Here is a 115,343-nt window from a genome sequence, read left to right as displayed (position 1 = left end):
ACAATTTAAAATGAAAGGCGGCAAACAGGTGGTCAGCCTGGTCAGAGGATCACCTTATATGAAAAACGACTTAGGCATGATCGTTGTCAATGTGAGCACGGAATCCTTGAACAAGCTTACCGAAGAGATGCTGGATTCCAACATGAGCTTCATTCAGGTTCAGGATACCTCCGGAAATCATTTGTTCGGCACCAAAGCGGATCGTCCGCCATCCCAAGTCAATTCCCAGTATGTATCAAGCTATACGAATTGGAACTATGGAAGCGGTTTGTTGAACAACGGTTTTGTAAGCGCTATCTCTTATCTCTATAATCTTTGGTTTATCATAGGTCTTGGCATGATTGCCATCGGCTTCATATGGATGATTTATGTTTCCAGGCGAAATTCCAAGCCAATTGAGGAGATCGCTGCCCGTTTCAGCAGCTATTCGCTTCCGGTGGTGAGCAGTGGCCGACGTAAGGGGAAGCTGGATGAATTCGCATTTATCGAATCCGCCTTTGACAACATACTGGAACAATCCAAGGAATATCAGGAGAAATACCGGGAGGATCTCCATGTCAGGACCCGGTTTATGTTCCGCCAGCTGATCGAAGGGGACTCGCCTCTATCTGTATCCGAATGGAAGTCTGAAGCGGCTCGACTGAATTTGCCGCTGCCACTGGATCGATATCGTATTCTCATCCTGGAGATTGATAAGTACGGGGATTTCTGTCGGGATTATTCCAAGACCGATCAAGATCTGCTTAAATTCACTCTGCGGACTGTCGTGGATGAGATCGCTTCAAAATGGGACTGCCGGCTGTGGTCGGAATGGACATCACCTTCCAACCTGTCCATTATTCTGTTTGAAGAACGGGATCAGGACAAGTTTGAGGAGGCCGTACTGGTTCCGATTGCGGAACAAATCCTGGCATGGACGCACCAAAACTTGAAATTTACAATTACGATGGGAATGGGTCGGTCGACAGATCAGATTGGCGATATTCCGCAATCCTATAAAGATGCGATGCAAGCCTTAAAGTATAAAATTGTGCTCGGTGAGAACCGTTTGATCCGCAGCGAGGATATTTCGAGCCATGGCATTGTCGAGGTTTATACGCATTTAGGTGAGATTCGTGCAATTATCCAGTCCTTCAGAATGCAGAAGGAGCAGTGGAGCGAGGATTACGATAAATGGTTTGAACAGCTGAAGAACAGCTTCTTGACCAATGATGAAATATTCAGCCTGATGAATTATCTGGTTTATTACACCGGCCGCGAAATGTCGGGACTAGGCAAGGAAATTTACAACAAGTGGATACAGGAGGAATTGCCGAAGCTGACGGTAAAGGTAGACAATTCCTATTCCCTGGAACAGCTGAGACAGGAAATTAAACAAGTGCTGACGGAGCATTATGAACAGATGAAGCAGATTCATAATGACAACCAATACTCCAGCATCATTAGAAACATATGCGATTTAATTGAGCGTGACTATGCGAATCCGGATCTGTCCCTTGAAATGCTGGGCGATCGGTTTCAGCTGAACGCCAAATATGTGAGCAAATTGTTTAAGGAAAATACCGGACAAAGGTTCGTTGATTTCCTTATTGATATCCGTATGAAGGAAGCGAAGCGGCTGCTGACGGAAACCGATTATTCCGTGCAGGAGATCGCAGAGCGGGTCGGATATGCCCATGCTATTTCGTTTACCCGCGTTTTCAAGAGGACGGCTGGAGTTACCCCGGGCGAATACCGGAATGGCCGGAAGGCCAAGGAACGGGGAGAAAATGATTCAGCAGTAGAAAACGGTTAAGGCGGCGATCATGGATCGCTGCCTTTTTTGATTGAGAATGAACCCGTTGTTAAGGCGTTCCGTTCGCCTTGAATGAACCCTGATTCGCTTTCTATGAGGAGGCCCAGGCGAAAATGGTTAGTCGTTTTTATTTTTGTTTCTTGTTGCCGGATGACATTGTTGTATACACTCGGTTTACATCGCAAGGACCTGAAAGTAGGAATGGACGAAAGGAGTTAACCCGCATGCCGAGACTGAACTCTAGGCTTCAAACCGAACCAAGCCTGGAACCGAAACCTCCCATAATATTGAAAGCGTTGCCAGAAGTGAAGAAAGGAAGGTCTAGAAGAAAACAAATTAAGCGTCATTGGCAGCTGTATCTCGTTCTCTTGTTACCCGTTCTTTATTTGATTATTTTCAAATACATACCGATGGCCGGTATTGTAATCGCATTCAAGAATTATAACGTAATCCAGGGAATCTGGGGCAGCGACTGGGTTGGACTGAAATATTTTCGCCAGTTCTTCGATTCGCCGAACTTCTGGCTCTACATTAAGAATACGCTTGGCATTAGCTTCTACGGATTGATTGTAGGCTTTCCCGCACCGATCCTGCTGGCACTCGCGCTGAATGAAATCCGCAACGGCTTATTCAAGAAGACGGTACAGATGGTTTCATATGCCCCTTATTTCATATCTACGGTGATTATGGTTTCGATCATTATCGTCAACTTGACGCCAAATGTGGGGATGATCAGTAAATTATTCGAGATGTTAGGTATGAGTAATACGAATTTTATGGGTATACCGGGCCTGTTTAAGTCCATTTACGTCTGGTCCGATGTTTGGCAATTTACAGGTTACGGAGCGATTATTTACATCGCAGCACTGTCCGGCGTTAACCCGGAGCTGTACGAATCAGCCAAGGTAGATGGCGCGTCCCGCATCCAGAAGATTCTGAACATCGATATACCAAGCCTTATTCCCGTATCGGTCATTCTGCTCATTCTCAATCTGGGCAACATCATGAAACTAGGATTTGAAAAAATATACCTGATGCAAAATCCGCTTAATTTAAGCACGTCGGAAGTCATATCCACTTATGTGTACAAGGTTGGTTTGCTGGGCTCCAGCTTCAGCTTCTCAACGGCGATCGGTCTCTTCAACTCGGTCATCAATCTTATTCTGCTGGTGTCCGTCAATTACATCGCCAGAAAGCTGTCGAACAGCAGCTTGTGGTAGGCCTGTTCTACGCAGCCAGTAAACAATAGCAACTTTGGAAAGAGAGGAGACCCTATGTTCAAAAAAGCCGCTATACGTGAATCGAAAGGCGACCGCCTATTCATGTTCTTGATCTATCTGTTCTTGACCCTGATTCTTATTGCTGTAGCTGTACCATTAATCTACATCGTAAGCTCGTCCTTCAGCTCGCCTCAGGCGGTTACATCGGGCAAGGTGTGGCTGTTTCCCGTAGATTTTACGCTGGACGGCTACAAGGCGGTATTCAATAATCCGCAGATCGGCGTCGGCTATCTGAATTCCCTCTTTTATACCGTTGTCGGCACCCTCATCAATGTAACGCTCACGATTATGCTGGCTTATCCGCTGGCGAAGAAGTCGCTTTACGGCCGCAATTTCTTCATGGTTCTGCTGGTGATCACGATGATGTTCGAAGGAGGACTGATTCCTTATTACCTCGTCGTTAAGAATCTCCATCTGCTGGATACGCGGTGGGCCATGATTTTACCGGGGGCACTGGGGGTATTCCAGGTTATCGTCGCAAGGACGTTTTTCCAAACCACGATCCCCGATGAATTGGCGGAAGCCGCGGAGCTGGACGGATGCAGTGACATCCGTTTCATATTCAGTATTGTCCTGCCGCTGTCCAAACCCATTATTGCGGTCATGACATTGATGTATGCAGTCGGGCATTGGAATGCTTATTTTGATGCACTGATCTTCTTAAGGAATCCTGACTTGTTCCCGCTTCAAATCATTCTCAGAAACATTCTAATTCTGAATTCAGTCGATGCTTCCATGATGGCGGATGTGAGCCAGATGCAGGCGCAGCAGGGGCTCAAGGATTTGCTGAAATATTCCTTGATCGTTGTTGCCAGCTTGCCTGTGCTTATCATATATCCTTTCGTCCAGAAACATTTTGTCAAAGGCGTCATGATCGGCTCGCTAAAGGGCTGATCATGACAGAGCGATAATGGCATCAAGGAGGTGAGGCTGTACATTATTCAGATACGGCAAAAGCTGGTGGAGGCAAAAGCATAGGAAAGGGCCAAACGCCCGAAATACGGATGATAAGCGGGGGGTATATTCGATGGAAAAGAGCATGAAGAAGAAAAACTGGCTAGGTATCATTAGCTGCCTAATGGCTTGCATGCTGCTGCTTAGTGCCTGCGGCGGAGCTAATTCCGGCAATCAGTCAAATGGCAAGACGGCCGACAACGGTGCTGCCAATGAAGATTTATTTAATGCTGTTGGTTCCTATCCGATCGTGAAGGAGCCGATGACCATTAAAATGTTCGCGCCTCAGTTTGCGTCAATCGAAAACATGGATACCAACTTATTTACCAAACATCTTGAAGAGAAGACGAACATCAATATCGCTTGGGACCTTGTACCGGAAAATGCTTTGAACGACCGCAAGCAGCTCATGCTGGCCGGCGGCGATTATCCTGAAGTCATTCTCCAAGGGAATTTGACCAAGGAAGAGCAAATGAAGTATGGGTCGCAGGGCGTGTTTATCCCTCTGAATGATTTGATAGACCAATATGCACCCAATATCAAGAAAGCGATGGAGGATATCCCTTACATGAAAGCCTCCATCACGACTCCGGACGGCAACATCTATGCATTGCCGCAGGTCAATGAATGCTACCATTGTGACAATGCGCTCAAAATGTGGATCAATAAAAAATGGCTCGATAAAGTGGGACTGCCTGTTCCAACGACAACTGACGAATTTTATACTGTGCTGAAAGCGTTCAAAGAGAAGGATCCGAACGGCAACGGCAAACAAGATGAAATCCCGCTGACAGGCTCGGATGAAATGTGGGCAGGCAACGTCTCCGCCTTCCTGATGAACTCGTTTATCCTTGATGATTACGTCGACAAGGGTTCGGGTACGTTCCTCCGCGTCATGGATGGCAAAGTTGATTTTACGGCAAACAAAGAAGAGTGGAAGCAAGGCCTCCTTTATCTGAATCAATTGTACAAAGAGGGATTAATTGATCCCGCTGCCTTTACCCAGAATGCCGATGCTGTTCAGCAAATGGCCAACCGGGAACCGGACAATATTATGGGTACGTTATCAACTGCTTTAATCAGTTATGCTTACAGCATGGATGATAAGGCGCCGCGTCATAAAGATTATGTTGCCCTGCCTCCGCTAAAAGGCCCGAATGGTGTGCAGCAGACGCTGAATTTTGCGGGAATCGGTGTCTCACAATTTGCGATTACGAATAAAGCGACGAAAGAGCAGCAGATTGCCGCCATCCGGTTAGCGGATTATCTATATACGGAAGAAGCGATCCTGTTGCAGGAATATGGCCCTGAAGGCAAAGGGTGGCGGAAAGCTGAATCCGGAGAAAAGGGTATGGATGGAAAGCAGGCTAAATATACAGCTATTCCTATCCCCGACAAAAAGCCGACGCATAATGACGGTTGGGAGCAGATCGGTCCATCACTGAGAACCTACGCTTATCGCGCGTCCTGGACAGCTCCTCAGGATCCGCTCGCTCCCGATGGATACGGTACCCGTCTGAATCAGGTTTCCAAGGAATATGAACCGTACCAATCCAAGGAGCAATATCCAACAGGACTGTTCATAGCGCTTGAAGATGCCGAGCTCGTTGCGCAGATCAAGACGACGCTTGTCGACTACGTAAAATCCAATATGGCGCAGTTTATTACAGGCTCTAAAGATATCAATAAAGAATGGGATGCATATGTGCAAGGGCTGGATGGCATGCAGCTGAGCCAGTACCTGGAAATCTATCAAAAGGCATTAGATGCCGGAAAATAATGCTAAATCGGTTCCCTGCGCACGGGTTTCCCTTGCGCAGGGGATCATCATTTTCATAGAAAGCAGGTGTATGATTCAATGAATGAACTTGCAAAGCCATCTCCGCAGCAGCTGGCATGGCAGGATATGGAGCTGGGTATGTTCTGCCATTTCGGTATGAATACGTTTTGCGATCAGGAGTGGGGAGACGGAACGGATTCAGCGGAAATCTTTAATCCAGAGCAGTTGGATGCACGGCAGTGGGCCAGGACCGCAAAACGCGCAGGTTTTAAGTATCTGGTATTGACCGCAAAGCATCATGACGGATTCTGTCTGTGGCCGACGAAAACGACCGATTACTCCGTGAAGTCCAGCCCATGGAAAGGCGGCAAAGGAGATGTTGTCCGTGAAGTTGCCGATGCCTGCAGAGAGGAAGGGCTCCAGTTCGGATTATATCTGTCCCCCTGGGATCGGCATGAACCTTGCTATCCCGATAAAGAGGCTTATGACAATTTTTATGCGGAGCAATTAACGGAGCTTCTGACCGGGTATGGACCGTTGGTCGAGTGTGGTTCGACGGAGCCGGTTCCCAAGGCAGGGAATACGATTGGAAAAGAATCATCGGTCTGATTGATAAATACCAGCCGGATGCAATGGTCTTTAATATGGGGCGCCCAACGATTCGCTGGGTAGGGAATGAAGACGGCGTCGCGCCTTATCCGTGCTGGAATACGGCCACCACGGCGAAGGGGAGCATGTTCACCAGCGATATGATGACCTGGATGGAAGGGACTCCGTCTTGGGTACCGGCCGAATGCGATGTTCCGATCCGCAAGCTTCACTGGTTCTGGCATCCTGATGATGAAGCAAGCTTAAGAAGCCTGGAGGAAGTATTGGATATTTATTACCGCTCGGTCGGTCATGGCGCTACGCTGCTCTTGAATATATCCCCGGACAACCGCGGGCTGCTGCCTGAAGTGGATGTGGAGCGTGTTATCGAATTCGGAGATGAAATCCGCCGCAGATTCGGGCAGCCGGTTGGCCAAACGAGTGGAGAAGGAACCGAGCTGCTTCTGAAGCTGGAGTATATTCAGCCAGTAAATCACGTAATCATCATGGAAGACATTGCTCATGGGGAGCGTGTGCGTGAATATGTGCTCGAAGCATTCAGCCATGGCGAATGGAAGGATCTTGTACGTGGAAGTGCGATCGGGCATAAAAAAATCGACCGGTTCGACACCGTCGAAACCGATCAATTGCGGGTTAGTATTCTTTCCAGCGTGGAGCAGCCTTTGATCCGCAATTTAGCTGCATATCACGTGGAATGAAATTAGTAAAACCAAGAACAGACTGCCACGGCAGTCTGTTCTTGGTATTTGGTACTTCGTCTATATTTCTTGAGTGGAGCTTAGAAAATACTGCCTGGGTATCTTGATTTTACGCGCTAATCACGTTACCGCAATAGTCGCATTCCTTCTCATCGTTAGCATACACGATGATCCTGGCTCCGCAGCTCGGGCATTCCATGGATCTAGGTCCGCGCCCCCGATCCTCGCTTTCAGCGTATTCTTCTTCATATTCCACATCATCGTATTCGTATTCGTCGTCTTCATATTCCTCATCACCATATTCGTCAACATATTCTTCATCATAATCAGCATCATATGCTTCATAATACCCTTCTGGCTCAAAAAAACGGTGCGGACATAAGGGGAACGGTAGACAAGGAAGCCTTGATGAGCTGTCTAAACGAACCTAGAAGCAGATATTCCATTATATGCGGGACAGGTTATGGGTTGTTTTTTTGCAGGGGTTTATTCATACTGAATACGATGTGCAGATGGATACCGCGCCCCTCAGGGCTTGAAAACATAGGAGGAACCATGTCCTGGAGCAAATTAAAGCAACAGCTGGAGAGTTTTCTCAGTCCTGCATTAACTGGAAGAGTTGAATATCGCGCAACAGGTTATCGTTATTTACCTGATAAAGCAGGGCTTTGTTATATTTCGGTAGATAAAAAGAACGTACTCCATATGAGTGATAAAACCAGCTCAATAAGGTGGTATCAGACGGAGCTGGAAATTAAGAATGATCCCCATATCCAAATTCCGATCAGCGATGATGAATTGGAAGCCGTCAGAAAGGAAACCAAAGGGACCGTTCCAGAGGATCGTCTAAACGTCATTGCAAGAAATAGAAAAGTATCCGTACTCGCAAAGGAGCTTTTGTCAGCACAGGCTGCATTAAGTAAATCCAATTTTGTCGCTACAGCGAATAAGTTCTTATCTACTTCTATAGAAGAAAGCATAGAGAGCGATGATATCTTATTGAATATTCTAGCCTTGGTGGACAGACGAGTTGGCAAAAAGCGGATTGTAAACATGGCAAATAGGATGAAGTTAAAGCATCCGATTGTGCAATATTTTTATGAACTGCGGCACCGTGCGTGATGAGCATAAATCATTTTCGTTGAAAGAATATTATTGCACTTGTGGAAGAGAGGGAATTTCATGTCTGAACAAACAAAGTCGGAAAGAGTTCATCAGGTATTTGAAAAGATATCGGATCAATACGACTCGATGAACTCGGTTATTACTTTTAGGAGACATATCGCATGGCGCCATGATGTTATGAAACGGATGAATGTGAAAGAAGGAAGTAAAGCTCTTGATGTGTGCACGGGAACCGGGGATTGGGCGATTGCTCTAGCAAATGCAGTTGGAACGCATGGAGAAGTCATTGGATTAGATTTTAGCCAAAACATGCTCAAAATAGCACAAGATAAGCAAGAGCAACAAGCTTTAAAGCAGCTGACCCTTATCCAGGGAAATGCCATGGAGCTTCCTTTTGAAGATGATTCATTTGATTATGTGACCATTGGTTTTGGTTTAAGAAATGTACCCGATTATTCAACCGTACTGCGGGAGATGTATCGAGTAACGAAACCAGGCGGACAAGTCGTTTGTTTAGAAACATCCCAACCCACATTAATCGGTTATAGACAAGCTTCCCTCTTTTATGTTCGCCATATCATGCCCTTGCTTGGAAAGTTTATTGCCAAAAGTTATGATGAATACTCATGGTTACAAGAATCAGCCCGTCATTTCCCCAATAAAAACGTACTGAAACAAATGTTTTTGGAAGCGGGATTTTCCAAGGTAGATGTAAGAAGCTATAGTGGCGGTGTCGCGGCAATGCATAAGGCGATAAAATAAGTGTCCTGCGATTAACATATACTGCCGTTTGAAATACGCTGCTTAAATATGCTATAAGTGAAGGAAAGCAAGGGCATGAACAGGTTAGACTTATCATTTGAGGACAAAGATTTGTCCTGATATTTATAGAGGGGTATTGGATATGAAAGACAATTTTTGGCGTGATTTACCGCGGCCTTTTTTTATACTAGCGCCTATGGAAGATGTGACGGATGTTGTGTTTCGCCATGTCGTAAGTGAAGCCGCCAGACCGGATGTGTTTTTTACGGAGTTTGCGAATACCGAGAGCTATTGTCACCCGGATGGGAACCACAGTGTGCGCGGACGTTTGACTTTTACAGAGGATGAACAGCCGATGGTAGCCCATATCTGGGGAGATAAGCCGGAATTCTTTCGTCAAATGAGTATCGGCATGGCGAAAGAAGGGTTTAAAGGCATCGATATTAATATGGGTTGTCCTGTAGCGAATGTAGCTGAGAATGGGAAGGGAAGCGGGCTGATCTGCCGTCCCGACATTGCAGCGGATATTATCCAGGCGGCCAAAGCCGGGGGATTGCCCGTCAGTGTAAAAACAAGGCTCGGTTTTAGTGCCGTAGACGAATGGCGCGACTGGTTGACCCATATTTTGAAGCAAGACATTGTGAACCTGTCCATTCATCTGCGGACAAGAGAGGAAATGAGTAAAGTCGACGCGCATTGGGAACTGATACCAGAGATTAAGAAGCTTCGTGATGAGGTGGCGCCCGATACGCTGCTAACCATTAACGGGGATATTCCTGACCGTCAGACCGGCCAGAAGCTCGCTGAACAATACGGTGTGGATGGCATTATGATTGGGCGTGGGATTTTTCATAATCCATTTGCTTTTGAGAAGGAGCCGAGGGATCATAGCAGTGAGGAATTGCTTGATCTGCTGCGGCTGCATCTGGATCTCCATGATCAATATTCGGCACAGATGCGGCGCTCCTTCAGCGCACTTGTCCGCTTCTTCAAAATCTATGTCCGTGGATTTCGAGGGGCAAGTGAACTCAGAAATAATTTAATGAACGCAAAATCAACAAGTGAAGTACGTGCGTTGCTTGATGAATTTGGAAGCAAGAATTCTGATCAGGTAGATGAACGCGGAAATTAAATGGACAGGCTGGAGAACACCAGCCCTTCAGGAGAACAAATAATATTTTTGGAAAACACGGCCGACGTGGCTGTGTTTTTTCTTTTGACGGATTGTCAAGCTAAGTGCGACACCTCTTCCATGAAAGCTTCGTGAGCCGAGCGCCATCCGAGGCATTTGCGAGGTCAGCAGGATGGGGTTAGCCAGTTCTTCATCGGTAACGGAAGCGAAATCGTGCCCTTTAGGGAAGAACTCCCGAGAAGACCGTCCAATAAAATTGTTAACAATATTGTTGACAATGAAAAAAGTGGAATTTATACTTTATTTAATTAGAAATGAAAAGGAGGATAGATTTTATTAATACAGCTAAGAAGCTCATACAGATTTCAAAGTGGGTCAGCAGCTTTAATAAAGGAGGGGTAACGTATATTACCGAAAATGAAAGCGCTTATATGGGAAGATAAGGCTGTCCTCAGCCTTCGTGAAGTTCCGGTTCCTGAGATAGAGGCCCATGAAGTCCTTATCCGTGTTAGTTATACGGGAATGTGCGCGACAGATAAAGAAATCGTAACGGGAGCCTTTCCGACACCTCCCCCCTATATTCTCGGCCATGAGATTACGGGCAGCATTGCAAGTGTAGGAGGCTTAATCCAAAACCTTAAAGCAGGTGACCGGGTTGTAGTGGATCCAGCGATCCCTTGCCAGGAGTGCCCAGCTTGCCACGCTAATCGGCCTGAATACTGTTATGTATATCGTGAAATAGGGATTAATGAGAATGGGGGCTGGGCTGAATTCGTCAAAGTGCCTGGTCGATGCGTACATCGAATTCCTGATGAAATCACGGATCTTTCAGCGGCGATTTTCGAACCCATGACCTGCCCTTTTGGCGCCGTGGAAGCGGCGAATGTATATCCCGGGGATGATGTTCTTATTTTTGGCGATGGACCGGCAGCCTTCTATTTTGCGCAGATTGTTAAGTTAAAAGGTGCAGGAACCATTTCAATGGTCATGAAACAACCCGAGAGAATAAGTCTGTTTAACAGTATAGGGGTTAAGAACTTTTACTTAATTGAACAAATTAAGGATATGGCTTCGAACGCTGTAGTTAAAGAACACAATGGGTTTGACCTGGCGATTGACGCGGTGGGGGCGTCAGAAACGGTAAAGCATACCGTAACCTATGCTAAAACGGGTGGCAGAATTATATTTTATGGTTTAAAAGATTCCGCTACAGACTATTTTCCTCATCGGGAAGTTATTTTTAAAAACCTTACGATCTATGGGAAAACCAACTCCCCTTCGATTTGGCCCAAAGCCATTCAATGTGTTAAGCAGGGCGATATTATCCTCGAACCTTTGATTGAAAAAATAGTTAAGCCTGAAGAAGTGCCGGGTTTGCTGCAGCAATGGGAAGGCAAGAAAGCAGTCATCGATTGGAGAACCTAAAAAAGAGAGAAAATAAAGTAGAGGAGCAATGGGAACGCGATTCCTATGAAATCGAGCGTGGGCTATTTGGGAACGAAAGAGTCAGTGACTGCTTTTCTAACATTAAAAATTAAATAGTGCAAGTATGGACTAAACAAAAAAACAGTTCATGGATAATACCAGGAACTGTTTTTGTTCATGTGCAGGGCGGGAGGGCTTCACTTAATAAATATGGCGCTGCAATTCTGCTTCGATGCGTGACAAGGATCTGGATTGAATGGCTTCTAGCAGTGAGCGATGCTCTTCAATTAACTTAGTGAAATTATCCTCCTGATGTTTGCGGCCATTTGTCATGAAGTGGAAAATAATGCGTGACGATACGCCTGACCATATAGCCATTAGGTAGGGCTCTTTGGTTGCATGGATCAAATATTCATGAAATTGCAGGTCTTTCTCTATTACTGTTTCCAAATGGTTCTTTTCGCATCCAGCTTCAAGCTCGGATAGAATGGCTCCCAGTCTCATATAATCTTCGTCCGTCAATTGAAGGTATATTTTCTTCAAGGCGTAGGTTTCCAACAAAATGCGTAATGGGTTAAGTAAAGCAGTAACCTCTTCATCCTCGACATCAGCAACGACGGTTTCCCTATGCGTTTGAGTTACTAGCAAACCGTCTCGTTCCAGGAGTAGAATAGCTTCACGGATAGGACCTCGGCTAAGCCCCATTTCCTTGGATAAATCAATTTCACGTAAACGTGTTCCCGGCTTAATCTTTCCATATATAATCGCTCGCTTGATATCTTTAAACACTTGGTTTCGTAATGTATCAGTTTTTTTCACGCTAAAACGAAAATCAGTCATCAGTCATATTAGCCTCCATTTACTGTTTTACTAAAATTATAATACATCCACCCCTGTCTCCAGTCAACAAAATTGATGATTTTATTGTTAACAATATTGTTGACAATAAAATTTCAACGATGCTATACTGAGATCGAAGTTACACAATAACATTACTTATGGTGGTGAAGGTATGAAAATTATCGACGTATTAACAACCCCAGTCCTTATTCCATTTAAAAAGCCTGCTAAGTGGTCAGGTGGAACAAGACGAAATGCTCCAGCTCTGATGATTCAATTAAAAACCGATGAAGGCCTGGTAGGCATCGGGGAATGCGTGGGGCCAACCATCCCTACGATCCAAACTGTGGTTGAGAAGGAATTCAAGCCGTTTTTAATTGGCAAGGACCCCATGCAGACCGAGTTGATCTTGCACCAATTAGAAGAATATATTCTTAATTGGTCTCAGATGGGTTATTATGCGCTGGCGGGTATCGACATAGCCTTATTGGATCTGAAAAGTAAAATTTTAAACACACCACTTTATAATTTGCTTGGCGGTTTATACAAACAGGAAACTAGATTTGCAGGGTATCTGTTTATTGATGATCCGTTAATCAATGCCAAAGAGGCTGAGGAAATTGTGGCGAAGGGTTATGACGAAATCAAAATCAAAGTGGGCCGTGAAGTCGATTATGACGTGGAAAGAATAAAAGAAATCAGGGCAGCTGTTGGCCCTAACATAAAGCTGCGCGTAGATGCTAATCAAATTTGGAGCGTAAAAACAGCCATCCAAGCTATTAATAAAATGGAGAAATATGACCTGCAGCTCGTAGAGCAGCCAACACCTTACTATGATATTGACGGATTAGCTGAAGTTAGTCGGTCGGTATCCGTGCCGATTACAGCAGATGAATCCTGCACAACCTTTGAAAGCGCACTCAAATTGATTGAGAAAAGAGCAGTCGCTGCATTTACAGTATATCCTTCTGAGGCGGGCGGGTTGTTGAAAGCAAAGCAAATCGTAGAATTGGCAGATACATACGGTATCTGGTGTGTAACCGGCTCTTGGGCGGAAACTGGAGTTGCCACGATGGCCAATGCCCATCTCATTGCTTCATCCAGAAACTTCCCGTTTGCAGCAGATACGCATTACGAATGGTACAGCTCAGATGTGCTTAAGCAACCTATTAATTTTCAACAAGGACGCGTGAAACTCACGGATGCGCCTGGACTTGGAATTGAGCTGGCTGAAAACTTCAACGGCTTGGATAAAGAGGAAATTAGAGAAATGGTTTTCTACGATAGTGAATCCGGCTCAGATTATCAGCCTAGAATCGGCATGATCCTATAAATTGAAACAGAAAGAAGGGTGAAAGTTGAGCTGAAGCGGTTGGGAAGCAAGCCACCGCATTTGGTCGATTGCTCACTGTTGAACAGATCCCTAACCAAGTAGCCAATGCACTTTTGTCAGTATCGGATAATGCTACGATAATTATAATACTTATCACACTGCTATTGCTGATCGTTGGTTCCTTTATGGATACTCTAGCAGCCATTATAATATTAACTCCAATTTTATTGCCTATCGCTGTTAATCTAGGCTATGATCCTGTACATTTTGGTATTTTGATGGTTGTTAATTTGGCTATAGGTTTCATTACGCCTCCGGTGGGGGTTAACTTATTTGTGGGTTGGGGTATATCCGGAATATCTGTGGAAGCGCTATCAAGATCGGTCATACCTTTCTTTTTTGTTATGGTATTAGCCTTATTACTTATTGTATTCATACCGGATTTATCCCTTTGGATTGGCCATTATTTTTCAATGTAAAAAAGGGGCGTGAGATCATGGGAATTTTTAGAGGGAAAAGAGGTTTTAAATTATGGATTATCATGCTGCTGTTACTCAGCGCCGCCTGTTCGAATCAAAGTAATGACCACAAGGATGCTTCACAAGAAGTAATATTGGATTTTATGGTCACAACGGAGAATCTAAGCGACCGGTTAAAAAAGGTGATTGAAAATTACGAAGCAGCAACCGGTAACAAGGTGGAGATTCAATCCTTTCCATCCACAGAATACAATAATATTTTGAAAACCAAGATGATGTCGGATGACGGTCCGGACCTCTTTGTTACGGACGATATCGCCATGGCGCAATTTGCAAATCCCAGGACGTGGTTCACAGACTTGTCCTCAGAGGAATGGGTAACCAGGCTGTCTCCCGGCGGAAAACAAATGATCACTTGGAACGATGGACAGATCACAGGCCTTCCCATTACAAATCCAGGCGGATTTGGGCTGATGTACAATAAAGATATTTTCGAGGAGGTAGGCATCACTGAGCTGCCGACTACCTGGGAGCAATTTTTAGACATTTGCGAAACGTTAAAAAAAGCAGGGTATATTCCGATTAATATTCAATTAGCCAATGGAAGTGAGTTTGGTACGACCCATTTAATGCATCAACTGTTTGCCAATGTAGAATTAACACGGCAGGACAATATTCAGGCTTTCTACGAGGGTCTAAATACGAATCAGATTAAACTAGCTGACGTCTCCGAATACCAACAAGCCTTGGAGCAAATGGTGGAATTAAAAGAAAAGGGATATACCAATGATGATTTTATGTCCACCTCCTTCGACATGACACAAGAGAGGTTTGGCAGCGGTAAAGTGGCCATGCATCCTTGTGGAGATTTTGTTCTGCCTCCGATGCTGGAAAATTACCCCGATTTAAGGGTTGGATTTTTACCAGCACCTTTCAATGATACTCCGGGTGCAGCGGCCTTGTACGCCGGAGTTGGTATATCCGTAAATTCAAAGGCTGATCAAAAAGCAGCGGCCCTTGAATTTATTAGCTTTTTCGCCTCTAAGGCGCAGCAAGAACAGTTTATGAGTACGGCTCCAGGAACCAATGTATTTGCTGATGTAAAGGCTGAGCACAACATGATCAGTCAAGATTTGCAGGTTTACATTGATCAAGGTAGAGCTTTTATGCTGTTGGCGGGAAAGATGGAGCCGTGGCCAGAGATGGAAGCTAGAAAGGCGATGCAAGAAATGATGCTGGGCTCAAAAACGCCGCTGCAGTTTCTAAAAGAGATGGACCAAAAAGCAAGCATTATCGCCAAAGGGAAAAAATTAGAAGGATGGTAAGAGGAGATAAACTATGAGAATGAATGCGAAAAGCGCCATTCGATATCCCATCTTGTTTATAGTTCCTGCGCTTGTGATTTACATGATCTTCTTTATTTACCCAACCTTATCGGGCTTTTACTTTTCATTTACCGATTGGAATGCCTCGAGCACAGAAGTTAAATTTGTTGGAGTTCAACAGTTCATGGATGTGGTACAAAATCCTGATTTTACATTAGCTTTAAAAAATACGTTTCTATTCTCAATCACAACAACGTTAGGGAAAAACATCGTTTCTATTGCTTTAGCCGTGTTTTTAACCACAGCGCTTTTAACAAGAAATGCTTTAAGAGCCGTATATTTCTCTCCGGCCATCTTGAATATTGTTGCGGTGGGATTAATTTTTCAGGGGCTAACCAATCCTGACATAGGTTTTGTTAATCATATGTTTCGAGTTTTAGGTCTTGATTTGTTTGCTCTAGGTTGGATCAGTGATCCCAAGTTATCCATTCATGTCGCAAGTGTGATGGAAATCTGGCGTGCAACCGGAATTACGATGGCTATTTATATAGCAGGAATACAAAATATCTCTAGGGATTATTATGAAGCTGCAACCATTGATGGGGCTCCTGCCTGGAGCAAATTTATGTATATTACGCTCCCGTTGTTAATGCCTGCTGTCACTATCAATGTGTTATTGTCTTTAATTTATGGCTTTCGAATGTTTGAAGGGATTTACTTTTTGACCCAAGGGGGGCCAGGAACCTCTTCAGAAGTCATCATGACCATGGTTTATAAATACATGGGACAAGGGCTTTACGGCTATAGTACCGCGCTTAACTTAATATTGGTTGTGATCATTTTGATCTTTTCTTTCCCTGTCCTTTCGTATTTGAGAAAAAAGGAGGTTGAGGGATGAAAAGCCAAAAACTCACATTAAGGGTGCTAGAGGGTGTCCTTTGGATGTTCAGTGCATTCATCTTCGTTCCATACTTGCTGGTCCTTTTAACCTCCGTAAAAAATGCAAAAGAGGCTGGCTTATTTACACTCACAGTTCCTTCGGAAATTCGCATTTTACAGAATTATAAAACAGTGTTTGAACAGGGATACGTGATTCAAGGGTTTGTAAACAGCATGTTGATTGCAGTTCTATCCTTGTTTGTTATCTTGATGTGCTCTGCCCTGCTTAGTTTTTATATTGCGCGGGTAAAGGATGCATTCTCTAGCTTTCTCTATTATTTTTTCATTATGGGGATGATGGCACCGATCAGCCTTGTGACCACATTTGAACTGCTGAAAAGTCTAGAGCTGATTAATACTAGAATGGGCGTCGCTATGATATTTGCCAGTACACTGATTCCTTTTGCCACATTTATTTATGTAGGCTTTGTGAAAGGCTTGCCTAAGGAATTGGATGAATCCTCTACTATAGATGGCTGTGGCCCTTACAAGATGTTTTTTTTGGTCATTATGCCATTGCTGCAGCCCATTACGGTTACAGCAGGCATCTTGGTTTTTATGAATGTCTGGAATGATTCTCAAATTGTGCTTTTCTTTTTAAATGATAATGCGAAGTGGACGATGCCGTTGAACATTTATAGATTTTATGGGTATTACCGCTATGAGTGGAATTATATCTTCGGCAGTGTGCTGCTAACAACACTACCTGTGTTTCTGCTTTATCTCGTTGGGCAACGATTCATCATTGAAGGTATGACGAGCGGAGCAGTCAAAGGTTGAAATAAAATGGAGGGATCTACAATGAGAGTACTAGCTGTCGGAGCCCATCCCGATGATGTGGAGCTGCTGTGTGGAGGGACGCTGGCCAAGTATGCAGCAAAAGGTAACAAGGTAACCATTATGATTGCAACAAACGGCAACGTAGGCTCAGAAGTATTAAGCAGTGAAGAGATTGCGGCAATACGCAAGCAAGAAGCTGAGCAGGCTGCATCTATCATAGGTGCGGACCTGATTTGGCTGGGATACGATGATGAGTTTCTATTTCATGATCGACCGACTCGGATGGCGTTTATTAATGCCATACGCAGTGCAAATCCTGATGTGATGTTCGTGCACGGGGAACAGGATTATCATCCCGATCATCGTATATGTGGAGAAATCGCAAGGGATTGCCGCATATTAATAACCGTACCCTTGATCATCACCGAACACAAGCATATGTTGAAAATCCCCCACGTATTCATTATGGATAACTTAGGGGCTATAGGTTTTGAACCTGAAGTATATGTCGATATCACCGAGGTGTTCGAGACGAAGGCAGCTATGCTGAAATGCCATAAAAGCCAGGACAGCTACCTTCAGCATATGTATGGAATGGATTATGTGCAGTTTATGTCCACGGTGTCTTCAATGCGGGGACAGGCCATTGGTGTTCGGCACGCCGAGGCGTTTAGAAGCTTACCGATGTATCCGGTAAGTGGAGGGCCTCACCTGCTGCCGATCTAAAATATTTCAGAAGGAGTGTAGAAATGAAAACCGTATGGTTTGGCGACGTGCAAGTACAATTGAAAGCAGTAGGATTTGATAAAGATGGAACCCTATTTGATGCAATATCCTTTTGGGCGTATATCGACCAATTAAGATGTTCCGAATTTTCTGGAATTGTAGGTCCCGGGTATGAGCAGGATTGGCATGCACTTATGGGCTGGAGGCATTATCCTGATGATATTGATTACAATGGAACGTTAGCCATTGCAACGATGGCGGAAGAAATCATTTTGGCCGCAGGACTGATTTATCAAAAAACCGGCAGGCCTTGGTTTCAATGTAAGCAGTTCGCAGAGCAGGTTTTTACTAAAGCAGATCAGAGTATGGTCATTGCAGAAGCGTTTAGCAAAAAGCCAGGTGTTCCTGAAGTGATCATTAACTTGAAGCAGCATGGCGTAAATACCGGGATTCTGACTTCTGATAGCTTTATGCGGACTGAAGCCTGTATGAAGCTGCTTCAGGTCGATGAGTTTTTGGATTTTGTTATTACGCCCGAAAAAGTGAAATATGGAAAACCCAATCCCGATATGGTAGAAAGCTGCTGCAGCATGTTCAATATTTTACCTTCAGAGCTTGCTGTAGTGGGTGATTCCATCGTAGATCTTAAAATGGCCAAAGCAGCTGGCAGTATTGCCGTTGGATTGGTGACACATGAAGGATCCAGGGAATCGCTGGGTGAATTCGCAGACATTATGATTGAATCCATGATGGATATTAGAGTAGAACAGGACTGACTCTTGGGGGTATCGGGAAGAGAAGTATCTTACACATGAATATCTTAATATTAGGCGCTACCGGTCGAGTGGGGCGTGAAATAGTTGCTCTTGCACTTAGGGAAAGACTTCAAGTGAATCCAAGCGTAAGTCTACCCGTGCAGCGGAAGAACATCATAAAGTGTACAACATGCTGAAACAATCAGACCTCGAAACGATTGTCTGTCCTGCCTATTTATCCGACGGAGAACGTAAGGACAAGTATCGGGTAGAACGTGACTTTTGCCTGAGGATGGATCTGTTATCGCTGTTTCGGATACTGGTGTGGGTGGTAGCCGGGGGCGAACTAAGGACGCGAGCGAATCGCGTCCTTATTTTAGTTGTGTCCGATGGATGCCGGATGCATTTTCATCTGCTGAATTAGTCCGATGAGTCTGTTAATTTGTTCAATATCCTCGTGGAAAACAACAAAATTTATATAGAGATTGTCCACATCCTTGTTGGAAATCTATAGTGCACAAAGCTGGATGAGGGCTTCGCGTCGGGAGACTGCAAGCATTACCTTCTCCTTACGAGAGTAACGGTTCAGTAGGAATCCCTTATAACCGCGGAACTAACCTTTCCCAGCAGTGCCGTTAATAGTGGACGTGTTTGCCTTGAAAGTGTCGTTACCAGCTCCGAAATAATCACTAATTGTAAATATAGACATAATTTCGGAATCAAATTGAATATGTTGGTGTTTAATGTTAGATTAAGGAATTAGTGAGAAATATAGGACTGTAGAAACAGTAATACCAAGGAATGAGAGGAGATTTTATTGTTCAGTCAGATTTATACAACACCGAGAAGTTAATAAAGTTCGGCAAGTCAAAAGATTATATTCCAAAAAAAGGTAAAATATATCGTGAGTAATCAGAAAACTGTAGCGCCGTGTTAATGAAGTTCAGCAAATTGGTGGGTCATAAATAGTTTGTAACTTTATTTAGAAATTTATATTACTTCATTATTTGTATTTCTAGGGGGCCAATTATGAAACGCTCTACATTTGGGATCGCTATGAGGATGCTATTTGCTAAAAAACAGCGACTCATCCTAACTTGTATCGGTATTGCTGTTAGCTTCGGTCTAATTATCGTTATAAGTACGTTGTACGTTTCGATGGAGCGCTCCGTGCAAAAGACTATAGATAAGGAAGTTGGAACATTCGATTTAGTGGTGGGGTATAACCCCTGGAAAGGTAAAAATAGCAATAAGTTACTGACAAAAGAGGGGATTTCCAAATTAAGAAACATGGATGGTGTCATTGATTCAGGTGTAGCAATTGTATTCCCAGAGCTTGCAACCAATCGATATGATTCTGGAGCTAGACAGAAGGATGATATTAACTATTCTGCAGTCGAGCCTAATGAATTAATACGGAAATTCTATGGATTCACCACAACTTTACAGCCCGACGAGATGGTGATTACCGAAGAAATAGCCAGACGTTGGGGAGTGAAGCAAGGGGACACGAAGGAGTTCTCCATGAATAATGACATTGTTCTGAAAAAGGTTGTAAGTGAAATTATTCCTAATTATACATCGGGTCCTGCAGCAGTAATTGTGCATATAGATGCCATTCGCCAAGAGTACTCATTGGGTGAGGTTGCCAATACCGTATATCTTGATATAGCAGACGGCATATCCGATAAGGCTGTTGAGGCAGCGATCCGATCAGAATTTGATGAAAATATGAATATAGCGCTGCATTCACAGAACAAGACTGTAATTAAGGAACGTACAATGTTTAGATTTATTGCCATCGGATTAGGCGGTATATTATTGCTAGTCAGTATATTGTTCTTGTCTAGCAGTTTCAAACTGATGTTGCTTGGACGTGTACGAGAATTATCGACATTTCGGATGATTGGAGCTAGTAGGCGAGTCATCTATAAAATGGTCATGATGGAAGCGGCAGTGTTGAATTTGTTAGGCGTTATGTTGGGTGTAGGTGTAGGTGTTTTATTCTGTAATGTCTCAGCGAAGTTTATTGATTCGATGATGGGGATTGCCGTAAATAACGTGGAGATGGATTGGCCAGTAGTGGTTACGATTGCTGTGCTCGGCTGGTTGCTATTGACGTTGTCCGTTATGAGGATTGCCGTCACTGCTGCTGCTTCTGCACCACTTGTGGCTGTTCGGTTTAGCGAACAGGAGAGATTAAACAGATCTCATGCTTGGGTTGCAGGAAGTCTGTTCGTCATTGGATGCGTAATATTATGTGTAGCTTGGCTAGATCTAATTAGCACTAGTACACGGTTGCTATTTACGCTTATGGGTGGATTGTTAGCAGCAGGAGGATGTATTCTTGGCACGGGATATATGATTCCGATCGTCTCTCGCATTAGTGGTTGGTTCATTCGTAAATTCGCTATTGCTGAAGCTTATTATGCAATGAAGCAATTCGTAGCATTACGCAGGCAAAATTCGTTCATCGTTATGCTATTAGCGAGTATCGTGACAGCCTTCATTGCTATTCCAACATTCATAGACAATCTTAACCGTGTAAATACGGAACAAGTAATAAATAAGCATGTTACGCCGATCGTGATTGGGACGAACCGTGATGTAATGTCTTCTAAAGTATTAGAGCAAGTACGTCAAGTAGAAGGAGTTGATCAGGCGTTACCAATAGGATCGTTCCAAAGTGTACTACTTACAGATATCAATTATGAACGAGCTGATCCAAAATGGTTGAAGCGGAACAGTTATCATCCCGAGTATCTTAAAGGTACACCGTTATATGAGACGTATGAGTATGAATGGATAGGAGCTGCGAAGACGGATTTTAAGCTCATGCAGCAGATGGGTTTAATAAAGCAAGATCATAACGATTTATCATCTGGGATTGTCATACAATCCGAGTATGCTGCTCATATGGGAATAGCTTTAGGGGACACAGTGTCTTTGCAAAGAACGAGTCTAGGAAAAAAGTTGGGAAAATATGAGTTGCCAGTAAGCGGAGTGATAGACCTATCTTTTATTACACATGAAACCCTAGCTTTAGTAGATCATAACAATCCAAAGGTATCATGGATCGAAGGTGATAATAACGGCAAATCTAACGTGATTTCGCCCCAAACGATATATGTGCAAGTTAGCGAAGGTGCGGATATTGCTAGTGTAAGGATTGCATTACAGCAATTACTAGAAGATGACCCGTCGATCAAGGTTACGGATCTAGATTCGGAGTTATTGCGCATTGCAGAGCAGTCAAGAGAGCAATACACCATTTTGTGGGCGGTAATGGCCATATTTGTTGTAGTAGGTATCGTAGGCGTTATAAATACCCTGGGAGCAACATTTCATGCACATCGTAGGGAATACGCCATACTGCGGGCGATTCGTTTGACCACGGCAGGGCTAAGATCTGTGATGATCGTACAAGGACTATTGTATGCAATTACAGCTATTGTTGTAGGGATTTTAGCCAGTGGCTGGATTATTGTCGGATTATTTAGCGGGACCGATGAATTAAATGGATGGACGATCAACTGGTTCACTATAGCACTACCTATTATCATTGTTGGCGTTATATCGCTTCTTATTTCGTTCTTGTATGCTAAACAGATTGGACTGAATTCCATTACCGAGGAGCTAACAGTCGAGTAGTCGAAGGTGGTGTATATGGATTATTTAGCACTTATTATGCAAATTGCGCTTGGTTTGATATTGTTGCTCTCAGCGATATTGAAGCTATTAGCGTTAGGAAGCTTGCTTGATATTATGAGACTTACTAAGGTTAACCCCTACGAAGGGATGGATACACGTCTAGCTCGGAGTTTAAGGGTGGATTTGAATTGTCTGGAGGACAGTGGCAACGATAGACGTGCCGCTGTTAGAGAAGCTGAAATATTGATACTTGATGAACCTACATCAGCCTTAGATCCATAAGCAGAACTAGAAATATTCCGAACTTTTCAAAATTTAGCCGCTGGTAGAACTGCATTTATGGTCTCTCATCGCTTAGGTCCCGCACGTCTAGCAGATCGTAATACTTGTACTGAAAGATGGAGCATTGGTTGAGCAAGGAAGTCATGATGAGTTGATTCAATTAGATGGTGAATATAAAACGATGTTTTCAGGCACAGGCACAGTGGTATCAAGAGGAAAGTGTATATGATGTTGTGGGATAACAGTCGATATCAGTTGAACAGAGGATGCGATGGGAGGAAGTTCTCGTGGGAGATTCAAATTCAATTTTAGCTGTAAGAAATCTGACTAAGATTTATGGACAGGAACCGAATCAAGTAGTTGCGTTAGATCATGTAGACTTGGACTTGGCAGCAGGAGAGATTGTCATGTTAATGGGACCAAGTGGATCCGGCAAAACGACGCTGTTACAGCTCCTAGGCGGACTAGAACCACCTACCGAAGGGAAGATAAAGGTCAAGAATGGCGAGTGGCAAAAGTTCTATCACGAACCAGAAGTCTCACATTATCGGCGGGATATGATCGGGTTCGTGTTCCAATTTTTCAATCTCATTAGCTCCTTAACAGCAGAAGAGAACGTAGCACTGCCGCTAATTCTGGCAGGTCAACCGAAGAAGAAGGTCACTGCTCTGACAGAGGAGATGTTGCATTTAGTAGGTCTGTCAGAGCGAAGTAAGCACCGTCCAGCTGAGTTGTCCGGAGGTCAGCAGCAGCGGGTTGCGATTGCGCGTGCGTTAATCCATAAACCAGCTATACTGCTTGCTGATGAGCCAACGGGCAATCTTGACTCTCGTAATTCAGCAGACATACTTGAATTGCTTCTCAATATGCGGTATAAGCTTGGACAATCGATGCTCATCGTTACTCATGATCCGTATGTTGCTACCTATGGTGATCGTGTTGTTCTATTTCGTGATGGTCGAATTGTGGATGAGTATAGTTCTGAACATATTGTTGGAGAAGATCGAAATGAGCGCTCATTATACATTATGGAGCGACTGCAATCGATTAGTAATGAACAACGTAGTACATCGAAGGAAAGGATGTAGTTATGAGGAAGGGTATGTACTTTTTCAATACGGTTCGCCAGCTAGCTGTTGTTATTGCTACTATAGTAATTGTCGTTCTCTTGTCGTCTTGCTCTAAGAGTCAAGAAGATGTGGATAAACAGGTTCATTCAAGTGTCAACAAAATCAAACAATCGATTGATCATCCAGCTTCATCGGAAATAAGCGTTAGTTCTAATCCGTATGACTATGTAAAGAATAACGAAGATTTTGAAGCGATTATTGCGTTAGGAGTCGCTGCATTGCCTGAGCTGAAGCAGTTGTTAGACAATTCAGAACAAGATGGCTTAATGGAGTACATCTACGCCATAGCCCTTGAACAAATATCTAAAGTGGATATGAGAAAAGACACTGATTGGAGTACAGGGAAAGAATTTCTCAAGACATATACGACCTACCTCAAAGAAATTCCCGACAAGGTAAAAATGATAGCCAATGAACCGATCAGCGATACTGAGAAAATCGATCAATTAAAGGAGTTAGGCACTCCAGCTATTCCATATATATTTAACGTCATTGATAATGGGCATCAGGAATTATCTCCTGCACTCGATTATTTGACAGACAATAAGTCGAAGGGTGATATTAGGAAGTGGAGCGTTGAGAATGTAGATCAGCTGAATTTGCTCACAAATTTCGTTGAAAAATAAAATCTTAGCATAAACATCTACTGTATATTGCTAGTCACAAATTGTGAAATGACAGTGTAGTATCCGATTCTCTTTTGCATCATCAACGTCTTCCTGTACGATTTCCAGTCTAATTCAGTATCCATAGTAATCTCAGCAGTCATTCTTGCTATAGCTTTTAGCTATAACTAGTCATATTCTTTTGGTATGCCTTCTAACCCCGCTCGTCGTGATATGATCATCGTATACAACGAGGGGGTTATGTACATGACTGATAAGTTTCAGATCGTAGGAAGTTTGTTGCGGCCCGAAGAGCTGCTGAAATATAAAACGCAAATTGAACATCGTGATGATATCCAGTATCCATTCTATGAGAATTTTGAAGGGTATGCCGAGTGCGAGACAGAGGCGATCAAACAGGTCGTGAAAAAGGAAATCGAGCATAACCTGTCGGTTATCACGGACGGCGAATTCTCCAAATCGATGTGGCATCTGGATTTTGTATGGGGCTTTGGCGGAGTTGAGCGTTATATCGCGGACCATGGCTATTTTTTCCGGGATGTGGACGGAACCTCGAAATATGAAACACGCAAAGATATTGGGCTGCGCATTACTGGCGAACTGAGCGGAAAGAATCATCACTTCATTAAGCTGTTCAAACAGCTCCAAGATACGGCAGGCGATCAGCAAACGAAACTTTGCGTACCATCGCCTTCCCATATTTTCGGTGAACTTTCCTGGTCGGATAACATTGGCGGCACGGATGCTGTTTATCAGAACAAGCAGGAGCTCAAAGCAGGCCTTGTGAAGGCGTATAAGGAATTCGTGGAGGAATTCGCTGTGGCTGGCGGTAAGATTCTGCAATTTGACGACTGCCTGTGGGAGCTGTTTGCAGACGACAACCCGAACTCCCCGTTTACAGGGGAGCATATTAATCAAGCGGAAGTACAGGGTCTCGCCGCCGAATTTATTGATATTAACAATACCGTGATTGACTTCGGTCATAGCCTCGGATTGAAAATGTGGACACACAACTGCCGGGGGAACTACGATTCCCGCAACATGGGCGGTGGATCTTATGCGAAAATCGCCAACCTGTTCCTGAAGCAGTTGAAATATGACCGCTTCTTCCTGGAGTGGGATGATGATCGTGCGGGTTCGATTGAAGCACTGGAGGTTTTCAAGGACAGACCGGAAACGGAGATTGTGCTGGGCTTGCTGTCTTCCAAAACAAGTACACTTGATGATGAAGCACGCGTCATCCGACTGCTTGACGAAGCATCCAAAATCATTGATAAGGATCGTCTGCTGCTCTCGCATCAATGTGGCTTTGCATCCTGCGATGGCGGTAACGAGTTAAGCGAAGCCGAGCAATGGGCAAAAATCGATCAAGGTCAACAGATTGCCAAGCAATACTGGAATAACTAAGTTCGGATAAACATCATCTTGAGCTAAAAGGGATGACTCAAAGGGCCGCTTATGGACCCCGCGAGGCATCTTTTTTTGTATACAGCGTTTTGCCCTGTTCAACAGCAGAAGCCGCGAACCAGGACGTGAATATGGATTTCAAATCGGTCGCGGAGAAATTTTGATCGGTTATAAGAAAATTCGCGAGTACATTGTCCCGCTTGAATGTTGAACGTATAAAGATTAGAAGACATTTTGGCAGAGCAATCAAATGAATTGATTTTTATGCAGAAAGTTGTATAATCTACTTAATTAACGTTAATTAAAATAGAGAAAAGGGGATGAACATGACCAGAACGAAGCTGAAAGAAGCTGCGCTGAGGTTATTCGGACAGAAGGGCTACGACGGAACGGCATTATCGGAAATCGCGAAGGAGGTCGGCGTCAAGACACCGGCAATCTACGCCTTTTTTGAGAGCAAGGAAGATCTGTTCATGACGGTCTTCGAAGAATCGATGAGCGCTTACAACGAATATATCCAAGCGATGGCAGAAACCAGCAAAGGAATGAGTACGGAGAAAAAACTGCATGCACTGCTGCTTCGCCAATACGATTTCCACCGGGACAAGCGGGAGCTTGCCGCATTTGCCTTCCGGTACTTAATTTTCCCGCCGGATTTCTTGCTGGAACGGATGCAGGAGGCGTTTGGGCGTTTCGATACGCTGCTGAGCAGCATTATCGGCGAGATCATGCAGGAAGGTCTGGATCGCGGCGAACTGGCCATCGTCCCGATGGAGACGCTGGTGGATTCGTACCTCACCTTGATGGACGGGCTGGGCATGCAATATTACTACTATAAATCGCCGGAGCTGTTCGAACGGAAACTGAAACATGCCTTTGAGATGTTCTGGAGATCCGTCGAAGCTTAGGCAATCAACAAGATGGTACAGAAAGCAGAGGGTGGAACATGAGCAACGATACGAAAATAGAAGATTACGAACGGGAGCCCGTGCCCCAGCATTTGCGGAAATCGTGGCTCTCGATGGCATTTGTCTGGATTGCGATTGGTATTGACCTGTCTGCGATGTTTCTGGGTGCGCAGCTCGGCGCGGGCATGAGCATCGGTGACTCGCTTACGGCGGTCATCGTCGGTTCAGCCATATTGGGCATAATCGGGGCTGTCTGCGCATATGTGGGAGCCAAAACGGGCCTGTCGACGGCCATGATCAGCCGCTTTCTGTTTGGGAACAAAGGGGCGCTAATCGTCTCGGTCATTCTCGGCATTTCATCGCTGGGCTGGTTCGGCGTTCAGGTCGGCTTCTTCGCTTCCAACTTCCAGACCGCGTTAAGCGAGCTATGGGGTTGGCATTGGTCGCTCTGGGTACTGTCGATCATTGGCGGACTTCTCATGATGTCCACGGCGATCTGGGGCTACAGGGCGATTGAAAAATTAAGCGTCTGGTCGGTACCGCTTCTCGTTGTGTTTATTATTATCGCGCTGGTCATGGCGCTTAACGGGGAAGGCGGAAGCACTGTCTGGTCACCGTTTGAGGGTGAGGCCCTGCCGATGGGGACGGCGATATCGCTGGTCATCGGTATCTTTATCCTTGGAACGGCGCTGTCCCCTGACATCGCGCGCTGGGCCAAAACGCCAAAGCATGCGGTTACCGCAGCGTTTATCGGTTTCTTTGTCGGCAACAGCTTCATGACCATCATTGCGATCTTCCTGTCGCGTACGATGGATTCCGACGATCTTACGGGCATTCTTCTGACGCTCGGACTCGGTATTCCGGCGATTATCGTGCTGACACTGGCACAATGGACGACCAATACGAACAATTTATACTCCGCGGGGCTGGGTTTCTCCGTTGTCTTCAAACGGGTGCCTAAATCCGTGATCACGATTATTGCAGGTTTAATTGCCACGGCACTTGCTTGCTTTGGTATTTATGACCGTTTCATGACGTTCCTGACATACATTACGATGCTTGTCGCACCGCTGGGCGGCATTTATACGGCTGAGTATTTGTTGGTGAATAAAAATAGATTCTCGTTTGACGGACTGGACAGCAATCGGAGCTGGATTCCCCGCTCCATCGTCGTATGGGTCATCGCCACGTTCTTCGGGTTTATGACAACGATGGCCCCGGATGGGCTCGGATGGTTCCAGGTGACGCAGGTTCCGGCGCTGGACAGCTTCTTGATGGCATTTATCGTACAAGCAATCATAGGCAAATGGGTAGTAAAGAAGGGATGAAAGCATGAACAAGGCAACCAGATTAACCACATTGAATGAACAGGCCATTGAATATATCGCGATCGGAGCTGCGGTGCTTGGCACGGGCGGCGGTGGAGATCCCCATGTTGGAAAATTGATGGCCATGGAGGCGATCCGCAAGTATGGCCCGGTTCGAATCGCCCAGCTCGAAGAGCTGGACGATGAAGGACTTATCGTGCCGGTATCGATGATCGGAGCACCGACGGTGATGCTGGAGAAAATCCCTTCGGCCGAACAGCTGACCAAACCGCTTGATCTGATGGAGAGAGAGCTCGGCCGCAAGGTGGATGCTGTCATGCCGATCGAGGTCGGCGGCGGCAACTCGCTCGTTCCGGTCATTGCGGCGGCGCAGCGCGGAATTCCGCTCGTCGATGCCGATGCGATGGGGCGTGCGTTTCCCGAATCGCAGATGGTGACGTTCCATCTGGAAGGCATCCCGTGCAGCCCGGTGGCGATGGCGGACGAGCGCGGCAACAGCGCGCTGATGCATACGATTGACGGCGTGTGGGAAGAACGGATGGCGCGTGCGCTGACGGTGGAGATGGGGGGATCTGCCTCCATCTGCGATTATCCGGTATCCGGCGCGCAGGCGAAGCGGAGCGCGATCGGCGGGACGCTGACGCTCGCCTATGAGATCGGGCGGACGCTGTTCGAAGCGAAGCAGCAGAAGCTGAATCCTGTGCGCGAGCTGCTCACGAAGCTGAACGGCCATGCCCTGTTCCATGGCAAGGCCGTGGATATCCGTCGCCGCATGGACGGCGGTTTTACGCGCGGCGAAGCCGTATTCGAAGGTACCGGCGAGAACAAGGGAAAAACGATGCGGCTGTTTTTCCAGAATGAGTTCCTGCTCGCCACCGTTGACGATCAACCGCTGGCCATTACGCCTGACCTGATTACGCTGCTGGATCAGGATACGGGTATGCCGGTGACGACGGAGAACTTGAAGTATGGTGCCCGGGTGACGGCAGCAGGTTTGCCGTGCGATGACAAATGGCGTACGCCGAAAGGCATCGAGACGGCCGGGCCGAGATACTTCGGTTATGACTTTGATTATGTGCCGATCGAGACGTTGGCTTCGAAAGGAGGTGCGGGGAAATGACTGAGGTTACAACTTCTAACGCAAACCAGGTTTACCGTATCGGCATTGACGTGGGTGGAACGAATACGGACGCTGCCCTTCTGGATTCCGACTTGCGCTGCGTGCACAAGGTGAAGGTCCACACGACTGCCGACGTGAACGAAGGCATTGTGGAGGCCGTTCGCCGGCTGCTGCACGAAAGCGGTGTGAATGGAGCAGACATTCGCTACGCGATGCTCGGCACCACGCATTGCACCAATGCCATCGTGGAGCGCAAGCATCTTGGCCGGGTCGGCCTGATTCGTATCGGCGCTCCGGCCACGACGGCGGTTCCGCCGCTGGCCGGCTGGGACGAATCGCTGCGCGCGGCAGTTGGGCCACATAGCTATGTCGCCTCTGGCGGCTATGAGTATGACGGCCGCAAGATCGCCAATCTGGATGAAGAGGAGATCGCCGAATTGTGCCGCCGGATGAGCGGCGAAGTCGACGCGGTGGCGGTATGCGGCGTATTTGCTCCTGTGAATCGTGAGCAGGAGAAGCGCGTTGGAGACATCGTGCGCGAGGTGTTAGGTTCGGACATGCCGGTTACCTACTCCAGCGAGATTGGCAGCATCGGATTGCTGGAGCGGGAGAATGCCTCCGTACTGAATGCGGCGTTGCTGCAAGTCATTGCGGGCGTGGTGCGCGGATTTGAGGAAGCGCTGAACGGCTTCGGCATCCATGCGCAGCTGTACATTTGCCAGAATGACGGCACGTTAATGAAGAGCGAATATGCGCTCCGCTACCCGATTCTGACGATTGCGTGCGGACCGACGAATTCGATTCGGGGCGCGGCGCACTTGTCCGGGCTGAGCGACGCGCTGGTCGTCGACATCGGCGGGACGACGACGGATATTGGCGTGCTCGTGCAAGGCTTCCCGCGCCAGTCGTCGGCAGCTGTGGATATCGGCGGCATTCGCACGAATTTCCGGATGCCGGACATTTTGTCCATTGGCCTCGGCGGCGGCACAATCGTCCGGCTGGACGACGCAGGCGGCGTAACGGTTGGCCCGGACAGCGTGGGCTACAAGCTGACGACACGGGCCCGCATCTTTGGCGGAGATACGCTGACGACCACGGACGTAGCCGTCAAGCTGGGCCGGGCCGCATGGCCGGGCACAAACGCGGATACAGTAGACGAAGCTGTATGCGGTAAGGTGGATGCCGTCATGCAGCAGATTCTGGAGGATTCCATAGACCGGATGAAAACGAGTGCCGACCCGGTCGATGTCATTCTGGTCGGAGGCGGCAGTCTGTTGGTGCCGGATACGCTGGCAGGGGCAAGCCGAATCATTCGGCCGGATAACTATGATGCGGCGAACGCGATCGGCGCAGCGCTGGGAGAGGTTAGCGGCGAGTCGGAGCGGATCTATTCGCTGGACGACTGGAGCTATGACGACGTCATCCGCGATGCGAAAGAAAGCGCCATGAACGAGGCAACGGCAGCTGGCGCGAATCCGGAGACCGTACAGATTGTGTCCGTCGAGGACATTCCGATTGCGTATTTGCCGGGCAATGCGCTGCTTGTGAAAGTGAAAGCTGCGGGTAAGCTGTAACGCGCAAGGCATTAGCCTCGCTCGGCAGCTTTGCGGCCACATGAGAAGTGTGAGCATAGCTAGCGAGCATTCGTATATTGGTGCTCGGCGGCAACGGCGCGGGACCCAAGTTACATGAAAAATGGCGGTACGGATCCAATTCCGTACCGCCATTTTTTATTTCGCGACCTATACTTTCCTGGCGATCTTATTTCAAGGAAATCTACTCGACTCAGGTATTCAAATATGCCACAATAGAGGATCAGGGCCGCAGGAGAATTGACCCTAGGCACAGCAATGCAAGCCGCAAGATCGCTTACCAATTTACGTTCCAATAATTTATACTTAATAAGCCAGATTATATTGAAGGAGCTGCCGAATCGGATATGAACAAAAAAGAAGTCGCCAATATACGCAAGCAATTTAAGCTGGATCACGATTTAATGAATATTTACGATATTCTCAATGTCTATATTACGAAGGAAACGAATGAAATCTACCACTGGGAGCGCCTGCCGTTCGAACTGGTGGATCGGGAGAAGCAAGAGTTATACATGGGTAATTTCAAAAAACTGCTGACCGGCGAACTGGATCAAAAATTGTTCGAATTGAGGTTTCAGGAAGCAGCGGAGGAACCGGCGCAGGTTATGCTTCACCAAGCTCTTGTGTCGGGTGATCCGGAAGAATGGCAGGACTTGATGCTGATGCTGGTGGATCGAATGCTGAAGGATGTCCAATATGAGCGGGATATGGTGGTCACGTTCGTTCGGGGACAGTATTATTTGCCGACCAAGGCGAGAAACGATGAAGCGGAGGAGAGCGAGAAGAACGAGGTGTTTGCCCATCCGTTCATTTTATGCAGCGTGAATTCTACGGAGAAACAACGGAAGACGCTTTTGTTCGATTATGTGGAGCGGGAGTTCAAGTACAATGTCATTGTAGATCCGATTATCAAGTTAAGTGCGCCGGAGCAAGGATTCCTGTACCCGAGCGTGACCGACAATTATTCCGATGTGAATCGTATTTTGTATTGTACGGGCAAATCGAATTTTCCGGATCCGCATTTTGTCGAACAGGTCTTGAACGGAGAAAGATCCGTGACGGCACTTGAAGAGCGAGCGATCTTCGAAGATATCGTCAAGGAAGTGGCCGGCGAACAGCTCGATTCAGCCACCATTGCCCAGGTGTACGAGGAAATCAACCGGGTGATCGAAATTAACGAAGAGACGAAGGAGGAAGAACCTCCGAAGCTGGATTATAAAGATCTGGAGCGCGTACTGAACGCAAGCGGCGTAGAGGACGTGACGACCGAGAAGGTGGAGCGGGCATTCGAAACCATCGTGGACAACAAAAACTATGAGATGAAAGCAACCAGCGTCATGCCGAAGTATACTTCCAAATCCATTAAGATCGAAACCAAGGTAGCTACGATTTCGATTAGCCCGCAGGATTTAAGGTATGTCAAACAGGTAAATTTCCAAGGCAAACGCTGCATCATGATTGAAGTCGACGAGGATGTCGCGATTGAAGGGTTTACGCTGGCGTCAGAGACGCTTCTATAGACTCGTTCATCTTACAAGCTTCGGCGCGGTGCCGGAAACCTGAGAATATATAGCTATACCATGCGTAAAAGAGGCTTGTGTTGCACTTTCGGATGGGAAGCATAAGAGTCATGTAGGTGTTGTTAACCTATATGGCTCTTTTTGTGTTAAGTATGCTGCGGGAGAAGCGGCGATAAAGACCATAATGTCTGAACCCGCTTTTGTGGTTATATAAAAGCATGTTTTGGCAAGAAAAAAGACCCTAGAGGCTCTTAGGGTCTTGTAGGAACTTTGGCTTTAATCAATCGATACACTAAAACGTGTAGGATTCCCCGTCATTTGGAATCAAAACATTAGAGGAGATTCCTTTTTCGTTAGTAAAGATATTTAATTCTTCCCTTGATAATGTCCAATGATTAACTGCTTCCATATGGACAGATATAATTTTCGCCTCAGGGGCGGCTTTATATACATGGTAGATATCCTCTTTCCCCATTACTAGAGATCCTCCTTGAAGGAATTGATTATCTCCTCCATTTACAACAATGATTTCCGGTTTGTGTGTTTCGATTGCTTCCCCAACAGCTTCATACCAAACCGTATCTCCAGCAATATACAATGTTTTCTCGCTTGGGTGCTTAAAGACAACACCGCACACATGTCCGGCAAGTTGTAATATTTCTCCTCTGCCGTGTTCGCCTTTAGTTTTAACTAATCGAATATCTCCAAAGGCTGAATTTTCTTGCAGCACTTCTACATTTTGAAAACCGGCGTTTCTGACTTCTGCTGCGTCTTCTTCGTTTTGTACAAACATTTTAATATCTTTTGGCAGCGCCTCTTTAGCCGCATCGTCCCAATGGTCTAAATGTAGATGAGTGACTATCACAGCATCTAAGTTGCTGATAATATTGTCAACCGAGGTTGGCAAGCCAACCAAAGGATTGTTTTGATCTTGGCGTAACGAATTAGGGAAAGGCGGATACGCATCTTTTTCTCCCAAAAAAGGGTCGATTAAAAACTTCTTCCCTGCATATTGGACAACAAGTGTCGCATTTCGAATGAGTTGTATGTTCATGGCAATAGACTCCTTTTTTTGATTTGGATATAGTTTACACAGCGGCCAAGTAACCAATACAGGTTCCCTTAGTCAACTTTGGGATAAGGGTTGCTGTATAGTAAAATGATAAATGACATCTTGAATTTAATCGATGCTTCGATGAAACGCTTTTACATTAAATCATTTCACGGTGAAAGGATTATGGTATGCAACTTGATCAAACGGATTATCAGATCCTTCGGTTACTAACCGAAAATTCAAGGATTCAATGGAAAGACTTAGGGAAACAAATTCATATGACTGGACAAGCAGTAGGCAATCGTATCAAAAAACTTGAGGAGAGCGGTGTAATTACAGCCTACTCCCTAATCATCGATGAAATGAGATTAGGGCTTGCTTATACAGCATTTGTTATTATTCATATGAAAACAGCAAGACACGATTCGTTTATTCGTTTTATAATGGATCAAAATGAGATAGTGGAAGCACATCGAATCTCGGGTGAAGGCTGTTACCATTTAACGATAAAAGTTTCATCCCAAGATCAGCTGAACCTTTTTCTTAATAAACTTCTCGATTATGGGAATTACAGCTTGAATCTGTCCATACAGAAAATCAAACAACGCTTTACGTTGAGCGCCGCACCAAATGAATAGCAAAAGCTTCATTTGAGGATGCCGTCATCGAAGGCTTTATTCTTACTACAGAGAATAAAAGGATTGTGTTGCAATTTCAGATAGGAAGTATAAGAGTCATGTAGGTATTGTTCACCTATATGACTCTTTTTGTGTTCATGATGCCAAGCGGGAGAAGCGGCGACAAAGACCCTTCTGAAGACCGATACGTAAATACATCGGCTGCAGGAAGAAATATCCATGAGGCTAGATATGATGGATATAGAATGAAACCAGCGGTTTAGTGAGAAACGGTAGTTTATTCACAAGTGACCGGGAATGGCAGGCAACCCATTTCCGGAAAATCCAATACGGGGAGATGTAAGAAGTGACAACGTTAATCGAATTCAAAAACGTAACCAAGGCCTATCCAATCGGCGAAGTGACGATTCAAGCCCTTGCGGGTGTTGACTTCTCCATATTAGAGGGGGAATTCGTCGTAATTTTAGGGGCAAGCGGGGCGGGGAAAAGCACGATTTTGAACATTCTCGGCGGGATGGATACGGCTACTTCGGGACAAGTGTTTGTTGGGGATCAAGAGATTACGGGATGGAGCGAGAAGAGATTAACCGAATACCGCGGCGAGCAGGTGGGCTTCGTATTTCAATTCTATAACCTGATTCCGAATTTGAATGCGCTGGAGAACGTGGAATTTGCGACAGAGGTATGTACGGACCATCTGGACGCGCGAGAGATTTTACATAAGGTTGGACTAAGGGATCGCATGAAGAACTTCCCTTCCCAGCTGTCTGGCGGCGAACAGCAAAGAGTTGCGATTGCAAGAGCGGTTGCCAAGAATCCCGCGCTGCTCCTCTGCGACGAACCCACCGGTGCTCTGGATTATGTAACAGGGAAATCGGTCTTAAAGCTTCTTCAAGATTTGAATAAGGAAACGAAGACATGCGTCGTGCTGGTCACCCACAATTCGGCCATCGCGCCGATGGCGGATAAAGTGATTCGCGTCAAGAGCGGGAAGATCGAGAGTATCACGATGAATGATCACAAACAAAGCGTTGAAGGGATCGAGTGGTGATGAAGATTTTAGCGTTGAAATTATTAAGGGACATGAAACAGTCGGTAGGACAATTCATAGCCATTGTTTTGGTAATCGCGGTGGGGGCTTTTTTCTACACAGGGCTGGTCACCTTGAGCGACAATCTTAGCGGCTATACGAAGGGGTACTTTCAAGAACATAATCTAAGCGACTTGAACGTCTACTACAGTCAAATTTCCGCAGAGGATGTGGCCGGTTTACGAGACATCGAAGGCATTCATCATATCGAAGGGCGTTATACCGTCCAGGCCGAACAGGCTTTTGAGGATGATAAAGCTGCATTAACGGTGCACTCGATCCCCGTACCGAATGAAATCAACACATCCAGGATGATGGAGGGCAGGATGCCAGTTGGGCCGAATGAGATCCTGTTGGACTCCCACTATGCCGGGGCGCATCATTACCGTGTCGGTGATTCCATCCGCATTCGTGTGAATGACAAGGATATGACGTTCACGATTAGCGGCTTGAATGAGAACGTGGAGCATGCCAAGAAGAACGAAACCCAGGACCATCAAGCTTATGGAATAGCTTATATCTCCGAGGAGACCATACCTCAAATCGCAGGCGGCTTGTTCTACAATGAGATCCTAATTGATGCCAAGGACGGTTACGATATTGACCAGTTAGGCCAGGCCATTGAAGCACATTCCCAGTCACTCCCTTATGTAAGCCAGGTCAGCAAAGAACGAACCTTCAACTATTCCCAGACCCAGCAAACGATTCATAATAATAAGCTGATGAGCAGGGTGATCCCGATCGTTCTCTTTTTGATCGAAGCGGTGATCCTGTTTCTGATCATGTCGAGGATTATCGATTCCCAGCGAAATCAGGTGGGCATTATGAAGGCATTAGGGGTGAAAAAAAGAAGCATCATGCTGCATTACATGGGCTACCCTGTGCTGGCAGGTATCATCGGCTCCATCCTGGGCTATGCCATCGCCGCCGCCCTGTTCATTCCACTCATTACAACGTCGATTGGAAGAAGCTACTCCCTGCCCGACCTGACGTTCTCCCTTTCGTTCTTTACACTCCTTCCTCCGATGATCTGCTCCAGTGCGTTTGGCATGCTGTCCTGCTATTTCAGCGGTAGAGCGATCTTACAAGAACGTGCTGCGCAGGCGATGCGTCCGAAACCGCCCAAGAAGATGAAGAAGCTGCTCATCGAGAAAGTTCCAGGGATGTGGAGTCGGCTGCCTTACAGTTACAAGATCATTCTTAGAAATATCTTCTTAAATAAACAAAAAGCACTCGCGAGCTCCGTTGGCGTTGTGGTCAGTACGGTTTTGTTGATCACGGCTTTCGGCACGCAGACGGCCCTGCTCAAGGTAGCCGGCCAGATTGAAGAGGTAAACACGTATGATTTACGAGTCGATTATGCGATAGGATCGTTCCCGGATATGGCAGCACTGCCGTCAGGTATAGCAGACCATTATGGGTTCTCCACCTATCCCGTGGAACTCATCCAAGGGGAAAACAAAGAAAATGCTACGCTTGTGGTTACGGAGCAGGATAATGAGCTGGTTCGCTTTTATGATGAACAAGGCAATCGGCTATCGTTAGAAGATCATGGCGTGCTGGTACCGAAATCTTACGCGGATCATTATCAGATTGCCGAAGGGGATATGATCCAGCTTCAATTCACGGCACCGGAGCTTAACCAAACCATCGTCGATATGGAGGTTCTGGATATCTCCACGCAGTACTCAAATCCGTCGTTCTACAGCACACCGGGCTATATGAAGAGCTTGGGTGTCGACTACGATCCTTCCTCGCTGTTAGTGAGCGTCCATAGCGCTGCCGATCTGGCAGGCGTTCGCAGCTTCTTCGAACAGGACCCGCAGGTGGAGGCCATAGCAGACAAGGAAGACCTCAAGAAATCAGCGCAATATATGCTGAAGCAAAACAGCTTTATTTTCATCATGTTTATCATCTGCGCCATTATTCTGTCCTTTGGCGCCATCTACACGATTTCTTCCATCAACATCTATGAAAGGAATCGTGAGCTTGCCACCCTGAAGGTATTAGGCTATCCCAAACGTAAAATTAACCGGCTGATCTTCTCTGAGAACATGTTACTAACCGCGTTTGCGGTCATTGTCGCCCTGCCGATCAGCGGTTATGTCTATTCCATCATCATCCAGGCGCTTTCGAGTACGCATCAGCAAATCCCGGATCAACTAAATCTTGTGATTATGCTGGCATCGGTTGTGCTGGTGTTCTTCCTGACCCTCCTCTCCAACCTCATGCTTCGGAAAAAGGTGGCGCGGATTCATATGATTGAGTCGTTGAAGGGTGTGGAGTAAATTGTATTACTGCAAGCAGCTGCAAGAAGGGAGATGACCAATCTGCAGCTGACGGCCAATATTTGTACGAACGAAGGAACGCCTGTCCGGATCTCCATTACTCTCAGAAGCCCGGCCCATGCGCCCGTAGCTGTTTTTCACAAAAGATAAGAACACACACTATCTTCACATCTTAGTTGATAATATATTTACAAGGGATAAATACCTTTTTGGGTTCTAATACAAGGACTTCCTTCTATACATAAGGAAGTCCTATGCAAGGATAAACGAGTAAAAAAAACTAAATGAAATCTGTTCGAAATTATGGATTTATCTAATGAAGAAAGGGGGAGCCCATGATCAAGAGTTTACCGCATGAAGTGAGTGTCGCGATACAACCTCATGAACCCTATAACGTTATCTACTGGATGTTATGTGATCGGAGCATAGATGGCGAAGGCTACGCACACACGTACTTAATTCTAAGCAAGGAAAAGCTGCTTGTTGTATCTTACCCAGGGGATGAGGCGAATGTAGAGTCCATTGATATCGACAACATTGAAACCGTATTCACCGTCAATCTCGTCGCCTCCGGTATCATTGTTCTGAAAGAGGGCGAGGAGCGGGTCATCGGAGCATTTACGAATGGACAGATGGGGAGTGCGGCCAAGCTTGTCTCGATTTTTACTAAGATTAAGAAGAAGGAAGACATTCGCGATGAAGATGTTGAAGATCGTCAGGAGAACATCACTTGTCCAAAATGCGGAATGAGATATCCCGAAGAAGGCAGACCAATTTGTCCGAAATGTATGAAGAAGCATGCCATCTTCTCTAGGCTGCTAAGATTTGCGGGACAGTATAAACTTTTGATGTTTTTCATTGTTCTATTTATGCTGCTCAATTCGGCTACAGGTCTTGCCATACCCTATCTGCAAGGCACGGTATTGTTCGACCAAGCACTTGGGAATACCGGAGACTTCGCTGGACGAATTGGTCTCGTGATCCTACTCATTTTCGGTTTTCGAACGATTTCCTTATTGTTCGGGGTCCTTTTTAGCATGATAAATGCCAGATTGGCGGCGAATGTAGTATTTGACTTGAAGGCAAGCGTGTTCGCTGCGATGCAGCGGTTATCGCTTAGTTTTTTTCAGAAAAAACAAACCGGTCAGCTCATGACCAGGGTTAGCAATGATGCGCAAGAATTGCAGTATTTTTTCGTGGATGGCATGTCTTACTTTATCGTCAATGCCATGAATATCGTAGGTATTACAACCATTATGTTGATTATGGACTGGAAACTCACATTGATCTGCTTCATCCCGATTCCATTTGTCTTGCTGCTGATCCGATGGGTGTTCCCTAAGCTTTGGCGGTTGTCTTGGCGGAGACATAGACGTGTGAGCATGCTCAACGCCATGATCAGTGATACGATACAGGGTACGCGAGTCGTAAAAGCATTTGGGAAAGAACGTCAAGAGCTTGAGCGTTTCCAGAGAGCGAATTCATCCTATTCTGAATCGGAACAGTCCTTTAACCTGATGAGCAGTACAATCTTCCCAATATTAACGATTGTTACTCAATTCGGGGGCATCTTAATCTGGGCATTTGGTGGTTGGAGGGTCATGCAAGGTAGTATCTCGTTCGGTGAAATCATGACTTTTGTAAGTTATATTTACATGCTGTACGGTCCACTGCAGTTTATGAATAATATTGTCAATTGGTGGTCCAGTTGTATGAGTGCGGCGCAGCGCATTTTTGAAATACAGGATTCCGTTTCCGATGTTGTTGAAAGGGAGGATGCGGTTCCTCTGGAGCGCTTGAATGGTGATATTCGACTTTCCCATGTCACCTTCGGTTATGAGCCGAACAAGTTGATACTGAAAGATGTGTCAATGCATGCAAAACCAGGCCAGATGATTGGTGTCGTAGGACATTCGGGTGCAGGTAAATCCACACTCGTGAATCTGATTTCTCGCCTATATGATGTTACAGATGGTGAAATCGTGATAGACGGAGTTAACGTGAAGGATCTCAAAATCGATACGATGCGTAAAAATATCGGGATTGTGTCGCAAGAACTATATGTGTTCATGGGGACAATCGCCGAGAATATTGCTTACGCTGATCCTGAATGTTCGATGGACGATATCATTAACGCTGCTCGGATTGCGAATGCGCATGATTTCATTGAAAAGCTGCCTGATGGTTATGACACGATCGTGGGTACTGGAGGTCACATTCTATCTGGTGGAGAAAAGCAAAGAATATCCATCGCACGGGCGGTTCTGCATAATCCCAAAATTTTAATCCTGGATGAAGCAACTGCATCCCTTGATACGGAGACGGAACTTCAAATTCAAGAAGCACTTGAAACGTTAATTCAAGGTAGAACGACGATAGCGATTGCGCATCGGTTGTCTACATTAAGAAATGCGGATTATTTACTGGTTATGGATGGAGGCAAGGTTGTTGAAGAGGGAACGCATGATCAGTTAATGACGATAAAAGGCGTATACCATGGCTTAGTACAAAAGCATGATGAAGCGCTGAGCATGAGAAGGGTGGGTTAATCTTTTAATGCAAATCACGGTACCTAATCAATCCGATTTGTCTGTCGCAGCGAGCATGAATTATTTAACGGCTGATAACACAGTGTTTACAAAAACAGAAGGCCACATGCTTATGGTTCAAGTGAATGATGAGAAATATCCGGCGGTATATTTGCACTGCTCCTTCCCGCACACCAATAGAAGAGAATATATATCTGTTCGCACAAGTGAGAATAAAGAGATTGGCATCATCAAGTCTTTGGATGAAGATTTTCCGAAAAATATCGTTAGCCTGCTTGAGGAGCAAATAAAAATGAGATATTTTGCTCCTGAGATAACGAAACTGATCGGAATTAAAGAAGAATTCGGGTACTCCTACTGGGAGACCGAAACCGTTTCCGGGAGTGTTCGGTTTACGGTTCGTAGCGGCGGAGGGAATGTGAAGCTCGTGACAGATCGCAAACTATTAATTATCGATGTGTATGGGAACCGATTCGTCATCGAGGATATCAAGCATCTAAGCGAAAAGGAATATCGACTGGTGGAAATGTATATATAGGGGAGGCTGCGATGAACCTTCAATATAAGCTATCAGAGCAAGATCTTCTAGCTGTTCAGCAAGCCTTAGGAGAAAATATTACGTATTGCGTCCCCGCAGATTTATCGTTTGATAGCCGTAGGACGAATGGTTATTTTGTGATTGGGGAGACCAAGTGGGTTCACGTAGACAATGGAGAAGTTATCGAAACCTGTGCTGTTCATGAGGCACATGATTATAAGGTTGTTCCTTTAATCGGAAATGTGATCATGGAGGCGACGCATATGCAGAGCCCGAGGATCATCATCCGGTGCACGATGCAGCATGCGGCAAGGCTCTCTTACATTGCTCAAATTTTGAATTACATGGCTTCGAACAGTAAGATCCGAATCTACAACAATGAGAGCGAGAGTGTATGTTCACAATGTGGCGGCTACCTTGTTAAAGGTACTAGGTTATGTCCGAAGTGTATGAATAAAGGAGCAGCCTTTAAGAAACTCTGGGACGTTTCGAAGTCACATTGGAAAATATTAATCACGGCACTCGCCGTTCTATTAATCATGTCGGCTGTTACATTAACGGGCCCTTATTTTCAAAAAATACTCGTGAATTCGGCTTTGCAGCCGCCAGACGGCGTAAACCCAAGTACGCGGATATTTCTAATTGCTATCGCGGGAATTGCATTTGGCTTAGTGGCAGGAGAGCTGTTAGGGGTATTAAGGGGTAGAATTATGGCTCGTGTAAGCTCAAGAATTGCAGCAGATTTGCGTAATCTTGTCTTTGAGAAGATTCAAAGCTTGTCGCTTGGATTCTTAACCTCGCAGCGTGCTGGCGATATCATGAACCGAATTAATTCTGATACAGACCGCATCCGAAATTTGATTCAAGAAGTATTTTCAATGGCTATTTATCAAGTCATTATGCTGGGCGCTGTGAGCTTCCTGCTATTTTATACCGACTGGAAGCTTGCCCTTATTATTATTTTGCCGGCGCCGATCGTTGTATATGTTCAATATTTTGTTTGGAAGGTCGTGCTTAGAAAGCTCTTTCACAAGCAGTGGCGGGTTCATGATAGAGCCAGTTCATTCCTGCATGATGTGCTGAGCGGGATTCGCGTGGTCAAAGCATTCGGTAAAGAGGAGCGGGAGATTAAGCGGTTCAGAGCATATCATCGAGAGTATGCCTTAGCTACAATCCGAAGTGAAAAAGTATACAGTTATTTATCGCCTATTTCTCATTACTTGATCCAGATCGGACAATATTTTGTATTGCTGGTAGGCTGTAACATGATTCTGGGCGGGAGGCTGTCCCTTGGTGAATTAGTTCAGTTTACTGGTTATGCAGCCATGATCTATGGTCCACTTGGATGGTTAATGAATATGCCTAGATGGATCGCTAACGCCCTAATTTCTGTAGAGCGTGTATTCTCTGTCATTGATGAACAGCCGGAGATCATCGACACGGCGAAGTCCACGAAGCACAGGATTGATGGGATGATAAGTTTTAAGAATGTTACCTTCGGATACCACTCATATGAACCCGTGCTCAAGTCCATCGATGTCGATATCAAGAAGGGGGAAATGATAGGACTCGTTGGTCACTCGGGATCGGGAAAATCTACGTTTATCAATCTCATCTCCCGCTTCTACGATGTCAATGAAGGAACGATAAGCATCGACGGTGTGGATATTAGAGATATCAAGCAGGAGGATTTACGTTCTCAAATCGGGGTTGTGCTGCAGGAGACATTTTTGTTCAGTGGAACGATAATGAATAATATCAAGTATTCAAAACCGGAGGCAACGATGGAAGAAGTGATACAGGCTGCAAAAATAGCCAATGCTCATCATTTTATTAGCCAGTTCCCAGACGGTTATGATACCAAACTGGAGGAGAACGGGAACAACATTTCAGGCGGTGAAAGACAGCGGCTTGCCATTGCTAGAGCCGTGTTGAACAATCCTAAAATTCTAATATTGGATGAAGCAACGGCTTCGCTAGACATCGAGACAGAGTCAGAAATCCAAGAAGCACTGCAGCGTGTCACCAAGAACCGGACAACAATTGCCATAGCACATCGATTGGCAACTTTGAAAAATGCGGATCGACTTCTTGTACTGAATAAAGGAGCCATAGCAGAAATCGGGACCCATGAAGAATTAATCGAGAAGCAAGGAATATATTACAAGCTGGTAACTGCGCAGCGAAATATGTCTAAGACCCAAACCGAACGGGTGCTGGAGCACACCGTACATACTTGATGCATTCAGATACTGCAAGCCCGGCGGATAGCGGCCCTGATCCCAAAAAGATAGAACCTATCCCGGTCTTTGTCGGGATAGGTTTTTTATCGAAAGAGGGGAGTCCGGTCATAAATGCTTGAGGCGATGGAAAGGGAACGAAAGGCGAGTCCTTTGTCCACAGTTATATTAAAAATTCACACGAAACACACATGATAATCACTGGAAATTCACACCGGATTATGAATTGTTTGATACATTATATCTAATCAATTCATCTGTCATATCCAAAGGAGGGGGCGCGTCACTAAAAGTATATTCTGTACGATTTAGTGTAAGGGCTTACATGGTGAGCCTACAATTCGAATGGGGGGCATTTTATGAAAAAGTTCAAAAAACTACGGTTTATGTTACTTATTTCTACGTTCCTTGTTTCAGTCTTTCTCTCTGCATGCACAAGTTCAAATAGTGGTGAAGTCAAATCAGATGAGAATAAGACAGAAGATGTAACCGATTCAGGTGAGCAAGTGACGATTAAATTTATGACACCTTGGGGTGCGGAAGAAGTTAAAAGCCGACTCTCGGATGCACTGGAGGCAAAATACCCGAATATTAAAATTGAACATATTGGTGCATTTGCATCTGCTGAGAAAATTCAGGAAGCCAACGCTGCTAATAATTCACCAGATATTATGCTCGTAACCGACCCGTTCGTGACATTAAACGAGTTGGAAATGACCTATCCACTGGATAGTTTGATTGCTGAAAGTAACCTGGATTTGACTAAATTCCGTGATGGCGCAATTGATGCCATTCGGTTACGTGATCCGGAACAGCAGGGCCGATTACTTGGCTTACCATTTGAAGATGTTGTCGTGAATCTATTCTATAACAAAGATATTTTCGATAAGATGGGCATTGAATACCCAAGTGAAACACCAACATGGGATGAAGTTCTCGATAAGGCAGCGAAACTTGCAGGAAAGCATGGTGACAGCAAATACGTTGGCTTAGCCACACGTGGCCTATCCCAAGCGATGCTTCAGTTATCCGCTCCTGGTACAAATCCGGAAACAGGAGAAATTATGTTCGAGAAGGATCCTGCTTTCGCCAAATATTTTGATTTAATCCATCGTGTCGTGAGTATCCCGGACAATGTTCCTGCGGAATCAGAGAAGGATAATTTTGGCTTTGAAAAAGGGAATGTCGCCATGATTCTGTCCTTTGTAAACAGTGCTAATTTATATGCTCATACAGAAGGTTTGAATTTCGGTATGTCTGCGTACCCAAGCTGGAGCGAGCTTCCGGGTGTATTGCCAAACAACGTACCGCTTACACTGGCTATTAACCCGAACAGTGAACACATTAAAGAGGCATTTCAAGTGTTAGAATTCGCAGTTTCTGATGAGAACCAGAAGAATTTATCCATTGGCGGAGCTCCCCCAGTGGTTAAGAACGCTGAAATACGACAATATATGGCGGGCGAAGATAATGTAGGCGTTTATAACATTGATGCTGCCTATAAAGGAGAACCGGCTAAACCAGTTTATTCACCTTTTGGTCCAGACATTTTCTATTACGAAGCCAACATTATTGATGATAAGACTGCAGAGTTTATTAAATTGAACGGCAAGGAAGACATAAACACATTTTTACGCAAAATGGTAGAGGAATATGATGCGTTATTGAAAGAGAAAGAGAGCAAGAAATAAAGTCATGCATTATATCAGATTATGATTAAATAAGGAGAAGCAGGCTTGTATAAGAAATGCCTACTTCTTCTTATTCTTATTTTAATTCATGCTGCTTATTTTAGGGAAGGCTGTTAGGTGATAGAATATATGGATATTAAGTTTACTAAATTATGGGGGGAAGAAGAAATATAGCATGAACATTTTAATCGTTGAGGATGATGAATCAATTTGCAATATATTACAATCATATCTGGTGAATGAAGGTTGGACGGTATATACCTCGGAAGATGGTAATGATGCCCTGCAAAAAATTCATAACTTTAAAATTGATTTGTTAATTCTGGATTTGATGATTCATGGCATACCAGGGGAAGAGGTTTGTCGTAAAGTAAGAGGGGCTTCCAGCATGCCGATCATTATGATCACATCCAAGGCTCGTGAAATCGATACGATTAATGGTCTTAATCTAGGTGCGGATGACTATATTACGAAACCATTCCGGATGAAAGAGGTCATCGCTCGAATTCGAGCTCTGGAGCGAAGAATGAATATGCTCTCTGTAAATAGCCGAACTGTGATGCGATTTAACAAAGGAAGACTTCAAATAAACTTTGAATCGAAGGAAGTATATGTAAACGGCAAACTCGTGAATTTAACGGTTACAGAGTTTAAGCTGTTAAGTGTTTTGCTCAAAAAACCAAATAAGTTATATAGCCGACAAGATTTATCTTATGAGGTTCAAGGATATCGGGATATTGGAGATGGAAGAACGACAGATACGCATATAAAAAATATCCGCAAAAAAATTGAAGAGGATCATAAAAATCCAGTTTATATTGTAACTAAAATTGGTGCGGGGTATAAATTTACGTTCCATCCGGATGAAGATTACTAATGGAATTGTGGAATAGATTGCGTCAGACCCATTGCATTCTTTTTATCTCCCTTATTTTGACGTCTTTGATCTTTTTGGTAGCGACCTATTTCTTATCCCGCCTTTCATTTGATCGTTCAATAGAGGTTTATAAGATGAAGTTTGTAGAGGATCAAACGCAGAAAATTGCCTTTACTTTGCGCACACATCTAGAACCGGGCAAGCTATCGATCGAGCAGATGGACTGGCTTAAAACGGCAGTTAATGTGTATTCAATGAGTGTACGTTATTATGCTCCGGACCATGAAGAAGTACTGTATGATTCAGGACTGGAAAGTCAGCAATATGGCCGGCCCTTCACGGCGAGCAGTCCGATTTATGTCGATGGCCAGTTAATCGGAATTTTGGATGCTACGGTGGATTTGGATAATGATTTCAATCTTCCTTCCGTTTCGTTTTTTTCGTTTGCTTTATTTGGAGGTAGCGGTGGTGTTGCCGTCCTCTTATTATGTTTTATGGTAGTTATCTGTTATCTTCTTGCCAAGCGATTGTCGAAGCCGCTTCGTTTAAGCAGCCTTCAGGCGAAACGTATTGCTGGGGGGCATAGGGACACTTTAATTACGGAAACGGGAACGTTGGAGCTGAATCAGCTAATTACTTCGATGAATAAGCTTGTCGTAGATTTGAATAACCAAGAACACTGGCGGGAACAATCGATGCAAGATTTAACGCATGAACTTCGTACTCCGCTAACTTCAATGTTATCCAGAATGGAGGCGCTTATTGATGGTATTTATCCAGCGAATGAAGAGAATTTAAACCGTATTTACGCCGAAATTGATCGGCTATGCCGCCTTGTGGATGATGTGGAAAAATTGTCTGAAGCAGAGGGAGCTAAATTCCAGCTTGATACCGAATTAATCGATATACGTAATCTGGTAAGGGATGTTTACGAGAATTTAATCTTCTTAGCTAAAGCCAAAGATATAAACTTTACTCTGCATACGATCTATACCCCTTGTCACGTAGAGGTAGATCCTGACCGTTTCGTCCAAATTATGACGAATATTATTTCCAATGCGATCAAGTATACGACAGTTGGAGGGAGCATTGATGTGGGAGTCACAATTGATCACAAAGAAATGGTTACTATTTATTGTAGAGATAACGGCATAGGGATATCGGAGCACGATTTGCCGCTTATTTTCAACCGGTTTTATCGGGCAGATAAAGCCCGTACTAGAGATACGGGTGGAATTGGAGTTGGATTAAGTATTGCTAAGGCACTGATTGAAGCTCATGGGGGAACTGTTCAAGCAGAAAGTAAGATAGGTGAGGGTTCGATGTTTCGAATTGATATTCCGTTAGTCAGATCGCCCAAAAACGAACTGCTGGTGAACTCCTATTTGCCATATAAGTTGTAACGGAGGTTTGGCTTTCATAATGAAAAAAACATTCCGCTTGCTATTCAGAAACCCATTAATTATCATTTATCCGATTATTTTGGATGCGCTATCATTCATTATAGGGCTTATGATTGTTGGTTTTATTGGTGTACCTTCACTATCCATACGTCTTATTCTGGAGATGGGGATTCCATCGGTCAGTTATGTTAGTAATATTCCGCAGCTTATCAATCAGATGCAGTTTATGGGTGACACGATATCCGTGAGAGCGTGGATTCCTGTTATCTTCATGCTGTTACTGATGGCTTTTGCTCAAGGGGGCTATATCGCTTCTTTGCGTAATGTTGTGGAAGGCAGACCCATTTCAATTGGTCAATTTATGAAAGACGGCAAAAAGTACGCGGTCCGCTTTATCTTCTTGTTTATGATCATAACAGCAGCAAAGACAGCAATTACCACGTTATTGGCAGCGTTTCTAGGTGTTATCGGACTGTTCCTGTCCCTCGTTGTATTTGTAATTCTCCGGATTATCTTTATTTATGTTGAATATTGTATTGTTGTTAATCAATTGACTGTTGATGCAGCATTTCGTCAGAGCAGACGTTATTTTCAAGCGTCAAGTTTTAACACGTCAGGTATTATTATTGTCATGATGATCAGTTCAGGCGTAATTAGCCTGCTGCTTCACTATTTATGGAGCCCGGCAGCAGTAGTTGTGGCGATCCCCATCTGTGCCGTTGTCATGGGTGTTGTTCAAATTGCCTTCATGGAGCAGTTGTTGTTAAACAAAGCGTCTACATGAATAAATGTAATAAATCCCTGATAGTGCGAGTTCAAAAAGTCGGTTTTTCAGCACTGGAAGGGCTTTAAGTAGCAGTAAGGACACTCGTCCTTACTGCTATTTATCGTTATGGATCATCACATGAAATACGCAGCATCTTCACACCACCTTCACAACAGAATTGTTAAGATTAGAAAAAAAGTTGAGGGGGGTCTTTGTGATAACGAATTCGAAGATTAAACCTACTCTTAGGCAGTTAGAGTATCAGGGCTGGGAGTTTGGTATGTTTTTGCATTTTGGTCTGCGTACATTCTATGAGGGGTATGTTGATTTTGATAAACGCCCGATGTCACCTTCGGAATTCAATCCTGTTCAGTTAGACTGCGAGCAGTGGATTCGAACAGCTAAAGAATCTGGGATGAACTACGCGGTACTGACAGCCAAACATCATGACGGTTTCTCCAACTGGCCATCGAAATATAGTTCATTCACGGTTGCTGAGTCCCCATGGAAAGAGGGAACAGGGGATGTGGTGAAGGAGTTCGTCGCCGCTTGCCGTAAGTATGATGTGAAGCCAGGATTATATTATTCTCCATTTGACGGCTCGGCAGATTTTTATAATCAGGATGCCCGTGCATATGATGATTACTTTGTTAATCAAATTACGGAACTGCTTGGAGATTATGGAGACATTGATATTCTGTGGTTTGACGGTTGCGGCTCTGAAGGTCATGAATATGATTGGGCAAGGATTATTGGTGAGATTCGAAGGCTGCAGCCGAATATTTTAATTTTCAATATGGGCGATCCTAATTTCCGGTGGGTAGGTAATGAAGACGGGATTGCACCGATTCCTTGCTGGAATGTTACAGATGCAACTGAATTCTCGATTTTAACCCAGCAGAAGGATGCACTGGGTGGACATATATGGTTACCAGCTGAATGCGATGTACAGATGCGGGCGAATTGGTTCTACAGTGATCGTGATGAGCACACCGTCAAGAGTCTAGATCAACTTATGGGCTTGTATTATTATTCGGTAGGTCGAGGCGCTAACTTACTGTTAAATATCGGACCGGATCGAGAAGGTCTGCTACCTGCAAAAGACACAGCACAGTTACAGGCAATGGGTAATGAGATTCGTAGAAGATTCGCTCATCCTATTGCTTCAATCGAACAGTGTTCACAGAATAAATCAGGATGGTCTTATGAGGCAACGAAACCTCATCTAATCGATCATATCCTGATTCAAGAGGACTTAGCGAACGGAGAACATGTACGGAGTTTCCGGATTAACGTCACGACTGAAAAAACACATCGATCAATCACGGTGTACGAAGGAAGAAACATTGGGCATAAAGCGATTATTCGCATCCCTGCGATTAAAGTTCGAGGTGTTGAGCTAGAAATAACCGATTGCGAAGGTGTGCCTTCAATACGTCAAATGGCTATCTACTATGTGGGAGGGGATTCGAGAACAATCTGAGCATCAGCCAGAGAAGTAACTAACCCCGTACAGTACGGGGGGGATGCCTTTTGAAATTTGTAGTTCATATATGTGAGGGGGATGGATTGTGATGATAAACCGAAAAATGTGGAATGTACTTATGATACTGTGCCTTACGTTTACCATTTTTGTAACCGCTTGCAGCGGCTCGGATAATACGGCTAACGAACCAGACAGCCAGCCAGAAGTTGTCACCCCGGATACAAGCAATATGGATACCAACACAGAGGAAGGGAAGGAGGAACCGAAAGAGCCTGTCAAACAATTTAGCGATGAACCCGTAACGCTGAAAATAGCGACGCCGTGGGGAATCGACTATTTCACACCTAGAATGATTGATCCGATTCAAGAGCAATTCCCCCATGTCACCGTCGAGCATGTTGACTGGAACGGAACGGCTGAGAATATGCAGGAATTAAGCGCGCAAGGTATTGTTCCTGATATTGTATTGGGTTACACCGGTCAAGCGCCATTTGAAGAACTAGAGATGGTCTTCGGTCTGGATGACATGATTGCTGAGTATGGCGTTGATTTAAGTGGTGTCAATCCGCAGCTGCTTCAGGAATTACGTTCAAGGGACAAAGAAGGACGTCTGATTGGTCTTCCGGATGCTGGCGATGTTCTCGCATTGTACTATAACAAAGAAATCTTTGATCTGTTAGGCGTTGCTTACCCATCTGACAATATGACGTGGGATGAACTTATTGATCTGGCGAAGCAGCTGACCGTCAAGAAGGATGGTGTTCAATACAGCGGTCTTGATTTAGGGGCCATGCCATCGGCGTTATTTAATCAATTATCGATGAACTATACGGACCCGGAAACGGGTGAAATATTGTTCGATAAAGATCCTAAATTTGCAAAGATGATGGAAGTTCTCAAGAAATACTTCAGTATACCAAACATCTATAATCCAGAAGAACAAAGTAAATTTGAAGGCAAAACAGCAGCGATGGTCGTGAACTGGCATGGCTTCCTAACTTGGTTTGGCGGAGAGATTGAAGAGAGAGTCGAATATGAGAAAAATATGGATATGGTTCCCGTTCCGTCGTTTGCAGATATGCCGGGAATAGCTCCTAAACCAGGCGCTCATCCATGGATTATTAATGATTTCAGTGAACATAAAGAAGCAGCCCTGCAAGTGTTAACCTACGTGATCTCCCCTGAATACCAGATTCAATACCGGATGAGAATGGGAACGCCTTCCGTATCCTTAAGCCAAGAGGATGGGAAATTGTTCGGGGCAGATGATCCAACGTATACAGGCAAAAATGTCACTGCGATGTTCCAAAATCCATTTGCTGAACCACCAGCACGTAAAAGTCCATGGGATCGGCATGTTGCGTTCAATGAGGCACTTACTAAGTTTGCGACTACCGATTTGAATATAGCGGAGTTTACACGTGTGCTGAAGGAAGAGTCAGAAATTAAGATTAAGGAAGAGCAATCCAAGAAATAAACATGAAAAGCATTAGGGGGAGCGTTATATGAAGCAAAAAAGCATATTAGTCCTACTATCAGTGTTTATTTTATCAATTTCATTGTTGTTGTCAGGGTGCAGTACAGCTGGTGGTGGCAAGCAGGAAGACACAACGGAAACGGTAGCCGAGGGTACACCATCCGCGGACACGCCATCCACGGATGCAAGAATAGAAGATGAACAGGCCGTATCGACAGATGAGGTTACCATCAAGATTTTGTATCCATGGGGACAAGAGGCGTTCGATAAACTCTTTAAGGATATTGATGAGAAGCTTCCGAATATTAACGTGGAATTAGTTGACTCCCAAGCACAATTGGAGCCATTGCAAGAGTTGAACGCGAAACAAATCGTTCCCGACATCATTTTTGCCAATTGGGGAATCGACGCGCTACGGGAGCTTGATATGATCGAACCGCTCGATGGTTTGATCGAATCCCATGAATTTGATCTTAGCGGCATAGACCCCTCCATAATCGCTTACTGGCGATTAGTCGATTCTGAGGGCAGATTGCTAGGGATGCCTACAGCTAGCGACAATTATGCGCTGTTTTACAACAAAGAGGTTTTCGATCTGTTCGGCGTGCCTTATCCAACAGAGGATCTGACGTGGGATGCCGTGGTTGATCTTGCGAAGAAACTGACGGGTGAAAGGGACGGCATCCAATATCATGGGCTTGAGATGGGTCCTGGATTTGCAGGTACGGAAGCCTTGGTGCCTCTAAAACAATTGAATGTGAACTTGACCGACCCAGAGACCGGTGAGGTATTGATTACGAAGGAACCGGCAGTTACGAAATACCTGGAGCTGATGAAGAAGTTCTACAGTATCCCTGGCATTTATAGTGATGATCCGGAAGTCAGAAAGGATTATTCCTTTCAGAATAAAAATGTCGCTATGATTGTATCTTGGCCGGGATACATTAAATGGGGCATTGGAGATCCGGAAATCGCGAAGCATATTCAAGCCGCACCTGTGCCGGTATGGCCGGAATTACCGAATATTGCACCGGCTTCCTTCTCGCATCCATTCATTATTAATAAACACAGTGAGCATAAAGATGAAGCATTTCAAGTTCTTGCCGAATATGTATCTCCCGAGCATCAGATTAAATTAGCCAGAATTGGTGACCGCCCTGTACTAACCGATCCGAAAGTTTCCGAAGAGTTTGGCGCGGAACTTGAAGTGTATGAAGGTATGGATATTAGCGCATTTTTCTCACGTGAGCCAGCCATTCCAACAACGATCAGCAAATGGGATCAATATGTGGATCTTTCAGGGAGTCTTCTGAAATTCTCGGAGTCCGATATGAACATTCCAGAGTTTCTAAGAGTATTGCAGGAAGAATCAGAGGCGAAAATCAAAGATGCCATGGCTAAGGGACAATAGATTCTTCAGAACTTTGATAAGATTCAGACTAAGGTAATGATTGGGAAAGAACAGAATCATGCAAAGGAGGAATTCTAGTGTCGAGAATTATATTTAATCATGTTCACAAACGTTACGGGAAATATAAAGAATACGCTGTGAAGGACTTTAACCTCGAAGTTGAGGATGAGGAATTTCTTGTCTTTGTAGGTTCTTCAGGATGTGGTAAGTCGACAACATTACGTATGCTAGCGGGATTAGAAGATATTTCAGAAGGCGAAATTTACATTGGCGATACCATTGTGAATGATATGCCGCCTAAAGATCGTGATATATCGATGGTATTCCAAAACTATGCGTTATACCCGAACATGTCTGTCTACGATAATATTGCCTTTGGTCTGCAAATGAGAAAGCTTCCCAAACATGAAATTGAGTCATCGGTTAAACGGGCTGCCCGTGTACTAGAAATTGAAAACTATTTGGACCGTAAACCAAGAGAATTATCTGGCGGTCAGCGTCAGCGTGTTGCACTAGGTCGGGCGATCGTTCGTACACCACAGGCATTTCTTATGGATGAACCGCTCTCCAACTTGGATGCTAAACTGCGAGTGCAAATGCGTTCGGAAATTATTCGCCTTCACAAAAAAATCGGTGTTACAACGATTTATGTTACCCATGATCAGATTGAAGCAATGACGATGGGCGATCGCATTGTGGTCATGGAGAAGGGGATTGTTCAACAGGTAGATACGCCAGAGGTCATTTATAATGAACCAGCTAATCTGTTCGTTGCCAACTTTATCGGAAACCCGCCGATGAATTTTGTGACCGGTAAAATTGAAGAGCGTGAAGGGTTCCTTGAATTCCATACGAAGCGCTTCGGGCTCAGGCTCACAGAGAAGCAAGCTCATACGATAAGACAGATGAATCTAGTAGATCGAGGAATCATTATTGGAATGCGGCCAGAAAACATTAGCTTTGAGGAAATTATGTTGGAAGCGTATCCACAATCGATTATTAACGGAACGATGGAATTAAGTGAATTTGTTGGATCTGACCGTTACTACCATATGAATATAGGGCTGGAGAAATATTTAGTTGCCCGCGCTCACCCACGCTATCACTTTGATGATGGAATGAGAACTGCTGTCGCAGTGGATATGAACAAAGTATTATTTTTCCATAAAGATACAGGGATTCTATTAACAAAGTGATGGAGGGATACGAATGGTAAAGAGAAGTACTAAATTTCTTAACCGATTATTGCTCGTTATCTTATCCGTAGCCCTTATAGGTAATCCGGTATTGCCAGGTAACGCACAAGAGGATCCCAAGACTGCGGAAACAAGCGGTCCGGATGCACTTACTCAAGATTTCTCGAGCCATGAACCCTATTTTTATACCATATCGAAAGATTGGGCGCAGAAAAAGGTTCCGGTGGGAACGAAGGGGCTTGAGATTGACGCTAAATCGTATCATGCGAAGTCGGATGATGCGGTCGTCTCCGTTGGCTCCTATGAAGGCGAGAATGATGTTCTTCTATGGTCTCAGCCTAAAGGCTGGGTAGAGTACAAAGTAAATGTAGATCAAGAAGGCTTGTATGAATTGGCTGCGGATTATCACCCGTTTCTTTCAAAGGATGGGCTCGGTCGCCAGTCGGTGATCATGAGTGTGCAGATTAATGGAGAATATCCGTTTCGAGAGGCACATTCCGTCTCGTTGGAACGGCGATTTTCTGAAGTGAGGCCTGAGAAATATGATGAAGAGGGTAATCAAATCCGCTCATTAATTGACGAAGAAGTGGGTTGGAAAACGACTTCTTTCCGTGATTCTGAGGGGTCTTATAGCCAACCGTTGCAATGGCATTTGAACAAAGGGGAAAACACGATTCGTATAGAGACGATTCGCCAGTCGGTCGCGCTGAAATCATTCCGTTTACAAGCACCTAAAGACATTGCTAATTATGAAGACGTGAAAAAAACGTATCCAGCTAATGTTACGAGCGGCAGTAAGGAAGCCATTGTCATCGAGGGTGAACAGTTCAGTCTTAAAAACTCCTCTTCGATTCAAACGCAATACGATCGGAGTCCGTTATCTGAGCCTAAGTCGCTCGATCTCGTTCGATTTAATACGATAGGTGGTACGGGCTGGAACAAAGGCGGTCAAGCGGTGACTTGGGATTTTGAAGTTCCGGAAGATGGCGTATACCATCTGACATTCCGTGTGAAACAAAATTTGCGTAAAAATGCTACGGTATTCCGAAATATTTATATTGACGGTGAAATTCCTTTTAACGAAATGAAAAACGTCCCGTTTCCGTATGACAGCGACTGGAAAAAGGTATCGCTTGCTAATTCGGATGGGGAAGCTTTTGATTTCTATTTCACAAAAGGGAAGCATTCGATCAGGATGGAAGCAACTGTCGAGCCTTATATTCCCGTTATTGCCGACATCGATCAAATGTCGAAGGAACTTCGCGATGTTTCCAGAGATCTTCGTATTGCTACAGGGAATAGCACGGATGCGTATCGCGTGTGGAATGTCGAGAAAGATATCCCCGGTATGACCAAGAGACTTGAAGTATTAAGGGATAGCTTCAATAAACTTACAGATGAAATGCTCGCCATCAACAAGGTAAGAGACAATGTATCACAATCCTTTAAGTCCAGTGTGCGAGATTTAGAAGATTTATTAAAAGATCCGAATGAAATTCCTTATAGTCAGTTAACCATCGGAACGATGCAAGAGAAAATTGAGGCTCAGCGTGTGGATTTGATGAATACCCCGCTGCAAATTGATCGAATTTATGTAGCTGCCCCCGATACAAAATTGCCTAAAATCGAGGCGAACTTCTTCGAGAAATTATGGAACTCGATCGTTACGTTGTTCTATTCCTTTACAAGCAAGAACCAGCTTGATCGGAATGCGGAAGATGAATTGAATATTTGGATGTTTAAAGGGCGTGATTACGTCGATGAGCTGCAGCAGCTAGCCAATGAACGGTTTACACCAGAGCATGGCATTAAAGTGAATATCAATTTGGTCCAATCGCCAGATTTAGTCGTTCTCGGTAAAGCAGCCGGGATATTGCCTGATATAGCGATTGGAGTACCGAGTGCATCGATCTTTGATTATGCATTACGCAATGCCATTTATGACTTTACAAAGTTCCCGGATTCGGAGGAATTGTTAGATCAATTCCATCCAGGTATTATGCAGCCTTACCGTTATGACGGTGGTGTTTATGGTATACCGGAGACGAATAACTTTAACATCATGTTTTATCGCAAGGATATTATGAAGCAGCTTGGCCTATCGGTTCCGGATACTTGGGATGATGTATACCAGATCCTGCCGACGTTATTGCAGAACGAAAGTAATTTCTACATCCCGCCGGATAACTTCTCGTATCTGTTCTTCCAAAATAACGTGGAGTTGTATTCGAAGGATGGACTGACAAGTGCATTGAATGAACCGAAAGCTTTTGAAGCGTTCAAAGAGTGGACGGAAATGTTCAATGTGTACGGGATGGAACGACAAGTGAACAGTTTCTATCAACAGTTTAGAGATGGAACCATGCCGATCGGCATTTCAGATTTCAATACATACATGCAGCTACTTGTCGCAGCACCGGAAATTATGAATGAATGGGCAATCGCTCCTATTCCTGGAACAAAACAGGCAGACGGTACGATTGCGAGATGGGCTGCCGCGGGAGCACCGACAGCGAACGTTCTTTTCAATGATACACCGAAAGAGAAACGAGATCTCGCTTGGGATTTTGTGAAATGGTACATGTCCGAAGATATCCAAACCGAGTTTGGACTTAATTTGGAGCAATATCGTGGTGAAACATTCCGCTGGAATTCAGCTAATGTTCATGCTTTTGCGAATATGCCTTGGAAGCAAGATGATCTCAGCGTTATTTTGGATCAATGGCAGTGGATGCAAGAATGGCCTAATGTACCGGGAGGATATATGACGGCTCGAGAACTCGGTTTTGCTTGGAACAATGCAGCTATTGACCAAGTAAATCCAAGGATTGCATTAGAGAAGGCGGTCAAAGAAATTAACCGGGAGATGAAGCGTAAACAGCAAGAGTTCAACTATATCGATGAAAACGGGCAAGTATTGAAGAAACTCGATCTGATCCGAATTACAGAACCTTGGAAAGGAGCGATTCTTAAGTGAAAGATAATGCAGCAGCCCTTTCTGAGAAGATGAGTGGAGCTCCGATCAAGCTCGGTAAGACAAAGCCGGACATTTCGGAACGGATCCATTATTCGCTGAAAGAAATGTGGAAGTACCGCTTATCTTACTTATTTATTTTACCGTTTATGGCGATGTTCATCATATTTATCCTGATTCCTGTTGTTTCAGGTATTCTGTTAAGCTTCACCTATTTTAATGCCTTTGATTTTCCATCATGGCGGGGCTGGCTTAACTACCAGAATTTATTCTCACAGGACATTATTTTCTTGCAGTATGTATTGCCTAACTCGTTTAAGTTTGCCGTATTCGTAGGGCCCGTCGGTTATATCTTAGCCTTTTTGTTAGCCTGGTTAATTGCTCAGTTGCCAACAACGATGCGCACTTGGTATGCACTTGCCATGTACGCTCCTTCGTTATCTGCAGGTGTTGCGATGGCTGTCGTTTGGACCGTTATGTTTACCGGGGACCGATCGGGTTATATTAACAGTTTTTTGCTGAAATGGGGATTGATTGAGCAGCCGGTTTTATTCTTGCTCGATAAAGACTTCTTGCTCAATATTATGATCATTGTCTCGATTTGGTCTTCCATGGGGATTGGTTTCTTGGCCATCTTGGCCGGTATTCTCAACGTGGATAGACAATTGTACGAGGCAGGACGAATTGATGGTATATCGAGCCGTCTTCAAGAAGTGTGGTACATCACCATTCCAATGATGAAGCCGCAGATGATGTTCGCAGCCATTATGGCGATCGTTCATACGATTAAAACCGGTGGTATTGGGGTTCAATTGTCGGGTACGAATCCGACCCCGAATTATGCGGGTCAATTATTAATTGATCATATCAATGACTATGGCTTTATTCGTTTCGAACTCGGTTACGCGAGTGCGATATCTATCGTCGTCCTTCTGATGTGTTATGTGTTAAGTAAATTTTTCGGCTATTTATTCGCACCGAAGGAGGATGAATAATGCAAGAGGCACGGATGACTGCCATGCTGCGGAAATTAAAGATAAAATGGAGCGATTTTGTATTAGCTCTGAGATTGATCGATCGAGCACAAATATGGATTGCCATCTGTATCTTACCGCTTGCCATTTTCATGCTCCTTCCGCTCATTTATTTGTTCAACCATGCATTTAAACCATTGCATGAGCTATTTATGTTCCCGCCCACATTTATTGTCAGGGAGCCGACAACGGGCAGTTTCTCGGAACTGTTTGCCATGACGGCAAGCACAATTGTGCCGGTATCCAGGTATGTATTTAACAGTATTGTGGTTACCTTTTTGTCTAGCGTAGCCATGGTGATCACAGGAGCGATGTGTGCCTATCCCTTATCGAAGCATCCGTTCCCAGGATCGAAAATTGTGCTCGGTTTAATTATGTTATCGCTGCTATTTGCAACAGAAGCCATTGCAATTCCGCGTTTTATCGTTATTCAAAGCCTGGGGATTATGAATACTTATTTGGGTCACGTACTACCCCTTGTCGCGATGCCAGTGGGAGTATTCCTATTAAAGCAGTTTATGGACCAAGTGCCTAACGAGCTGCTGGAAGCTGCGAAGATAGATGGCGCGAAAGAATTCACAATTTTCCTGCGTATCGTTATGCCAATCGTTACACCTGCCATTGCAACAATTTCAATCCTTGCTTTCCAATCGGCATGGGGGAACGTAGAGACTTCGACTTTATTCATGCAGGAAGATTCCATGAAGACGCTCCCGTTTTATATGAGCACATTAACATCTGGGCTAAGTAACTCTGTAGCTAGACAGGGAGCTGCGGCGGCAGGAGCATTAATCATGTTTTTACCGTCATTGATCATCTTTTTGATCTTCCAGAGAAGAGTAATTACGACTATGGCGCATTCGGGGATCAAATAAGCGGAGGAATGGGGGAGGTGTACCGTGCGCAACCATCAAAGCAAATCGAAATATGTGCTTTGGCTAGTCTGCTTGATTGCACTGACTGGATTCCCGATGATCGCAAGCGCTGATGTTCCTTATCGTACCTTCACAGAAGATAGTTACGAACGTACGATTATGACGCAATCTGCTTATTCTCCGGTCGGCGTATTAGCGCAGGAAATTCCAGTAGTCAATGAAAAGGGTGAAGTAGAGTATACATCGCTGCAACGGCCTCAGGATCTATTCATCGCAGACAACGATGATATTTATATTGCGGATACCGATAATAATCGGATTGTTCATCTGAATGAAGATGGTGAGCTCGTTCGGATAATCACATTGCCAGAAAGTCCGTTAAATCAACCACAGGGTGTGTTTGTGGCCGATAATGGCGATATTTACATTGCGGATACAGGTAATAAGCGGGTTGTTCACCTTGATAAGAATGCAAAATTATTAAATGAAATTGGCCGTCCTGAATCACCACTTATTAATGAATCCTTCGTATATGAACCAACGAATATGGTTATCGATAAACGCGGCATTATCTATGTTGTATCGAAAGGGAGTTATCACGGGATCATCCAATTTACCCCTGAGGGGAATTTCGACCAGTTCTTCGGTACGAATAAAACGGAAGTAACGCTGATGGATATCATTCGGAGACAGTTTTATTCGAAAGAGCAATTGAGTCGGCAAGTTCGATTGCTGCCTGTAACGATCCGGAATATAGATATCGATGATCAAGGCTTCATCTATACGGTTTCCGGTTCCAAAACAGAGCAAGTCAAGAAATTAAACATTCGCGGCGAAAATATATGGAAAGAGATGTCGTTCAATGAACGGTTGTTTTCCTTAGCTACCGTAGAATCGGATGAATTGATTGAGAAGCAGCTTACCGATGTTTCCTTAGATCAGAATGGTAATGTAACGATTATCGATAAATCAAGGAACATTGTTTCCCAGTATGATGCAAACGGAACGATGTTATTTTATTGGTCGGGCCGTTCTGCCTTAGGTAATTCGCTGGTTGGTTTAACAGCTGCACCTGTTGCAGTAGAAACCAACTCGAACAAACGCCTTTATATTTTGGATGAGGCGCTGAGCCTCATTCAAGTCTATGAACCGACTGAGTTTGGAGCAACGGTTCACGAAGCTTACAAGTTAATGGAGGAAGGCAAGTATTCAGAAGGGGAGCAATATTGGAACAAAGTACTGAAGTTGAATGCTCATTTCTCTCCAGCGTATAAAGGAATCGCTCAGGCCGCATTTTCTCGCGGTGAGTACGAGCGTGCTAGAGCCTTGTTCAAGCTTGCAGGAGATGGTGAGGGATACTCAGACTCATTCTGGCAAATTCGCCTGCAATGGTTCCAGAAAAACTTCTCGACCTTGGCGAACTTTGCTATTATTGCCGGTCTCCTATTATGGGTTTTTATCAAGCTCAAGAGAAAATTCAATTTCCGAATGATGCCGAAATCGAATAAGTTGAACAGTCAAACCTGGTTCCAGCAATTAAAGCATGTATTCTACATTTTAAAACATCCCATTGATGGATTTGGTGATTTGAGATATTTGAATAAGGGCGGCTACATCAGTGCTTTCATTATTCTCATATTAACGGTGGTCATGCTTCTGGTTAAATCGTTCTATACGAGTTTTACCTATAATCCGGTGCCGGTCTATGCAAAAGGTTCAACTTATATGCTCACAGTCTTCTTGGCCGTATGGTTTTCATGGGTGATATGTAACTATCTCGTAGGTTCGATCAAGCAAGGTGAAGCAAGGTTTAAAGATGTATTCGTTGGAAGCTGCTATTCATTGTTCCCGGTCGTGTTACTCGGGATCCCGCTTGCTCTTATTTCGAACATCTTTACACAAAGTGAAGCATCTATTTACGGCTCTATTGAGGTAGGTATGCTTTTGTGGAGTGGGCTATTATTCTTCTGGAACATTCAAGCGTTGCAAAACTACGGTGTTGGCGAAACGGTATTGAACATTACACTTACGGTCATCACGATGACCATTATGTGGGTACTTGTGTTTATCTTAATCGGACTCACATCCGAATTTGGCAACTTTGTTTACACGATCTATCAGGAGGTGTCGATGTGATGCGCTTATTACGCTCCAAAAAACGATTAATGGTAGCTGCGATCTGCGTCATATTCGCGTCGACGCTCGGCGGTTTAATGTTTGCTGCATCCGCTTCAACCGATAAGAAGCAGATCGGCATTCAAACTACAGCACAGACTGCTGATGCTCAAACGGAGAAAAAGGGGGCACCTCAGACGAGTGCGACAAAGGCAGTAACCCCTGCAAAATCAAATGGAAAATTACCGGATGAAACGAAGTTCCAAAGGATAGCGGAAAATGAGAAATTATTGCTTAAAGCGGATAAGGCATCCGGTCATTTTACCGTAACAAGTAAAACGACAGGAGAAGTATGGCGCTCTTTTCCTAATCCGAAGGATTGGCAGGATAAGCTGAATACGGATGCATGGAAGGTGCATCTTGCTTCACCCTTCATGTTCCGTTATGTAGAGTTTAATCTGCGTAAGGATTTGCTGAAGGAGACTAACTTTTATGCACAAAAAGGGGGAATAAGCCAGTTCGAAGTAACGGATCAGGGATTTAAAGTGATGTATGACATGCCGGATCTTGGCTTCATTATTCCTGTAGAAGTAAAGCTCGGCGAAGATTTCGTGGAAACGAAAGTGTTAGCTGAAGGTCTGGTGGATGAAAAAGTCATTCCGAAGGAAGAGCCGGCGGCAGCTACGGTTGATAAGAATGGCAAAGAAGTCAAGAAACCGAAGCCAAAGAAAGATCCGATGGCTCGCCTAGCATCCATTCGGTTATTCCCTTTCTTGGGTGCCCAAACTTCAAATGATGAAGATGGATTTCTGTACATTCCAGACGGTCCGGGCGCTTTAATTGATTTCAGAGAACGTCGTGCGGGCACACAGAACCTCTATACGGAACGTGTTTATGGTGACGATTGGGCATACAGTAACCGCAATACCCTCTCTGATCGTAATCCGATTACCATGCCGGTATTCGGGATTAAATCGAATAAGCAAGCACTTCTAGGAGTCATTACGGAAGGTGAAGAGTACGCGAACGTGGTTGCAGCACCTTCGGGATCATTCAGTCAATTCAACTGGGTTGCACCAGAGTATCAGTACCGGTTCAAGTTCTTCCAACCGACAGATACGAAGAAGCAAAACGGTTACCTGACGTATAGCAAAGAAATAACGAAATCGGATCGTGCGACCCGCTATTATATGATCGATGATCAAGGTGAAGGCATTAGTTATGTTACATTAGCTGAACGTTATCGGGAATTGTTGATGAAAGAGTCTGCGATGAAACCGTTAGAAGGTGAGCAAGCGAAGCTGCGGCTTCAGCTGCACTTACTTGGCGGCGATACCGAAGACGGTTTTTTGTGGGATTCCTATCTGCCATTAACAACGACAAAAGAGGCGGAAGGGATTGTCCAAGAGTTGTCTGCACTCGGTGTGGATAACATGGATATCACTTATCTTGGATGGCAGAATGATGGATACAGTAAGTTCGGCGGTGACTTCCCCGTTCCAGATAAACTTGGCGGTAACAAGGGAATGAAGAAATTTACCGAATTCGCTCATTCGAAGGGCTACAGGGTTTATCTTGATGCCTCTTCCTATACGTATAACAGAGGCGGTAAAGACGGATTTCGGAAGAATAGAGACGGTCTTCGTGACCTAGCTTCTTCTGTCATTGAATCGATGAATTGGGATAGCAGACGGAAGACATTTGTCAGCCCTCAATTTATGAAAGGTGTTATAGAAGGAGATTTCCAAGAAGCGAAATCATTAGGAATCAATGGCTATGTATACGGTCAAGGAATCGGATCGTTCTTGAATACGGACTTTAATGAGAACTATAGAGCGACAAGAGAACAAGCAAAGGAAATTCAGAGCGAGTTGTTTCAGAAGACAAAGGAAACATTCGGCAGCGTAAAAGGGGCAGGAGGTAATGCATACACCTTCCCATATATCAGCCATATGGACAACATGGCCTCTAACTTCTCCTATGACATGTTTATCGATCGCGTCATACCATTCGCCCAAATTGCTCTTCATGGTCTGACAACATACTCATTCGAGTATGCGAACTTGAGTGATGACTATGCGGACAATTTCTTAAAGGGAATCGAATACGGCGCAGTACCGTCGTTTGTCGTAACGAATGCTTCATCACAAGAATTACTTAAATCACTTTCTCTACATGAATTCTACAGTACAAACTACAAGGACTGGCTTGAAGAGATCGTGTCACAGTATCAAAAGTACGAAGAGGCACTTGGTGATGTGCAGAACGAGTTCATTACAGGCCATCGTGAAATCGTAAGCGGCGTATTTGAGACGACTTACAGTAACGGGAAGCAAGTCATCGTGAATTATAACGATAAAGAGGTTCGTGTCGGGAATGTTGTTGTTAAAGCCAAAGACTACATCGTAAGCAAAGGAGGTGCGTAGTATGGCCCCAAAGCGAATGCTCTCTGCTAAGAGATCTCGAAAGCTGGAAGGGTCGTTATTTATTGCGCCCTGGTTGATCGGATTTATCGCTTTTTTAGGGTTTCCGCTAGTCTTCTCACTCTTTATGAGCTTTCACACGGTAAAAATATTGCCGAAAAAAATTGTGTACGATTTTGTTGGCGTTAAATATTACCGTGAGATCTTGTTTAACAGCTCGGATCTATACGATAAGTTAATTCCGTATTTTCAAGAAGTCGTCATCATGATCCCGGTTATCGTCATATTTGCCTTGATGATCTCTATTATGCTGAACCAAAAACTGCCCGGTCGATTTTTATTCCGTGCCATCTTCTTCTTACCGGTTATCTTCTCTACGGGTGCTGTGCTGATGTCATTTATTAATCAAGGGGAAGGCAATCTGGGATTCCTTGAACGATTTAATATTGGCGGTTACATGGATATGTTCCTTGGGGATAGCTCCTGGGCCAAACCCGTAAAGACCGTATTGAATCAGTTTGTCCTCGTGTTATGGTATTCCGGGGTGCAAATTCTGCTCTTTCTTGCAGGGCTGCAGACCATTTCAACTTCTGCGTATGAATCAGCTCGAATCGATGGTGCGACACCGTGGGAAGTATTTTGGAAAATAACCCTCCCGGCGATGTCACCGTTTATCCTTCTGAACTTAATTTATACCGTTGTAGATATGTTTACGTTCCCGTCCAATCCTGTAATTAGTTTGATTAATACAGGAAACTACGGATTTAACAGTGCACTGGCATGGATTTACTTCGCTATTATTCTTATATTCTTGGGAATTGTCATTCTCATCTACAGTAGAATTAACCGGAAACATGTCGGGGCAAATCGTTAGTGAAGAAGGGAGGCAGAACATGAAGGTTGAAATAGCGACGCGTGTGAAACAAAAGTTCACAACGAAACGTGGATTACGGCAAGTGAAGTATACGATTCTAGGTCGAGAGATGAATCAAGGGCTGTTATTTAAACTAGTCTTGTACGGGATATTCATCGTAACCTCCTATGTGTATATGAACCCGATATTAAAAATGCTCGTGAAGATGGTCATGAGTGCCAAGGACTTAATTGATCCAACCGTGACGTGGATTCCATCTTCCGTATACTTAGGTCATGTGTTCGAAGCATGGAAGCTTCTAGATTATCCGAAGTCTCTCTCCATCAGTATACTGATTGCGATTTCGACTGCTGTGCTGCATTGTATTTCGTGTGGGCTAGCGGGCTATGCCTTGGCAAGGCTCGATGTCCCCTTCAAGAAGACGATTCTATTCCTCGTCTTCTTGGCATTCATTATTCCGCCTCAAGTTGTTATTTTGCCTACGATTATGGTGTATACGAAGCTTGGGTTGAATGGTCATTTATTAACCTTAATATTGCCTTCTATTTTTGGGTTCGGTGTCAAGGGTGCACTCTTTGTCATCATTTTCCGTCAGTTCTTCTCCACGCAGCCTAAAGCATTGGAAGAAGCGGCACGAATCGATGGCGCTAGTGCTTTGAGGTTTTATGTACGTGTTATGTTTCCTTTGGCCAGGCCTGCCATTCTCGTCGTCCTGTTGTTCTCGTTCGTCTGGACTTGGAATGACACGTACTACCCTAGAATGTTCCTGGGTTCAAGCGGCGATATGCCGTTAGCACTGAAAATGTCATTTATCGATAGTCAGTTGACGACGTTTATTACGAATGGAGGACTGCCGGAATACTTAGCTGAACCGATCAAAATGGGTGCAAGCTTCCTGGTTATATTGCCTCCGCTGATTCTTTACCTCGTTGCCCAGCGTTACTTTGTTGAGAGTGTTGAACGTACAGGTTTGGTCGAATAGATCTGGATCAATCATTCGGGATAATACAGGAGGATTATGAATGAAGAGAAAATCGATTTTTCTAATCATTACTTTTGTATTCATGCTAACCACATTACTTTCGGGTTGTACCGGCAATGACCCGGTAGATGAAGCACCGGAAGTTGCATCCGAAGCGAAGCCTGCTGGGACTAACGAAGAAGCTGCACAGGAAGAAGAAGTGGATTGGACGAGTAAAGCCGTGACGGATTTCAGCGAAGAGACAACGATCACCATTCAACATGAATGGGGCTTAGAGCAGATTGCTCCTCTCATGCAGCCCATTGAAGATAAGCTCAAAGCAGAAGGTAAGAATATCACCGTTAAATGGATTCAAGGTGATTCCACTTCGGAAGCATTGCAAGAATTGAACGCTAGTGGTGTCGTCCCGGATATTATTTACAGCTCCAAAGGAATTGATGGTTTACAAGAACTGGATATGGTTGAGCCCATTGATGACTTCATGAAGATATACGAAATGGATGAGACCAGTATCAATCCATCTGTCATATCCTTGTTCCGCTCCTACGATGATAAGGGTTCAATGGTAGGCGTGCCTACGTTTGCTGACACCATTACGTTATTTTACAATAAAGAGATTTTCGATATGTTTGGCGTTCCTTACCCGACAGACCATATGACATGGGATGAAACCTTTGAGTTAGCTAAGAAGTTGACCGGAGAACGAAATGGCGTAAACTACCGTGGTCTGGAGATGGGCTATACGAACAGCCTGACGAGCGAAGCGCTCGCACCTCTTAAAGAAATTATTACGAATGTCGTGGATCCTGAAACGGATGAGGTATTACTTACGAAGGAGCCGGCAGTCACAAGATATTTCGAATTGATGAAAAAGTTCTATAGCATACCAGGGATATATGAACGTGATCCGGACAAACAAGCAAGCTTCTTTGCCGGTGGAACGGCTGCAATGTTAGTGTCTTGGCCGACATACATGGAATGGGGAATTCCTGAAACCATTCGACCGAATGTAGATTCGGTTCTCATGCCAATCTGGGGAGGGGAAGATCAGTTAGCGACACCAACGCAAGCTCATATGTATGTATTGAATAAATACAGTGAGCAAAAAGATGCAGCTTTCCAGTGGATGAAAGAAGTCGTTGCGGAAGATATGCAGATGAAGTTCTCCGCTGCAGGATATCCAACGGTGTTGAATAGCCCTGAAGTTATCGCGACATTCGGCAGCGAAAAAGATATTTACGAAGGCAAAAATGTAAAAGCGTATTTCCCGGAAAACGCAAGGATAATTGAAGGTAGAAAGTCGCAATATCAACGATTAGCTGAAGGTATGATTACCGAGAAACTGAAGGACTTTGCGAACTCGGATATGAATGTCGCCGAATTTTTGCGGAAGCTGGAAGAAGAAATGACGATTAAGATCAAGGAAGAGAAACAAAAGAAAGAACAAGGTCAATAAGAACCTCTGGACGCCTGCATGAGTATTTGTTAAGAACCTGAGGTCATCGTCTCAGGTTCTTGGCGCTTTATAGCTTTGCGCACTTGTTGGACTATTGAATCAGTCAAAAAGCGGGGAAGGTGAATTCTTGATGTATGATAAGCTTCCAGTCCTGAATCCAGAGGAAACGATTCCGATATTGCAGGATCAATTCTATTATCCACCTTATATTACGCTTGCCCATATGTACAAACCTCCAACGGGTTGGTTTATGATACCTCAGCAGATTAGTCAATATCAGCTTCTATATGGAGTTGATGGGAAGGCGGATAATATTATGAATGGCATTAAGTGTCCGCTCGGAAAAGGGGATATTTACATCATTCGCCCCGGTGCTGTTCGATCATTGCAACCATCTAAACATGATCCATATGTAGGAATAACCATTTCATTTCATTTTGGACTGTCAAAGTCACCAATAGAATTCATGTTTGGAAAAGACTACATTAAGGGGAGCGATCCAGATGGATCGTTACTAGGCAAACTAATCCCCTTAATCCAGGCCATCCAGCAGCATTCGTTGACAAGTAATATGCTTGCCCAGGGACTGTTGTTACAAATATTATATGATTTGGCTAATAACCATCCGGTTGATGGAACAGCGAAGCAAACCACAAAAATCAATGCAAAGATGGTGAAAATCTGTAATTACATTAAAGAAAATTATAGTACGACGATTCGTTTGGATACGCTAAGTGAGATGACGGGGCTGAGCAGAAACTATATCATACGGCAATTTCGCAAGTGTTACGGTATGACGCCGTCTGATTATCTGGCTACGATTCGCATAGAGAAGGCGAAGCAGCTCGCACTTGAAACCGATCTTTCGATCAGCGAGATTGCGAACCAGGTCGGATATACGGAGCTGCACTCATTTAGTCGAATGTTCAAAAAACGAATGGGAATCAGCCTAAGTCAGTTTAATGCAACGCTTATTTCGTCGCTCGATATCGTCTCCCCCCTAGAAGAATCTTAGGGGGTTATTTTTGTTATAAAAGTGTTACTCTGGGCTAAATACTTCCAAGGGTTAGCCGAGTAAACTATGAATGAAAGACCGGATTGAAAACGCTTCCGAAAAATAGAGAATCGTTCAAGTTGATTCTGGATTAGCTTGTTCAAAGTAGGAAATCCGGATCGAATGGCTCTTGCATTTATTTAATCCATTATTTTCGCATCGGTATTATGAGTTAATGAAAATGGGAGGGTTTAGGTATGAGAAGAAATGGCCAAAAAGGTCTAGGCCTGCTGTTCATGTTGTGTCTATTGTTCATGTTCGTTCTGGGAGCATGTTCATCAGGAGAAAGCGGTGAAATAACAAGTGATAAGCCAGATACAACCGAATCCACCGAAAGAACGAATGCGAACACGGAGGAACCAGCGGAGGAACCTGAACCTGTAGAAGTGAAGCAATTCTCGAATGAACCCGTTACGTTAAAGGTAGCAACCCAATGGGGGGAAGAAAATTTCCAGAACAATTTTGTTCAAGATATGAAGGAGCTGGTTCCCCATATTACATTCGAATATGTGGATTGGAATGGAACGGCTGAAGGGATCCAGGAGATTAACAGCGCAGGGACGGTTGTGGACTTACTAACGCCCAACCTGGGGGTGGATGTGCTGCTCGATCTTGATATGGTACAGCCGCTGGATGAGATGGTAAAAGAGTATGGGATCGATTTGAGCACAGTGGACCCGTCGTTTATTGCTCTGATTCGCTCCCAAGACCCTAAAGGACGGCTGATCGGATTGACGGGCAATGGAGGGATTTATGGTCTCTTCTACAATAAAGAAGTATTCGACCTGTTTGGTGTTCCTTATCCGACTGACAACATGACTTGGGATGAAATCATTGACCTCGCTAAGAAAACGACAGGCACCCGTGATGGAAATCAATACGTAGGACTGGAGTTCGGCTCGGATACGGTGGATGCTGCACTGTTACAGTTATCCACAACATTGACGGATCCGGACACGGGGGAGGTGTTATTGTCCAAAGATCCGAAGTTTACGAAGTATATGGAACTCATGAAGAAAATTTATAGTATTCCAGGCATCTACAATCCGGAAGAACCAGATAAGTTTATGCAAAAAACAGCTGCAATGGAAATCAACTGGCATGGTTTCCTGACTTGGTTCGGAGGGGAGACCCCGGAGGAAAGAGCAGAATTTAAGAAAAACATGGACATTCTGCCGGTACCATCCTGGCCTGACATCCCAGATACGGCTCCAGCCGTTCATACGGCACCTACCGTAATTAACCCGTATAGCGAGAATAAAGAAGCAGCGCTGCAAGTCCTTCAAGCGATTATTTCCATCGAGAATCAAACGAAGGCTACAAGAAAAGGCACAATCCCGGCTACATCCGATGTGGAAATTCGGAAGCAGTTTGGTGCCGACAATCCAGATCATCAAGGTAAAAATGTAATGGCGATGTTCCAGAATCAGTTTGCGCTACCTCCTGCTAGAGCAAGTGTGTGGGATAAATACGTTGATTTGAATGGGGCTATGCAGAAGTTTGCGACCTCGGACATGAACATCCCGGAGTTTATCCGTGTGCTGGAAGAGGAATCTGCAATCAAGATTAAAGATGCTATGAATAAACAGTAAGAGAGTTTCAGACAAAATGGATGCACGGAATAGGAGCGAGTAAATCATGACAGATATGTTGCATAAGGAAGGCTGGACCCTTGTATTTCATGAAGAGTTTGATGGCCCAACGCTCGATCAGACGAAGTTCTCCCCCTACGGTTTATCCCATTGGAAAACGTTAGAGGAAGCAGAGGCGACCTATCAATTCCGGGATAGTTGTATCGTGTTACAACTGCCTGATGAGCATAAGCGTGTATCCGCGATTGTTACGGGGATGCGAGATGGACTGCACCGTTACGGTGATGATCTCGGGCTAAACCATCATGACCGTGCCTTCATGAACCTTGTGACGAAATATGGTTACTTCGAGGTACGTGCGAAGGTTGCGAAAGGGAGCGGGCTTAATTCAGCTTGGTGGATGATCGGGTTCGAAAATGAGAAAGAGCAAAATGCCGAAATCGACATTTTCGAATTGTTAGGCAAAGATACGCGTTTACTGAATACAACGCTTCATTCATTGCGTGATACAAAATTGAAGTATGCCCATATTCCGTATCGAACGGATGTGGACTTATCTGAAGATTTTCACGTATACGGCTTTGAGTGGGATGAATCCGGTATGAAGTTCTATCTGGATCATGAGCTATATTGGGAAATTGATCAGTCACCGGATTATCCGATGGTTACCCTGCTGCAGATTAATGATGGGGATGGAGGATGGATTGGCGATCTGGATCGATCAATTCCGTATCCGAAGGAATTCCTCGTTGATTATTTAAGGGTATATAAGCGCGAGGGGATGCCCATGGAGCTCATTCCGCTCGAAGGAACGGAAGGCAACCTCGCCCGGTTTGCCATTAGCGGAGTAGGTAACGATATTACCTGGGGAGATTTGTACAACGCACAATCGCATATTTGTTATATCAATGACGGCGATCCGAATACCGCTCTAATCAGCAAACCGGAAGAGTCATTGCCTCACTATATTTATTTGGATTGGATGGAACCGAAAGTATTGGATACGGTATCGTTAACGACACGAGCTGGATTGAAGCAAGGTCCGACACAGTGGGATATTGAAGTATCTCCTGATGGTCTAACCGATTGGCGTAAAGTGGGGGAGTCAGGGCAGGTCGCATGGAGCCATCGTGAGGATGAGCTAGAAACGCACGAAATCACGCTTACACAAGAAGAACGTGCGAAGTCGATTCGAATTGTGATTCAAGCGTTCAATGGCAGCCAAGAGGCAGGATCGTATTTGATTCAGGATATAGCTGTTTATTTGAGAACAAAGGCGTAATGGTGGTGGCTGTAATGGGCCCTGGAACATCTTACAGACAGATAAAAGCCGTCAAGGAATTCGCTTGACGGCTTTATCCTGTAAGGCGGGATCAATCGGGCTCGGATTGCGGGATCCGCATTCAGGATCTGGAGAAGGAAGATCCACCGGTTTATAACGGAACAGTACCGTTTCTAGGTATATCTAAGTGTACGGGCGGCAACACCTTGATCTATAATAGGGGACGTGGCATTCAATGGAAAAATTCAATCGTGAATGAATAGGAGAACAGGATGAATAAACAAAGAATGGCCGTCATCGGCTTAGGGCATATGGGCCGGCATATGATTCACCGCTTACTGCCCCAATATACGGAGAAGATCGAGTTGGTCGCCATTTGCGACAGTGATGAATCCAGTCTGCATCGGGAAGTCGCAGAAGCCGGGATTCGTCCAAGGCTGTACACCGACTATCGCCAACTGCTGGATGAGGTGACACTTGACCTGGTGTATATCGCGGTTCCGCCGTCTCTGCATTATGATGTGGCCCGGATCGCATTTGAGAAAGGCGTCCAAGTATTCTGCGAGAAGCCGCTGGCCAATAGCTTGACCGAAGCCCGGAGTCTGGTGGAGCTGGCCGAGAAGGCCGATGTGCTCCATGCGGTCCATTTCTCGCTTCCGCTCGACCCGGCCGTTCTGAAGCTGCAGGGATTGCTTGAGGAGCAGGCGATTGGCCGGATCCAAAGCATGGATCTGTACCTGGAGTTTCCGCAGTGGCCGAGGGCCTGGCAGCAGAATCCATGGATCACGTCAAGGCAGCAGGGCGGATACCTGCTGGAGGTCGGCATTCACTGGATCCAGATGATCCAGCAGGTGTTCGGGCCGATTACGCATGTGAAGAGCGAGATCGAGTTTCCGCCGGATTCGAATCAGTCCGAAAGCCGAGTCCAGGCCGTTCTGAGATTACATAATGATACCGAGATTCGCCTGTCGGGAACCGACCAACGGGAAGGGGAGGAGCGCGTCTCCTTGGTGATCCACGGTGAGGAAGGCACCTTGGCATTGGAGAACTGGTGCAACCTGTACCGAAGCGGCAAGAATTCCGATCTGCAGCCTATATCTGTGGATGATGTCGTCAGCCCGCTGCCGATCCTGAAGCAAATCATTCAGATTTTAAATGGAGAGTCCGGTCACATTTATGACTTTCATGACGGGTATAACGCGCAGGTTGTTTTAGAAGCACTGCGTAAGCCGGGTGAGGGATTTAGGGATGTAAGGGCGCAATTGATGGGGGACAGACAAGAGGTGGGATATACTGTAACGTCCTGATGGACGAAGGTTCAGGCAAACATAGGGGCGCCATCACAAACGGCGTCTCTTTGGTGAGGCTGTTCAATGCGGCTGGTGAGTTTGTAGATTTTGCTACCTTGGAGTAGGTCAAGTACGAGGTTTCCGCATACGGTGCATGTGGAGTGTTGCTCACTGTTGGTCAGGAAAGACTAATAGTTGAGGTGTATTGGCGTGTACAGCAACGGAGCGAGAGAAATCCCGCTTCTTTTTTTGACAATAAGTTCTTTAGCTATGTCCATTCTCCTAAAATACTCATCTGATATTGCTTTGCTCCAATCATCATAAACGTGATGGTCGATAAGTAAACCCGAAAAAACTTCACGGATTTCTGGAAGACGAAATACGATAAAAGAATGAAGGTCAGGTTCGACACAAACTTGAGCAGATGTAGCTTTGAAATAAAGTTTGATAAAAAAATATCCCGCAAACCCTCATTCTACTGCATATAAAAAGAATCCATTTTGAATAAAATGATCAAAATGGATTCTTTTCTTTTTGAAAGAACATTCCGTTTTATAAAAAAGTTTGATGAAAACACACTTAGTATTATTTCGGACTTAGTTCGAGATTCTCTAGTTTATCAACTTTCTTAATTAGAAAATTTACTTATAAAATCTATACTATGATTGATTATTTTCTTTTGATCATTATCCAGTGAAGCGGTATGAAAACTATTTTCCAATTTAATTAATGATTTTTCAGATGAACGAATTTGACTGTATATCCAGTCTGAATTACTAGGGGGAACGATGTGGTCCTCGACAGAAGAAAATATCATAACTGGACAAGTTATTTGCGCAACATTATTACGAACTTCTTTTACTAAATTGATAACCTCTTGAAAAGAAGAAACCGGAATTTTTGAATATGCAATTTCCTTTACATTGCTGTTTTTAATATCTGAGTCAATTCCATCTAAATATTCAGAAGGAGAGAATTCCTTGGTTATCTTTTCAAATTCAGGTATATTAATTGCAGGATTAATAAGAAGAATTCCAGAAAGCGACTCCCTTTGTGCGAGAAACAGGGTTAAAGCACCTCCCATTGATTGACCAATAACAAACTGTATTTTTGTGTGTTGTTGTAACCAGTTCAAACCTTCTAAAACGGATGCTTTCCAATCCTCTTTTGTAGTGGCAGCTAATTTTTCAGGGGTTTCCCCATGTCCTTTCAGTTTTACAAGATTAACAGTATAGCCTTCATCAGCAAAAGCATTTGCTAAAGGGCGCATGCTTTGTGGAGTTACTGTAAAACCATGTACAACAAGAATTCCTATTTCGTTCCCGATTTTTTGAAAAGGATCTACTTCTCCTTTAATTTTGTTGTTATTATCCAAAACAATCACTCCTTTATATAAGCTGTACTTTGAGTATAATAAGAGGTTTTTAATTATGGAAGAAGGCACATTTCTGTTAGATAGAATAAAATCTGTTAGAATAATAAGCAAAAGGAGGCTTTTAATTTTGGATACTCGAACCACAGAGAAATGCTCTATGGAAATCACCTTAGATGTCATCGGAGGAAAATGGAAAGGGTTCATTTTATACTATCTGTTAGAAAATAAGAGGCGTTATAATGAACTTCGGAGGTTGATACCGGATATTTCACAACGGATGTTGACTCTTCAATTAAATCAACTGGAAAAAGATGGAATAGTTCATCGAGAGATTTATCCGGAAATACCCCCTCGTGTTGAGTACTCCCTTACTGAATGTGGTGAAACACTCCGACCGATTATCGTCCAAATGAGCGAATGGGGGAAAAGATATGAAAATACGTTCACGGTATACGGAAGACAACCTTGACTCGACACATGTGGAGTGTGTGGCGATGTTGGTGAAAAAGTAACTGTAGGCAGACAGCAATTTAAGTTACTTAAAGCCTAAAAAGTTTTGCCCCTGAGCCGAGTGAAATTCAGGTATTCATTCCTGTTTTCCCTCGGCTTTTTTCTTTGTTAGAAAGGAGTGGAAATCCAAGCGCTTTCCTTCGATTTTTCTCTAATCAACTTTGTCCTTAGAACAAACTTAAATAACCAGTCTCCGGTTCATTTCCGACGACTGGCTGCTTAGACATGAAAGGTGATTTGATCCACATATATAATAATAAATTATTTATACACAAAAACCGCAAGAAGGTCACTTTATTCAAAGTGGCCTTCTTGTTGGTTACAATTTAAGTTCAGAGTGTAAGGATTTTTTTAGTTTATATATATTAGTAATCAGAATTGACCAAAAATCTTTAAAAGCATGCTACTGCAAAAGCAGCGCCACAAACAATATCACAAGTTACACCTGCCACTGGATTAACAAGTCCCCAAACCGTACAGTATACTCCACATGCAACTAAGCCTGTCATGCTACATGCGAATTTTTGTCCGAACAGAGACCAATCTTTTTCAAAAGGAACTATAATTCCTTCTTCAGCAGTAGCCTTTGGGTGATTATCAATAACTAAAATTTCGAATACTTCTTGATTGTTGTCTATTAGTGCCATACCTAATTCTACAACATTATTTTTTTCTAAATCAATCCATGACGACTGCGTAATTAAATTGTTAGATGAATCTTTAAAAACTGTGTATTTAGAGACAACTTCAGAGTATAAAACGCCATTCATTTCAACGTTCTGAAATTTAATATAAACATCACTGGATGGAATTTGCTCATAATTACTAAATGAATAATCATTAAGTGATTGTTGGTAGTTACTGAGATGAGTATCGATTATAGAATTGACACTTTCTTTGTCGTCTTTAGATACATTGTCAATTATCTCAACACCGTCAGCTTCTAATATGGCTCTAGCCTCATCAGGTGTTATGCCTTCTTTATTATTGGAACAACCGCAAGATTGAGATGAATTTTCATAAGCGTTTGCTTTTACAGGTGTAAAAACGGAGAAGATAACAAATGCAATAAAAGTAATTAAAACAAAGAAATTCATTTTTCTTAATGATCTTGACATAGTATCATCCTTCCATAATTAGTAGTTGATTATTATGACGAGAAAGCTATGTAGGTTGTGGATACATTAATCTTTCCTTGGTATTAGATTTGAAAAGTATCTCGTAACCTCCTATAATATGGATTTAAAGAGAAAAATTGTATAACCATATCTTATTATAATATACATATATAAGTAATCAATGGTATATTATGATTTATAAAGAATAAACCATTCACTTTGTATAAATAAATGTAGTGAGGTGTTCAAATTGAGAAAGATTGATAGTATTTTACACGTCTGTATTACTGGGGTTGTGCTATGTGGAGGGTTATTTTTATTTAGGTATATAATTAATAAAGAATTCAGTTTGTTAGAACTAGTTTTGGCTTGTATCTTCTTTTTTAGCATGATATTTATTATCTTTTGGAAAGCTAAAAAGAATTAAATATGTCATCGATAACTTCTCGACAGTCAGGAGATATATTTATTATTAAATAAACTCGACTCAAAGGCACCGTTACTTCTAATAAAAACGGATAGAAGTATGAAGGGTTATGAGTCGTCACTTCAATGGTGCATGCTTTTCTTAATGAACAAGAGTTTTCTTCATTTACGTGCTCGAGCATAATTTGATCCTTATAAAGGATGGATACATTCCTGATAGTTCATCAAGTTGAGATGATACATAGTGTTCATGCAACATCACGCTCGGCCTGTAGAGGATGACGTAACCCTCTTGGTTCCTTTGCTGACCTGGCCTTTTCCCAAGGGGCTTGATGGAATGAAAAGCAAAGGCAACAATCGTACTCGTTCGTATTATCGTCATCATCGATGGAGAGTGATCCAGCGTAAGAGCAGGCTTGCTAAACAGCTTGGTTGGCATGCAAAGTTTACAGGTGAGTTTGCTAAGGGGAAGATTCATTGCTCTTGTTATTACTGCAGAATGAAATCGAGAGAAATCGGATTACCTAAGTATGATCTTGTAAAGCTTTCCCGTATGAATGAGTTTAATAGTTTGGAGTAGGGTTTTAGGTTTAGTGTAAGGAAAGGCCGTAGATGGTAATGTCTACGGCCTTTTGTTTTGCTCAACTATGTTTTTGTGGCGAATCTGCTTATCATTAATTTCTAAGGTCGAAGAGATAAATAGCTTTCTCTAGCTAACATTACCTTAAAAAGCTAATAATGACCTAGGTAATAGTTTTATGGTTAAATAGGAGTAACTACATAATATTGGGAATAAGTGATAATGAAATTTAATTAAACGATTGATGAGGGGAACTATGACCACAATTAAAGTTACTCCAGACCATCTTCAAGAGGTATCTAAGCGATTTTTTAATGCCAAATTAGTAATTGAAAACATGAATGCTCACTTGATATCGCAAATGTCATTTATGGTAGCGAATTGGGAAGGAACTACAAAACAACGCTTTTATCATGATTTTCAAACAGCTAAAAGGAACATGGAAAATTTCGTGCTGTTAACGGGTTCTATTTCACAGCGACTAAATGAGCATGCCGAAAAGTTTAGATTAGCAGATGAGTCTCAAAACGGCTCCATGGATTCAAGGTGTTTGCCACCTCCTCCAAACTCTTGTGCAGCTCCCGCTCCAGACACGCGAAATGCTCTTGAGAAGTCCGGAGACAGCTTAAAACAACTAGGTAGCGATATCAAGTCCGGCTTTGATGATCGTTACGAAAAGAAGTTTAATTCATTTTGGGCATTTCTAGACTTTGCCTCTGCAGGTATCCCCAAGGGGGCATACCAAGCTTATGTAGAGAGAGCAAATAATATGTTTGACTCTCCGAACGATTTTTTAAATGGTATGACTTTTGGTGTACATGGTACCATCAGAGAAGCCATATTTCCCACAAATGCTTGGTCGACTGAACATATGGCCAACATCATTGGAACAGCCGGTCTAGTAAGTGGGGGAATAACTACTAAGGCAATTATAAAACCTAAGACTGTAGTAGAGGGTTCAGTTAAATTCGAAGGAGCCAGTGAGTTAAGACAAATCTCTTCGGATGGGTTGAGAAATGAACTCCCGTTAACTGACATTCAACAAAAAGAACTCATAGATTACACCAAAACTCTAGGCTTTCCGGAAGAAAATATCTTTATTAGCAAGCCTGGATTTTATGATGAGTGGAACACAGGAATGATGTATGATCGGTTTATCATAAATACAGATGTGCTACCAGCGGAACATACGGGAATAGGTACCCTCAGTGCGAATTCCCGAGTAACAGGCAGAGCTACAGTGGCACATGAGATTGTCGGTCACTATGAGGCTTACCAAGCGGGAAGAGCATTTGAACTATACGGGCTTGATGCAGACACATTTAAAGTGAATTTCGCTCTTGACGAAGCTCAAGCTAGTATTAGAGCAGCTAGGTTTGCGCCTGAATTGACATCAACGGAAAGAATAACTTTGCTGAGGGATGCAGTTACTAGATTGCACCATGGAGGTTTGAAATGGCGAGACGTAAAAGATAAATTATACATTGATGAAAGGTAAAGGAGTGTATATAGATGGATAAAATTATGACGGTTAGTCTCGCATTTGATCATAAAGAAGAGGGAACAATCTTAGTAGGGATTAATCCTGAACTTGATTCTTTATCATATCCCGAGATTGAATCGATGATAGGGGATCGGATTATCTTAAAACATGATGATCATGAAACTATACATGAAGTTCGATCGATACAGATTTCAAATTCGATGGCTAATAAAAAAAACATAGGTATTTCTGTCGGTAAGAATATAACAGCAAAGGATATTCAAGTAGGTTCTGTTGTATATTCACATAAGTGAGTGATCTATGGTCCAACAACCGATGATAAGAAAATAAGAATGGGACTTCATGAATGGGAGCTGCGATCGCATAACGGTCGTAGCCTTTTTGTATAGAGAAAAGGATATTCGTTGGCTCCCACAGAATAACATGAAGCTGCAATCATTTTTTGAGATTTGAAGGGGATTTGAAATGAAGACGAAATTGATCATGGTTGAGGGCCTGCCGGGATTCGGCAAGTCGACGACGTCCCGTATGATTCATACTATTCTTACCGAACGAAACATCGAGGCCCCGGCTGGTGATGGAGGGGATACTGACCATCCGGCGGATTATGAGGGAACCGCGTGTTTGACGGAAGAGGAATTCGGGCAGTTGCTGGGAGTCGCGAGCCCTTTTAAAGAAATATGGATCGAACGAGCCGTCAAAAAGGCTGCCGGAATCTCTTGCCCTACCAGAAGCTGAAGAACTAATACGGCGCTTCTTTCCCGGATTCTATATCATTCGTTGGCTAAGAAGGATATTTACGAGCTCCCGTTGGATCTAAACCGAAGGCTCATCACCGACCGGGGGAGGCATTTGCGGAGCAGGCGCTGCATGAGCCTACCGTCACGATTTTTGAGTGCTGTTTCATTCAGAATCCGGTGACCGTCGGCATGGTGAAGCATGATGCCCCGGACGATCACGTGGCGGACTACGTGTTGGGGCTGGAAAAAGCGGTCCTTCCGCTAAACCCTCTCCTGTTCTACATTGAGCAGAACGAACTGGAATACGCATTCCGCAAGGCCATTCGGGAACGCCTGGAGGATTGGTCCACAGGGTTCGTTCATTACTACACTGGACAGGGCTACGGCAAACATCACGGTCTGGAAGGCTTCGAAGGGACTCTGCAAGTATTGGAGGCTCGGTGCGAGTTGGAGCACAGGATCTTGGACAAGCTCGGGCTGAACAAGGAGTTAATCAATAACTCTCTTTATGACCAAGAGACGTACAGAACCATGCTAATGGACAAGCTGAAGCAGCATGGGATCATCTAATAATATTATTTTTATAGATAAGAAAGGACAGTTAATGAAGCGATTACTAACAATCATGCTGCTCTATATGACGGCTCTATTGGTAGGTTGCGCTAAGGAATCCGGTTGGGAGACGATGCAGCTACTTGACGAAAAGGTTGCTGAAATCCGGATTTCAACGTTCGAGACATGGGACGAGATGAATGGAGATACACTGCTGTCTTTCAAGGATGCGAAGGCTGTAAGCGTATTTGAAGAAGCGATCCGTACCGCTCGCAAGCAGCCGAATGATGCCAAACGAACGGACCCGGATTACGATGTGATGGTCGTCTATGCCCAGCAATCTCCGATTCATGCCATCAAGCTGTGGTTGGGGGAAGAGGGTCAGGAAAGTGTGTTCAGCTACGGGTTCAAAGATTGGGGAGAAGATGTATATGTGGTTTCGGCCAAACACACGGATCGGATGAGAGAACTCATTTTGCCAGAGGGGCGTTAGAGCCGTTATCCGCAGCAATCCTCATCTGTTTCAGCAGCTTCATATCGAATGCTAGTATTCAGTTGTATCACTTGTACATGTCTTTGGAATCAATGACCAACGCCGAAAGCCCCAATCCCATAAAATGGCGGTTAAAACGTATAAAATCAGGGTATTGGGAGATGAAGGTATACCATCATCAGGAGGCGATGAAGTGAAGAAGAAGACATACAAGTTGAAACATATGGCAGGAGCATTTCTTGCTGGAGCCATGCTGTTTTCAGGATTTTCGCTGGCGGCTGCGAATCCCGAAGGAGCCTTGGATGCGATTAAACACACGACGTCTAAAATAAGCTACTACGTCAACGGCAAGGACCAATCTACACCTGCCGGTCAATTCATGAACCAAGGGACGGCGGCTCCGGATTCCATCATTCATAACGGCACGACCTATGTGCCTGTTCGGATGGTTTCTGATCTGGTTGGCCAGCCCGTGTATTGGGAGCAGGCTTCCAGGACGATCTCTTTGGGGCTTCCTGTAGTCAAGCTGTACAATGCGGCGGGTGAGACTGTTGGTTCCGCTACGTTGGAGCAGATCAATGACGGGGTGAAGGTCAAGATTACCGCATCCGGCCTCACACCAGGCAAGCATGGATTCCATGTGCATGAGAATGCGATCCAAGATGGGGATTTTAAATCTGCTGGTGGACATTTTAATCCGACCGACAAGCATCATGGCCTTGAGCATCCGCAAGGAAGCCATGTCGGCGACATGCCGAACCTGGTCGTAGGCGCAGACGGTAACGCGGAAGCGGAGATGATCATTCAGCATGGAACGCTTGAAAAGAACCAGCCGAACTCGGTGCTGGGGCGCTCGCTGATCATTCATGCCGGCGAAGATGATGGCATAACCGATCCAGCGGGTAATTCCGGCGACCGTGTGGCTGGCGGGAATATTCCGGAGTAATCTGGCAAATTGCAGCACCTGCGGTTTGCAACATATGAAATTCAGTGAAAAACGCATCTCCACAGGGAGGTGCGTTTTTTTGATGGCTGCGCAACGGAAAGTGATAGAAGGAATTGGTGGAGTAGTTTATGTAAGGTGTAATTGTAGATTTGTTCAATGTGGGAGTAGATAATCATGACGCTTTTTTGCCAGATTGATTGCTTACATAATTACGCACGTTCTTTTCTTGTTAATCAATAAAATTAACTAAACTTCAATCGTAACAATGACAATGATGAATAAATTCAGGACCTTGGAATGTTTTCCAGATATTTGTATTTGGGTATAATCTGTTTAGCAAATAATGGAGTGATATAAATGCCCAAAATCCAGGTTCCACCCGCGTTATTGATTCAAGTCGCTGAGAAGTTCCGTTTACAGTCCCTGCAAATGGAATGGATGATAAGTTCACTTGACCAGCAAATGAATACCATGCTGATGTGGGAGGGGACGACGCGGCAGCGTTTTTTTGAAGACTTTCATAGAGCCCGCAGCGAAATGACCCTGACGATTGAATATATGAACTCAATTAGTGATGAATTAAAACGCATTGCTTATAGATTTATATTAGTAGATGAAGAGCTAATGCCTCTTGCTCTGGTAGGCAGTAAAGAGGAGCCCAAGAATTGGCTTGAGAAGGCCTGGGGCAGCTTGAAGGAATTAGGAAGCGGAATAATGGATGCTTCTAATGAGAGATATGATAAACGGTATTCTTCGGTGTGGGGCTTTTTGGATTACTGGACGGCTGGTATACCCAAAGGTGCTTACCAAGGTTATGTGGAAAGAGCTGATAAGCTATTTGATTCCCCGAATGACTTCGCCAATGGCATGACCTTTGGAGACGGAACTATTAGAGAAGCTATTTTTCCTACAAAGGCTTGGTCTACAGAACATGTTGCTAGTATCATAGGAGCTGCAGGAATTGCTACGGGTGCAACAGTACCTCTTATGAAACCGAAAGATTTATTGAGTCCAAGGGTCAAGTATGAGGTTAGGAGAGGTAATGATGGATTGAAGCATGGTGGAGATGGAGGGGGAACGCCGAAGGCTGAGGGGCCAGGTGAAGTTGGTAAAGTTATAGCAACAAACAGTACTGTTATTAGTCCAGAAATGAAAGATAAGATATTGGAGGGACAACGCAAAAACCCAAATAAGAATGACTTAATTGGTGGGCATTCTCCTAATCACTAACCGTAATCCAAATTATGCAGTTGAAGAGATCTCTATTAACCCTGATGGTACGAGAAAAGTAAGGTTTACCACACAATTCCTAGATGGAAATCTTTCTAAAATTAAAACAAGTACACTCTTTCCAGAGTCTTGGACTGAAGAACAAATTCTAAATAGCATAACTAATGTTGGTAATGCACCAGCTATTTCAACCAGGTTAAGGGATGGGGCAACTTGGCATAGAGCTATTGTTAATGGTGTTGAAATTGATGTAATTAAAGCTGGTGAAAATGTGACCAGTGGTTATCCAACAGGAACAGTAAATGCATCTCGCCCAGCAGGTTTTTAATTCAACATTTAGTGGAGGCAATGTATATGTACAAAGAACTAGATAACCTATTATCTGCGGATACAACAGTAGATTCTTGGTACGATGATGGCTGTGTCATTGCAAACGAGATCCTTGCAGAATTTAGTCCAAGTGATTGGGATGCATTATATAATCAAGTACTAAGTAAACCAATAGAATGGCAAAGAAAATTAGCATATTGTTTAGATAATGAGTGCAATATGTATGAACTTAACATTTTAATAGCATTGCTGAGCACTAATGATGTTGAGTTGTTCGAGATATGCATTGACACACTAAGAAGTTTTACAAATCAAGATAGTAAGAAAATGATATTAGATAATCCCATAATAATACAACGTGTTAATAACATTTTATCGCAAACTTCTAGCTTACCAGTGAAAAATATGCTTCAAGATTTTCTTTCAAAAATACATTCGTAATTTGCGCTCTATACCTTGATTGAATCCACTTCTCCAGAATCGACGGAGATCATTTTGGGACAGATCCGAAAAGTCATTCAAGAAGAGGGACCTATCAGCCGGAGTTTACTTACAAAACGTATTTTACAGGCATGGGGAATTACCAGACTTGGGGCACGATTGGATCAGAGGTTTACAGAGTTGTTGATGAAGATACAACCTGAACATACGGAAGTGAACGGAATGACTTTCTTCTGGCCAGAGGGAATAAAACCATACGAGTATGGCATTTACAGGGTAGCCACAGATGACGCTCAGCGGCGAATGGCCGAGGATTTACCGCCGGAAGAAGTAGCGGTTGCCGTGAAATCCATTTTGTCTTCTCAAATTAGTCTTCCTTATGATGAGCTAACGAAACAAGTGGTTAAGGCGCTCGGATACGCTAGATCCGGCAGTGCTCTGGAGAAGTCGATTAAATCGGGGATTCAACGAGCTATTGAGCTTGGCTTCGCTTATGAAGATGAAAATCAGCGGGTGGTTGTGAAGTAATTAAACCAGCTATTCTCTATGTTACACAAGGCCAATCAAAGGCTGCTCAATGAGCAGTCTTTTTTTTTATGCCGATTTTTGGGTTCCGAACTTACGTTTGCTGGCATTCCCATGTCACCACTATTCTTTAAACTATGGATAAATGAGGAATTAGTGATGGAGGAATCCCATGAAACCAAGAAACCGTGCAATGAATTTGGAGATTAAACAAGTCATTGAGAAGTTAGGTTTAACGAGTGATAAAATAACAGAGTTTTATGATGAAATGAAGGAGAAGTATAGGGAAGAGGAGCAAAAATCTGATGAAAGCTGCGATCCCGATATACAAAAAGAGGATTAAACCAATAAAGATTAGGTTGTCATTCGGATTAGAAGTAGATCATTAGCAATAGTGTTGAAGTTAGAGAACAATCTGCAATGGTTCCATAGAAGGGTTTCACCGATTTCTGGCGAATGGATGTATATGTTGACGAGGATCGTCGATTGATGTTGTGAAAACGATAAAGAGGAGTTGGATATTTTAAAGAATCGTCCAGGCTAGTGCGAATCGCTTGAAGGCATTTAATCCCCACATCATATAAGAACGGAGTTCCAATATGCTAAAGAAATTAATGTCGATATTCAAATCAGATACTCCGGATAAGAAGGCTACCCAACCCAGTAAAAATAAAACATCCAGCAGCAAACCTAAGCCTAAGGTTCAGCCAACCCGAATCGGAGAGCTGGGAGAGCATAAGATTAACATTCAGCTAGATCAGCTCCCTAAAGGGTGTAAATATGTAAGTGATTTAATGGTGGCTAATTCGAAATCCCGTACAGGATATTCGCAGATCGATCACGTGGTCATTACCCATCAAGGAATATTTGTAATCGAGACCAAGAACTACAACGGGGAGATAAAGGGTACTAGAGACAATAAGTCATGGTCGGTAAGCAACCGATTTAAAATGTACAACCCGTTTATGCAGAATTACGGCCATATACAAGCGATTAAAAGCTTACTACCCGACTACCAAGAAAGCCGATATATATCACTCGTTTCATTCACGATGCGTTGCCGATTTAGCGTTGACCCTGAATTGAGAAAAATCCAGTCGGATGAGTTGATCGTGTACGATGTAGAACTGTCCGAATATATCCAGCGCAAAATGAACCGGATTCAGGCCGAAAAGTCGGAAGCCGTTCTAACAGATTTAGATATTCAGAAGATCTATCAAACTTTGAAAGAAGCGAACATCACTGATCCGAAGATTCGGGCTGAGCATGTGGAGATGGCGGGGAGTATGGGGAAGGCTAAGAAATAGTTAATAAACTAATTGTCGCTGGACCACTTATGGAAGTGGGGAGCGGCAATCTCTTATGGTTGGCGAACTAAAACTTCGCATGTAAATTGAGAAACCAATTCACGATCGAGCGTCTGACAAAGCATTTTCAGTTAGATGAGGAGTAATAGACTAAATATCTATAAAAGGAAGTTCTAAAACGATGAACATAAACAACCAACTTGATGAACTATTTGGGCAATGGAGAATGCACGATGCGTGCACCGAGGGAATTTTCATTCCGGATGGGTATGTGGACGAGGAAGCATGGTCAGGAGCAACGCTTAAATTGATGGTACTGCTGAAAGAGGTTAATTCTTCGGACGCCGGGTGGGACCTGCAGCAGTTCGTAAGAGAGAAGGGGTATCTAAAAGAAAGCAGCACCTGACCAGTACTCCTGCGTTGGACATATGGAATCCTGAATGGATTCCCAGAATATAGCGAAGTTGAGCAGCGTTATCTAGACGTCAAGGAAGAAGCGGATGAGTTTCTTCGGAAAGTCTATTTTGCAAATGTAAAGAAGATTGCAGGTGGCGCCAAGGCTAATCATACAGATGTCGAGCGCCATATACAGGAGACGGGCGAGCTTCTTCTACAACAAATCAGGGTCGTCAATCCCGACCTGGTCCTATGCTGCGGCGATGTTATATTCCAAGGTGTCCATGAACTAATGAAAAGATCTGGCCCCCATATATTTGAGCTTAAGCAGACTTCCGGCGGCCTGGAGTACATCATGTGGGCCGATATCCAAACGGTCTTTATTCGTTATCATCACCCTAACGCTTACTATCCAAGAGCGATGTCTTATACATTTTTGATGAAGGAGATTCAGAAAATACTTTCCTAATCTTTAGTTGAAAAAGTCCGAGGGGGCCCTCCTAGGTATCTAGTTTCATCTCCCTCTCATAATCCTCAATTAGAGCCGAAGGCTTAACATGAAGCGCCCTTGCTAATGCGGTAATCGTTAGCAGAGAGGGCGCTTTTTCGCCGTTCTCCAGCTCACTGATATAGGACCGGTCTACACGGGAATAGAGGCTTAGCTCGTCTTGGGTAAGCTTCTTCTCTTTCCGAAGGTTTCGTAGAGCTCTGCCGAAGGCAAGCAATTCTATGGATTTCTCACTATTAGCCACGTTGGATAACCCCTTATTTGATGGTTAAACTAATCTTATGTGGTTCTATAAGGGAATTTCTGTAGGCTATTGCCTACAAAATAATCGGAATGATATAATACAGATAATGGAAACGATAATTTGGATTACTAGATTATATTCTTCGTAAATGGGAGTGGAGGGAATATGAAATCAATGGTAACCAGTAATTCCAATTTAAATGCACATCTCTCATCCTCCCAACATAAGAAAGAAGCAGGCCGCTTTTACCAGGATATGAGTGTTCTTCATGCCAGCTGCTCACAAGAATACATGAAATTATCCATGCATTTCTTGGATAGAAATCTGCTTTGCGTCAGTTTATTATTATGCAACAGGGCGTTAAAATCCATGTTAAATGCCCTATATATAAAGGAGGAGGGAAGACAGCCTACGTCAGACATTTTACTAGAAGATATGCTACGGATGTTCCCCGAAGGCTCCGGGATGAATGCCGAGTCGTTGATATTTATACAAGCTTTATCCTTTTTGTCACAGGAGAGCTCTTTAATCAGAAAAATGAAGCCTACACATCTAATGAACCTGATCAAGAGAACGGATGAGCTCCTTCTCCAAATATCCAGCCTGCTAGAATTGCCTTACCAATCATACCACTCCGTTTTAAAATATAAGACCTAAAGGCAAGGACAATAATTCTTTTCTAAACATTTTCAGTGCAAGCATGAGCGAGAATAATGAAGGATAAATTAAACCATCTATTCGCCCCCTTTTTTACGGTATGTCATGTTCCGTGACTCCCTTCATCCTACAACTCCTATAATAATGGTCATATTACTGAAAACCTCGCTCGTAATAAAGTCCCGTATCTAACTGAGAAAAAGATCCTAGTTTTAAGTGAGATAGCAAGGCCTTGAGAGCCTTTTCCATATAATTCAAGTGGAGTAAAATATTTAAGTTAACTATGATCGGAGATCGGGTTCATTCCCGAAAGCAAGATGGAGAGGTTGTTATGAGTAGAATTTTGGTCACACCGGAGATGTTGCTGCATGTTGCAGCGCAATGCTCCAGGGCGCATGAACAGCTGGAAGCAATGATACACATGCTGAATCAGAACATCCATATACTGGAGTCTGCCTGGGAAGGCACGACGAGATCCCGTTTTTACGCGGATTTTCAGCAGGCGCATCGGGAGATGACGCAGACCACGGAGCATATCCATCGGACAAGCCTGGAGCTGAGAGGGATTGCCCAACGATTTAAGTCAGCAGATGAGCGGGGACAACCGATCCAAGTTGCTGGGCATGTGCTGGGAGCATTCCCTATGATGAGGGGACCCGCAGGCTATAGTGCCGTAGAGGATGCCGGGAGAAAAGCGGAGGAAGCCTGGAATTCGGTGCAGCAGGAAGCCGGGAAGGCATGGGACACCGTGAAGCAAGAAGCAGGGGAACTATGGGAGGGCGTAAAGAGCGGGGCCGCCCAGTTAGGGAACTCGTTAAAGGATACGGCGATATCCTTGTACGAAGATCCGCTTGGAACCGGGAAAGAGATGCTCTATAATGCAACCATCGGGACGGTCGAGGAGATTTGGGACACGGGGATATGGGCCGGCCGAATGGTTTTTAGTAACGAATATCGTGAAAAAATCGTGGCAGACACAATGAAAGAAGTCGATTCAGCAGGCGGCTGGTCCAATTACTTGGGTCAACAGTCGGCTATGATCCTTGGAGGCGCTATTCTCAACCGTGCTGGAATTAGAGGCAGAGGCCCGCTGAATAATAAGCATAATGATCTTGGTGGCGGTAGTGGAAGCGGTAGCGGTGGTGGTAGTGGTAGCGGTACTGGTAGTGGTAGTGGTGGCGGTAATGGCAGCGGTAGCGGTGGCGGTGATGATGACGGTAAGAAGTCGGGGGATGAGGGTTCGGGTGATGGTGTAGCAACATATAGACGAGTTCAAGGCGGAGAGGGTACTAAATCAAGTCAACCACGTATACAAGTAAATGAAGACGGCACAATAACAATACCTGAAAAGGACACTGATCTAAATATAAGTATAGATAATGGCGAGCATTCAACTTATTTTAATAATGTACGAAGAGGCGGAAATGCTGATATTGTAGAATTTGACGTTCCAACGTGGTTTGACGATTTCTTGAAAGAAAACACAATACCTCAACGTGACTACCAAACCAATCCATTAAACCAAGGTGGAACAGCCCCCAAACTAGTAGACCCAACTAAACCAGGTAATTCATTTGAAGTTCCAGCACCTTGGGTTGAGTGGATAGAAGAGTATGCTAAAAATGCAAGAATAAAAAAATAAAAAAGGAATTGGGTATATGTTATTAGAACCTAAATCGTTAGAAAATATTATCGTAGGGTTATTAATCGATAATTGCTTCAAATGGTATGTTTCTCCGAAAGATTTATGGTTTCTGGATAGGAAAAAGCTAGCAGATACGTATATTAAGAAGTTTAAAGAAATTGGACTAAAAAATATTGGGGACAATATAGAAGAAGTTGATGAGAGGAAAGGTATAGAAGTTTTAGATGAATATTCATTTATAGAATTTCTTAGAAGAATAAATAAGTATTCTACTTCAACCGATGAACTTAGAGAGTTACTTAAATTAAATCTTCTCACTAAATCAAAAGAGGATACATTTTATAATTTTTTACCTTCATTATATGTAAATGTCGATAAAAAAGAACTATACTCTTTGTATCCAGAACCAGCCTCCTATGAAGATTTTGTGCCCAAAAATTGGAGCGGGATATATGAGGATTTTTTGTCCAAGATAGATTGGGAAGAAAAATACTGGTACGATGAAAATGGACTTGATTTATTAAATTTTGAGAATAATGGAGGGAAGATATGAGTGATAATAAAATAACCATACTGTCTGAAAAGTTCGAGAACGAAAAAACTGGTGAACAAGTCGAAGGAATAACGATTATGATAGATGGCAAATTAAAAAATATGTTAGACATAATCATTGAAAAAGAGGGCGGATACAGTAACTATACAGAAGTAATTAAAGATATAGTATTTTCTGGCATAAATCAATTTGTTGAAAAGCACAAGAGATAGAACCCCGCTTAGGCCCTGCGACCTCTTATTGTGAAACCTTGATAGGCTTCGTGCCTTTCAAGGTTTTTTCATTGGTGGGGGTGGGTGACGAACGATGTCATCATTCAACCAATAACAGATACAAACCCATGTAATTGTATAAAAGTTTTGCAATTTTATTTGTACGCGCACATCAAATGCTTTTAGTTGTATAACCTGAATATCGCTATTCCTTTACCTCAAACAGGTTGATCATGGTCTATACCACCATAATTGACCTGTTTCTGTTATGGTAGTTATTTCAAATTTCTTAAAATCAATCGCAACTGTCATGTATTGAGGATATTGCCACAGTAGCCCGAAATACAGGATTGACAGAAGAACAGGTCTTGAAGATGAAGAAGCATCTGTGCTTAGATACGCACAAGCTGTCAGTAGGTGGTAAACCATACGAGGATTTATATCTACAATCTGACCCAGAGATTGCGTATGCTTGGCAGAAGGCTCAGAAGGGCGAACTGACACAGAAGGAGAAAGATTGGTTTAGGAATTTAGCAAATCATGAGATCAAGCTATGAGAGATCGTTCTACAGCAATAAAAGTAAATTTTATTGTATCATGTCATCATCCAGCACCGACATTTCAATGTTTTTCTAATGATCAACCCATTCACGTATAAGCTCCCTGTGCTCGGGCAACATTAATGCTGTCCATTTTTTGTGTCCGCGGATCATTGGTCATTCCCTATGCCCCCCGATCTTATGTGGCCGGGACTTAGAAGTGCCGGCATCTGATCGGATTCGCGTACGAATGTTTATAACTTAGGGTTCCTCGGAATAATCATTCTGTTCACAGGGATGGTTGTTACGGAGATAAAAATAAGATACAGTAACTGTATCTCTCAAGAAAAGAAAAAAACATCTTTCTACGCGAAAGGTGTTTTTTTACTTTATATTCATAACAAAGGGGAGATGGATTGGTTGCGGAAAGAACCAGCCAGAAGGCTGGCTCTTGTTAAAGGCGTTTTTCATTTTTGCCTTCGACTTCCCACCAAAAAACAAGTCCAATTCGGAACGGTGTCTGCTTTGAGCGATTGCCAGGGTGTATCGAATAGCATGCTTTTTGAGGCAGAGAAATAACAATCTTTTTTACGTATCAAAATGCCTTAGAATTGATTTTGAAACGTCTCGTTAACATAAGGGACTTTTTGATACGGTTAGGGGAGTGGCACAGTTGAAGTTAGCTTATGGAAGGGTAAGTGCGAAGGACCAAAATCCAGAACGACAGCTTGTTAAGTTTAGGGATCTTGGTGTCGAGGATCGTATATTCGTTGATAAGCAGAGCGGCAAGGACTTTGAACGGCAGCGTTATCAGGCTATGCGAATGATGATCCGGGAGGGAGACTTGGTTTATATGGATGCGTTGGATCGATTGGTGCGCGATTACGACGGAAAAATAACAGAATGGAAATACATCACTCGTGAAATAAATGTTGATATTGTTTGCTTGGATAAATAAGCCTTGTTTGATAGTAGAAAATTCAAGACGATGGGGGACATCGGGAAGCTTTTGGAGGATCAGTTTTTAAATATGTGGCTTACGTCGCCGAGCAGGAACGGAAGAAAAACCGAAAGAGGCAAGCAGAAGGGATTGAAGTTGCACGGGCTGCCGGAGTAACATTCAGTAGACCACGGAAAAAAGTGGACGAAACGTTTATCCCAGAGTACGAAGAATGGAAGGTAGGAAGAATAACAGCAACGATGGCCATGAAAAATTCCCGACTAACTAAGCCAACATTTTACCGGCGTGTGAGGGGATATAAGGCAGGAATGAATAAGTAAACCTTGATTTAACGCCTTGGAACCAGTAATACTTAATATGGAAGAATAACGCTTATACATTACCGATAAACCACGCATTGGCATTTAAAGGAGGTTTACACATATAGTGAATGTATTCAAAAGCATAAAAAGAAGATATTCTTCGATCAGACAAAAAAATATCTTCGCAATAATGTTCTTTTATTTTATATTAGAGCCATTATTTGTAGGGATGTTTTTCTGTTTCATGATTGGCGTATTAACGCGAGGGAATGGTATGGTCATATTGATTTCACCTTTTATATTAATTCCATTGTCCTGTGTACTGTGGGTGTTACTTGATAATAGAGATATTGATTTTTTAAAAAGAGCTAAGGTAGCACTTGAATGGAACCAAGCAATTGCAAGTAGTGTTTCTTTGTTCGTTGCGATTTATATTATAGTAGTTCCAGAATCAGATTTAGGATTTCTAAGATATTTGTTTTCACCAGCATCAGGTGACGACGGAATTACTTCTCGAGATGCAGCAAACCTTGTTTTTCTAACACTTTCATTTCCATTCGTGATTAGTTTCACTTTTGCGAAGGCCACTATAGAACATATTCTGTTCAGAAAAGAAAAAAGCCAGAGTTATACTGATGAAATCAATAAATCTAAGTCAGTCAGTTAGTTGGGCTATAAAATACTTCATGTACAAGCGCGGCGCATACGAAAACCACCGGAATATTAAACCTATTCTGAAGTGACCCTAAAAAGTTAGGCAGTTATTTATTATATTAAGCGACACTCTGGGAAAGAGTTCGATACTGGACCGGGCTCATTCCCTTTAGTTTAGCCTTGAACGCTTTTGATTGTAGTACTCAATATAAATAAAAAGCTCTTGTTTAAACTGCTCAATACTATCGAATTCTTTTAAATATAGGAATTCAGATTTCATTGTGCCAAAGAAACTTTCTATGACGGCGTTATCGTAGCAATTCCCTTTGCGCGACATACTTTGCTGGATACCACGTTGTTTAAGAGCATGGCGATAGGGTTTTCATTTGATAGTGCCCGCCTTGATCAGAATGAATGAGAGGGCTATCTTCAGCTGCTAATCGTTCAAATGCTTGATCCAACATGTTGGAAACTAAAGTGTATACAGGCCTTGAATCAATCGTATACGTAATAATTTCGCCGTTAAACAGATCGAGCATGGGAGAAAAATATACTTTTTCTCCACAACATTTAATTTCCGTTATATCCGTGACCCACTTCTCATTGAGGCGGATGAAAAAATACCGTTCATATAAAGGTATGGTTGGTAAGATAGCACCTAATATTTAGAGCGTGACTTTCATGCGAAGAACTAGAGGATATTTTTAATTGGTTGAAAAAGGGGGGTAAATATGGCTTAACTGCGAGACTTGACTTTCAACGGTCTGGATTATCTGATTACTTGCCTCGAAAAAATAATCAGGATGCGCAATATGATTCATTGTATTCGAAAGAAAGAGGCCAGATCACGGGCAGTACTCGAAGAAGAGTCTCAACCAATTGGTTTTTTCACCTCAAAATAATTTGACACCTCTCCGAGAATTGATATCATTGCTAGCACACCTCCATGATAAAACGATTAGCGCAGTTCTGTTTGAATCTTTGGATGGCAGCACTGTTGATAGTCGTATGATGAATGCATTACATCAGTTCGGTTACACGCGTTTAGAATTAATGGAATTAACTCCTTACGACTTTATGGTCTTGCGTAATTTGGTGCGTCGTACTTCTTGTTATTTCACGAATGAGTCCGGCAGCTTCAGGGAAACGACAGCATCGTCAGTCTCCTGCAACCCTGAATCACTTAGAAATTGCTCGCGAAGCTCTTTTTTATTCTTACCTAAAGCATACTTAACACTAATATCAACGACATTGTCATGCGAACGAAATGCGGGGAATTGGTCCAACGAAAAAACAACCGCATCCGCTTTATACGTCTTCGAATCATCAGCCCCGCAAGGAGATTTGGAATCATCCGGGCATATGTTTACGTTAATGGGAAGGCGCCGCGGATTGTGCTTGGCGATTTCCCCATTGATGGAGCCGTCGATGTACTGGATGCTGATTTCCTGATCCTCCCTCGTATTCTCGACCGCAGACACGACATACAGCCGATCCGGAACGGCTTGATTATTCTGATTGACGGCATCTTTCACCAAGAAAACGTATTGGTAGCGGATGCTGATATTTTCTTCGATCTCCGAGATTTCTGTCAAAGGTTCTGTCTACACTGTAGCGGCGGATTTGATCCCTTCCAAATCATAGATTACGTTTAAAATCGATTCAGGGTCCGTGTTCTGCGGGACGGTTTGTTTGACGGACGTGCTGCAGCCGGCAAAAAGGGCAGCGAAGGCCATGAAGATGGCTATGACATATCTGTTCTTTTTGTGAATCATGCCTTTCCCAATCCTCCTTACAACTGCATGTATGTATGATCATTTCTAATAAATGAAGCTATCAAAAATAAGTTAATGGAATCCATGGCATAATGCAAGCTAGGACGATACGTAGGGGCGGGTGAAGGTGAGGACGGATCAAAGATCCTTAATGGCCTGCGGGATAAGCTACCTTTAACCAAAAGCCAAATCCGGAACTTACAGATCAATCACAGATTTCTGGCATGGACCGTCCGATTGGTATTATTGAACATGAAAAAAAGGACACCAAGTCCTAAGCAGACCTCGTGCCCTCGAAGGGTTGAATCAACTGAACTTTTGCCTTTCGTTCGACGTTTTCCTGTCGCGTATCTCATCCTCAAGCAGGTTCACTTCAACGTCCTCACATCCACCTTATTGGATATAACATCAACTTCATTCGGAATAATCCCTTTCTCAAACATATAATCGGCTACCTCTTGCCAACGTTGGCGGACGGGGGCATCAATCGGGTCAAACGGGAATAAAGAGCCTTCCAGCTGCTGACGGGCGACGGGTCCGGAGACGCATTGGATGTCCTGAATTAATTGGACGGGTGATCGACGTCGTCGGATAGAAGCGCGGACTCTTATTTCAAGCCTTCGAACACATGCACGAGCTCAGGATGCTCCTCAGGAAGCCATTTCGCACAATATACACCGTATCATTGTCGGATTCGATGCGCCTGCGGAAATGACAAGCTCTGCACCGAAGTCGACGAGCGCCACCGCGGTGAACGAACCCCATGTGGCCCAAGCGTCGACTTGCCCGCTTTCAAAGGCAGGTCCTGCTTCCGTTGGTGGAAGATAGACAATCTCGACTTCGCTTGCATCGAGTCCGACCGTTCCCCGGTAGAATACTGGGAAACGGTCGCAGCTTAAATCATGTCTTTTTTGTACTGTCGACTTGACAGGGTTATGACCATTTAAAATGGCGTCCTTTTTATTAACTTATGGTGCTTTCGTTTCGGCTGTTGATTAGAATACACCATGCGTATAATTAACAGATACTTCTTACTCTTAGCCAACTGGAATATAATTCTTTAGAGTGTGCATCTTTTGTATAGTCAAGACAAGGACTTTCAAAGGGCCTGTGGCCGTAATATAAAATGGTAATGCAATTATTGAATTAATCGCACTCCGAGGTTGTATTCCACCATTATTCAAAGGATTATTATTACCTCCAAGCCTTCTTTCTTCCCTGATTATGGCTTCATACTCAGCAGCTGAATCAAAAGTATATCCGAGTGTCTCAAGTTTGTCGAAATTATAAACAAACTCATTTCCTAAAATGTATTCCACTCCATTTAATTTACCAACAGCAAATGTTTGATACCTAACTCCATTGTAGAAAAACTCATTTTCGTTTTGAACATTATAATCTAACCCGATATAAAAATATTTAATATCTTGATATAACCCTCTATCGATATCACTAAAATAGGGTTGAATTTCATTTATGTCCTTTTCGGATATTTCTTTAATTTCTGATATTTCAATAGAATCGACCGAAAGAATACCTGTACGGTTTTTTTGTTGTTCTTCACCTGGGAAATCTGTTAACCGGTTATCAGGAGAATATAAATTAACGTAACTATCCCAATCCTTATTATTAATCGAGTTAACATATTTTTTTATTACTTCTGGTACGGGACTTTTTACAAATTGATCTGAATTTGAGGCATGAATTTCAGAATTGGCGCCTATGATGCCAGCAAAAGTAAAAAGAAAAGTTGCTAAAGCCATTACATGTAGTTTCTTGAATTGAAACAAGACCAACACTCCTTTTTAATTTGAATGTTTGGGAAGATTGAATATATTATGCTCCTTTCCTATAATTTCGAATACATTAAATAACAACCAAAATAAGTAGAAAGTTATGTGTCTGTAAAAAAAAATTCTCTCTGTATTACAGTGCCATAGTCAGTAAAACCATGAAACAGGGTTCTAACAAACTGCCTGTAGAGCAGTTTAGTGTAATCCACCTGTCGACTTTTTAAATGAGTTTGTTGATTTTGAAAACCAAAAGGATGATCAGAAGTTGTATATCATATGTGTTTCGCCAGATTTCTATAACAATCCGTCATATAATAAAAAGGACGCCATTTAATATGGCGCCCTCAGGCTGTTGAGAAACCCCCTGTTTTTTGCAGGGGGTTAAAATTTGCCTTAATAGTCTCAAAACTAGGGGTCTCAGATCGTTTTAAATCGATTTTTGGTTTAAAAGATGAGCCTCCCCATATAAAAAATAAAGTGTCGAAAAGTCCTCTGGACTTTCTCGACACTCTGAGGACGCCATTTAATATGGCGCCCTTTTCTTAATTTTATTTTGCTGTTCATCATTCCAGCTGTTGATCAGAATCTCTTAAATTTAACGAACCTGAATATATCCACTACTTTTGTCCGAAAAATTATAATAATAACCTAAAATAGCCTTGTAGTTCCAAAGTGGGTAATTAGTTGCTAGATATTGAGTGCCATGTTGAGAGAGAACACCACCGCTTTCCGTCCCGGGCTGGCCTTCTGTTCCGGCTCTATATTGTGTATCAAAAACAACTCCATCTGAATTTCTCATAAATATTCCACTAACGCTATCTACTGCCGCATTTGTGTTTACGTGCCTTTTCCCTGGAACGTAGTGTTGGTAATTTTCCCATTTATCTGTTAGATGCGCGCCAAAATCTGTTGCAGGACGTCTTGGGTATGTAACATTGTACCAAGCGTATGATTTTATAGCTACTGCTCCTGCTTTTAAGGCCTCAGATTTCATAGAGGCATACCATTCATTAGGGAGTACGTCTTTTGCGTAATCATCAAATCCAAGGGTTTTCAAAGTTTTTGTAGATGTAATATAAAGTGTTAATCCATTTGTTGGGTTAGTCGAACTTTGAGGCTGTATTCCACCACTATTCAAAGGATTATCATTACCTCCAAGCCTTCTTTCTTCCCTAATTATGGCTTCATACTCAGCAGCTGAATCAAAAGTATATCCGAGTGTCTCAAGTTTGTCGAATTCATAAACAAACTCATTTCCTAAAATGTATTCCACTCCATTTAATTTACCAACAGCAAATGATTGATACCTAACTCCATTGTAGAAAAACTCATTTTCGTTTTGAACATTATAATCTAACCCGATATAAAAATATTTAATATCTTGATATAACCCTCTATCGATATCACTAAAATAGGGTTGAATTTCATTTATGTCCTTTTCGGATATTTCTTTAATTTCTGATATTTCAATAGAATCGACCGAAAGAATACCTGTACGGTTTTTTTGTTGTTCTTCACCTGGGAAATCTGTTAACCGGTTATCAGGAGAATATAAATTAACGTAACTATCCCAATCCTTATTGTTAATCGAGTTAACATATTTTTTTATTACTTCTGGTACGGGACTTTTTACAAATTGATCTGAATTTGAGGCATGAATTTCAGAATTGGCGCCTATGATGCCAGCAAAAGTAAAAAGAAAAGTTGCTAAAGCCATTACATGTAGTTTCTTGAATTGAAACAAGACCAACACTCCTTTTTTAGTTGTATATTATTGGATTAAATGAATATACTATGCTCCTTTCTTAAAATTTCCAATTATACTTAATAACAACCAAAAGTGACAGGAAGTTACGTGTTTTGATAAAAAATTTTAGGATGCTAGAGATCCTTTTGCAGATAGTGGGAAGGAAGATCAAACGTTCTATTAACGAAGGGCTATTCTAGTTATCTATTCGTATCACAGAGACGGGTTATCATTATTTTCTCGGGAGTTCTCAATTTTTATGTGAGGGAGAAATATCTTTACTAGTCAGAATATATTCTTTTATGGCTTGTTTTGTATTCCAAAATAAGAATGAAAGAAACACGACACCTTTAAGAGTTAGAGTGATACTATTACTAATGCACATACTGGATGGAGTTGAGATTAGAGTATATTTGTTCCAATAAAATGATAAGGAGTGGTAATTTTGAAGTGTGGAAACAAAATATTTGTTGTCTCATGCTTTTTTTTGTCTGTTTTATTAAATTCTATAGATAAGTCAGACAATAAACAGGAATTAATAGCACAAGTTTTTGTCCCGAGTTGAGACAAGAACTTACATTGCTAGTTGAATTAGAAAAGGACATGTATTCATAGCCGGGTAAGATATATGCCTAATGTTATTCGACCTCATTAAGCTAACAGGCAGGATAGTTTAAGATCATGCGCGGTGAACCGTACCACAAATAACGGCGAATGGTTGATATGGTTACGGTCCAATAGACTGAATGGGGAAATATTTTGTAGATTCGTTTGCATCTCGAGAGAGGTGCTTTTTTTCGTTTTAAGATTCCTTACGATCCCTTCACCAATTACAGCAAGATTTGAAAAGTAAGGGCAGGATATATTTGTTAAGTTATATTCGACAAACACAATAAGGAAGGGGACATAGCAAAAAAATTCAAAATAACCTCAATGGATGGTTGGAGTCAAAACCTGCCATGTCGAAAAAAGACTTGGCGATCATGTAATTAATACCTAGAAGTGGAGGAATCATCGTGAATATAGAGCACAATAAAGAGGGAAGTAAATCAATAATAACAGCACATGTTCTCAACCGGTGGTCAGGATTTATGGCAATAATAGCGGGGATTCTGTATATCGTCATTCAGTTTATCCACCCGACAGATGATATCTCTTCTTTGCACACAAACTCTTGGGTAGTGGTTGCATGCCTGACTATTGCTATGTCGTTCTTTAACCTGATCGGAATTACGGGATTCTATGTACGCCAAGCGAAAGAAGCGGGGTGGCTCGGCTTGGTCGGTTTCCTTTTGTTCAATCTGTTCTGGTTAATCTCATTAATTTTTAGCTTCATCGAAGCATTCGTTTTGCCGTTGTTGACAAGTGATGCTGATAAGTTTGTGGTAGGAATGGTTGGGCTATTGGGAGGAACAGTCAGCGAGGTTGATCTGGGGATTTTCCCAATATTAGCACCGCTCGCGGGCGTATTGTATATGCTAGGAGGTCTGCTGCTAGGCATCGCCACATTACGTGCCGGAGTCTTCCCTCGCTCAGCAGCAATTCTGCTGGCCTTCGCTGCTGTAGTGACCGTTGCCGCTGCAATCATCCCCCATCCGTTTGATCGGGCATTGGCGATACCGATGGGAGTTGCTCTTATATGGATCGGATATATTATTTGGTCGGAACGTAAGTAACATCGAATTAGAGATATGCAACATTAAATTTCCAGATCGTCAGGAAGTTTCTTGATGGGTGCATAGATATGGTAGGTTGAATCCAGATTGTGGACGTCATTAAAAACTTGGATAAGCTCAATATCCGATTGATCAGACTCTTGCTTGGAAATCTTTAAGAATCTTGCATAGTCTGATTTGAGTACTTCTCCAATATCAAGCAGGTCACCAAAATAGTTGAACCTCGCACAAAAAATAGTCGGTACATCAACCGTGAAATAAAAGGGTTTATGAATTTGAATGTCACTTGGGATTCCGAACAGAACTTTGAACCGGGTTGAATTGGGTTGACAGTTTGAATAAATGACAAAACAAGAACCATTTATGTTTTCATCAATATGATTCAGCAGCATTTTTGAATGGGAGTGAATCTTCTGCTTGTAATCGTCAGTGGCTAGGTCTACTTCAAAGGCAATCCCGCTTATTCGGGTCTCTTTGAACTCTGTCAGTGTGAAATCCGTGACGATATCACCATTAATATTTTTAAATGGTCTTTTAACGACAGTAGGTATTGGAGTCGGAGTGATTGGTTTGAACCCTGCTCTTAGCGAACTTGGAGCTACGCCGTAATGTTGTTTGAATGCCCGGGTGAATGAGGCTTGCGTACCAAAGGCTAACTGATAAGCAATATCGGTTAATGATAAGTTGCTGTTATAAATGAGTGATAAAGTGGCATTCAATCTTCTAGATAGGATGTACTGATTTAACGAACAGCCCATCATGGCAGAAAAAAGCCTATGAAAATAATATTTAGACATATTGAAAGTAAGAGCAACGGATGACACGGATAAAGGCTGTTCTAAATTTTCCTCGATATGAATCAATGCTTGTTCTATTATCCTATGATGGTTCATACTAACTCCTTCGTCACGCGCTCTAATTTTTTGTGCTAAGTATACCACACGCGTTATACTGCTTAGAAGTCAATTCGCAATCCGCGAATTGTTAAACAGAGGCCCTTCATTATTTGTATAGAATTTCCTGCGATTTTTCTTCAAAACCAAGCTATTTCATTCAAATTGTTTTGGGGTATCAAGATGATGCTCAATGTATATTCGATACGAGTTTTTTATGAAAACAAGAAGAAGTGAGTGCAATCACAGGTTCAGTAAATACATGTTTGATTTGATCTGTGTCACCCACACAAAAAACCCCTAAAGCCTACGACTAACGTAGTCTCTTTAGGGGCAGCTCCATTTAACTTACAAATAACTCCAATTGCCTCGCCCTACAACCTACTTCGCACTAGGCAGCAATTTATTCAACAAGATCGCTGCAAGCGAAGCAGCCAGAATCGGTGAACCGAATAAATACTGCACGAACGTAGGCAGCGTGTACAAGAAATCTTTCGGGATGAGCACCAACGCTAACGTCAAAATCATCGGGATGGCGATAATGTACATTTCTTTTTCAGTGATTTGCACGTTCTTCATGACCTGGATCCCGTTAATCGAGATGATGCCGCAGACGATGGCGAATACGCCGCCGATGACCGCGGTTGGGATCGAGGAGATCAGCGCGGCCAATTTGCCGGAGCAGCCGAAGAGGACAAACCATCCGCCTACCGCCAGAAAGACTCGACGGCTGGCCACGCCCGTGATGGAAATGATCCCTGCATTGGTGGAATAGCCGGTAACCGGCGTGGAGCCGAGTCCTGAAGCAATCAGGCAGCTAATCCCTTCTCCAATCACCCCACGGTTAATGTTCTTATCCGTTAACGGTTTATCGATGACGTTACTGATGGCAAACCACGTACCCGTCGTTTCTGCCAGTAGCACAAGATAAATAATGACCATGGTGATGATCGCCGAGAAGTCGAATGAAAAGCCAAAATCCTTAAACGGAATCTGCGGCATGCTAAACCACTTGGCGTTTGCGACAGCGCTGAAATCCAGCACACCCATAACGTTGGCCGAGATACATCCGATAATTAATGCGACCATCACGGACGTAACGCGGAATATCGCGCCTCTCGTGCGGAACAAAGAACCCAGGATCACGAACAGGATGAGTGCACCAGCTGAGATCAGGGCCAGCAGCACGTTCTGATTGATAGTAGCATCCGTAGCGCCGTAGATATTGTCTCGGATAGCAACAGGCAATAACGACAGACCTACAATGAAGATGATGGTGCCGCCCACAATAGGCGGGATGAAGGATTTAACGATTTTATTGAAAATCCCCGTATACCCCAAGATAATCACAAGGATCGCACCAACTAAGCTGGCACCCAGCACGGAACTCCAACCCATCTCCCCGCCGCCGCTGGCAGCATAAATGGCGACAATCGCGCCGAGTGGAACATAGGAAGGACCTTGCGCCATCGGCAGCTTCATACAGAAATACGTTTGCACGATCGTGGCAAGCCCGGCCGCAATAAACGTGGATTGAATCAATGCGCTGGACTGATTAGGCGCTAAGCCGATTAACATGGCAATCAGGAAAGGAACGACATAGACGTCCATCGCGACGACATGCTGTAAACCGAGAATGGCGGATTTCCCGAATGATATTTTACCGTCGGGAGGTACCGTTAATTGCTGTGATTTTGTTTGCTCGTCATTTTGCTTGTCTGCTTGTGTATTCACTCCGTTGGACACCTCGAATGTTAGGATGAATTGCCTTTTGAACAACCTCTATCTTTCTTAACGCGTATGAACCTTTTCCCCTTGTACCCACACCTCGCGGATATGCTCAGGTCGTGCTAGATACATGATTTTCTGAAAAATATCTTGTGCGTTTTCAAACTCATCAAAAAGCGGCAGCTTGGCGGATGGAAGTCTCGTATCGATCACCTGCACGTCCCACGTGTAGTTTTCTTGAATACGACCAATCGGCAAGCTCAGACTTTCACCGCCCCCGGCCGTAGCCAGATAGAATGCCTCATGGATCGTAATCCGCGACGCAGGCACGCCGCGATTTTCCGCAGGAAGGGAGGTGTTCACGCCATCTTCCAGCATCCTGGAAGACATCACGGCTTGTCTTATATTATCGAAGAGACTGGGTGAGAAGCCGCCGGATAGATCCGAGCCTAAACCGATCTCGACATTTTTGGCATGGAAGCGGGCGACCGGGATGACGCTGTTGGCGAAATACGCGTTGGATATTGGACAGTGCGCGATCGCGGTGCCAGTGTTAGCGAATAATTCGGCATCCTGATCTTCGAGAAAATTACAATGCGCCATGACCGATTTGTCGCGCAGCAGGCCAAAATCATGCAGGGCAACCGCATCGTTTTTCTGGAATCGATCCTTCACATATCCATGTGCCCAATCGCTTTCGCTGCAGTGGGACTGCACATACGTATCGTATTTGGCTGCCAGCTCGCCTAGACCCTTTAGCCCCTCATCCGTACAGCTTGGAATGAAGCGTGGGGTGACGACGGGATGCACGCCTTGCTTTGTGGTTTTGGCGAGTTCCTTAACAGCGATAATAAATTCCTCCGTATCCGCCAGTGCCGTGGATGTATCCGCATCGCGGTAGTAATCCGGATTCTGCTCGGGGTCGTCCATGACAACCTTTCCGACAAGTCCGCGCTGGCCTTTGCTCGCACAGATTTGGGCTAACAACAAGCTGGCTTCTTTATGCACCGTGGCAAAATAAAGGGCCGTCGTTGTTCCGTTGGCCAGCAGGGTGCTTACCACATCGTCGTAAACCTTTTGCGCAAACTCCAGATCGGAGAATTTGGATTCCAGCGGGAACGTATAGGTGTTCAGCCAATCATAAAGCGGAATGTCCAATGCGGTTCCGGATTGAGCCCACTGCGGGGCATGAACATGCAAGTCGACAAAACCAGGCAAGAAATACTGCCCTTCCTCTAATCGATGAAAGCTGTCACTGCCTTGATACGTATCCAGCAGGGATTGATAGTCGGCGTCTTCCGGTGCCACGACTCGCTCAATCATGCCGCCCGTATTGATACAGTAAAGATAGTCTCTCAATACTTGAATTTCTTTGGGAGATTTGCTTGAAAAAGAAGTCCCTTGAAATAATAACATATATTTACTCATTTTTACCGCCTTAATGTTCGTTTTTTGGAGCGCTTTTGTCATTATAGTCCGTTAAAAAAGAGATGTCCATAGTTTAAAGGCGAATAGATATGGGCCTGGGTCAAGCAGGACGATCGCTAAGCATGAAGGGTTGTCCTTAAGGAAACATGAGGGCAATGATGAGTATAGAGCTCAGCCGAGTTATGTTGAACTCACTAATTCCTCGCCCTTGACTCTCCAAATCTTCGCACCGCTTACAAAAGTATTGGATTCTTTATCGTATGTCACTTCCTGTGCATCCAGCGTTTCGTTTAGATTCGTTACAACGATATGAGCATTCTTGAGTTGGTAAATTGAGGTTTGGGCAGCCGTACCAAGCGTAGCAACAATTTCACTGGTTCCGTCCTGGTCAACATCTGCTTCTATCGTGTGCGCTTCAATTCGCAATATCTTTGGAGAATTTGTATCTGTTTGAATGTAGTAACTAATGGGACAATTAGCTCCACATACTCCGGTTACTTTTATATAATTCTTATCCAGTGCATTAATTTGACTAACTGTGTATGGATCGGTATCTTGAGCGGAGTAACCAACGGGACCAATTTCAAAAATATTCATTCCAATTTTTATAGCTGCAGTAACATTTTCATCATCATGATTTTTTTGATAAAAATAGGTAGTGTAATTATCTATCTCTTGTTTGAGTATGACTTTGGTCAAGTCTGATTCAACCATTTTTGATAGTGGTTTTTCTAGGTCCACATCTTTAAAACTTAGGGTATATTGAATAGGAAGTTTACCCGTGACAGATTCATCAATCGTTGAATTAGATACGGGAACATCAGACCCCTGATTGCAGCCGGCGAGGAGAAATAATACTGTTAACAACGCTATTCCTATCCTTTTCATTAAGTCTCCATCCTTTTCTAATTTATTAAGTTGTTATTCGTTTGCAGCTTTTATTATATTCGATATTTCAATTTGAAATGTTGATATTCAGTAATAATAGCAGCGAAGGATATTCAAGTAGGTTCTGTTGTATATACACTAGAGAAGAGGTTATCAGCTGGCCTCCGCAGAATAACTTGAAGCTACATGGGGTCATCCAATAATATTATTTCGTAAATAAGGAAGGACGATTTGATGAAGCACTTTTTAACGATCATGCTGCTCTATATGACGGCTCTATTAACAGGCTGCGATAAGGAACCCGGTTGGGAAACGATGCAGCTTTTGGACGAAAAGATCGTCGAAATTCGGATTTCGGCATTTGAGTCATGGGACGAGATGAACGGGGACACACTGTTTTCTTTCAAGGATGCAAAGGCTGTAAGCGCATTTGAGGAAGCGATCCGTACAGCCCGCAAGCAGCCAGATGATGCCAAAAGAACGGACCCAGATTATGACGTGATGGTTATCTATGCTCAGCAATCTCCGATTCACGCCATTAAGCTGTGGTTGGGGGAAGAGGGGCAGGAGAGTGTGTTTAGCTACGGTTTCAAAGATGGGGAAGAAGCTGTATATGTGACATCAGCCAAGCATACCAATCGGATGAGAGAACTCATTTTGCAAGAGGGGCGTTAACGCCGTCAGGAGTCCGGTTTATTTCTGTAATTGTTGGAGATTATACCAAAGCCAGTTTAGTAGGTTATTCAATCTATATTTCTGTCTTGGGAAACACTGAATAACGCCGAACGCCTCAAATCCCATAAAATAACGACTTAGACGTATAAATTCAGGGGATTGGGAGATGAATGAATATCATCATTCAGGAGGCGATGAAGTGAAGAAGAAGACCAACAAGTTAAAATATATGGCTGGAGCATTTTTTGCCGGAGCCCTGCTGTTTACAGGAATATTGTTCGCAGCTGCAAATTCCGAAGGAACCTTAGATGCGATTAAACACACGATGTCTAAAATAAGCTACTACGTTAACGGGAAGGACACCACCACCACTGACGGACCATTTGAGCAACAAGGGACGGCGGCCTCGGATTCCGAGACTCCTACCGGCAGCAGCGATGTACCTGCTCGGATGGTTTCGGATCCGGTTAATCAACCCGTGTTCGGGGACCAGGCTTTCAGGAAGGAATCTCTGGGGCATCTTGAAGTCCAGCTGTACAATGCGGCGGGGGAGTCTGTTGGTTCCGCTACATTGGAGCAGATCAATGACGGGGTGAAGGTGAAGATCACCGCATCCGGCCTCACACCAGGCAAGCATGGGTTCCATGTACATGAGAACACGATCAAAGATAGGGATTTCAAATCTGCCGGTGGGCATTTTAATCCGACCGACAAGCATCATGGCCTCAAGCATCCACAAGGAAGCCATGTTGGCGATATGCCGAATCTGGTTGTAAGCACAGACGGCACCGTGGAGGCGGAGATGATCATTCGGCATGGAACCCTTGAAAAGAACCAGCCAAACTCCGTACTCGGGCGCTCGCTGATCATTCATGCCGGCGAAGATGACGGCGTAACCGATCCATCGGGCAATTCCGGCGACCGTGTGGCCGGGGGGAATATCCCCGAGTAACCTGACTAACTGCAGGTGATATGCGGCTTGTAACATTTGAATGTCAGTGAAAGACGCATCTCTCTAGGAGGTGCGTTTTTTTGTGATGGTTGTGCAGCGGGACGATAAGAGGAAAATCCTCTATCTGGACATAGGCAGACGGGGAAACGTCCAACTCTTGCACTCTCACCCGTACAGTATAGAGGGGAGTATAGAGGAGAGGTCGGTTTTAAGACTCGGGAGGTAAGTTAAATTAGAGGTAGGCCTCCCATTTAAACTCTCCATATCATACGTGCTAAAATAGAACCATCATAAGCAGTTATTGGAGGTATCTTTCATTGATCATTCAACTGGGCAATTTTGAAGTGAGTTCCGGACAATTGGTTGTTGCGGATCCTTGTTATGAATTGGATACGAACATTATCATCATGGGCGTGTTGGAAGCTGTATTAAATGGAACGTGGGCCTCGGAAGTGGAGAAGGTGGAGATCCCGGATTGGGGCGAAGCCAACGCCAAGTTAACGGCTTACCATCACTCGGCAGCTGAACAGGGGGCATTCCTGGAATGGATCAAGTGTCCTTTTGTAGCTGGGGTGGATAGCGGGCGGGCCGGGATTTTTGATATTCAGAAGTACCGAATTCCTGACGCGGATGCGACATCGGACAGCTCGGATACGGATACGAAATGGTATTATGCCTGCCGCGACATCACCGAGAGTGGAGAAGAAGCGGGTGTCCTGGATGGAGGCGTCGTATCCCGGACAGGTATAGGCGACGGTGCTTACGGCGTGTATAAGGCCGTGAATGAGCAGGATCAGGAGGTTGGTGTGAAAATTGTGTTTATTAAGAGCTAGTTGAAGTTGAATGTCAGTGTAACCAAATAGGAGCAAGCGCGAACAGCCATGGAAGGCATCCCTTTATGGCTGTTTTTATTAGGGATACACCATACTGCCAACCAAGGCTGTTACTATAACTAGAGACAATAGAGGCATATTGGGGCTTCAGTACCATATTAGAAAATGAAAGGCACGATTCTTCCAGATTGCATACTCCCATGCCATTGATATGAAGGACTCTGGAACCTTTTCCATATTCTAGAAGAAGGATACAATAAGGTCCAATGAAACGTTGGAGAGGATGCAAATGCCTAGAATACTCGTCCCGCCCGAGGTGCTGATTTGGGTATCGGAGGAAGCCGCCAGGGCAGCGGAAGAACTGGAAACGACCAAGAATCGGCTGGACCAGCAGATTACGTATATGGTGTCTTCGTGGGAAGGAACGACCCGTTCCCGGTTTTTCGAAGATTTTCAGCACGCCCATGGGGAAATGAATAAAACGATTGAGCATCTTAGGATCATCGGCCAAGAATTGAAAGCCATTGCCTTTCGGTTTTTCAGCCGATATGCATGAAGATCTCATGATCGCGGCAGCTGCAGCGAGCGCTGCTAATGAGCCCAAAACATTCTGGGACCATGCGGGGGACTTCTGGCAGGGGCTGCAGACCGGTGCGAAGTCCGTGGCAAATTCGGTAAAGGATACGGCGACATCCTTGGTAGAAGACCCGCTTGACACCGCTAAGGATATGGCCTATAACATGACCATTGGGACGATCGAGGAGGCTGCCGAAACGGTGGTCTGGGGAGGCAAAATGATCTTTGATGCCGATACCCAGGATAAATTCGCCGCAGACGTCGAGGCGTCGGGCGGTGTGTTCAATTTTGCCGGACAGCAAGCAGCCATGGCCATCGCCGGCTTGACCACGCGCCGGTTAGGCTTGAAGACTCACCCAAACCTGAAGAATGATTCGGGTGGGGATGGGGGGAAGGTTGAGGGAACGCCGAAGGCTCCTGATTCTAAAGGGAATTTTATTGGAAATGTGAACGAGTTGAAGCCAGCAGAAAGAAGAGTTGCAAATGATTTAATTGCAGAGGGGAAGACTGTTGAGCGGATCCCTGAGTCAACGAAACATGGAGAAAAAACACCAGATTTTAAAGTAGATGGAGTTTTAACAGAACTCAAGTCCCTGCAAAATCCGAATGTGAATACTGGGGTTGGAAGGATTAAAGATGGTTTTAAACAACTTGCTGAGAAAGTTATTATTGATGGTAGAGAGGCGGGGCTTACGAAAGAACAAGCACAACAGATACTCGAACGTGCTAAGGGTACTTACCCGATAAGCAGATTCCAGGGGAAGTAGAAATATGGATCATTAATGGAAAGGTAACAAATTAGGAGGAATCAAAATATGGCTAGATTACAATGTAAGTGTGGCGAATACTTATCCACAGTTGAAGCTCCGAACGATGTTCAATTGCATGTCTATACAGATAGAGAATGGGACGATATTATAAACATGGGAGATTCGATAGATCCACTTTTAATACCTGATCCTAAGAAAGAAGTATGGAGATGTACTAATTGCGATAGAATTTACGTTTTTAACGAGGATAATACAGTTAGTAAGGTTTATGTAGTGGAACAGCAATAAGAAAACTTTACAAACTAAATAACAAGATCGTTCAATCATTATGAAGGCTTATTCCAACTTGATTATAGGTTGGGTATAAGCCTTTCTGCACTTTCAATCCATGAAACAGTGAAACTAAGGCCTAAAGTGGCTTTGCCATTTTTAGTTAAAAAGGGATAACTAGTAGAGGAGTGTTTGCGTATTCTTTATTTTTAATTTGAACAATTTGCGAAATCGTCGTAGAACGATGGGACTTCAAGCAAAAACCTTCGCTCGGTTTTTCCGTTATGACAGCCTTCCTATGAACTTGAAACAAAAATGAGACAGTCTTTGTTCCATTGTTATATTACACTTAATTGAAGATGTTGAAATTTATCAGATCACGTCGTGTTTCTATGATTCATCGATGATTGTACTGATGCAAAGGAGAAACCTGTTTATGAAAAAAATGTCCATCACTCTGGCAGTACTGCTCATTTTTTCGATGGTGCTTGCTCCCTTGTCTTCCGCTCTGCCTGTGGTCCGGGCTGGTAACGACTCGGTCCCGTCCGAAACGGACGGTTGGGTTTGGGTCGGGACCGCAGAAGAACTGGCTTATATCAATCGGAATCAAGCGTCTTACCTGGATCGGAATATCCGATTGACCAGCAACATCGATATGACCGGATACGATTGGGTACCCATAGCCGATGAAGCGACCGTCTTCAGCGGCATTTTCGACGGCAGGGGACACCGGGTCGAAGGCCTCACCATCGATGGAGGAGCTCTGCAGTATGTCGGCTTCTTCAGCCGCGTATCGGGTACCATCCGTAATCTGGGCATTTCGGCACAAGTCCATGGCGGCAGTTATGCCGGCGGATTGGTGGGGCATCTAATGGGCGGCAGCATCATCAACTCGTATTCGGAGGGTACTATTACTGGCGGCAATACCGGTTATGGAGGCTTGAGCACAGCTGGCGGCTTGGCAGGGGCTGCCAATGGCGATTCGACCATTCTTCGTTCATCTTCATCCGCTGCCGTAAAGAGCGGCGATGCTTCCAATCAGTTTGCCGGGGGGCTTGTCGGTTCTCAGGGATCGGGCAGTATCAAGGACTCGTATGCCACCGGAACAGTCACGTATACGGCGGGCAATCACTATTTCTATGGCGGCGGATTGGCTGCACATTTGATATACGGAACGATCGCCAATAGTTATTCGTCGACCGCAGTCATGCAATCCGGAAGCATCAGCTATAGCACAATAGGCGGTTTTATCGGAATTATATCGAATGCCTCGATCAACTCCTCGTATTTTGATAAAGTTGCATCGACCCAAGCTAGTGGCGTGGGGGTTGTGGGTTACTTAGGCCAGCCTCATCTCACAGGCCTAACTACCGACGAGATGAAGGCTGCCTCCAATTATGGCGGCTGGGATTTCACGAATACGTGGGCCGTCGATGCTGGCGTCAATGGGGGTTATCCTTATTTGCGTCCCGTCATTTTGACAACCGATCTGCCGCGGTCGGTCAAGGACGCTCCTTATTCAATTGCGATAGACGCTTTCGACGGCGCAAGGGGGAGCTTGTCATGGAGCGCCTCCGGACTTCCCAATGGCCTATCGATAACTGCCTCTGGCAGAATCGAAGGCAGCGCTACGGTGAGCGGCGCGTTCCCGGTTACGGTTACGGCGACCGATTCGGGCCAGAACACCGTCAGCGCAGTCTTGATCCTGCACGTGGATGAACCTGCAATGGACATCAATGGGTTTGCCATCAATCCGGGCAGTGTGACCGGCTCGACGAGCGTGACGGCGGTTCCGGGCGACCCGGGGCATACGTTTGCTTATCTGCTCGGGGCAGCTGCCGGTGTGCGCCCACTATTGGGGGACGCGCTGCCTGGCGAAGCGGCCTTGTACTCGCTAGGTGCGGACATTTTGGATCCAGTCCCGGGTCAATATCTTCAGGTATTTGAACTGGATGGCCAGCAGCGCATCCAGGCATGGAGCAGCGTACAGGTGGAAGCCGTCCATATTCGAGACCAAGTCCGCGTGACGGGAGTGACGCTGGATCAGACGGAACTAATCCTTACGGCAGAAGGTGCCTCACATAAGCTGACAGCCATCCTTATGCCGGTGAATGCAACGAATCAGACGTTATCCTGGATCTCCAGCGATACGGCCGTCGCCGAGGTGGATCAGAGCGGCGAGGTGACGCCAATCGCTGAAGGTACGGCGGTCGTTACAGTGACGACTGCCGACGGAGGGTACTCGGCCAACACCGCGGTGACGGTACAGTCAGCTCCAGCGGCTGCGGGGACGGTGATCGGCGCGGTGTACGGCACTGGAAATACGCCGCTGGCCGGTGCGACGATATCGACTGGCGGAGTGACGGGCGTCACCTACGCTAGTGGGGATTTTACGCTAACTCACGTGGCAGCAGGCCGTCATGCGCTCACGGTAACGGCAGCGGGTTATGGTAGTTATACGACAACCGTAAATGTCTTAGCTGGGGAGACAGTTGACGTAGGGCGCATCGATTTGAGAGCTGCCTATACCCCAGAACCGGAACCCCCATCCTATAGCTGGGTTCCGGTTCCTGCCCCTTCCCCTGTGCCGGACCCAAGAATGATCGTAACGATCAACGGTCAACAAGTTCGGGTAACCGCCAAAAAAGAGCAGGAGCATGACGGACGCACCGTTCTAAGACTGATGCCGGGCTCCGAGCTGGTTCGGTCATGGGCCGCTGGTGGGAAAGATATCTTCATCGTCATCGACAATGAGGATCCGGTGGTGAAGGTAGATCTTCCGGCGGAAGAGCTGCAAGCTCTCCTTGTGTCGAAGCCGAATGCAGCCATTCGGATTGGGGTGAACGGGGCAAGCTACCGCGTTCCGCTGCACGTACTAAGCGACCTCCCGAACCGAGCGACCGTAACGGTCGTCATTGCGAGAATGACGGATTCTGTGAGCCGCGAGCTGGATGAGGAAATGACCCGTCAAGGCTATGACATGCTGGCTGGGCCGACGAGCTTTGAGCTATACAGTGACGGCAATGTGAAAATCGAAGCGGAAGGCACGTATTTAGAGCGGACGTTCTCGATGAACGGTGTGGCAGAACCCGGCCATTCCACCGTCGTGTGGGTGGATGGCGCAGGCAAGCCGCGCTTCGTCCCTTCCGTTTTTGAAGGGGAGACAGCGACTTTTTATGGCGCATATAACGGCGTGTTCACCGCGGTTCGCTCCAACCGAACCTTCGGGGATATCCAGGGACATTGGGCGCAAAGCGACATCGAGCGGATGGTGAACAAACTGATCGTGAACGGATCGGCTGAAGGCACGTTTGATCCCAACCGTACGGTGACCCGCGCCGAGTTCGTTGCGATGCTCGTACGTGCGCTCGGACTCGCCGAGAAACCGCAGCTTTCTTCCTATTCAGACGTGTGGCCGAAAGAAGTTTGGTATGCCGGTGCGGTAGGAGCCGCATCCGCGGCCGGCTTGATTGAAGGCTACGCTGACGGTTCGTTCCAACCGGACGCTCGGGTCACGAGAGAACAGGTCGCGGTTATGTTGGCCAGAGCCGTCCGATATGCCGGCGAGCTTCCGCCGCAGGATGCCTCCGCGTTGGAACGCTTTGCGGACCATGCCCAGGTATCCGAGTGGGCCAAGGGATCGGCTGCCGACCTGCTGGCCGCGGGCATGATCGAAGGGGTCGGGAAGGCTGCGTTCACTCCGCAGGCGTTTGCCACGCGCGCCCAAAGCACTGTTCTCTTAAAACGAATGCTGCTCTACTTGAATTTCATGAACTGATTGCAGCTGAATAGCTGGCGCGCACATTCCAACCGAGAATGTGCGCGTTTTTTTGCGTTTATTCCGTTATTAAGCCTATTCGTAGACTCGAAACATAGTATAGTATAAAAAAATAGCAGGTTTACTAGTGATAAGACTCAACGGGCGAGAAGCGGATGGAGTGAGGATGTAACGGATGGAGAAGATTTCAAAACATCGCATCATCGGATTGGATCGGGAAATGATGAGTTTCACGGATTGGTTGGCGGATTCCCGGGCGCAGACATCCATTTTTTCAATATCAGGAATTGGCGGCATTGGCAAAACAACGCTGCTGCTACAAATGGCCCGCACGGCAAGGCAGTCCTCGGTGCGTTCCCTTTGGCTGGACGGGCAAGGAGGCTTAACGACGTCGGGGGCTTTTCTGGCGAGTCTGGAGATGAATCTTGCAATCGAATACGGCAGAACCAGGGCTACGGAATCCGCACTGCTGCCATACATCGTTAACGAGCTTCAACTGCAGCGCACGGTGTTGTTCATAGATAATTGTGAGGAGATCGCGCAGCTGGAAGGGTGGCTTTTCTCAAGATTTCTTCCCGAGCTGAAGTCCGCCCGCGTGTTGATCGTATGTGCTTCGCGCCATGGACTGCCGCTCAAATGGCAGACGAATCCGGAATGGAAATCCCTATTACGAAAGTTCCCTTTGCGGCTGTTTACGCGAGAAGAGGTCTACGATTATTTAGGCGGCAGCGGCTTGTCTGCGGAATTGCAAAGGGCTATTGCCGAGAAGACGGAAGGCCATCCGTTGTCGCTAGCTTTGACCGTGGATATGCTGCTTTCCGAGTCTGCAGAACAGTGGGATGTATGGCGAGAGGTTCCGGCTGTGTTGAGCGCCGAATTTTTGCGGGAAGCGGCTTCTCCTGGCGTGTACCGCGCGTTGAAGGTCTTGTCGCTTCTGCCTGTAGCTGACGAGAAACTTCTGAACCGGTTGTTGGACGAACCCTTGGAAGGGGCGGACTATTACCATCTGAGGGCACTTTCGTTTGTCCGGGATACGGTGGATGGGATATCGCTGCACCAGGTCGTCGCTCGAATGTTACGGGATGATTTCGCTCGCAGAAACCCCGAACAATTCGAAGCGGTTCGCCATCAGGCGTTCGTCCTGCTGGCAGAACGATTCCATTCAGTCGATCAACGGATGCAGATGCGCCTGAGCGCCCACATTTTGGAGCTGTACCGCGAATTTCTGCCCTCGGCCCATGCGTATGCCAACTTCTCGTCAAGCCTGAAACCCGGCGAGCAGAAGCCGTTCGGACAGGAGGATCTGCCGTATTTGCAACGTTTTTTGAAGGCGTCAATTCTGGGTTCCGACTGGCAGTCCGAACTGGTTGAACCTGCCGATTGCCCGGTTTTGCTGGAGGAGATTGCAGCACATTTTCCTGAAGGAATCTTTATCGTGCGGGATGAAAAAGGGATGCCGCTGGCGTTTTGCGCAGGCATCTGGCTGCATGCCTTGAGTTTGCCATTGTTGGAACGATATGCACCTGGGTGCAGAGGGATGCTGGGGGAGGAAGCTTCTTCGCTGCATCGGCTTCCTCCGGAGGCAGCCGATACGATATTTGTGTTGTTATCCGCGGTGAACTCCGAACAGTCCTTGTATCGCCCCGAAGAGCTAGGGGCCTTGCTGATGCAGCAATGGCTGGTTCACATGACTGGCGGCCTGCGGGGGATTTTAGCGGCGGGGGATCCGCAGTTGAATTCCTTATTGTCGATCCTGGGATTCAAAGCGTGCGGGAAAACGATGGGATTCCAGGACATCGAATTGACGACATGGGAACTGGATTTTAGGCAAACGAGCTTTGATCAGTGGATTCAGCGGATCATCCGGCAAACGGAGACAGCAGCAGGACAACCGGCACATCAACGGGAGGATGAGTATCCCCTGGCTATTGATAGAAGCGTCATGAAGCAAATGCTGGAACGGCTGTACGACCCGGACAAGCTGGAGGAACTCCCTGTCATTCGGCGATTGGGTTTGGACGGGATGCAGGTGAGGGACATCATCCAAGGGATTCTGGCCGACGGACGTCCGAGAGAACCTTTGACACTGTTGGAGAAGGAAATTCTCATCGCAAGTTATCTGCGCAAGGACCGGAACAAAAGCCAGCTCGCAGCATTCTTTCATATGAGCAGAGCCACCTTTTACCGCCATACGCGTTTAGCGGAAAAACATCTGGCTTCTGTGCTAAGCGATTTGATGAGATCAGGGTTCTTAGCACGTATATTAAAGGAGTAAAAGTTATAGGATCCCATAGCCCACTTACGCGGGTTGCAGCATGGACTGCAAGCGAAATTCGCATCTCTGTAGGAGGTGCGTTTTTTGTGATCCATTTTATTAGAGATACATACGATACTGCTAAAACGGAGGTTAGCACGATACTAGAAGCATAGCGCTGTGGGGCTTCTGAATCAAAAGGCACGATTCTTCCAGATTGCTCGGTTCAGGCTTCTAAAAAATCAAGATCAGGTGCCAAAATCATTAACATTCACAACACTGGAAGTGAGAAAAAAACATAACACAAATGCAGGTTTCACCTGGTGGGGGAAGGCACGGGAATAGTCCATACGTTAATAAGCACGAGTGATCAAGGAATTATTAAAATTGTCGATGGTTCTGAGAATATGTATAAAACGGGCGGTGCAGAAACTACAACTATTATCTTTACAGGGAGGGGAATAAAATGATAGACAATAATTTACCAATTATACCATGGGTTGGGCTTGGAGGAGTTAAACTTTATAGTCATTTAAGTCAATTTTACGACTTAATTGATAAGCAGGATGAAAAGTCATCTTTGTTAGTGAAATTCTTTGTAAGATATGAAATTAAAGATTCTGTAGATTTGTGGTTCAATTTATTGAATGGTAAGCTTTTTAAGATAACTGCATCTAATGGATACAATGGATTATTATTTGATAAAATTCATATTGGCATGCATATTGATGAGGTGCTCCAGATAGAACCAAGTTTTGAATACGATGATTTTGAAGAAGTATATGTAAGCCCCAAGGGGGTATTTATTGAAACTGACCCTGTCGAACAAACAGTATTGTGGATATCGGTATATGTTAAAGAACTTGATAGTGATGATTTTGAAAGAGGAAATTGGTAGAAGTATCCTCTGTGCATGTCTACACAGATAGAGAATGGAACGATATTAAACAGAGAGATTATATAGATCCAGTGTTAAAAACGCCTGTTCCTAAGAATGAGGTATGGAGATGTACTAATTGCGATAGAATTTACGTTTTTAACGAGGATAATACAGTTAGTGGTAGAACAGCAATAAGAAGTTTAGCAGACATAACAAAAGAATCGTTCAATTATTATGAAGGCTTATTCCAACTTGATTATAGGTTGGGTATAAGCCTTTTTTCACTTTCAATCCATGAAACAGTGGTCGTAGTACGACGGCACCTCAAGTAAAAACCTTCGCTCGGTTTTTCGTAATAACAGTTGAAGCGACCGTCTTCAGAGGTATTTTCGTCGGAAGGGGACAACGGATTGAAGGCCTCACCATCGATGGACGGTCTTTGCAATATGTCGGCTTCTTCGGCCGCGTATCAGGGATCATCCGTAACCTGGGTATTTCCGTACAAGTCAATGGTGGCAGCTATGCCGGCGGATGGGAAGCAGATATTACTTAGATGGAGCAGAAAATCCGAAAAACTTCACTGCAATAGAAAAAAAGTTATGGTGTCACTTCATACAACATGAGGAGTATTTGGAGGAGGGGAAAACCTCTGAAATTCTTCATGTTGGACAAAATCTAACTTTTATTGTTGGAATTGACTTAGTTAATGATTATTCAGTTATTACTAAGAAATCAGGACTTATTGAAGATGTGCTACAACCTATAAGTGAATCCTCCCATAGTATAGTTTCAGCTACTGTTATTGAGAAAGAAGATGATTACACATTTATTTGTAATATTGAAGGGTTGGGTAGAAACATAGTCGTGGAGTTTGAAGAAAAAGTTGATGTAGAAACAGGAACAAGTCTAAGATTAAAAGGGAATATAAAAGTGGAACTTTAATGACTAAATGAATAGATTCTGGGCAGTATTTCTGTAAATGATAAGACCATCGAAGTATCTGTGTTACTGACGGATATATGGAGTAAAAGGGTTTGAATTCCAGATAGTGCAAACCTATGGATTGAATTTATTTTGCAGGGAAAAGAGCTAATTGTTAGCCTAGTAGAGGATGTTGTGTTTTCGCTAATTGTAAAGGCAGCCGCCTTAATATTGATATTCCCGGATATCCTCACTTTATGGATCGCAGTAATCAGCGATACAGGTGCCGCATTGATCGTAATTTTGAATAGCATGCGTCTATTAAGGATTAAGAAATGAAGCACATCGACAAATGAAAGCCGCATTGTATGCCGCTTCTTTTAAAAGTAATACAACTTTAACGCAAACAGGTGACATCTATAGTCAGGGTATTCAGCTAATAAGCTACTTAACAGGAGGAGACGACAATGCTTGATGTAATTATCGTTGGAGGAGGACAAGCAGGGCTTGCAGCTGGTTATTATCTTAGACAACAGGGCGCAAAGTTTTTAATACTAGATGGGAGTCAAAATCTCGGTGATTCTTGGCGAAATCGTTATGATTCATTGCAACTCTTTACGCCCCGAATGTATGGTAGTTTACCAGGAATGAAACTCAAAGGAGAACCACATGGTCTACCAGACAAAAATGAAGTTGCGAACTACCTGGAAGATTACTCGAACCATTTTCAGCTACCAATAAGAAACAATGCTAGAGTTTTATCTTTGAAAAAAGTGGACGAATATTTTGAACTGATAACCACCGGTGGGACCTACACATCGAACTAAAGTTATTGTTGCAACGGGTCCGTTTCAAGAAGCTTTTATCCCACCTATACATAAGAAAATAGGAGATAAAGTTAAGCAGATGCATTCTTCCGAATATCGAAATGCCAATCAACTACAAGAAGGCACCGTTTTAGTTGTTGGTGCTGGTAATTCAGGAGCTCAGATTGCGTGTGAATTAGCTGAAATATTTGAGGTTCATTTGTCAGCAAGTCACAAAATTAACTATAAGCCTTTGCATATTATGGGCCGTAGTATTTTTTGGTACTTTAACGCATTTGGAGTTATTACAGCTAAACGATCTAGTATTCTAGGGAAATGGTTGTACAAACAACCAGAGATGGTTTACGGAAATACATTAAAACCACTCATTGATGCTGGGAAAATAAAATTACACTCTAAAACAATTAATATACAGGATCAGGAAGCATTTTTTGCCGAGGAAAGTACCTCTATACATATCGATAATATTATTTGGTCTACAGGCTATCGACGAAATGATCAGTGGATAGAAATAGACGGAGCTTTTAAAAATGGCATATTAGAACATCACGAAGGGATTTCTGTAGTGAAAGGCCTTTACTTTCTTGGCCTACCATGGCAGACCACCAGAGGCTCCTCATTATTGGGGTGGGTAAAAACTGATGCAAAGCGAATCGTGGATCATCTGCTTCTGAATTAACTACAATAATTTGGTTTTTAAATGTCGGGTGACAAAAACATAGTAACATTAGAAGCCGCTGAATATGCGGCTTTTTATATTTATGTTATCAAGTTCTTGTCAAAACACAATGACAAGAACTTGATAACATTCCCGACTGATGACAAGAACATGGTTACATTCCCGATATGATTTCATCGACGGTGGTAGACGCCCTTTTATTAAGCTAACGGGCAGGATAGTTCGGGAGATCTTGGTGCTTCTGTGTGTTACCTGCTTAGATAGATTTCGTTACACTACTAGCTGCAGTTTTGC

The 115,343-nt window shown here is 44.2% G+C and carries 93 protein-coding genes and 8 pseudogenes (1 of these 101 running past the window's edge); 85 read left to right on the top strand and 16 right to left on the bottom strand.

Going from position 1 to position 115,343, the window contains the following annotated elements:
* From ACQKPA_RS25895 to ACQKPA_RS25875, 5 genes and pseudogenes are all read left to right on the top strand, one after another.
* Window positions 1-1,795: the 3' portion of a helix-turn-helix domain-containing protein gene (locus ACQKPA_RS25895; protein WP_427495351.1), read on the top strand. The gene continues 470 nt to the left of window position 1, outside the view; 1,795 of the gene's 2,265 nt are visible here — the last part of the coding sequence; the start codon falls outside the window, past its left edge; it ends in the stop codon at window positions 1,793-1,795.
* Window positions 1,796-2,019: 224 nt separating this feature from the next.
* Window positions 2,020-3,015: an ABC transporter permease gene (locus tag ACQKPA_RS25890; protein ID WP_427495350.1), complete on the top strand. Its 996-nt coding sequence runs from the start codon at window positions 2,020-2,022 to the stop codon at window positions 3,013-3,015.
* A gap of 54 nt (window positions 3,016-3,069) precedes the next feature.
* A complete protein-coding gene (locus tag ACQKPA_RS25885) occupies window positions 3,070-3,969 on the top strand; it encodes a carbohydrate ABC transporter permease (protein ID WP_427495349.1) in 900 nt (299 codons plus the stop codon).
* Between the two features lie 133 nt (window positions 3,970-4,102).
* Window positions 4,103-5,809: an ABC transporter substrate-binding protein gene (locus ACQKPA_RS25880; RefSeq protein WP_427495348.1), complete on the top strand. Its 1,707-nt coding sequence runs from the start codon at window positions 4,103-4,105 to the stop codon at window positions 5,807-5,809.
* Between the two features lie 78 nt (window positions 5,810-5,887).
* Window positions 5,888-7,116, top strand: a pseudogene (locus ACQKPA_RS25875) (alpha-L-fucosidase).
* A gap of 120 nt (window positions 7,117-7,236) precedes the next feature.
* Here ACQKPA_RS25875 and ACQKPA_RS25870 read toward each other — a convergent pair.
* Window positions 7,237-7,461 (bottom strand): hypothetical protein, encoded by a 225-nt coding sequence (locus ACQKPA_RS25870; protein WP_427495346.1) that lies wholly within the window; start codon window positions 7,459-7,461, stop codon window positions 7,237-7,239.
* Between the two features lie 210 nt (window positions 7,462-7,671).
* On the opposite strand from ACQKPA_RS25870, the gene ACQKPA_RS25865 reads away from it, so the two are divergent.
* From ACQKPA_RS25865 to ACQKPA_RS25855, 3 genes are all read left to right on the top strand, one after another.
* The gene (locus ACQKPA_RS25865) at window positions 7,672-8,238 is read left to right on the top strand and encodes an SF0329 family protein (protein WP_427495345.1); all 567 of its coding nucleotides are present in this window, start codon (window positions 7,672-7,674) and stop codon (window positions 8,236-8,238) included.
* Window positions 8,239-8,298: 60 nt separating this feature from the next.
* The gene (locus ACQKPA_RS25860; protein ID WP_427495344.1) at window positions 8,299-9,003 is read left to right on the top strand and encodes a demethylmenaquinone methyltransferase; all 705 of its coding nucleotides are present in this window, start codon (window positions 8,299-8,301) and stop codon (window positions 9,001-9,003) included.
* Between the two features lie 142 nt (window positions 9,004-9,145).
* The gene (locus tag ACQKPA_RS25855) at window positions 9,146-10,135 is read left to right on the top strand and encodes a tRNA dihydrouridine synthase (RefSeq protein WP_427495343.1); all 990 of its coding nucleotides are present in this window, start codon (window positions 9,146-9,148) and stop codon (window positions 10,133-10,135) included.
* A 95-nt stretch (window positions 10,136-10,230) separates the two neighbouring features.
* Here ACQKPA_RS25855 and ACQKPA_RS25850 read toward each other — a convergent pair.
* Window positions 10,231-10,372, bottom strand: a pseudogene (locus ACQKPA_RS25850) (IS30 family transposase); the annotation flags it as partial.
* A gap of 180 nt (window positions 10,373-10,552) precedes the next feature.
* On the opposite strand from ACQKPA_RS25850, the gene ACQKPA_RS25845 reads away from it, so the two are divergent.
* The gene (locus ACQKPA_RS25845; protein WP_427495342.1) at window positions 10,553-11,560 is read left to right on the top strand and encodes a zinc-dependent alcohol dehydrogenase; all 1,008 of its coding nucleotides are present in this window, start codon (window positions 10,553-10,555) and stop codon (window positions 11,558-11,560) included.
* A 201-nt stretch (window positions 11,561-11,761) separates the two neighbouring features.
* Here ACQKPA_RS25845 and ACQKPA_RS25840 read toward each other — a convergent pair whose 3' ends face one another.
* Window positions 11,762-12,400, bottom strand: coding sequence for a GntR family transcriptional regulator (locus ACQKPA_RS25840; protein ID WP_427495341.1), 639 nt, complete (start codon window positions 12,398-12,400; stop codon window positions 11,762-11,764).
* Window positions 12,401-12,572: 172 nt separating this feature from the next.
* Between ACQKPA_RS25840 and ACQKPA_RS25835 the strand changes: the two genes are divergently transcribed.
* From ACQKPA_RS25835 to ACQKPA_RS25750, 18 genes and pseudogenes are all read left to right on the top strand, one after another.
* Window positions 12,573-13,733 carry a mandelate racemase/muconate lactonizing enzyme family protein gene (locus ACQKPA_RS25835; protein WP_427495339.1) on the top strand — a complete coding sequence of 387 codons (1,161 nt, stop codon included), beginning with the start codon at window positions 12,573-12,575 and terminating at the stop codon, window positions 13,731-13,733.
* A 50-nt stretch (window positions 13,734-13,783) separates the two neighbouring features.
* Window positions 13,784-14,212: pseudogene (locus ACQKPA_RS25830) on the top strand (TRAP transporter large permease subunit); the annotation flags it as partial.
* Between the two features lie 17 nt (window positions 14,213-14,229).
* Complete coding sequence (locus ACQKPA_RS25825) at window positions 14,230-15,537, top strand: ABC transporter substrate-binding protein (RefSeq protein WP_427495338.1); 1,308 nt, start codon at window positions 14,230-14,232, stop codon at window positions 15,535-15,537.
* A gap of 13 nt (window positions 15,538-15,550) precedes the next feature.
* The gene (locus ACQKPA_RS25820) at window positions 15,551-16,435 is read left to right on the top strand and encodes a carbohydrate ABC transporter permease (RefSeq protein WP_427495337.1); all 885 of its coding nucleotides are present in this window, start codon (window positions 15,551-15,553) and stop codon (window positions 16,433-16,435) included.
* A complete protein-coding gene (locus ACQKPA_RS25815; RefSeq protein WP_427495336.1) occupies window positions 16,432-17,256 on the top strand; it encodes a carbohydrate ABC transporter permease in 825 nt (274 codons plus the stop codon). Before ACQKPA_RS25820 ends, ACQKPA_RS25815 begins: the two co-directional genes overlap by 4 nt.
* A gap of 21 nt (window positions 17,257-17,277) precedes the next feature.
* Window positions 17,278-17,982 carry a PIG-L deacetylase family protein gene (locus tag ACQKPA_RS25810; protein ID WP_427495334.1) on the top strand — a complete coding sequence of 235 codons (705 nt, stop codon included), beginning with the start codon at window positions 17,278-17,280 and terminating at the stop codon, window positions 17,980-17,982.
* 23 nt (window positions 17,983-18,005) lie between these two features.
* Complete coding sequence (locus ACQKPA_RS25805) at window positions 18,006-18,758, top strand: HAD family hydrolase (RefSeq protein ID WP_427495333.1); 753 nt, start codon at window positions 18,006-18,008, stop codon at window positions 18,756-18,758.
* A 109-nt stretch (window positions 18,759-18,867) separates the two neighbouring features.
* Window positions 18,868-19,058, top strand: a pseudogene (locus ACQKPA_RS25800) (hypothetical protein); the annotation flags it as partial.
* Window positions 19,059-19,766: 708 nt separating this feature from the next.
* A complete protein-coding gene (locus ACQKPA_RS25795; protein ID WP_427495332.1) occupies window positions 19,767-22,388 on the top strand; it encodes an ABC transporter permease in 2,622 nt (873 codons plus the stop codon).
* A 15-nt stretch (window positions 22,389-22,403) separates the two neighbouring features.
* The gene (locus ACQKPA_RS25790; RefSeq protein ID WP_427495330.1) at window positions 22,404-22,670 is read left to right on the top strand and encodes a hypothetical protein; all 267 of its coding nucleotides are present in this window, start codon (window positions 22,404-22,406) and stop codon (window positions 22,668-22,670) included.
* Window positions 22,671-22,957: 287 nt separating this feature from the next.
* A complete protein-coding gene (locus ACQKPA_RS25785; RefSeq protein ID WP_427495329.1) occupies window positions 22,958-23,758 on the top strand; it encodes an ABC transporter ATP-binding protein in 801 nt (266 codons plus the stop codon).
* Between the two features lie 14 nt (window positions 23,759-23,772).
* Window positions 23,773-24,426: a hypothetical protein gene (locus ACQKPA_RS25780; RefSeq protein ID WP_427495328.1), complete on the top strand. Its 654-nt coding sequence runs from the start codon at window positions 23,773-23,775 to the stop codon at window positions 24,424-24,426.
* Between the two features lie 246 nt (window positions 24,427-24,672).
* The gene (locus ACQKPA_RS25775) at window positions 24,673-25,833 is read left to right on the top strand and encodes a cobalamin-independent methionine synthase II family protein (RefSeq protein ID WP_427495327.1); all 1,161 of its coding nucleotides are present in this window, start codon (window positions 24,673-24,675) and stop codon (window positions 25,831-25,833) included.
* Window positions 25,834-26,159: 326 nt separating this feature from the next.
* Window positions 26,160-26,741 carry a TetR/AcrR family transcriptional regulator gene (locus ACQKPA_RS25770; RefSeq protein ID WP_427495325.1) on the top strand — a complete coding sequence of 194 codons (582 nt, stop codon included), beginning with the start codon at window positions 26,160-26,162 and terminating at the stop codon, window positions 26,739-26,741.
* Between the two features lie 38 nt (window positions 26,742-26,779).
* On the top strand, window positions 26,780-28,069 hold the full coding sequence (locus ACQKPA_RS25765) for a cytosine permease (protein ID WP_326117394.1): 1,290 nt from the start codon (window positions 26,780-26,782) through the stop codon (window positions 28,067-28,069).
* A 4-nt stretch (window positions 28,070-28,073) separates the two neighbouring features.
* Window positions 28,074-29,189 (top strand): DUF917 domain-containing protein, encoded by a 1,116-nt coding sequence (locus ACQKPA_RS25760; RefSeq protein WP_427495324.1) that lies wholly within the window; start codon window positions 28,074-28,076, stop codon window positions 29,187-29,189.
* Complete coding sequence (locus ACQKPA_RS25755) at window positions 29,186-30,763, top strand: hydantoinase/oxoprolinase N-terminal domain-containing protein (RefSeq protein WP_427495323.1); 1,578 nt, start codon at window positions 29,186-29,188, stop codon at window positions 30,761-30,763. Before ACQKPA_RS25760 ends, ACQKPA_RS25755 begins: the two co-directional genes overlap by 4 nt.
* Before the next feature lie 365 nt (window positions 30,764-31,128).
* A complete protein-coding gene (locus ACQKPA_RS25750) occupies window positions 31,129-32,304 on the top strand; it encodes a DUF4317 domain-containing protein (RefSeq protein ID WP_427495322.1) in 1,176 nt (391 codons plus the stop codon).
* 292 nt (window positions 32,305-32,596) lie between these two features.
* On the opposite strand, the gene ACQKPA_RS25745 is transcribed toward ACQKPA_RS25750, so the two are convergent.
* Window positions 32,597-33,358: an MBL fold metallo-hydrolase gene (locus tag ACQKPA_RS25745; protein ID WP_427495320.1), complete on the bottom strand. Its 762-nt coding sequence runs from the start codon at window positions 33,356-33,358 to the stop codon at window positions 32,597-32,599.
* Between the two features lie 188 nt (window positions 33,359-33,546).
* Between ACQKPA_RS25745 and ACQKPA_RS25740 the strand changes: the two genes are divergently transcribed.
* The 26 genes from ACQKPA_RS25740 to ACQKPA_RS25615 all read left to right on the top strand — a co-directional run bounded on the left by ACQKPA_RS25740 (window position 33,547) and on the right by ACQKPA_RS25615 (window position 70,976).
* Window positions 33,547-33,996: an Lrp/AsnC family transcriptional regulator gene (locus tag ACQKPA_RS25740; RefSeq protein ID WP_427495319.1), complete on the top strand. Its 450-nt coding sequence runs from the start codon at window positions 33,547-33,549 to the stop codon at window positions 33,994-33,996.
* Window positions 33,997-34,342: 346 nt separating this feature from the next.
* Window positions 34,343-35,047: an ABC transporter ATP-binding protein gene (locus ACQKPA_RS25735; protein WP_427495318.1), complete on the top strand. Its 705-nt coding sequence runs from the start codon at window positions 34,343-34,345 to the stop codon at window positions 35,045-35,047.
* Window positions 35,047-37,374: an ABC transporter permease gene (locus tag ACQKPA_RS25730; RefSeq protein WP_427495462.1), complete on the top strand. Its 2,328-nt coding sequence runs from the start codon at window positions 35,047-35,049 to the stop codon at window positions 37,372-37,374. Before ACQKPA_RS25735 ends, ACQKPA_RS25730 begins: the two co-directional genes overlap by 1 nt.
* A 335-nt stretch (window positions 37,375-37,709) precedes the next feature.
* Window positions 37,710-39,923, top strand: coding sequence for an ABC transporter transmembrane domain-containing protein (locus tag ACQKPA_RS25725; RefSeq protein ID WP_427495317.1), 2,214 nt, complete (start codon window positions 37,710-37,712; stop codon window positions 39,921-39,923).
* A gap of 7 nt (window positions 39,924-39,930) precedes the next feature.
* Window positions 39,931-40,461, top strand: coding sequence for a DUF1854 domain-containing protein (locus tag ACQKPA_RS25720; protein WP_427495316.1), 531 nt, complete (start codon window positions 39,931-39,933; stop codon window positions 40,459-40,461).
* Between the two features lie 11 nt (window positions 40,462-40,472).
* The gene (locus ACQKPA_RS25715; protein ID WP_427495315.1) at window positions 40,473-42,701 is read left to right on the top strand and encodes an ABC transporter ATP-binding protein; all 2,229 of its coding nucleotides are present in this window, start codon (window positions 40,473-40,475) and stop codon (window positions 42,699-42,701) included.
* A 359-nt stretch (window positions 42,702-43,060) separates the two neighbouring features.
* A complete protein-coding gene (locus ACQKPA_RS25710) occupies window positions 43,061-44,392 on the top strand; it encodes an ABC transporter substrate-binding protein (RefSeq protein WP_427495314.1) in 1,332 nt (443 codons plus the stop codon).
* Window positions 44,393-44,567: 175 nt separating this feature from the next.
* Complete coding sequence (locus ACQKPA_RS25705; protein WP_427495313.1) at window positions 44,568-45,269, top strand: response regulator transcription factor; 702 nt, start codon at window positions 44,568-44,570, stop codon at window positions 45,267-45,269.
* A 134-nt stretch (window positions 45,270-45,403) separates the two neighbouring features.
* Window positions 45,404-46,672, top strand: coding sequence for a sensor histidine kinase (locus ACQKPA_RS25700; protein ID WP_427495312.1), 1,269 nt, complete (start codon window positions 45,404-45,406; stop codon window positions 46,670-46,672).
* Between the two features lie 19 nt (window positions 46,673-46,691).
* Entirely contained in the window at window positions 46,692-47,456 is a 765-nt protein-coding gene (locus ACQKPA_RS25695; protein WP_427495310.1) for a hypothetical protein, read from the top strand.
* A gap of 196 nt (window positions 47,457-47,652) precedes the next feature.
* A complete protein-coding gene (locus ACQKPA_RS25690; RefSeq protein WP_427495308.1) occupies window positions 47,653-48,921 on the top strand; it encodes an alpha-L-fucosidase in 1,269 nt (422 codons plus the stop codon).
* 91 nt (window positions 48,922-49,012) lie between these two features.
* Entirely contained in the window at window positions 49,013-50,401 is a 1,389-nt protein-coding gene (locus tag ACQKPA_RS25685) for an ABC transporter substrate-binding protein (protein ID WP_427495461.1), read from the top strand.
* Window positions 50,402-50,429: 28 nt separating this feature from the next.
* Complete coding sequence (locus ACQKPA_RS25680) at window positions 50,430-51,812, top strand: ABC transporter substrate-binding protein (protein WP_427495307.1); 1,383 nt, start codon at window positions 50,430-50,432, stop codon at window positions 51,810-51,812.
* A gap of 77 nt (window positions 51,813-51,889) precedes the next feature.
* Window positions 51,890-53,008: an ABC transporter ATP-binding protein gene (locus ACQKPA_RS25675; protein ID WP_100540385.1), complete on the top strand. Its 1,119-nt coding sequence runs from the start codon at window positions 51,890-51,892 to the stop codon at window positions 53,006-53,008.
* Window positions 53,009-53,021: 13 nt separating this feature from the next.
* Window positions 53,022-55,985: an extracellular solute-binding protein gene (locus ACQKPA_RS25670; protein WP_427495306.1), complete on the top strand. Its 2,964-nt coding sequence runs from the start codon at window positions 53,022-53,024 to the stop codon at window positions 55,983-55,985.
* 104 nt (window positions 55,986-56,089) lie between these two features.
* Complete coding sequence (locus tag ACQKPA_RS25665) at window positions 56,090-56,977, top strand: carbohydrate ABC transporter permease (protein WP_427495460.1); 888 nt, start codon at window positions 56,090-56,092, stop codon at window positions 56,975-56,977.
* Window positions 56,977-57,891, top strand: coding sequence for a carbohydrate ABC transporter permease (locus ACQKPA_RS25660; RefSeq protein WP_427495305.1), 915 nt, complete (start codon window positions 56,977-56,979; stop codon window positions 57,889-57,891). Before ACQKPA_RS25665 ends, ACQKPA_RS25660 begins: the two co-directional genes overlap by 1 nt.
* A 24-nt stretch (window positions 57,892-57,915) precedes the next feature.
* Window positions 57,916-60,027, top strand: a complete 2,112-nt coding sequence (locus tag ACQKPA_RS25655; protein WP_427495304.1) for a YIP1 family protein — start codon at window positions 57,916-57,918, stop codon at window positions 60,025-60,027.
* On the top strand, window positions 60,027-62,432 hold the full coding sequence (locus ACQKPA_RS25650) for a DUF5696 domain-containing protein (protein WP_427495459.1): 2,406 nt from the start codon (window positions 60,027-60,029) through the stop codon (window positions 62,430-62,432). The genes ACQKPA_RS25655 and ACQKPA_RS25650 overlap by 1 nt, the downstream gene beginning before the upstream one ends.
* A 1-nt stretch (window position 62,433) precedes the next feature.
* Window positions 62,434-63,303 (top strand): carbohydrate ABC transporter permease, encoded by an 870-nt coding sequence (locus tag ACQKPA_RS25645; RefSeq protein ID WP_427495302.1) that lies wholly within the window; start codon window positions 62,434-62,436, stop codon window positions 63,301-63,303.
* 19 nt (window positions 63,304-63,322) lie between these two features.
* The gene (locus ACQKPA_RS25640) at window positions 63,323-64,285 is read left to right on the top strand and encodes a carbohydrate ABC transporter permease (protein ID WP_127589931.1); all 963 of its coding nucleotides are present in this window, start codon (window positions 63,323-63,325) and stop codon (window positions 64,283-64,285) included.
* 40 nt (window positions 64,286-64,325) lie between these two features.
* On the top strand, window positions 64,326-65,741 hold the full coding sequence (locus tag ACQKPA_RS25635; protein ID WP_427495301.1) for an ABC transporter substrate-binding protein: 1,416 nt from the start codon (window positions 64,326-64,328) through the stop codon (window positions 65,739-65,741).
* A 130-nt stretch (window positions 65,742-65,871) separates the two neighbouring features.
* Window positions 65,872-66,756 (top strand): AraC family transcriptional regulator, encoded by an 885-nt coding sequence (locus ACQKPA_RS25630; protein WP_427495300.1) that lies wholly within the window; start codon window positions 65,872-65,874, stop codon window positions 66,754-66,756.
* Between the two features lie 236 nt (window positions 66,757-66,992).
* The gene (locus tag ACQKPA_RS25625; protein WP_427495299.1) at window positions 66,993-68,387 is read left to right on the top strand and encodes an ABC transporter substrate-binding protein; all 1,395 of its coding nucleotides are present in this window, start codon (window positions 66,993-66,995) and stop codon (window positions 68,385-68,387) included.
* 46 nt (window positions 68,388-68,433) lie between these two features.
* Entirely contained in the window at window positions 68,434-69,669 is a 1,236-nt protein-coding gene (locus ACQKPA_RS25620; RefSeq protein WP_427495298.1) for a family 16 glycosylhydrolase, read from the top strand.
* A 272-nt stretch (window positions 69,670-69,941) separates the two neighbouring features.
* Window positions 69,942-70,976 (top strand): Gfo/Idh/MocA family protein, encoded by a 1,035-nt coding sequence (locus ACQKPA_RS25615; RefSeq protein ID WP_427495297.1) that lies wholly within the window; start codon window positions 69,942-69,944, stop codon window positions 70,974-70,976.
* Between the two features lie 610 nt (window positions 70,977-71,586).
* On the opposite strand, the gene ACQKPA_RS25610 is transcribed toward ACQKPA_RS25615, so the two are convergent.
* Window positions 71,587-72,333 (bottom strand): alpha/beta hydrolase, encoded by a 747-nt coding sequence (locus ACQKPA_RS25610; RefSeq protein ID WP_427495296.1) that lies wholly within the window; start codon window positions 72,331-72,333, stop codon window positions 71,587-71,589.
* A 157-nt stretch (window positions 72,334-72,490) separates the two neighbouring features.
* On the opposite strand from ACQKPA_RS25610, the gene ACQKPA_RS25605 reads away from it, so the two are divergent.
* Window positions 72,491-72,802 (top strand): winged helix-turn-helix transcriptional regulator, encoded by a 312-nt coding sequence (locus tag ACQKPA_RS25605; RefSeq protein WP_250273922.1) that lies wholly within the window; start codon window positions 72,491-72,493, stop codon window positions 72,800-72,802.
* A 433-nt stretch (window positions 72,803-73,235) separates the two neighbouring features.
* Here ACQKPA_RS25605 and ACQKPA_RS25600 read toward each other — a convergent pair whose 3' ends face one another.
* Window positions 73,236-73,961 (bottom strand): putative immunity/bacteriocin fusion bifunctional protein, encoded by a 726-nt coding sequence (locus ACQKPA_RS25600; protein WP_427495294.1) that lies wholly within the window; start codon window positions 73,959-73,961, stop codon window positions 73,236-73,238.
* Window positions 73,962-75,223: 1,262 nt separating this feature from the next.
* Here ACQKPA_RS25600 and ACQKPA_RS25595 point away from each other — a divergent pair.
* The 13 genes and pseudogenes from ACQKPA_RS25595 to ACQKPA_RS25535 all read left to right on the top strand — a co-directional run bounded on the left by ACQKPA_RS25595 (window position 75,224) and on the right by ACQKPA_RS25535 (window position 83,900).
* Window positions 75,224-76,465: a WXG100 family type VII secretion target gene (locus ACQKPA_RS25595; protein ID WP_427495293.1), complete on the top strand. Its 1,242-nt coding sequence runs from the start codon at window positions 75,224-75,226 to the stop codon at window positions 76,463-76,465.
* 14 nt (window positions 76,466-76,479) lie between these two features.
* Window positions 76,480-76,764: a hypothetical protein gene (locus ACQKPA_RS25590; RefSeq protein WP_194541065.1), complete on the top strand. Its 285-nt coding sequence runs from the start codon at window positions 76,480-76,482 to the stop codon at window positions 76,762-76,764.
* Between the two features lie 172 nt (window positions 76,765-76,936).
* Window positions 76,937-77,781, top strand: a pseudogene (locus ACQKPA_RS25585) (hypothetical protein).
* Window positions 77,782-77,815: 34 nt separating this feature from the next.
* Entirely contained in the window at window positions 77,816-78,256 is a 441-nt protein-coding gene (locus ACQKPA_RS25580) for a hypothetical protein (protein WP_427495292.1), read from the top strand.
* 193 nt (window positions 78,257-78,449) lie between these two features.
* Complete coding sequence (locus ACQKPA_RS25575) at window positions 78,450-79,202, top strand: superoxide dismutase family protein (RefSeq protein ID WP_427495291.1); 753 nt, start codon at window positions 78,450-78,452, stop codon at window positions 79,200-79,202.
* Window positions 79,203-79,559: 357 nt separating this feature from the next.
* A complete protein-coding gene (locus ACQKPA_RS25570) occupies window positions 79,560-80,432 on the top strand; it encodes a WXG100 family type VII secretion target (protein ID WP_427495290.1) in 873 nt (290 codons plus the stop codon).
* On the top strand, window positions 80,410-80,760 hold the full coding sequence (locus ACQKPA_RS25565; RefSeq protein WP_427495289.1) for an EndoU domain-containing protein: 351 nt from the start codon (window positions 80,410-80,412) through the stop codon (window positions 80,758-80,760). The genes ACQKPA_RS25570 and ACQKPA_RS25565 overlap by 23 nt, the downstream gene beginning before the upstream one ends.
* A 26-nt stretch (window positions 80,761-80,786) precedes the next feature.
* Window positions 80,787-81,203: a hypothetical protein gene (locus ACQKPA_RS25560; RefSeq protein ID WP_427495288.1), complete on the top strand. Its 417-nt coding sequence runs from the start codon at window positions 80,787-80,789 to the stop codon at window positions 81,201-81,203.
* Between the two features lie 15 nt (window positions 81,204-81,218).
* Window positions 81,219-81,731, top strand: coding sequence for a DUF3320 domain-containing protein (locus ACQKPA_RS25555; RefSeq protein ID WP_427495286.1), 513 nt, complete (start codon window positions 81,219-81,221; stop codon window positions 81,729-81,731).
* 169 nt (window positions 81,732-81,900) lie between these two features.
* Window positions 81,901-82,071: a hypothetical protein gene (locus ACQKPA_RS25550; protein WP_427495285.1), complete on the top strand. Its 171-nt coding sequence runs from the start codon at window positions 81,901-81,903 to the stop codon at window positions 82,069-82,071.
* Window positions 82,072-82,327: 256 nt separating this feature from the next.
* Window positions 82,328-83,035 carry a nuclease-related domain-containing protein gene (locus ACQKPA_RS25545; RefSeq protein WP_427495284.1) on the top strand — a complete coding sequence of 236 codons (708 nt, stop codon included), beginning with the start codon at window positions 82,328-82,330 and terminating at the stop codon, window positions 83,033-83,035.
* Window positions 83,036-83,216: 181 nt separating this feature from the next.
* Window positions 83,217-83,441 (top strand): hypothetical protein, encoded by a 225-nt coding sequence (locus ACQKPA_RS25540; RefSeq protein ID WP_427495283.1) that lies wholly within the window; start codon window positions 83,217-83,219, stop codon window positions 83,439-83,441.
* Between the two features lie 282 nt (window positions 83,442-83,723).
* On the top strand, window positions 83,724-83,900 hold the full coding sequence (locus ACQKPA_RS25535) for a hypothetical protein (RefSeq protein WP_427495282.1): 177 nt from the start codon (window positions 83,724-83,726) through the stop codon (window positions 83,898-83,900).
* A 31-nt stretch (window positions 83,901-83,931) separates the two neighbouring features.
* Here the strand turns inward: ACQKPA_RS25535 and ACQKPA_RS25530 are convergent, their stop codons facing one another.
* A complete protein-coding gene (locus ACQKPA_RS25530) occupies window positions 83,932-84,183 on the bottom strand; it encodes a helix-turn-helix domain-containing protein (protein WP_007131103.1) in 252 nt (83 codons plus the stop codon).
* Between the two features lie 165 nt (window positions 84,184-84,348).
* Between ACQKPA_RS25530 and ACQKPA_RS25525 the strand changes: the two genes are divergently transcribed.
* The 6 genes and pseudogenes from ACQKPA_RS25525 (at window position 84,349) to ACQKPA_RS25500 (ending at window position 89,719) form a co-directional block, all read left to right on the top strand.
* Window positions 84,349-84,840, top strand: coding sequence for a hypothetical protein (locus ACQKPA_RS25525; RefSeq protein ID WP_427495281.1), 492 nt, complete (start codon window positions 84,349-84,351; stop codon window positions 84,838-84,840).
* Between the two features lie 331 nt (window positions 84,841-85,171).
* The gene (locus ACQKPA_RS25520) at window positions 85,172-86,482 is read left to right on the top strand and encodes a WXG100 family type VII secretion target (RefSeq protein WP_427495280.1); all 1,311 of its coding nucleotides are present in this window, start codon (window positions 85,172-85,174) and stop codon (window positions 86,480-86,482) included.
* A 16-nt stretch (window positions 86,483-86,498) separates the two neighbouring features.
* Entirely contained in the window at window positions 86,499-87,038 is a 540-nt protein-coding gene (locus ACQKPA_RS25515; protein ID WP_427495279.1) for a hypothetical protein, read from the top strand.
* Entirely contained in the window at window positions 87,035-87,250 is a 216-nt protein-coding gene (locus ACQKPA_RS25510) for a hypothetical protein (protein ID WP_427495278.1), read from the top strand. Before ACQKPA_RS25515 ends, ACQKPA_RS25510 begins: the two co-directional genes overlap by 4 nt.
* 1,212 nt (window positions 87,251-88,462) lie before the next feature.
* Window positions 88,463-89,070: pseudogene (locus tag ACQKPA_RS25505) on the top strand (recombinase family protein).
* A gap of 106 nt (window positions 89,071-89,176) precedes the next feature.
* The gene (locus tag ACQKPA_RS25500; RefSeq protein ID WP_427495277.1) at window positions 89,177-89,719 is read left to right on the top strand and encodes a hypothetical protein; all 543 of its coding nucleotides are present in this window, start codon (window positions 89,177-89,179) and stop codon (window positions 89,717-89,719) included.
* 106 nt (window positions 89,720-89,825) lie between these two features.
* On the opposite strand, the pseudogene ACQKPA_RS25495 reads toward ACQKPA_RS25500, so the two are convergent.
* The 5 genes and pseudogenes from ACQKPA_RS25495 to ACQKPA_RS25475 all read right to left on the bottom strand — a co-directional run.
* Window positions 89,826-90,368: pseudogene (locus tag ACQKPA_RS25495) on the bottom strand (IS3 family transposase); the annotation flags it as partial.
* A 450-nt stretch (window positions 90,369-90,818) separates the two neighbouring features.
* Window positions 90,819-91,301 (bottom strand): hypothetical protein, encoded by a 483-nt coding sequence (locus tag ACQKPA_RS25490; protein ID WP_427495276.1) that lies wholly within the window; start codon window positions 91,299-91,301, stop codon window positions 90,819-90,821.
* A 9-nt stretch (window positions 91,302-91,310) separates the two neighbouring features.
* Window positions 91,311-91,481 carry a hypothetical protein gene (locus ACQKPA_RS25485; RefSeq protein WP_427495275.1) on the bottom strand — a complete coding sequence of 57 codons (171 nt, stop codon included), beginning with the start codon at window positions 91,479-91,481 and terminating at the stop codon, window positions 91,311-91,313.
* A 1,037-nt stretch (window positions 91,482-92,518) separates the two neighbouring features.
* Entirely contained in the window at window positions 92,519-93,271 is a 753-nt protein-coding gene (locus tag ACQKPA_RS25480) for a hypothetical protein (protein WP_427495274.1), read from the bottom strand.
* A 598-nt stretch (window positions 93,272-93,869) separates the two neighbouring features.
* A complete protein-coding gene (locus ACQKPA_RS25475; RefSeq protein ID WP_427495273.1) occupies window positions 93,870-95,018 on the bottom strand; it encodes a SpoIID/LytB domain-containing protein in 1,149 nt (382 codons plus the stop codon).
* Window positions 95,019-96,037: 1,019 nt separating this feature from the next.
* On the opposite strand from ACQKPA_RS25475, the gene ACQKPA_RS25470 reads away from it, so the two are divergent.
* Window positions 96,038-96,697, top strand: coding sequence for a hypothetical protein (locus ACQKPA_RS25470; protein ID WP_427495272.1), 660 nt, complete (start codon window positions 96,038-96,040; stop codon window positions 96,695-96,697).
* Window positions 96,698-96,720: 23 nt separating this feature from the next.
* On the opposite strand, the gene ACQKPA_RS25465 is transcribed toward ACQKPA_RS25470, so the two are convergent.
* From ACQKPA_RS25465 to ACQKPA_RS25450, 4 genes are all read right to left on the bottom strand, one after another.
* Complete coding sequence (locus ACQKPA_RS25465; protein ID WP_427495271.1) at window positions 96,721-97,590, bottom strand: helix-turn-helix transcriptional regulator; 870 nt, start codon at window positions 97,588-97,590, stop codon at window positions 96,721-96,723.
* Window positions 97,591-97,971: 381 nt separating this feature from the next.
* Window positions 97,972-99,324, bottom strand: coding sequence for a uracil-xanthine permease family protein (locus ACQKPA_RS25460; protein ID WP_427495270.1), 1,353 nt, complete (start codon window positions 99,322-99,324; stop codon window positions 97,972-97,974).
* A gap of 57 nt (window positions 99,325-99,381) precedes the next feature.
* Complete coding sequence (gene guaD / locus ACQKPA_RS25455; RefSeq protein ID WP_427495269.1) at window positions 99,382-100,746, bottom strand: guanine deaminase; 1,365 nt, start codon at window positions 100,744-100,746, stop codon at window positions 99,382-99,384.
* 180 nt (window positions 100,747-100,926) lie between these two features.
* Complete coding sequence (locus tag ACQKPA_RS25450) at window positions 100,927-101,634, bottom strand: hypothetical protein (RefSeq protein ID WP_427495268.1); 708 nt, start codon at window positions 101,632-101,634, stop codon at window positions 100,927-100,929.
* Window positions 101,635-101,868: 234 nt separating this feature from the next.
* Here ACQKPA_RS25450 and ACQKPA_RS25445 point away from each other — a divergent pair, with 234 nt between their 5' ends.
* From ACQKPA_RS25445 to ACQKPA_RS25395, 11 genes and pseudogenes are all read left to right on the top strand, one after another.
* Window positions 101,869-102,309, top strand: a complete 441-nt coding sequence (locus ACQKPA_RS25445; protein ID WP_427495267.1) for a hypothetical protein — start codon at window positions 101,869-101,871, stop codon at window positions 102,307-102,309.
* Window positions 102,310-102,475: 166 nt separating this feature from the next.
* Window positions 102,476-103,261 (top strand): superoxide dismutase family protein, encoded by a 786-nt coding sequence (locus tag ACQKPA_RS25440; RefSeq protein ID WP_427495266.1) that lies wholly within the window; start codon window positions 102,476-102,478, stop codon window positions 103,259-103,261.
* A 317-nt stretch (window positions 103,262-103,578) separates the two neighbouring features.
* On the top strand, window positions 103,579-104,094 hold the full coding sequence (locus ACQKPA_RS25435) for a DUF4241 domain-containing protein (RefSeq protein WP_427495265.1): 516 nt from the start codon (window positions 103,579-103,581) through the stop codon (window positions 104,092-104,094).
* Between the two features lie 289 nt (window positions 104,095-104,383).
* Window positions 104,384-104,650, top strand: a complete 267-nt coding sequence (locus tag ACQKPA_RS25430) for a WXG100 family type VII secretion target (protein WP_427495263.1) — start codon at window positions 104,384-104,386, stop codon at window positions 104,648-104,650.
* A gap of 7 nt (window positions 104,651-104,657) precedes the next feature.
* Window positions 104,658-105,437: a hypothetical protein gene (locus tag ACQKPA_RS25425; protein WP_427495262.1), complete on the top strand. Its 780-nt coding sequence runs from the start codon at window positions 104,658-104,660 to the stop codon at window positions 105,435-105,437.
* A 48-nt stretch (window positions 105,438-105,485) separates the two neighbouring features.
* Window positions 105,486-105,728 (top strand): hypothetical protein, encoded by a 243-nt coding sequence (locus ACQKPA_RS25420; protein WP_427495261.1) that lies wholly within the window; start codon window positions 105,486-105,488, stop codon window positions 105,726-105,728.
* Window positions 105,729-106,146: 418 nt separating this feature from the next.
* Window positions 106,147-109,488: an S-layer homology domain-containing protein gene (locus tag ACQKPA_RS25415; RefSeq protein WP_427495260.1), complete on the top strand. Its 3,342-nt coding sequence runs from the start codon at window positions 106,147-106,149 to the stop codon at window positions 109,486-109,488.
* Between the two features lie 175 nt (window positions 109,489-109,663).
* Window positions 109,664-111,763 (top strand): NB-ARC domain-containing protein, encoded by a 2,100-nt coding sequence (locus ACQKPA_RS25410; RefSeq protein WP_427495259.1) that lies wholly within the window; start codon window positions 109,664-109,666, stop codon window positions 111,761-111,763.
* A gap of 445 nt (window positions 111,764-112,208) precedes the next feature.
* Entirely contained in the window at window positions 112,209-112,640 is a 432-nt protein-coding gene (locus ACQKPA_RS25405; RefSeq protein ID WP_427495258.1) for a hypothetical protein, read from the top strand.
* A gap of 513 nt (window positions 112,641-113,153) precedes the next feature.
* On the top strand, window positions 113,154-113,564 hold the full coding sequence (locus ACQKPA_RS25400) for a hypothetical protein (protein ID WP_427495257.1): 411 nt from the start codon (window positions 113,154-113,156) through the stop codon (window positions 113,562-113,564).
* A gap of 446 nt (window positions 113,565-114,010) precedes the next feature.
* Window positions 114,011-115,049 (top strand): annotated as a pseudogene (locus tag ACQKPA_RS25395) (flavin-containing monooxygenase).
* Window positions 115,050-115,343 lie beyond the last annotated feature (294 nt).

It is taken from the genome of Paenibacillus sp. NPDC093718 (assembly GCF_050279985.1).
Lineage (GTDB): Bacteria > Bacillota > Bacilli > Paenibacillales > Paenibacillaceae > Paenibacillus_AQ.
Note: the sequence above shows the minus strand (reverse complement) of the source record. Positions and strands in the feature narration are given on the sequence as shown.

Coding starts and splice junctions, on each gene's coding strand:
- ACQKPA_RS25890 (WP_427495350.1), top strand. CDS start 2,020: ATGCCGAGACTGAACTCTAGGCTTCAAACCGAACCAAGCCTGGAACCG.
- ACQKPA_RS25885 (WP_427495349.1), top strand. CDS start 3,070: ATGTTCAAAAAAGCCGCTATACGTGAATCGAAAGGCGACCGCCTATTC.
- ACQKPA_RS25880 (WP_427495348.1), top strand. CDS start 4,103: ATGGAAAAGAGCATGAAGAAGAAAAACTGGCTAGGTATCATTAGCTGC.
- ACQKPA_RS25870 (WP_427495346.1), bottom strand. CDS start 7,461: ATGAAGCATATGATGCTGATTATGATGAAGAATATGTTGACGAATATG.
- ACQKPA_RS25865 (WP_427495345.1), top strand. CDS start 7,672: ATGTCCTGGAGCAAATTAAAGCAACAGCTGGAGAGTTTTCTCAGTCCT.
- ACQKPA_RS25860 (WP_427495344.1), top strand. CDS start 8,299: ATGTCTGAACAAACAAAGTCGGAAAGAGTTCATCAGGTATTTGAAAAG.
- ACQKPA_RS25855 (WP_427495343.1), top strand. CDS start 9,146: ATGAAAGACAATTTTTGGCGTGATTTACCGCGGCCTTTTTTTATACTA.
- ACQKPA_RS25845 (WP_427495342.1), top strand. CDS start 10,553: ATGAAAGCGCTTATATGGGAAGATAAGGCTGTCCTCAGCCTTCGTGAA.
- ACQKPA_RS25840 (WP_427495341.1), bottom strand. CDS start 12,400: ATGACTGATTTTCGTTTTAGCGTGAAAAAAACTGATACATTACGAAAC.
- ACQKPA_RS25835 (WP_427495339.1), top strand. CDS start 12,573: ATGAAAATTATCGACGTATTAACAACCCCAGTCCTTATTCCATTTAAA.
- ACQKPA_RS25825 (WP_427495338.1), top strand. CDS start 14,230: ATGGGAATTTTTAGAGGGAAAAGAGGTTTTAAATTATGGATTATCATG.
- ACQKPA_RS25820 (WP_427495337.1), top strand. CDS start 15,551: ATGAGAATGAATGCGAAAAGCGCCATTCGATATCCCATCTTGTTTATA.
- ACQKPA_RS25815 (WP_427495336.1), top strand. CDS start 16,432: ATGAAAAGCCAAAAACTCACATTAAGGGTGCTAGAGGGTGTCCTTTGG.
- ACQKPA_RS25810 (WP_427495334.1), top strand. CDS start 17,278: ATGAGAGTACTAGCTGTCGGAGCCCATCCCGATGATGTGGAGCTGCTG.
- ACQKPA_RS25805 (WP_427495333.1), top strand. CDS start 18,006: ATGAAAACCGTATGGTTTGGCGACGTGCAAGTACAATTGAAAGCAGTA.
- ACQKPA_RS25795 (WP_427495332.1), top strand. CDS start 19,767: ATGAAACGCTCTACATTTGGGATCGCTATGAGGATGCTATTTGCTAAA.
- ACQKPA_RS25790 (WP_427495330.1), top strand. CDS start 22,404: ATGGATTATTTAGCACTTATTATGCAAATTGCGCTTGGTTTGATATTG.
- ACQKPA_RS25780 (WP_427495328.1), top strand. CDS start 23,773: ATGTACTTTTTCAATACGGTTCGCCAGCTAGCTGTTGTTATTGCTACT.
- ACQKPA_RS25775 (WP_427495327.1), top strand. CDS start 24,673: ATGACTGATAAGTTTCAGATCGTAGGAAGTTTGTTGCGGCCCGAAGAG.
- ACQKPA_RS25770 (WP_427495325.1), top strand. CDS start 26,160: ATGACCAGAACGAAGCTGAAAGAAGCTGCGCTGAGGTTATTCGGACAG.
- ACQKPA_RS25765 (WP_326117394.1), top strand. CDS start 26,780: ATGAGCAACGATACGAAAATAGAAGATTACGAACGGGAGCCCGTGCCC.
- ACQKPA_RS25760 (WP_427495324.1), top strand. CDS start 28,074: ATGAACAAGGCAACCAGATTAACCACATTGAATGAACAGGCCATTGAA.
- ACQKPA_RS25755 (WP_427495323.1), top strand. CDS start 29,186: ATGACTGAGGTTACAACTTCTAACGCAAACCAGGTTTACCGTATCGGC.
- ACQKPA_RS25750 (WP_427495322.1), top strand. CDS start 31,129: ATGAACAAAAAAGAAGTCGCCAATATACGCAAGCAATTTAAGCTGGAT.
- ACQKPA_RS25745 (WP_427495320.1), bottom strand. CDS start 33,358: ATGAACATACAACTCATTCGAAATGCGACACTTGTTGTCCAATATGCA.
- ACQKPA_RS25740 (WP_427495319.1), top strand. CDS start 33,547: ATGCAACTTGATCAAACGGATTATCAGATCCTTCGGTTACTAACCGAA.
- ACQKPA_RS25730 (WP_427495462.1), top strand. CDS start 35,047: ATGAAGATTTTAGCGTTGAAATTATTAAGGGACATGAAACAGTCGGTA.
- ACQKPA_RS25725 (WP_427495317.1), top strand. CDS start 37,710: ATGATCAAGAGTTTACCGCATGAAGTGAGTGTCGCGATACAACCTCAT.
- ACQKPA_RS25720 (WP_427495316.1), top strand. CDS start 39,931: ATGCAAATCACGGTACCTAATCAATCCGATTTGTCTGTCGCAGCGAGC.
- ACQKPA_RS25715 (WP_427495315.1), top strand. CDS start 40,473: ATGAACCTTCAATATAAGCTATCAGAGCAAGATCTTCTAGCTGTTCAG.
- ACQKPA_RS25710 (WP_427495314.1), top strand. CDS start 43,061: ATGAAAAAGTTCAAAAAACTACGGTTTATGTTACTTATTTCTACGTTC.
- ACQKPA_RS25705 (WP_427495313.1), top strand. CDS start 44,568: ATGAACATTTTAATCGTTGAGGATGATGAATCAATTTGCAATATATTA.
- ACQKPA_RS25700 (WP_427495312.1), top strand. CDS start 45,404: ATGAAGTTTGTAGAGGATCAAACGCAGAAAATTGCCTTTACTTTGCGC.
- ACQKPA_RS25695 (WP_427495310.1), top strand. CDS start 46,692: ATGAAAAAAACATTCCGCTTGCTATTCAGAAACCCATTAATTATCATT.
- ACQKPA_RS25685 (WP_427495461.1), top strand. CDS start 49,013: ATGATAAACCGAAAAATGTGGAATGTACTTATGATACTGTGCCTTACG.
- ACQKPA_RS25680 (WP_427495307.1), top strand. CDS start 50,430: ATGAAGCAAAAAAGCATATTAGTCCTACTATCAGTGTTTATTTTATCA.
- ACQKPA_RS25670 (WP_427495306.1), top strand. CDS start 53,022: ATGGTAAAGAGAAGTACTAAATTTCTTAACCGATTATTGCTCGTTATC.
- ACQKPA_RS25665 (WP_427495460.1), top strand. CDS start 56,090: ATGTGGAAGTACCGCTTATCTTACTTATTTATTTTACCGTTTATGGCG.
- ACQKPA_RS25660 (WP_427495305.1), top strand. CDS start 56,977: ATGCAAGAGGCACGGATGACTGCCATGCTGCGGAAATTAAAGATAAAA.
- ACQKPA_RS25650 (WP_427495459.1), top strand. CDS start 60,027: ATGCGCTTATTACGCTCCAAAAAACGATTAATGGTAGCTGCGATCTGC.
- ACQKPA_RS25645 (WP_427495302.1), top strand. CDS start 62,434: ATGGCCCCAAAGCGAATGCTCTCTGCTAAGAGATCTCGAAAGCTGGAA.
- ACQKPA_RS25640 (WP_127589931.1), top strand. CDS start 63,323: ATGAAGGTTGAAATAGCGACGCGTGTGAAACAAAAGTTCACAACGAAA.
- ACQKPA_RS25635 (WP_427495301.1), top strand. CDS start 64,326: ATGAAGAGAAAATCGATTTTTCTAATCATTACTTTTGTATTCATGCTA.
- ACQKPA_RS25630 (WP_427495300.1), top strand. CDS start 65,872: ATGTATGATAAGCTTCCAGTCCTGAATCCAGAGGAAACGATTCCGATA.
- ACQKPA_RS25625 (WP_427495299.1), top strand. CDS start 66,993: ATGAGAAGAAATGGCCAAAAAGGTCTAGGCCTGCTGTTCATGTTGTGT.
- ACQKPA_RS25620 (WP_427495298.1), top strand. CDS start 68,434: ATGACAGATATGTTGCATAAGGAAGGCTGGACCCTTGTATTTCATGAA.
- ACQKPA_RS25615 (WP_427495297.1), top strand. CDS start 69,942: ATGAATAAACAAAGAATGGCCGTCATCGGCTTAGGGCATATGGGCCGG.
- ACQKPA_RS25605 (WP_250273922.1), top strand. CDS start 72,491: ATGGAAATCACCTTAGATGTCATCGGAGGAAAATGGAAAGGGTTCATT.
- ACQKPA_RS25600 (WP_427495294.1), bottom strand. CDS start 73,961: ATGTCAAGATCATTAAGAAAAATGAATTTCTTTGTTTTAATTACTTTT.
- ACQKPA_RS25595 (WP_427495293.1), top strand. CDS start 75,224: ATGACCACAATTAAAGTTACTCCAGACCATCTTCAAGAGGTATCTAAG.
- ACQKPA_RS25590 (WP_194541065.1), top strand. CDS start 76,480: ATGGATAAAATTATGACGGTTAGTCTCGCATTTGATCATAAAGAAGAG.
- ACQKPA_RS25580 (WP_427495292.1), top strand. CDS start 77,816: ATGAAGCGATTACTAACAATCATGCTGCTCTATATGACGGCTCTATTG.
- ACQKPA_RS25570 (WP_427495290.1), top strand. CDS start 79,560: ATGCCCAAAATCCAGGTTCCACCCGCGTTATTGATTCAAGTCGCTGAG.
- ACQKPA_RS25560 (WP_427495288.1), top strand. CDS start 80,787: ATGTACAAAGAACTAGATAACCTATTATCTGCGGATACAACAGTAGAT.
- ACQKPA_RS25550 (WP_427495285.1), top strand. CDS start 81,901: ATGAAACCAAGAAACCGTGCAATGAATTTGGAGATTAAACAAGTCATT.
- ACQKPA_RS25545 (WP_427495284.1), top strand. CDS start 82,328: ATGCTAAAGAAATTAATGTCGATATTCAAATCAGATACTCCGGATAAG.
- ACQKPA_RS25540 (WP_427495283.1), top strand. CDS start 83,217: ATGAACATAAACAACCAACTTGATGAACTATTTGGGCAATGGAGAATG.
- ACQKPA_RS25535 (WP_427495282.1), top strand. CDS start 83,724: ATGAAAAGATCTGGCCCCCATATATTTGAGCTTAAGCAGACTTCCGGC.
- ACQKPA_RS25525 (WP_427495281.1), top strand. CDS start 84,349: ATGAAATCAATGGTAACCAGTAATTCCAATTTAAATGCACATCTCTCA.
- ACQKPA_RS25520 (WP_427495280.1), top strand. CDS start 85,172: ATGAGTAGAATTTTGGTCACACCGGAGATGTTGCTGCATGTTGCAGCG.
- ACQKPA_RS25515 (WP_427495279.1), top strand. CDS start 86,499: ATGTTATTAGAACCTAAATCGTTAGAAAATATTATCGTAGGGTTATTA.
- ACQKPA_RS25510 (WP_427495278.1), top strand. CDS start 87,035: ATGAGTGATAATAAAATAACCATACTGTCTGAAAAGTTCGAGAACGAA.
- ACQKPA_RS25485 (WP_427495275.1), bottom strand. CDS start 91,481: ATGATTCACAAAAAGAACAGATATGTCATAGCCATCTTCATGGCCTTC.
- ACQKPA_RS25465 (WP_427495271.1), bottom strand. CDS start 97,590: ATGAACCATCATAGGATAATAGAACAAGCATTGATTCATATCGAGGAA.
- guaD (WP_427495269.1), bottom strand. CDS start 100,746: ATGAGTAAATATATGTTATTATTTCAAGGGACTTCTTTTTCAAGCAAA.
- ACQKPA_RS25450 (WP_427495268.1), bottom strand. CDS start 101,634: ATGAAAAGGATAGGAATAGCGTTGTTAACAGTATTATTTCTCCTCGCC.
- ACQKPA_RS25445 (WP_427495267.1), top strand. CDS start 101,869: ATGAAGCACTTTTTAACGATCATGCTGCTCTATATGACGGCTCTATTA.
- ACQKPA_RS25440 (WP_427495266.1), top strand. CDS start 102,476: ATGAATGAATATCATCATTCAGGAGGCGATGAAGTGAAGAAGAAGACC.
- ACQKPA_RS25430 (WP_427495263.1), top strand. CDS start 104,384: ATGCCTAGAATACTCGTCCCGCCCGAGGTGCTGATTTGGGTATCGGAG.
- ACQKPA_RS25425 (WP_427495262.1), top strand. CDS start 104,658: ATGATCGCGGCAGCTGCAGCGAGCGCTGCTAATGAGCCCAAAACATTC.
- ACQKPA_RS25420 (WP_427495261.1), top strand. CDS start 105,486: ATGGCTAGATTACAATGTAAGTGTGGCGAATACTTATCCACAGTTGAA.
- ACQKPA_RS25415 (WP_427495260.1), top strand. CDS start 106,147: ATGAAAAAAATGTCCATCACTCTGGCAGTACTGCTCATTTTTTCGATG.
- ACQKPA_RS25410 (WP_427495259.1), top strand. CDS start 109,664: ATGGAGAAGATTTCAAAACATCGCATCATCGGATTGGATCGGGAAATG.
- ACQKPA_RS25405 (WP_427495258.1), top strand. CDS start 112,209: ATGATAGACAATAATTTACCAATTATACCATGGGTTGGGCTTGGAGGA.
- ACQKPA_RS25400 (WP_427495257.1), top strand. CDS start 113,154: ATGGGAAGCAGATATTACTTAGATGGAGCAGAAAATCCGAAAAACTTC.